Genomic DNA, 112,524 nt, shown 5'->3' with positions numbered 1-112,524 from the left:
CTCGGTGCGTTCGTTTGCCGAAGTAGAGTATTGGCTGGCCGCGATGAAGGTCGCCACCATCCTCATCTTCATGCTGCTGGGCGTCTCGATCCTGCTCGGCCTGCACAGTGAGATTCCCGCCCCCGGCCTGATCAACCTCACCGCCCATAACGGCTTCATGCCCAACGGCCTGTCACCGGTGATGGCCGGCGTTATCGTGGTCATTTTCTCCCTGGGCGGCAGCGAAATTGCCGCCGTGGCCGCGGGTGAGTCAGAGAACCCGCGACAGAACGTGATCCGCGCGATCAAGAGCGTGATCCTGCGGGTGATGCTGTTCTACGTAGGTTCTGTATCGATCCTGATCCTTTGCCTGCCCTGGACCGACAAGGCCAACCTGGCCTCGCCCTATGTTTCGCTGTTCAGCCTGGCCGGGTTCGGTGGTGCGGCAGTGGCCATGAAACTGGTGTTGTTCGTCTCGTTCATGTCGGTGATGAACTCGTTCATGTTCTCCAACTCACGCATGCTGTTCTCGCTGAGCCAGCGCGGTCACGCGCCCAAGCTCTTCTCGCGCACCAGTGCCAAGGGCGTACCGATCAATGCACTGCTGCTGAGCCTGTCGATCTGCACGATGATCCTGACCGTGCACTTTGTCAGTGGCGGCGACCTGTTCATGACCTTGGCCAAGAGTACCGGCAGCCTGGTCATGGTCGTATGGATCTTCATCATCATCGCCCACGTGGCCATGCGCGTGAAAACCCGCCACGAAGCGGTCGCCCCAAACGCCTTCCGTGCCTGGCTGTTCCCCTACACCAATATCATTGCGCTGTTCGCCTTGCTGGCAGTCATCGGCACCCAGGCGTTCGACCCGGCATCGCGTTTCCAATTCTGGTTCACGGTGCTGACGGTACTGCTGGTGGTGGCGGGGTACTTCCTGATGCGCCAGCGACTGGCCTCAAGCACGGCGTTATGCCACGAACGTGATGCGTGACAGCGCTGGCCAAGCGCAGGTGCTGTCAACAGCAGCACGGCGGCGACAAAGGCGACGGAGACAATAATGGGAATGACGAGAATGGCGTCCCAGGCAGGAATTGAACCTGCAACCTTCCCCTTAGGAGGGGGATGCTCTATCCAATTGAGCTACTGAGACGCTACGACCGGCAGCGAGCGCTGCACAGCGGGATGGCCAGCATGTTAACCAGCATGCTGGCGTTTGTCATGCCTGAACTGGGCTTTTTCGCGTAATCCTTTTCTGCGGCTGCTATCCCCGCGGTAGTACGCCCTGATCGCGAAGCAGCGAAACGAATGCGGCGACCGCCGCCTCCAGTGTGGAAGAATTATCCAGCACATGCACCGACGGGTCGGCTGCAGCTTGCAAGCGTACGCTGCGCGCCAGGCGCTGCTCCACTTCTTCTGCGCTTTCCCGGCCCCGGGCCAGCAAGCGCTGGCGCAGCACCTCAGGCTTGACCTCGACCAACACGGCCAACATATCCGGGTAGCGCTGACGGGCTTCTGGCAGATAAGCCCGCGAGCCATTCACCAGCACTGCCCTCCCCGCCGCCAACCACTGGTCCACCTGCCGGGGTATGCCATAGTCCAGGCCATTGGCCCGCCAGTGCATGGCAAACGCACCCTGCGCACGCAAGGTATCAAACTGCTCAGGCGTGACCCCTTGGGCAGCTTCGCCTTTGGCTTCGGCCGAACGGGTGATGACCCGGCGGGCAATTTCTACCCCGGCGGCGGCCAGTTGCTCACGCGACGCGTCGATCAGGGAATCTTTCCCGGAACCCGACGGCCCAACCAGAAATATCAACCGGCCCGTCCCTGATCGGCGGTCGCTTGCGTCATGTTGCATAGCCACTATGCTCTATGGAGGGAACCGGCGCATTCTAGGGCTTTTCTGGGCATTTTTCTGCGTTTTACCGATTGTTGACGGCAAAAGACTGACGGCCAGGCTAGCCAGAGCATGTAAAACTTTTCAAACCAGTGCTCATTTCTGATAATTGGTACTGGCATAAAGCCTTTATCCGGATCACTATTTGTCACATAATTGACGCCAAGCAAACGGCGACCATGAGGCAAGATGAGCATCCATTTTTCACTGGCGGTTGAACATTTTGTCGTCGCCACGGTCGTACTTCCATCCCGTGCGGCCAATTTGAGAACCGCTTCCCCTGAACCAAACTCTGGTCAATTTATATGCGCCCAATGAAACAGGCTATTTATTCGAGCCGCACTGCTGACAAGTTCGTCGTCCGCCTGCCTGACGGAATGCGTGAGCGCATTGCCGAGGTAGCACGCAACCACCACCGCAGCATGAACTCCGAGATCATTGCACGCCTGGAACAGAGCCTTATCCAGGAAGGTGCGCTGGGTGACGAACTGAGCATGCGCCTGGACAGCCCTGAACTGTCCCTGCATGAGCGCGAGTTGCTGCAGCGTTTCCGCCAACTGTCCCATCGCCAGCAGAACGCCCTGGTCGCCCTCATCGCTCACGATGTGGAAATGGCCGCAGACGCCTCCTGAGGGCTGCAGCGAACACGAGAAAGCCAGCGTAAGCTGGCTTTTTTGTGGGCGTCTGACTGGCAGCAAGGCCATTTCCCTGCGGGATTGTTCCCGCAGGGAGGATTGGCTTACAACAGGAACAACGTGGCCAGCCCAAGGAAGATGAAGAAACCACCGCTGTCGGTCACAGCAGTGATCATCACACTCGCCCCCATCGCAGGGTCGCGCCCCAAGCGGGCCAAGGTCATCGGGATCAGCACGCCCATCAGCGCCGCCAATAACAAGTTCAAGGTCATCGCCGCGGTCATCACCACCCCCAGCGACCAGCTGCCATACAGCCAGAAAGCCACCGCACCAATCACGCCGCCCCAAACCAGGCCGTTGATCAGCGACACCGCCAACTCCTTGCGCATCAAGCGGCTGGTATTGCCTGGCGACACTTGGTCCAGGGCCATGGCGCGGACGATCATGGTAATGGTCTGGTTACCAGAGTTACCACCAATACCCGCAACGATCGGCATCAACGCAGCCAACGCCACCAGCTTTTCAATCGAACCTTCGAACAACCCGATCACTCGCGAAGCAACGAACGCGGTAATCAGGTTGATTGCCAGCCACGCCCAACGGTTGCGGAACGAACGCCAGACCGAGGCGAAAATATCTTCCTCTTCACGCAGACCCGCCATGTTGAGGACTTCGCTCTCGCTTTCCTCACGGATCAGGTCAACCATTTCGTCGATGGTCAGACGGCCGATCAGGCGTTCACTCTTGTCCACCACCGGGGCGGATACCAGGTCATAACGCTCGAAAGCCTGCGCTGCATCGTAGGCATCTTCCTCGGGCTGGAAGGAGACAGGGTCGGTCGCCATGACCTCCGCCACCTTCTTCTCCGGGTCGTTGACCAGCAGGCGCTTGATCGGCAATACCCCCTTGAGGATGCCGTCGTAATCGACCACGAACAATTTGTCGGTGTGGTTCGGCAGTTCTTTCAGGCGGCGCAGGTAGCGCAGCACCACTTCCAGGCTGACGTCTTCGCGGATGGTGACCATCTCGAAGTCCATCAGCGCACCGACCTGCTCCTCGTCGTAGCTCAGCGCCGAACGCACCCGCTCGCGTTGCTGGGCATCGAGGGTTTCCATCAGCTCGTGAACAACGTCACGCGGCAGCTCTGGGGCGAGGTCGGCCAGTTCGTCGGCGTCCATCTCCTTGGCGGCAGCCAGCAGCTCGTGATCGTCCATGTCGGCGATCAGCGATTGGCGAACCGAATCGGAAACTTCCAGCAGGATGTCGCCATCGCGCTCCGAGCGCACCAGCTGCCAGACCGTCAGGCGATCTTCCAGGGGCAAGGCTTCGAGGATGTAGGCGATGTCGGCGGGGTGCAGGTCATCGAGCTTGCGCTGCAGCTCAACGAGGTTCTGGCGGTGGACCAGGTTTTCCACCAGGTCGTTGTGCGCGCCTTCCTGGCGATGGGTCAGGTCTTCGACCATGCGCTGGCGCTGCAGCAGTTCGACCACCTGGGCCAGGCGATCCTGCAGGCTTTCTTGCGCTTTTTTAACTTCTACTTCGGTCATAGGCGAACTCCACTCCCAGCAGCGGAGCACGCCGAGGGAATCAATCGGTCAGATCTTTCTGTATGAATCGTGTTAGCGAGTAACTACTGGGTAAGTCCATGGTGGTTTTCCACAAGCCCCGGCGGGGCTGACGGGCGCAATCATACACTGCTAAAGCTGTCAGATCGCTTAAATTTTTGGCCAGAACAATCGTTTGCGTGATAAAGCTGGGACAACGCTCGAAGCTATCAGTGCGACGATTGTTGTGGATGGGAAAGCACATTTGATTTTTGAGGCCGCTCAGCGGCTCAAGACTACACCGCAATCATTACAGAAGAGCGTAGATCGAGAGGCTCAAGAATTCATTGGCGCACAAACAAAAAGCCCGCTCTATTGAGCGGGCTTTTTGATGGGGTATGGCGGACTCAGCAGGATTCGAACCTGCGACCGCTCGGTTCGTAGCCGAGTACTCTATCCAGCTGAGCTATGAGTCCGTGGTGGTAGTTTTAGACCAGATTACCACTGGTTGACTGAAATGGCTTTGCAAGCAGAACCACTTCAAAAAGTGGCGGACTCAGCAGGATTCGAACCTGCGACCGCTCGGTTCGTAGCCGAGTACTCTATCCAGCTGAGCTATGAGTCCGCGATTGGCAGTTTTAAACCAGATTACCGCTGGTTGACTGAAATGGCTTTGCAAGCAGAACCACTTCAAGAAAGTGGCGGACTCAGCAGGATTCGAACCTGCGACCGCTCGGTTCGTAGCCGAGTACTCTATCCAGCTGAGCTATGAGTCCACGATTGGCAGTTTTAGACCAGATACCGCTGGTTGATTGAAGCAGCCTTGCAAACAAAGCCACTTCAAAAGTGGCGGACTCAGCAGGATTCGAACCTGCGACCGCTCGGTTCGTAGCCGAGTACTCTATCCAGCTGAGCTATGAGTCCGTGTCTTGCCGCGCATTATAGGTCGCTTAAACATTATTGCAAGAAGCTTTTCGTTATAAAACAACTACTTAGCGTTCCTACCGCTTACAGCGCCCTACGCAAATAATGGCGGTGAAGGGGGGATTCGAACCCCCGATACCCTTATGAGGTATACTCCCTTAGCAGGGGAGCGCCTTCGGCCACTCGGCCACCTCACCGCAACACGAGGCGAATATTAAAGAACCTCTTTCACCTTTGCAACCCTTTTTTTGAAAAAAACTTCAAAAAAATTAAAGGCTTGGCTCTTCATCCTTCTCCTTCTTGATCCGCAGGTAGATTTCCTCGCGGTGAACTGCCACTTCTTTCGGGGCGCTCACGCCAATACGCACCTGGTTGCCTTTGACGCCAAGCACCGTCACGGTGATCTCGCCGTCTCCAATGATCAGGCTCTCGGCGCACCGACGAGTCAGAATCAACATAGCTTTCTCCTTACGCAAAACATTCAGGGGTAACAGTCTTGGATATCGGGCCGGGTCGCGGACGACGACCATGGCCCCGGTTACTCGCCGCACAAGGCAGGACAGGACCTGCGCGGCGAGCAGAAACGCGAAGGGCGCGGCAAGCCGCGCCCTTCCAGGCAGCGCCTTACTCGCCCTGTCGGGCAGGAGCATCCAGATCGAACGCGGTATGCAGCGCGCGTACGGCCAGCTCCAGGTACTTCTCTTCGAGCACCACCGAAACCTTGATCTCGGAAGTGGAGATCATCTGGATGTTGATGCTCTCCTTGGCCAGGGCTTCGAACATGCAGCTGGCAACACCGGCGTGCGAACGCATGCCGACGCCAACGATCGAGACCTTGGCGATCTTGGTGTCGCCGATCACTTCACGGGCGCCGATTTCGCGCGCAGTGTTTTCCAGCACGCTCTGCGCCTTCTCGTACTCGTTGCGGTGCACGGTGAAGGTGAAGTCGGTGGTGTTATCGTGAGCAACGTTCTGCACGATCATGTCGACTTCGATGTTCGAAGCGCTGATCGGGCCGAGGATCTTGAAGGCCACGCCCGGGGTATCCGGCACGCCGCGAATGGTCAGCTTTGCTTCATCACGGTTGAAGGCGATACCGGAAATGATCGGCTGTTCCATGGATTCCTCTTCATCAATGGTAATGAGGGTACCCGGACCCTCCTTGAAGCTGTGCAGCACGCGCAGCGGAACGTTGTACTTGCCGGCGAACTCCACCGAACGGATCTGCAGCACCTTGGAACCAAGGCTGGCCATTTCCAGCATCTCTTCGAAGGTGATCTTCTCCAGGCGACGAGCCTGTGGCACGACGCGCGGGTCGGTGGTGTAGACGCCATCAACATCAGTGTAGATCTGGCACTCATCAGCCTTCAGCGCCGCCGCCAGGGCCACGCCGGTGGTATCAGAGCCACCACGACCCAGGGTAGTGATGCTGCCGTGCTCGTCGACGCCCTGGAAGCCTGCAACCACGACCACGCGGCCTTCCTTGAGGTCGGCACGAATCTTCTGGTCGTCGATTTGCAGAATGCGCGCCTTGTTGTGCGAGCTGTCGGTGAGAATACGCACCTGGTTGCCGGTGTAGGACACCGCTGGCACACCACGCTTGATCAAGGCCATGGTCAGCAGGGCAATGGTGACCTGCTCACCCGTCGACACGATCACGTCCAGTTCACGAGGAACCGGCTGATCGGTGATCTGCTTGGCCAGGTCGATCAGGCGATTGGTTTCACCGCTCATGGCCGACAGCACAACCACCAGGTCGTCGCCCGCTTCACGGTGTTTCTTGACCTTTTCGGCTACCTGCTCGATCCGCTCGATGGAACCGACAGAGGTGCCGCCAAATTTCTGTACGATCAACGCCATTTCAATGGTGCCTCAGCCCATACAGGGCCCCAAAAAACAATCCAACATGAAGGGGTGGACGGGAGTGGCCTGCGTGACCACTGGACCATCCACCCCTTCATCTCAAAGTCCCTGCTCTGCGAATGGCACGGCCAGCGCCAGGGCCTGGTCCAGCGCAGCGACGTCGACGCCACCACCCTGGGCCATGTCCGGACGGCCGCCGCCCTTGCCACCCACCGCCGCAGCGGCTTGTTTCATCAGATCGCCAGCCTTGAGTTGGCTGGAGAGGTCCTTGGTCACGCCGGCCACCAGCACAACCTTGCCCTCATGCTCGCTGCCCAGCAGGATCACTGCGTGGCCGAGCTTGTTCTTCAGCTGATCGACCAGGGCCAGCAGGGCCTTGCCATCCTGCCCATCCAGGCGGGCGGCGAGGACCTTGGCACCCTTGACCTCAACAGCCGCGTTGGAGAGATCGTCCCCGGCGGCGCTGGCGGCCTTGGCCTGCAGCTGTTCCAGCTGCTTCTCCAGCTGGCGGTTGCGCTCAAGCACAGCCGACAGCTTGTCGATCAGGTTGTCGCGGTTACCCTTGACCAGTTGCGCGGCTTCCTTGACCTGCTCTTCGGCAGCGTTCAGGTAGGCCAGCGCAGCGGCACCGGTTACGGCTTCGATACGGCGCACGCCAGAGGCTACGCCGCCTTCGCTGATAATCTTGAACAGGCTGATGTCACCGGTGCGCTTGGCGTGGATACCGCCGCACAATTCCACCGAAAAATCACCGCCCATGCTCAGCACACGCACGGTGTCGCCGTATTTCTCGCCGAACAGCGCCATTGCGCCTTTGGCCTTGGCAGTTTCGATGTCGGTCAGTTCGGTTTCAACCGGGGTGTTCTTGCGAATCTCGCGGTTGACGATGTCTTCCAGCTGCTTGATCTGCTCCGGCTTCACCGCTTCGAAGTGGCTGAAGTCGAAACGCAGGCGCTGGCTGTCGACCAGCGAGCCCTTCTGCTGTACATGCTCGCCCAGCACCTGGCGCAGTGCTTCGTGCAGCAGGTGAGTGGCGGAGTGGTTCAGCGAGGTGGCACGCTGCACCTCTGCATCGACCTTGGCCTCGACGGGCGAACCGATCACCAGCGCACCGCTGGCCACCACGCCGTGGTGCAGGAAGGCACCGCCGGTCTTGGTGGTGTCGCGCACGTCAAAGCGTGCAGCGCCAGCCTGCAGGAAGCCGGTATCACCCACCTGACCACCGGACTCGGCGTAGAACGGCGTGCGGTCGAGCACCACAACGCCCTGCTCGCCTTCACCCAGCTGGTCAACGGATTGGCCGTCCTTGTACAGGGCGATGATCTTGCCCTGGCCCTCGGTGGCGTCGTAACCGAGGAACTCGGTGGCGCTGTCGACCTTGACCAGGCTGTTGTAATCCATGCCGAAGGCGCTGGCGGAGCGGGCGCGCTCACGCTGGGCGTCCATTTCACGCTCGAAGCCGGCTTCGTCGATGGTCAGCTCACGCTCACGAGCGATGTCGGCAGTCAGGTCCATCGGGAAGCCATAGGTGTCGTACAGCTTGAACACCACGTCGCCCGGTACCACGTCGCCTTTCAGCTGGGCCAGGTCTTGCTCGAGGATGCGCAGGCCCTGCTCCAGGGTCTTGGCGAACTGCTCTTCTTCGGCCTTGAGCACGCGCTCGATGTGCGCTTGCTGGCTCTTCAGCTCCGGGAAGGCTTCGCCCATTTCAGCGGCCAGTGCGGCAACGATCTGGTAGAAGAAGCTGCCCTTGGCGCCCAGCTTGTTGCCGTGACGGCAAGCGCGGCGAATGATGCGGCGCAGCACGTAGCCACGGCCCTCGTTGGACGGCAGCACGCCGTCGGCAATCAGGAAGCCGCACGAACGGATGTGGTCGGCGACCACTTTCAGCGAAGCCTGGCCGTCATTGCTGCAACCGATGGCCTTGGCTGCGGCAGCCAGCAGGTTCTGGAACAGGTCGATCTCGTAGTTCGAATGCACGTGCTGCAGCACGGCGCTGACACGCTCCAGGCCCATGCCGGTGTCCACCGACGGCGCTGGCAGCGGGTGCAACACACCGTCGGCAGTGCGGTTGAACTGCATGAAGACGTTGTTCCAGATCTCGATGTAGCGGTCACCGTCTTCTTCTGGCGAGCCGGGTGGACCACCCCAGATATCCGGGCCGTGATCGTAGAAAATCTCGGTGCATGGGCCGCACGGGCCGGTATCGCCCATGGTCCAGAAGTTGTCGGAGGCGTACGGGGCGCCCTTGTTATCGCCGATGCGCACCATGCGCTCGGCCGGCACGCCGACTTCCTTGGTCCAGATGTCGTAGGCTTCGTCGTCGGTGGCGTAGACGGTGACCCAGAGCTTTTCCTTGGGCAGGTTCAGCCACTGCTCAGACGTCAGGAAGGTCCAGGCAAAGGTAATGGCGTCGCGCTTGAAATAGTCGCCGAAGCTGAAGTTGCCCAGCATTTCGAAGAAGGTGTGGTGACGCGCGGTGTAACCGACGTTTTCCAGGTCGTTGTGCTTGCCACCGGCACGCACGCACTTCTGGCTGCTGACAGCACGCGTGTAGGCGCGCTTCTCCGCACCGAGGAAGCAGTCCTTGAACTGGTTCATGCCTGCGTTGGTGAACAGCAGGGTCGGGTCGTTGTTCGGGATCAGCGAACTGGAGGCGACTCGGGTATGTCCCTGCTCTTCGAAGAAGCGAAGGAAGGCTTCACGGATTTCTGCGCTTTTCATAGGTTCTTCCACGGAAACGGCGGCCCTGTTGGGCAAACGCGTCGACGAAACGACGGCAAAGGGCCGCATTATATCGGTCCTGCAGTCTCGATGCAGTGTGTTTATACGATAGAAGCCATCGTTTGGACGGTTTTTCGGGCTATGCAAACGAAAACGACATGACCGGATGCTAAATCCTGTGTTTCGCCACTGGCAAGCCAATTACCGCTCAAGGGAGGGGAAAATGGAACAGGCGGTGAATTAAAGGGTTTTCATCAAGGATAGGATCCGAAACTGTGTCGCCTGTTTCGCGGGTAAACCCGCTCCTACGGGCACGGCGCCACACTGAGACCTTGCACATATCTCGTAGGAGCGGGTTCACCCGCGAAACAGGCGACACCGCTCTCACCCCAGGCGCTGCCCCGAATCCGGCACGATCAGAATGCCGGCGCGCAAGCCGTTCTTGACCTTGGGGTTGGGGAAGATGATGCGCGCACCCTCCTCCTCGACCACCCAGCGCATCTCGGCCAGGTCTTCAGCCAGCAGGTAACCCTTGCTCAGCTCGGAGAAGTTTTCGATGTCCGCCGGCAGGTGCAGGTGGAAGCTGTCGCTGTGCTTGATGATTTCGCGGGAAACACTGAACAGCTGCAGGCCATCCAGCGAACTTTCGTCCTCTGGCTCGGTAGCCTCGATGATGCGGATCAGCCGCTCTTCGAGCTTGTCGAGGTTCACCTGCTCGTTCTGGCCGAACGGACGGGCCTTGCCCAACTCCAGGGTGAAGGCTTCAGCCTCAAGTTGCTCGTAGGTGAAAGCGCTGAAGGTGATGGACGACTTGCTTTGCAGCAACACCGCTTCCATACCTGCCGCCGCCAGGCGCGCCAGTTCGCGACGGGAGTGCTTGCGCCCCTCTTTATAAGGGTACAAGGCGAATTGCTCGATCTTCGAACCGCGGATGGCAGTATGCAGGTCGTAATGCAGGCGGTTGCGCCCCGGTTTGCTGAAGAACACCCGGGCGAACTGTTCCAGCTCGGCAGCACGCAATGCTTCGAAACCGCTGGACAGCTCATGGCGGCCATTGAACAAGCGGTTGATGTCCTGTTCGATAAAGCGCTCGCCCTTGCGGATCGCCGCCGGGTTGCCGAACAGGAACAGCACCCGTGCCCTGGGCCTGATCTTGCCGTTGGCCACGCCGTGCAGCAGCCGCTCGAGCAATTCGATCGGCGCTGTTTCATTGCCATGAATGCCGGCGGACAACAGCAAGTCCAGCCCGCAATCGTCGCTTTCGGCCGGGCGCACTTCGAGCGCGCCCTCCCCCAGCCATCGCAAACGCGCGCCCTTGGGTGTCACTTGGGTCTTCTCGGCCGGTTCGTGATCGGTGAGGGTCAGCTCAAGCAATTTGCCAAGGGCGAGCATAGGTGCTTCCTTAGTGGTGGTGACCGCAGTCAGGGCCATGAACGTGATCGTCGTCTTCGCCAAGTTCTGCCGGTTCCATTTCCAGCTGCAGGCTGACCAGGTTGGTGGCCATCGGGCGCAGCAGCAAGTTGGCATACTCGGTGTCGTCTTCCTCGACATCCACGCCGATCAGCAACTGGCCACGGCCATCCTGCTGAATCCACACTTCCTTGCCTTGCCAGACCACAGCAAAGCGGGTGCAGGAGGTTTCCAGCTGGGTGCCGTCTTCATCTTCGAGGATCAGGCGCAAGGCGTCGGTCATTACAGAGTCTCTCTTCAAGGTTGGCGTTGGAACGGATACACCGAGCCCAACTTCAGGATCTGGGTCAATTCGTCCAGTGCCGTACGGCATTCCACCAGCAGTTGCGGGTCAGCCAGGTCTGCTTCGCCAAGGCGATCGCGGTAGTGCCTGTCGACCCACTGCAGCAGCGTGTCATACAGCGTGGCCGTCATGATAACGCCTTGGTTGACCGCCGCCAGCTCCGCTTCCTTCAAAGCCACGCGCAAACGCAGGCAGGCCGGGCCGCCGCCGTTCTGCATGCTTTGCTTGAGGTCGAACACCTTGACCTCCTTCACCGGGCCTCCCTGGCTGGTCAGCTGGCCCAGATAGGCCCAGACCCGCTCGTTGTTGCGGCACTCTTCCGGCACGACCAACAGCATCGAACCATCTTCGCGGCTGAGCAGCTGGCTGTTGAACAGGTAGGAACGCACCGCGTCCTCCACCGCCACCGCTGCCCTGGGCACGCAGATGGCCTGGAAGTTGCCACCCTTGCTGGCCAGTTTAGCTCGCAGCTGCCCAAGTACCGCGTCGGTCTCGAGAAACGCGTCCTCGTGGTAGAACAGCACCTCGCCGTTACCCACCGAAATCACATCATTGTGGAACACACCCTGGTCGATCACCGCCGGGTTCTGTTGAGCGTAGACCACACCGTCATCGCTCAGGCCGTGCAGCCGGGCCACAGCTTGCGAGGCCTCCAGGGTTTGTCGGGCCGGGTACTTCTGTGGCGAGGGGTAACGGCTGTCGAAGGCACTGCGGCCGTAGACAAAGAACTCCACGCCAGCCTCGCCATAGGCGCGGCAGAAGCGCGTGTGGTTGGCCGCGCCCTCGTCACCGAACTGTGCCACGGCAGGTAGCGCGGCGTGGTGGGCAAAGTGTTTCTCGTTGTTGAACATGGCGCCCAGCACACGGCTGGTGGTCGGGTGCTCAATGCTGCGGTGATATTTGCAGTTGAGGTTGGCGGCAGTGAAGTGCACGCGACCGTCAGCAGTGTCGGCACTCGGGCTGACTGTCGCGGCGTTGGCCACCCACATGCTCGAGGCCGAGCAACTGGCCACCAGCAACGGCATGGCATCGCGGGCGGCGCGCTGGATAACTTCGGCATCGCTGCCACTGAACCCCAGGCGGCGCAGCGCCGCCACGTCCGGGCGCTCTTGTGGCGCCAGGACACCCTGCTTGAAGCCCATGTCGGCCAGCGCTTTCATCTTCGCCAGGCCCTGGCGCGCTGCCTCACGCGGGTTGGACGCCTGCTGGCTATTGCTCTGCGAAGCCACGTTACCGTAAGACAGGCCGCCATAGTTGTGGGTAGGCCCCACCAGGCCATCAAAATTCACTTCATAGGATTTCATCGGCTAGGCTCCGTGACCTGTTGTTATAGGGTGACGCCCGGCGTCAGGGTCGCCGGCAAGGCAAGGCTGGCGGTCTCCAGCGAAGCCACGGGGTAAGCGCAGTAGTCGGCTGCGTAATAGGCACTGGCGCGATGGTTGCCACTGGCTCCCACGCCACCGAACGGCGCGCTGCTGGCAGCCCCCGTCAGCTGTTTGTTCCAGTTGACGATGCCCGCGCGACTGCGCAGCCAGAAGTACTGGTAGCGGGCTCGCGAATCAGACAATAAGCCAGCGGCCAGGCCATACTGGGTGTTGTTGGCTTCATCGATGGCAGCATCGAAGTCGGCGTAGCGGATCACCTGCAACAGCGGGCCGAAAAACTCTTCGTCCGGGCGGTCAGCCACGGCGGTGACATCGACAATACCCGGAGTCAGCAGTGCAGCATCGGCCTGTGGCTGAGTCATTTCCAGCAGTTTCACGCCACCTTTGGCAGCCAGTTCGGCCTGGGCGGCAAGCAGCGCCCGAGCCGCCTGCAGCGAAATCACCGAGCCCATGAAAGGCGCCGGCTGTTCATCGAACGCCCCCACCGTGATGGTTTTGCACACCTCGACCAGGCGCGCGATCAGTGCATTGCCCCAGGCGCCTTGCGGTACCAGCAGGCGCCGCGCGCAGGTGCAGCGTTGGCCGGCGGAAATGAACGCCGACTGGATAATGGTATACACCGCCGCGTCGAGGTCCTTGACCTCGTCCACCACGAGCGGGTTGTTACCCCCCATTTCCAGGGCCAGAATCTTGTCTGGGCGGCCTGCGAACTGTTGATGCAGCAGGTTGCCGGTGCGGCTCGAGCCGGTGAAGAACAGGCCATCGATACCTGGGTTGGCGGCCAGCGCCACACCGGTTTCGCGTGCGCCCTGCACCAGGTTCAGCACACCCGCCGGCAGGCCGGCAGCAATCCAGCAGTTGACGGTAAGCTCAGCGACCTTGGGGGTCAGCTCGCTGGGCTTGAACACCACGCAGTTGCCTGCCAGCAGCGCCGGCACGATATGGCCATTGGGCAGGTGCCCGGGGAAGTTGTAAGGGCCGAACACCGCCACGACGCCGTGAGGCTTGTGCCGCAGAACAGCCGTGGCATCGGCCAGAGGACCACTCTTTTCGCCGGTGCGCTCGCGGTAGCTCTGTACCGAAATCGCCACCTTGTTGATCATGCTGGTGACTTCAGTCGCAGATTCCCACAGCGGCTTCCCGGTTTCCTCGCCAATGCACTGGGCCATGGCCTCGGCATGCACTTTCAGCTGCGCGGCAAACTTCTCCAGCACATCGATACGTGCCTCCAGGCTCAATTGCGCCCAGGCCGGAAAGGCCTGCCGCGCGGCCTGCACGGCGGCGTCGACCTGGCTGGCGTCAGCGCCCTGCCCTTGCCATATCACGGCCTGGGTCACCGGGTTGAGCGACTGCAGGGTTTCGCCCTGGCCGGCCTGCCAATTGCCTGCGATGTAATGCGTGGTCATTTACTGGGCCTCCCGGCTGGCCGACAGCGGCACCGCGCGGACATTGTCGCCGACGCCCATGCGCAGGCGTTTGGCGGTCAACGGGTCGACCACCAGGGTGCCGGCGGCCAATCGTGCAGGTGCAGCAGTGATGCGACAGTCGTCGCGCTTGCGGTTGTGGATGATGAAAGGGGTCGCGTCATCGCCTGGCGTACCTACCGCCAGCACCAGGGTCTGGCTCTCGCGCACGGCGCGGATCTTGGCAGTGTCACACTCGATGGCCGGGCCGGCATCGAAGATGTCGACGTAGCCCTGGTAGTTGAAGCCTTCCTGCTTGAGCATGGCCAGCGCCGGCTCGGTGTCTTTGTGCACACGGCCGATCACACTGCGCGCCGCTTCGGACAGGAAGCAGGTGTACAGCGGGAACTTGGGCATCAGTTCGGCGATGAACGACTTGTTGCCCACGCCGGTGAGATAGTCGGCCTGGCTGAACTCCATCTTGAAGAAATGCCGGCCCAGGCTTTCCCAGAACGGCGAACGGCCCTGCTCGTCAGACATGCCGCGCATTTCGGCAATGATCTTCTTGCCGAACAGCTCGGGGAACTCGGCAATGAACAGCATGCGCGCGCGCGACAGCAGGCGGCCATTGAGGCCCGAGCGGTAGTCGCTGCGCAGGAACAGCGAGCACAGCTCGGAATTGCCGGTCAGGTCGTTGGCCAGGAACAGCGTCGGGATTTCGCGGTAGATCTTCAGCTCCTGCGAGGCGCTGACAGTCAGGCCGACCCGGTAGTTGTACCAGGGCTCACGCAGGCCGACGGCGCCGGCGATGGCACTGATGCCCACCACCAGACCTTCGTCGTTTTCCAGCACGAACAGGTAATCGGTGTCGCCACGCTCGGCTTCGCCACGAAAGCTTTTTTCCGCCCAACCAACGCGATGCCCCAGGCGCTCTTCGTTGGCCGGCAGCGTGGTCAGCCCGGTGGTGCCGGTGCTGCGTGCCAATTCGATCAACGCAGGCAAATCGCTGCTGCGTACAGGACGAACGATCATGCTATCTCCTTGTGCGGCGGCATCGGCCGGCGCGAAACTCTGCTAACGCATCAAGCCCGAAACGTCTGTTGCCAGACCTCAAACCGCGACCAGGCGCACGCTGGCGCCCTCACCCACGCCCAGCGCGTCGGCTGCTGCCACGCTCAGGCTGACAGGCTTGCCAGGCACCCAGTCCAGGTCCAGCAACACCGCGCGGTAGTCCTGCAACAGGCCGTTGCACACCAGGTACGGGCGCCCGCCTTTGACCGGGGCCTCTTCGATCTTCACCGGTACAACCCGGCTCTGGGCGATCGAGCGGATGCCAGAGGTGCGCGCATGCAGGGTCGGGCCACCGTCGAAGATGTCGATGTAGTGCTCGGTCTCGAAGCCTTCGCGCATGAGTATGTCGAAGGTGATCTGTGCCCGCGGATGTACCTGGCCCATGGCTTCCTGCGCCAGGTCTGGCAACAACGGCACGTAGATCGGGTAATGCGGCATCAGCTCGGCGAGAAAGGTACGGCTCTTCAGGCCGCACAGGCGCTCGGCGTCGGCATAGTTGAGATCGAAGAAGTTGCGGCCGATGGCATCCCAGAACGGCGATTCACCCTGCTCGTCGCTGAAGCCGACGATCTCGGTGACCACCGAATCGGCAAAGCGCTCCGGGTGCGCGGCCATGAACAGCAGCCGGCCGCGCGAGTTGAGCTCGGCCCAGCCACTGTTCACCAGCTCCGGCGCCACATAGAAGCTGGTCAGCAGGCTGTTGCCGGTCAGATCGTGACACAGCGACAGCACATGGATCTTGTTGTGTATCTTCAGCTCGCGTGAGGCGTGCACGAATGTTTCGTTACGAAAACTGTAGAACGGCTCGGAGTACCCGGCCGAAGCGACGATGGCCGAGCAGCCGGCCAGCTTGCCCGTTTCGCTGTCTTCGAGTACGAAAAAGTAACTCTCTTCACCGTTGAAGCTGACCTCGGCGGCGAAGGATGTCTCAGAGGCGGCAATCTTGTCGCCCAGACGAGCAGTGTCGTCCGGCAGCGAGGTGACACCAATGGGGCTGTCTGCAGCCATGCGCTGCACGTCGTTCAGATCAGCCATTTGCGCGGGGCGCATCACCAGCATGGTGTCACTCCTTTGGAATACGGGCCATTCACGTCGGCACGGAAAAACGGCAGGCACCCAGGCACCTGCACTGGAATCGGGTATCGCCGACCCGGCTCAGCCTCGGGCTGAGGCTGCGCCAGGGCCGGCGAAAGGACCGCTGGCGGATCAGCCTTTGGTCAGTGTGGCCACAGCGCGTTCGAAGCGGTCCAGGCCTTCGTCGATGTCGGCGTCTTCAACTACCAGGCTTGGCGCGAAGCGGACCACGTCCGGGCCGGCCTGCAGCACCATCACGCCTTCTTTCTCGGCAGCATTGAGCACGTCCTTGGCCTTGCCTTTCCAGGCCTCGGTCAAGACACAGCCCAGCAGCAAGCCGACACCACGCACCTGGCTGAACAGGTTGTACTGCTGGCCGATCTGTTCCAGGCGGGTTTTGAAGCGCTCGTGCTTAGCCTTGATACCGGCCAGGGTTTCCGGGGTGTTGACCACGTCCAGCACCGCGCAGGCAACGGCGCAGCCCAGCGGGTTGCCGCCATAGGTGGTGCCGTGGGTGCCAACGGCCAGGTGCTTGGCCAGCTCGGTGGTGGTCAGCATGGCGCCAATCGGGAAACCGCCGCCCAGGCTCTTGGCACTGGTCAGAATGTCCGGGGTCACGCCGTAGTGCTGGTAGGCATACAGCGAGCCGGTACGGCCCACGCCAGTCTGCACTTCGTCGAAGATCAGCAGAGCGTTGTGCTCGTCACACAGCTTGCGCGCGCCTTCCAGATAGGCCTTGTCGGCCGGCACCACGCCGCTCTCGCCCTGGATCGGCTCGATCACCACGGCGCAGGTCTTGTCGGAAATCTGTGCCTTCAACGCTTCCAGGTCGTTGTACGGCACATGGCTGATACCGGTGATCTTCGGGCCAAAGCCATCGGAGTACTTCGGCTGGCCACCCACGCTGACGGTAAACAGGGTGCGACCGTGGAAGCTGTTCACGGTGGCGATGATTTCGTGCTTTTGCGGACCGAAGCGGTCATGCGCCACACGACGGGCCAGCTTGAAAGCGGCCTCGTTGGACTCGGCGCCGGAGTTGCAGAAGAACGCGCGGTCGGCAAAGGTGGCGTCCACCAGCTTGTGGGCCAGGCGCAGGGCCGGCTCGTTGGTGAACACGTTGGAGACGTGCCAGAGGGTGTTGGCCTGTTCAGTCAGGGCCTTGACCAGTGCCGGGTGGCAGTGGCCCAGGGCATTGACCGCGATGCCGCCGGCAAAGTCGATCAGCTCGCGACCCGACTGGTCCCAGACACGGGAACCCTCGCCTCGCACAGGAATGAAGGCCGCCGGAGAATAGTTGGGGACCATCACCTGGTCGAAATCGGCACGTTGCACCGGGGCTTGCTCAACGGACATCTGAGTCTCCTGAAGAGGAACGCTGGCCTGGAAGTGGCGAGCGATGGGGGGATTGTAAGGACTGATCCGCGCCTGTCCTTGCGGCCAAGCGACAACTTGTTACAGCGCAAAACCCAGTTTTGACAAGGCTTTCGGCAATGCGACAAACACTGTCGCAATCGCGCAGTGTACGGGAGAGAGGGGGCTGGGTGAACGGGTGTTCACATAGGTTTGTGAGGGGGCGGGGTGTACGGGTATTCACACAGGATTGTGAGGGGGACAGGATGTACGGGTGTTCACACAGGATTGTGAGGGGGACAGGATGTACGGGTGTTCACATAGGATTGTGAGGGGGCAGGATGTACGGCGATGTTAATGTGTTGACGGGGAGATCGAGCGCCGCCCGCGCGGCGCTTCGCGGGTAAACCCGCTCCTACGTTTGTTTCGGGCCAGTCCATCCTGTGCCTGGCGCGCGCGACCGCCTTGTTGGTACGACGCGATATCGAGATAGGCACCCAGGCGTTCGCGCGCAAATGCCAAAGGCATAACTGGCCCGAAACGAACGTAGGAGCGGGTTTACCCGCGAAGCGCCGCGTGGGCGGCGCTCGATTTGCGCCCCAACACCAACCCCAAGGCATACACCCCGAACCCACCCGAAATCTCAGCCCTTTTCAGCCGGCGCCGAGCTCAATTCAAACGGGCTGCTGCTGCGACGCTGGTTCCGGTCTTCCCGCGGCGTTGCACCAAAGAAATTACGGTAGGCACTGGAAAAATGCGGCCCCGACGAGAAACCACAAGACAGCCCGATCTGGATGATCGACTTGCTGGTCTGCATCAGCATCTGCCGCGCCTTGTTCAACCGCAACTCCAGGTAGTACTGGCTGGGCACGCGGTTCAGGTACTGCTTGAAGATACGCTCCAACTGCCGACGCGACACACACACATGCTGGGCGATTTCGTCGGTGGTCAGCGGCTCTTCGATGTTGGCTTCCATCAGCAACACGGCCTGAGTCAGCTTGGGGTGACTCGAGCCCAGGCGGTTCTGCAGCGGAATACGCTGGCGCTCGCCACCCTCGCGGATGCGCTCTACCACCAGCTCTTCCGACACCGCCCCGGCCAACTCCGCCCCGTGATCGCGCGCCAGCACCGCCAGCAGCAGGTCGGTCACCGCCATACCGCCGCAGGCGGTCAGTCGGTCGCGATCCCAATCGAACAGGTGGCTGGTGGCAATCACCTTGGGGAAGCGTTCGGCAAAGTCATCCTGCCAGCGCCAGTGCACGGCTGCCCGGTACCCATCGAGCAGGCCCAGCATTGCCAGCGGATACACCCCGGCCGACAGGCCACCGATCAGGCAACCACTGCGCGCCAGTTGCTTGAGCGCCGCTGAAAAGGCAGCCCCCATCGCCGCAGGCGGCTCGTCGGCCAGCAGAAAGAGCTTGTGGCAGCCCTCCAGGCGGCCGGTCCACGGCTCGCCCGGCAGCCGCCAGGCGCCTTCCTGCGCAGGCTCGGCCTGCAGGAAGACCAACTCGTAGACCACATCCGGATGCACACGCTGCGCCACCAGCAACACTTCCTCGGCCAACGCCAGGGTCAAAGGCCTGGTGCTGGGCCAGATGAGAAAACCGATTCGCTGGGTGGTCATAGGGTGCGGTCCGAAACCTGAGGTCGTTCGAGTCTGTGCGCCGGGTCAGGCTGCGCTCGCCGCGCAGCATGCCCTATTCTGGTGCAAAAATGCAGCTTTTACTTCAGGCTGCCGGAGAGGAACTGCTTCAAGCGCTCCGACTGCGGGTTGGCCAGCACTTCACGCGGGCAGCCGGTTTCTTCCACCAGGCCTTTGTGCAGGAACACCAACTGGTTGGACACCTCGCGGGCAAAGCCCATTTCGTGGGTCACCACCACCATGGTCCGACCTTCCTGGGCCAGCGCCTGCATCACCTTCAGCACATCACCCACCAGCTCAGGGTCAAGCGCCGAGGTCGGCTCGTCGAACAGCATGACCTCCGGCTCCATGGCCAGCGCCCGGGCAATTGCCACACGCTGTTGCTCACCCCCCGACATATGCCCGGGGAAGGCATCCTTGCGATGGGCAACACCCACCTTGGCCAGGTAGTGCTCGGCCTTTTCCAGGGCTTCCTTCCTGTTCACGCCCAGCACGTGCACTGGCGCTTCGATGATGTTCTCAAGCGCAGTCATGTGCGACCACAGGTTGAAGTGCTGGAACACCATCGACAGGCGCGAGCGCATGCGTTGCAATTGACGCGGGTCGGCAGCCTTCAACGCGCCATCCTTGCCGGGGACCAGCTTCAGTTCTTCGTTGTTGAGCAGGATCTTGCCAGCGTGCGGCTGCTCCAGCAGGTTGATGCAGCGCAGGAAGGTCGACTTGCCCGAACCGCTGGAGCCGATGATGCTGATGACGTCGCCGGCCTTGGCCGCCAGCGACACGCCCTTGAGCACTTCGTGGCTGCCGTAGCGCTTGTGCAGGTCTTGGACTTCGAGTTTGTACATGCTGTCGATTCTCACAAAGCGGTCAGTGCTTGCGCGGCGCCAGGTAGCCGAGCCAGCGGCGTTCGGCCATCTTGAACAGGCGCACCAGGATGAAGGTCAGGCACAGGTAGAACACGCCCGCCGTGATATAGGCCTCGAAAGGCAGGTAGTACTGGGCATTGACCGTGCGCGCAGCACCGGTGATGTCGATCAGGGTGACGATCGACGCCAGGCTGGTGGTCTGCAGCATCATGATCACTTCATTGCTGTACTGCGGCAGTGCCCGACGCAGCGCCGAAGGCAGCAGGATGCGGCGGTACATTTTCATGCGCGACATCCCCATGGCCTTGGCAGCCTCGATTTCGCCATGCGGCGTCGCCTTGAGGCTGCCGGCAATGATTTCGGCGGTGTAGGCGCTGGTATTGATGCCGAACGCCAGGCAGGCGCAGAAGGTGGCACTGGACAGCAGCGGCCAGAAGATACTCTCGCGCACCGCTTCGAACTGGGCCAGGCCGTAGTAGATCAGGAACAGCTGCACCAGCATCGGCGTGCCACGGATGACGTAGGTGTACAGCCATGCAGCAAGGTTGACCACCGGCTGCCTGGATACCCGCATCAGGCCCAGCGGAATGGCTGCCAACAGGCCGAAGAAAAGCGAAATCGCCAGCAGTTTCAGGGTGGTCAGCAGGCCGCCGAAGTACATCGGCAGCGCTTCCCAGACGACGTTGTAGTCGAAGATCATAGTTCAGCCACCTTGACGCCCACCGAGTAGCGGCGCTCCAGATACTTCAGGGCCAGCAGCGAAACACTGGTCAGCACCAGGTACAGCGCCGCCACTGCCAGGAAGAAGGTGAAGGGTTCGCGGGTGGCGTCAGCCGCCTGCTTGGCCTTGAACATCATGTCCTGCAGACCGACGACCGAAATCAGCGCAGTAGCCTTGGTCAGCACCAGCCAGTTGTTGGTGAAGCCCGGAATGGCCAGGCGAATCATTTGCGGCACCTGGATGCGGAAGAACACTTGGCGAGGGCTCATGCCATACGCCACGCCCGCCTCGGCCTGGCCCTTGGGAATGCCCAGGAAGGCCCCGCGGAAGGTTTCCGAGAGGTAGGCGCCAAAGATGAAGCCCAGGGTACCGATACCCGCAATCAGCGGATTCAGATCGATATAGTCTTCATAGCCGAGCAGCGGCGCCACCCGGTTGATGATGTCTTGCCCGCCGTAGAAGATCAGCAGGATCAGGACCAGGTCCGGAATACCACGGATCACCGTGGAATACAGATCGCCCAGCCAGGCCAACCAGCGCACTGGCGACAAACGCAGCGCCACACCGATCAGGCCGAGCACGATGGCCAGGGCCATCGACGACAGGGCGAGCTGTAGCGTCAGCCACGCCCCGTCGAGGATGACTGCCCCGTAGCCTTTCAACATGATGAGGTCCTCGACCTAGAGAATGAAAAATGGTGCAAACCTCAGAGCCTCTGCTGTTTGCACCATTGCACAGGTGAAACCCGACGTCTTACTTCGAGTCTGGACCGTAGATGTCGAAATTGAAGTACTTGCTTTCGATTTCTTTGTACTTGCCGTTGGCACGGATGGCGTCGATCGCCGCGTTGATGCGGTCGACATTGGCCTTGTCACCCTTGCGTACGGCAATACCGATACCGTCACCGAAGTACTTGGCGTCGGTGAAGGCCGGGCCTACGAACGCGAAGCCCTTGCCGGCGTCAGTCTTGAGGAAGCCATCTTCCAGCAGGGTGGCGTCAGCCACAGTGCCGTCGAGGCGGCCCGCTGCGACGTCCAGGTAGATTTCGTTCTGGGTACCGTAAGGCACCACGGTGGCACCTTTGGCGCCCAGCACTTCCTTGGCGAAGCGGTCGTGAATGGAGCCGCGCTGCACGCCGATCTTCTTGCCTTTCAGTTCGTCCAGGCTGTCGCTGACGGTGGTACCGTCCTTCATGACCAGGCGCGCCGGAGTCAGGTAGTAGCGCTTGGTGAAGTCGACCGACTTCTTGCGGTCATCGGTGATCGACATGGACGACAGGATGGCGTCGATCTTGCGCACTTTCAGCGCCGGGATCAGGCCGTCGAACTCCTGCTCGACCCAGGTACACTTGGTTTTCATCTCTTCGCACAGCGCGTTGCCGATATCGTAGTCAAAGCCGGCAATGCTGCCGTCAGGTTGCTTGAAGGCGAAGGGTGGGTAGGCAGCTTCGATGCCGATTTTCAGCGGTTTTTCAGCAGCCTGCGACACCAGGGAAAACACAGACAGCGCCAGGGCGCCAAGCAGTGCGAGCTTCTTCATCAGGTAACTCCATCGGTACGGGGCAATACAAGGCAGGTAACAGCTGCCCGATATGCGAATGAGTACAACGCGAGCCGCGCAGGGTTCGACCAAGGCCGCATACCACGAGCGAGTGAGTGGCATTTTAACGACAGCCCGGTAGTCGATATTTCTTCAAAGCGACAACTACTTATAGAAGCGCCTGAAACCGCCGCGAGCGATGTTGACAGCCAGTGCAAAATATGCAAAGGCGCAAGAAATAGAACCTATAGACCTAGCAATTCCTGGGCCTATTATTGGCAAAGCCTTGTACGACGGCAAGTGCAGCGTGCCTTGATGCACAAAATGCTGACTCCGATGCACCGAAACGGGCCGGAATTGTTTCCTGGCGCCCCGAACCTGTGCGGGGCCGGTGACAGAACAGTAACCGATGATTGTCGGGTAACAATACAAAAGCGGGCTTGCCCGCGAATGCATGAGGTCAGGGGACAGCTTAGCCTGAACTGACGCATTCGCGGGCAAGCCCGCTCCTACAGGGGGTATTGCCGGGAAAGGGTTAGGCCGAAGCCAGGTTCATCGCCTTGTGGGTATCGATCAGGTGCTGTACCACACCTGGGTCGGCCAAGGTCGAGATATCGCCCAGGGCGTCGTATTCACCGGTGGCAATCTTGCGCAGGATGCGGCGCATGATCTTGCCCGAGCGGGTCTTCGGCAGCCCCGGCGCCCACTGGATCACATCTGGCGAAGCAATCGGGCCGATCTCCTTGCGCACCCAGTTCTTCAGCTCTAGGCGCAATTGCTCGCTGGCCTCGATGCCGGCATTGAGGGTGACATACACATAAATGCCCTGCCCTTTGATGTCATGCGGCACGCCAACCACAGCAGCCTCGGCAACCTTCGAGTGCGCGACCATGGCGCTTTCGATTTCGGCAGTGCCCATGCGGTGGCCGGACACGTTGAGCACGTCATCCACACGGCCGGTGATCCAGTAGTAACCGTCCTCGTCGCGGCGCGCACCGTCGCCGGTGAAGTACATGCCACGGAAGGTCTTGAAGTAGGTGTCGACGAAGCGGTCATGGTCGCCGTACAGCGAACGCGACTGACCCGGCCAGGAGTCGAGGATTACCAGGTTGCCTTCGGCAGCACCGTCGATCAGGTTGCCCAGGTTATCGACCAGGGCAGGCACCACACCGAAGAACGGGCGAGTTGCCGAACCCGGCTTGAGGCCGGTGGCACCAGGCAGCGGGCTGATCAGGATGCCGCCGGTCTCGGTCTGCCACCAGGTGTCGACGATCGGGCAACGCTCCTTGCCGACGGTCTTGTAGTACCAGTTCCAGGCCTCAGGGTTGATCGGCTCACCCACCGACCCCAGCAGGCGCAGGCTGGAACCGTCGGCGCCTTCAACAGCTGCCTGCCCTTCGGCCATCATGGCGCGAATGGCAGTTGGCGCTGTGTAGAGGATGTTGACCTTGTGCTTGTCGACGATCTTCGATACGCGGGTAATGTCCGGGTAGTTCGGCACGCCTTCGAACAGCAAGGTGGTGGCGCCGTTGGCCAGCGGGCCGTAGACGATATAGCTGTGGCCTGTGACCCAACCGACGTCGGCGGTGCACCAGTACACCTCGCCCGGACGGTAATCGAACACGCGTTCATGGGTCAGCGCGGCGTAAACCAGGTAACCGCCTGTGGTGTGCAGCACGCCCTTCGGCTTGCCGGTGGAGCCGGAGGTATAAAGGATGAACAGCGCCTCTTCAGCGCCCATTTCTTTGGGTGCACAGTGGCTGGAGGCCACTTTCATCAGGTCTTCGTACCAGATGTCGCGGTGCTGGTGCCAGGCAATGTCGCCACCGGTGCGCTTGCACACGATGATTTTCTGCACGCTGCTGGTTTCAGGGTTGGTCAGCGCCAGGTCGACGTTGGCCTTGAGCGGGGTACGGCGGCCACCACGTACGCCTTCGTCGGCAGTGATCACCACCTTGGACTTGCAGTCGATGATACGGCCAGCCAGCGCCTCGGGCGAGAAGCCACCGAACACCACCGAGTGAATCGCACCAATGCGTGCACAGGCCAGCATGGCGACCACCGCTTCGGGGATCATCGGCATATAGATGGTGACCACGTCACCGCGGTGCACATCCTGGCCACGCAGGGCGTTGGCGAACTTGCAGACCTGCTCGTGCAACTCGCGGTAAGTGATGTTGCGGTGCTCGGAAGGGTCGTCACCTTCCCAGATGATGGCCAACTGGTCACCGCGCTCTTCAAGGTGGCGGTCCAGGCAGTTGGAGGAAACGTTCAGAGTGCCGTCGGCGAACCATTTGATATCGACATGGTGGTCGTCGAAGGAGGTCTGCTTGACCTTGGTGAACGGCTTGATCCAGTCGATACGCTGGGCCTGCTCGCGCCAGAAGCCGTCCGGGTTGATCACCGATTGCTGGTACATGGCCTTGTAGGTGGCCTCGTCGGTCAGGGTAGTGGCCGCAACCTCGGGACGAACGGGATACAGTGGAGCCGCACTCATCTGTGTTACCTCGGTGTAATAGTTGTTTTTGTATGGAACCGTTTGTAACTGTACCAGAGCGACAAAAGCCATTCGACGTTGGTAGTAATTTGGTACACCCGTTCCGGCAAAGCGCTCTGGCGCGGGCGTTACAGCCTGCCGGAGAAAAAAGGAGGGGGATTGGCCCAGGATTGTTACAGATTCTGTCAAAACACTTTATCAAAACACCCACTGTTTCAGCATTGGCCACCGCCATAAAATTCACCTCGCCAGCAACGGCAAGGCGATTAACAACTGGTAACAGCCCCCACGAAGGCAAGCGTTAATCTCCCTCTAATCCCGATAGTTAACACTCGCTGTACTCGCGGCGCCATAAGCGCCGCGTGCCCCCTCACGACCTTAGACAGGTAAAAAGAAAATGAAAGCTTTACTGGTATTGGTACTTGGCAGTCTTTGCGGCGCGGCGATGGCCGGCGAAGCCAAAGATGCCGAGCAGATTCCGGTTGAACAGTACAGTTACTCGCAGCACCTGGACATTGCTCGCGTCATTTCCATGAGCGAAGTGCCCAACGTCTGCGAAGTCGTGCCAGCCCGCATGACCTACGAGGACTCCAAGGGCCAGACGCACATTCTCGAATACCGCGTGATGGGGAACGGCTGCTCTAACGGCTGATACCTTGTGAATTGGGGGCCCTGCGGGCCCCTTCGCGGGTGAACCCGCTCCTACGGGTACCTCGCACACCATGAATGCGGCGCGGTACCTGTAGGAGCGGGTTCACCCGCGAAGCATTCACCACCTGATTAACAGGCTATTAACTTACAGCCATTTAATCAGCCGATTTGCCCAACGAATAATCCCTCAACTTGTTGGCAATCGTGGTATGCGAAACACCCAGTCTTTTGCCCAAGGCCCGACTACTGGGAAACTCCCCCATCAAACTTTCCAGCACCGCCTTTTCAAAGCGCCCTACTATCTGCGAAAGATCCCCTTCGAGCGAAAACTCGCCCAACGGTTGCCGCACGCCATAATCCGGCAATCGAATATGCTCGCTTTTAACCACGCCGCCATCACATAGCGAAACCGCCTGGAACAAAACGTTTTCCAACTGCCTTACATTACCTGGCCAGTGGTACTGTCCAAGTTTGTCCATTGCTGCCGGTGCCAGGCGCGGCATGGCGCAGCCAATCTGCCGACTGGCCTGATCGAGAAAATGCTGCACCAACCCCTCCAGACCATCCATGCATTCGCGCAAAGGCGGAATGTGCAGCGACAGTACATTGAGCCGGTGATACAGGTCCTGGCGAAACTCGCCACGGGCACACAACTCGGACAAATCCACCTGGGTTGCACAAATTACCCGCACATCCAGGTAGACCTCTTCATCGCTACCTACCCGACGGAAGCAGCCGTCCTGCAGAAAGCGCAGCAGCTTTACCTGCAACCGCGGGCTCATCTCCCCTACCCCGTCAAGGAACAACGTGCCGCCTGCAGTCAACTCCAGCAGCCCCAGCTTGCCTTCGGCCCGTGCCCCTTCGAATGCCCCAGGGCCGTAACCGAACAGCTCGGTCTCGGCCATCGACTCGGGCAACCCGGCGCAGTTGAGCGCCATCAGCGGCGACTGTCCACGCGGGCTGGCCAAATGGCAGGCACGCGCCAGCAACTCCTTGCCCGTACCGGTTTCGCCCTCGATCAGCAACGGTGCATCCAGCGGCGCCATGCGCCGCGCTTCACGCACCACGGCAGCCATCACCCGCGAGCTCTGGAAGATGCTGTCGAAGCCACGCAGCTCTTGCTTGCGCACGTTGTAGATACGCTCGCCGATCCGGTCGGCACGGTGCAGGGTGAGCACCGCGCCGGCCAGCGCCTCGCTGTCATCGTGTTCGGACTGCAGCGGTGCGATATCGGCCAGAAACACATCACCTTTGACTTTGATGCGCAAGCCGTTGATGCGCGACTTGTTGGCCCGCACCAGCTCCGGAAGATCGAAGTCTTCTACATAGCGCGCCAGCGGCATGCCCGGCACCTCATCAACCCGCACGCCAAGCAACTGCGCGGCTGCACGGTTGGCGGCAACGATGCTGCCGCCCATGTCGATCGACAGCACCGGGAAGTCCAGCGCTCCCAGCAACGCATTCAGCTCCATGTGCCGGCGTTCGCTGGGCATCAGGCCCACACGCTTAACGCCGAATACCCCGGCAATGGCCTCGAACTTCGGCCGCAGGGCCTGAAATTGCAGGTTGATCAGGTTCGGGCAGTGCAGGTAGATGGCGTTGCCATGATCACCGCCCACCTCGCCGCGCAGCACGTTGATGCCGTACTCCACCAGCAGGTTGAGGATGTCGCGCAGGATGCCAATGCGGTTCTGGCAATGGACTTTGATACGCATGAGGGCTCTCGAAGCGCTGATGTTTTTCCACACCGCGCAGAAAAGTCGTAAAGATAAGCTGACAAAAACCGCGTTTCTATCAACCAGATGCCTCGAATTTTCCGACACTTGCCGAGTTTTGTAAAATTATCGTTACGAAAACCGACGTCGACACCCTTCACGGCCGAGCCACGCCCCCGTGCAAAACCGCTGGCGAAGGGATATTCCTTTAGGCATGTCCTGTACATAACAAGAAAAGCCCTCACCAGGAGAGCCTCATGAAACAGACGCAATACGTGGCACGCGAGCCCGATGCGCATGGTTTTATCGATTACCCGCAGCAAGAGCATGCGGTGTGGAACACCCTGATCACCCGCCAGCTGAAAGTGATCGAAGGCCGTGCGTGCCAGGAATACCTGGACGGCATCGACCAGCTGAAATTGCCGCATGACCGCATTCCGCAACTGGGCGAGATCAACAAGGTGCTGGGTGCCACCACCGGCTGGCAGGTTGCCCGGGTACCGGCACTGATCCCCTTCCAGACCTTCTTCGAACTGCTGGCCAGCAAGCGCTTTCCGGTCGCCACCTTCATCCGCACCCCGGAAGAGCTGGACTACCTGCAAGAGCCGGATATCTTCCACGAGATCTTCGGCCACTGCCCGCTGCTGACCAATCCCTGGTTCGCCGAGTTCACCCACACCTATGGCAAGCTCGGCCTGGCCGCGACCAAGGAACAACGTGTGTACCTGGCGCGCTTGTACTGGATGACCATCGAGTTTGGCCTGATGGAAACCGCGCAAGGCCGCAAAATCTATGGTGGTGGCATCCTCTCGTCGCCGAAAGAGACCGTCTACAGTCTGTCTGACGAGCCTGAGCACCAGGCCTTCGACCCGATCGAGGCCATGCGTACGCCCTATCGCATCGACATTCTGCAACCGGTGTATTTCGTACTGCCGAACATGAAGCGCCTGTTCGACCTGGCCCACGAGGACATCATGGGCATGGTCCATAAAGCCATGCAGCTGGGTCTGCATGCACCGAAGTTTCCACCCAAGGTCGCTGCCTGAGCGACCTTGCCGATAACAACTCGAACCGGAAAACACCTCATGAATGCCTTGAACCAAGCCCATTGCGAAGCCTGCCGCGCCGATGCGCCGAAAGTCACCGACGAAGAGCTGGCCGAGCTGATCCGCGAAATCCCGGACTGGAACATCGAAGTACGTGACGGCCACATGGAGCTGGAGCGCGTGTTCCTGTTCAAGAACTTCAAGCACGCCTTGGCGTTCACCAATGCCGTGGGCGAAATCGCCGAAGCCGAAGGCCACCACCCGGGGCTGCTGACTGAATGGGGCAAGGTCACCGTGACCTGGTGGAGCCACTCGATCAAAGGCCTGCACCGCAACGACTTCATCATGTGCGCACGCACTGACAAGGTGGCGGAAACGGCTGAAGGCCGGAAGTAAACACCAGAAAAAGGGGCCAGAGGCTAATGCCAGTCAGTTAAGCTGACTGGCATTTTTCATTTTCGGGTGGGGTACTTCGCTGGACGTTGCTTCACCGTTCGCGGAAACCATCGGTCAGGCCGTCGATGTGGCAAGACATATTGTGCCGCCGAAGCCTGCAGATCCGACAAAAATCCCGGCAAATTTCCGGGGTGGTTCAAGGATGTGCCATGCAGCAAGCCCAGTATTGCCCAGCTACAGGCAGTAAAACTCATCTCGCATGGGTACACACCAGGGCACTGTCGAGACATTTGCACCATCTGATAACGCAACAGGTTGTAGCCCAGCAGTACGCCCCATAGCTCTTGCGCAATCATCTCCGGCGTCTTGCTTCTCAGCGTATATTCACCACCTAAAAGCCCTTGCTTGATCTCTCGATATCCCAGTTCGATTTCCCAACGCTGACTGTAAAGGTCGACGATCTCATCACCCGGGAAACGCAGCGGATCGACCATTGAGGTCAGTACGCTCACCACCTTGCCTTTAATCGTCTTGCTTAACAGCCGTGCTCGAGTCTCCAGCGGCAGGCCGGGCCATTGCTTACGGGCTTGTGGCGAGGTGCGCAGAATGACTACGGCATCGTTGCGCCCAAGCTTGTGCTCGACTTCGTACTGGCTACCCTTCTTCAAAGGAATAAGCCAATGACGCTGCTCGCCTTGTGATTGCCAGTGATGCAGCAAACCCAACGAGTAGAAACCTTTATCGAACAGGGTCAGCGAGTGATCAGGCGTGGTAGCGATCAACTGTTCGGCCAGCTTCATTTCGCTACTGTGATAGCTCTCGAAAGTACTGCTTATCAGCAGATGGCTAGTCAGTTCCATCTGGCAGACCATTCGGACTTGAGGGTAACTGCCATCGCCATGCTGATTGGTCGCGCCGCCGTAGCACGCCCGATTTTCTGCGGTGTCGGGGGTATTCCAGACGACGCCATCCACACCCAAAAGTGTTAACCCCAACCATTGAGGGTGTTGGACTTCTGCATGCCATCGCTGCTGGGTGAGCGAAAACACCTCGCGAACCGCTTCGCTACCCAGCCGTTGCCGTCCCTGAACAACAGCGCTGGGCGCCACCAGCGGTCGCTTGCCCGGCAGCATGATGTCCATGTGATTCACGACATCCCAAGCCGACATCCGGCGGAACAACGCCATGCCGATGATGCACCAGACCAGGCTTTCCAACGGCAACCGGCGCTTACGTATAGTCGAGACACCTGCCGTTTCGAAGGCCTGTTTCACAATGTCTGGATCAAGCAAGGCTCCAAGCCCTTCGAGGGCATGTGGCCGCGATGCCATTTCATGAGTGAGGGACAGGGCTTTTGACAGGCGCATAAAAAATCCGATGCTCGTTTCCAAGCATCGGATTTTGCGGCCTATGGGCTAAAGGTCAATGCGTCAGTCTTAACTGACTGGCATTAGGCCAGAGGCCCCTTTTTTCATGGGGCATATGTGCGCTGTTCGCCCGCAAAACCGACAAACGACCGGGAAAAAAACCAAACTGTCATCCAGAGTTGTGTATCCTGCCCGAGCTTTTTGAAGCTCCAAACGCGCCTGGCGCAGACTTTTCACTCACACTTGCGAGGAACGACGAGATGCATGAAATCCCGAATCTTCCCTTCCCAAGCCTGAACCCAGAAGAGCCATCCGTGACCGTTCACGCCGAACCGGCAGCTGCCGCCGAGCAGGATGGTGACGATCAATCCAGCGCTGACCAGGAATAACTGCGCATCCCCGACTGTGTGAAAACGGCTGACCTGCGGGCTACCCCCGTCATCACGTTTTCACACCGTCTAAAATCAACCTTGTAACAACCCACTACCACCTGCCCCGCCCCTCCCCCACACAGACTCGTGCCTCCTACCGCTAAGAGGCAGAAATGCGCCAGCCGCTCAAGCGCTCGACGCCCTGCTGCATTCGTCCATGTTCACCCGATGGGCCGGCTTTGTCCTGCTGCGCTTGCGGCTGGATTACTCGCAAGCCGAGTTCAGTGTGACCTGGATGCTCGATTACACCAACTGACTACAGGCTGACAGCTGCGCCCGCAAACACCCTTGCTGTGGTTAAGATGGCGGCATACACCGCCATTCTTACCGCAGCAACGGATCCCCAATGCCAGCACGCAGTCCCACGTCCCTTGCCGTCACTGGGCAAGTCGTCTCCATCGTCCTGTTCACCTTCATCGGCTACCTGAACATCGGCATCCCTCTGGCCGTGTTGCCCGGCTATGTGCACAACGACCTGGGTTTCAGTGCCGTGGTCGCCGGCCTGGTGATCAGCGTGCAGTACCTCGCGACGTTGCTCAGCCGCCCTGGCGCCAGCCGTATCATCGACAACCATGGCAGCAAGAAGGCAGTCATGTACGGCCTGGCCGGTTGCGGGCTTAGCGGGGTATTCATGCTGGCCTGCGCCTTCCTCACTCACCTGCCCTGGCTGAGCCTGGCTTGCCTGCTGGTCGGCCGCCTGGTGCTGGGCAGCGCCGAAAGCCTGGTAGGCTCGGGCGCGATCGGCTGGGGCATTGGCCGGGTGGGTGCCGCAAACACGGCCAAGGTCATCTCCTGGAACGGCATCGCCAGCTATGGTGCGCTGGCCATCGGCGCCCCACTGGGCGTGCTGATGGTCAAAGGCCTCGGGCTGTGGAGCATGGGTGTGAGCATCATCCTGCTGTGCGTACTCGGTTTGCTGCTGGCCTGGCCCAAGCAAGCCGCACCCATCGTCAGCGGTGTACGCCTGCCGTTCCTGCAGGTGCTGGGCAAGGTATTCCCGCATGGCTCGGGGCTTGCCCTGGGTTCGATCGGCTTTGGCACCATCGCCACCTTCATCACCCTTTACTATGCAAGCCGTGGCTGGGCCAATGCGGCGCTGACCCTGAGCCTGTTCGGCGCCAGTTTCATCAGCGCACGGCTGCTCTTTGGCAACCTGATCAACCGCATCGGTGGCTTCAAGGTGGCGATCGCCTGCCTGTCGGTGGAAACGCTCGGGTTGTTGATGCTGTGGCTGGCACCCAACGCCGAACTGGCCTTGGCGGGGGCTGCATTGAGCGGGTTTGGTTTCTCGCTGGTGTTTCCGGCATTGGGCGTGGAGGCAGTGAACCAAGTGTCGGCAGCTAACCGCGGGGCGGCGGTGGGGGCGTATTCGCTGTTCATCGACTTGTCACTGGGGGTGACCGGGCCATTGGTCGGTGCGGTGGCGGCGGGGTTCGGCTTTGCTTCGATGTTTCTGTTCGCGGCGGCTGCAGCAGCGTGCGGGTTGGTGTTGAGCCTCTATTTGTACCGCCAAGGGCGTAGGGACAGGGACCGTACAACAGAAGCCTGAAAGCCGCTGCCGGCCTCTTCGCGGGTAACCCCGCCCCTGCAGGGTTGACGCGCCAGCCTGGCGTGCACGATCCCCCGTAGGAGCGGGTTCACCCGCGAAGGGCTGCAAAGCAGCCCCCAAAGGCCCTGAACCTTAGCGCTGAGCGTACTGCAACACCACCTCAAGCGGGTGACGCATCTTCCGCTCGGTCATGCGCTTGACCTGGCTACGGCACGAATAACCGGTCGCCAGCGGCTCCCCTTCCTTGTCCAACTTGGTCGCCCAGCTCTGCTCGAATATGGTCCGAGACGTTTCCTGGTTGCGAGCTTCGTGCCCATAGGTACCGGACATACCGCAGCAACCCGTGGCCTCGGTCACCAGCTTCAGCCCCAGACGGGCGAACACCTGCTCCCACTGCCGGGTGCTGGCCGGCACGTTGGTCTTCTCGGTGCAGTGCGCCATCAGGCGGAAGCTGCCCGGTGCGGCAGGCGCCTGCTCGGGCAGCACATCCATCAGCCATTCCTGCGGCAGCAGCACCTGCGGGCAACCCTCCAGGCCTGGCACTTTCTGATACTCCTGGCGATACACCAGCGTCATCGCCGGGTCCAGCCCCACCAGCGGCACACCGCAATCGGCCAGGGCCTTGAGCTGCGTGGCGTTGCGGATCGCTGCCTTGGCAAACGCGCCAAGGAAACCCTGTACGTGCAACGGCTTGCCGTTGGCGCTGTACGGCGCCAGGAATACCCGGTGGCCCAGGCGGTGGGCAAGGTCGATGAAGGCCGACAGCAGCGGCGTTTCGAAGTAGCGGGTGAAGGCGTCCTGCACCAGCACGATGCTGCGCTCGCGCTGGGCCGGGGTCAGCTCGCGCAGGGCCGGCACCGAGGCCACGCCAACGCGGCAACGGGTCAGGGTAGCCTGGAAGTTGAAGCGGCTGATTAGCGGGCTGTCGACCATGCCCACCTTGTCGGCCAGCAGTTGGCTCACCCACTTCGAACCCATCACCGCGTTGTATAGCCCCGGTGCATGGGCCAGGTAGGGGATGGTGAACTCGAGCGAGCCGATCAGGTAGTCACGCAGCGGGCGCTGGTAGCGACCGTGGTACAGCTCGAGGAAGCGCGAGCGGAAATCCGGCACATTGACCTTGATCGGGCACTGTCCGGCGCACGACTTGCACGCCAGGCAGCCGGCCATGGCGTCGTACACTTCATGGGAGAAGTCCTCCTGGCCCTGGTTGCGCGCGCGGTTATTGCGCAGACGCGCCGGCAGGCCCTTGAGCCACGACACCTTGTTGCGCGCCGCAGCCAGCACATCAATGTTCGCCTCGCCCTGCAGGCGCAGCCACTCGCGCATCAGCGAGGCGCGGCCCTTGGGCGAATGCTGGCGTTCGCGGGTAGCCTTCCACGACGGGCACATGGCGTCGTTGGGGTCATAGTTGTAACAGGCGCCATTGCCGTTGCAGTGCACGGCGCTGGGGAAGTCCTGCCAAACGCGCTCGTCAATGGTACGGTCAAGGTCGCCGCGCAGGGTCACGCCATCGACCGGGGTCAGGCCCTCGGCGCTGCCCAGTGGCGTGCAGATCTTGCCCGGGTTGAGCTGGTTGTGCGGGTCAAAGGCGCCCTTCAGGCGCTGCAACGCCGGGTACAGCTCGCCGAAGTACTCGGGCACGTATTCCGAGCGCAAGCCCTTGCCGTGCTCACCCCACAGCAACCCGCCATAGCGTTTGGTCAGCGCGGCAACGGCATCGGAAATCGGCTTGACCAGCGCGGCCTGCGCCGGGTCTTTCATGTCCAGTGCCGGGCGCACGTGCAGCACGCCGGCATCGACGTGGCCAAACATGCCGTAGGCCAGGCCGTAGCCGTCGAGCAGTGCGCGGAAGTCGGCGATGTAGTCGGCCAACTGCTCTGGCGGTACGGCGGTGTCCTCCACGAACGGCTGCGGGCGCACTTCGCCTTCGACGTTGCCCAGCAGGCCCACCGAACGCTTGCGCATGGTATAGACGCGGGTGACCGCCTCGGCGCCTTCGGCCAAGGTGTGGCCCAGGCGCTCGACGCTGGTGTCGCTTTGCAGGTGCTGGATGAACGCCTGCACCTTGGCGTTGACCTCGGCCGGCTCGTCGCCGCAGAACTCCACCAGGTTGATGCCCAGCGTGGGGCGCTCGGGGTCCGCCGGGAAGTACTCGGCAACGCTGTGCCAGACGATGTCTTTCATCGCCAGCATCAGCACCTTGGAGTCAACCGTCTCGATCGACAGCGGCTTGTGCGCCATCAGCGCGTTGGCATCACGCAGCGCATCCATGAAGCTGGTGTAGCGCACATTGACCAGCACCGCATACTTGGGAATCGGCAGCACGTTGAGCTTGGCTTCGACCACGTAGCCCAGCGAGCCCTCGGCGCCGCACAGTACGCTGTTGAGGTTGAAGCGGCCCTGCTCGTCGCGCAGGTGCGCCAGGTCGTAGCCGGTCAGGCAACGGTTGAGCTTGGGGAATGTGGTTTCAATCAGTTCGGCCTGGGTTTCCTGAATTTCCCGGGCCATGCGGTACACCTCACCGACCCGGCCCGGCGCGGCGCAGGCCTGCTCCAGCGCGGCATCGTCGATCGGCAGGCTGTGCAGGCGTTCGCCACCGAGCAGCACGCTGTGCAGCTCCAGCACGTGGTCGCGGGTTTTACCGTAGGTGCAGCTGCCCTGGCCACTGGCATCCGTGTTGATCATGCCGCCGACCGTGGCGCGGTTGGAGGTGGACAGCTCAGGGGCGAAGAACAGCCCGTGCGGCTTGAGCGCAGCATTGAGCTGGTCCTTGACCGTGCCGGCCTGTACCCGCACCCAGCGCTCTTCCACGTTGATTTCGAGAATGTTGTTCATGTGCCGCGACAGGTCGACGACGATACCGTCGGTCAGCGACTGGCCGTTGGTGCCGGTGCCACCACCGCGGGGGGTCAGCTTGACCTGCTGGAAGCGCGGCTCGCCCATCAGCGTGGCGACCCGCGCCACATCGTCGGCATCCAGCGGGAACACCGCCGCCTGCGGCAAGCGCTGATAGATCGAGTTGTCGGTGGCCAGTACCGTGCGGGTTGCGTAGTCGGCACTGATCTGGCCACGGAAGCCGCTGTTGCGCAGGGCTTCGAGGAATTCGGGGTAATTGGCGCTCGGTGCAACGGTGGACAGCTGGGCGATCATCGAAGGATGGCCTCTTGATATGGGCTAGATCACGGGATACCTGTCGCCCTGGCATGGGTTCATGCATACAGGGATGACGTATAGGCCAATGTTCCTGTAGTTTCGCGTCAGGGGCAAACGGATAATCCTGCCGCTATCAATGACTTTTATGAATGAATTACCGCCACCTGACCCCATCCATGTCACTACTGCTGGCTTTCGAGGCCGCCGCCCGGCATGAAAGCTACACCCGCGCCGCCGCCGAACTGTCGCTGACCCAAAGCGCGGTCAGCCGCCAGGTGCAAGCCTTGGAGCAGCAGTTGGGCCTGACCCTGTTCCGCCGCGAGGGGCGCCAGGTGCAGCTGACCGATGTCGGCCGCCTGTACCAGCGCGAGCTGAGCGAGGCACTGGGGCGCATCCGCAGTGCCACCTTGCAGGCACTGGCCTATCAATCGGGGGTTGGCACCTTGCGCCTGGCTACCCTGCCAACCTTCGGTTCGAAATGGCTGTTGCCGAGGCTGCATGCGTTCTACAGCGCTCACCCAGGCATGCTGGTGCACATTCACTCACGCATTGAAACCATCAACTTCGACACCAGCGAAATCGATGCCGCCATCGGCGTGGCCAGCCACGACTTGCCGGGGCTTGTCTGCCATCGCCTGCATGCCGAGGAGCTGGTGGTGATCTTGCCGCCGGAGGCCGGCGTCGGCAGCCAGGGCTGGAGCCCGGCGCGGATCAGTGAAGAGGTGCTGCTGAATGTGGCCAACAACCCGCATGCGTGGGGCGAGTGGTTTTCCCATCATGGCCTGCCGCACCGGGCGATGCGGCTGGGGCCGAGCTTCGAGCTGACCTCGCACCTGATCCAGGCGGTACGTGCCGGGATCGGGATCGGGCTGGTGCCGCGCATATTGGTGGAGGAGGAACTGGCCAAGGGAGAGCTGTACAGCCCGGGTGTGGCGTTTGCCAGCCAGCGCAGTTATTACCTGATCTACCCGCCGAGGAATGAGGCACTGCCGTCGCTGCGGGCATTCAGAGGCTGGTTGCTGGAGCAGATCTGATTTTTGGCGGGGTCACCTGACCTGAGAGCAACGCTGTACCCGTAGGAGCGGGTTTACCCGCGAAAGGGCCGGGCCTGCTGGCCAATCTCCACCCACCGCTCACCGTTGTCGCCGCCACCGTATTCGCGGGTAAACCCGCTCCTACAAGGGTTACGTAAGCCTCAGGCATACCAGGTCGTTGTAGGAGCGGGTTCACCCGCGAAAGGGCCGGGCCTGAGGGCCAATCTCTACCCGCCGCTCACCATTGCCGCCGCCACCGTATTCGCGGGTAAACCCGCTCCTACAAGGGTTACGCAAGCCTCAGGCATACCAGGTCGTTGTAGGAGCGGGTTTCACCCGCGAAAGGGCCGGGCCTGAGGGCCAATCTCTACCCGCCGCTCACCATTGCCGCCGCCACCGTATTCGCGGGTAAACCCGCTCCTACAAGGGTTACGCAAGCCTCAGGCATACCAGGTCGTTGTAGGAGCGGGTTCACCCGCGAAAGGGCCGGGCCTGAGGGCCAATCTCCACCCGCCGCTCACCGTTGTCGCCGCCACCGTATTCGCGGGTAAACCCGCTCCTACAAGGGTTACGTAAGCCTCAGGCATACCAGGTCGTTGTAGGAGCGGGTTCACCCGCGAAAGGGCCCGCACAGGCAACAAAAAACCCGAAGCCAGTCACCTGACTCCGGGTTTTCACATACCGCCTATGGCGCCTTACTTGGCCACAGTCTCAACAGCACCGCCCGCATTCACCTGGCGACGCGACTTGACCATGTACACCACCAACATCGCAAGCAGCCACACCGGGATCGCATACACCGACACCTGGATGCCCGGGATCATCAGCATGATGCCCAGAATCAGCACCACGAAAGCCAGCACCACATAGTTGCCGTACGGGTACCACAGTGCCTTGAACAGCGGCTTCTGGCCGGTACGGTCGAGGTGCTGACGGAACTTCAGGTGCGAGTAGCTGATCATCGCCCAGTTGATCACCAGGGTGGCCACGACCAGCGACATCAGCAGTTCCAGCGCGTTTTGCGGCATCAGGTAGTTCAGCAGCACGGCGACGAAGGTCACGGCAGCCGACACCAGGATCGAACGCACTGGCACGCCCCGCTTGTCGACCTTGGCCAGCGACGCCGGGGCATCGCCCTGCTCGGCCATACCCAGCAGCATGCGGGCGTTGCAGTAGGTGCCACTGTTGTACACCGACAGCGCCGCAGTCAGCACCACGAAGTTCAGCAGGTTGGCAGCCACGTCACTGCCCAGCAGCGAGAACACTTGCACGAACGGGCTGCTGCCGTAGCTGCCACCCGAGGCGTCGATGCTGGCGACCAGGTTGTCCCACGGGGTCAGCGACAGCAGCACCACCAACGCACCGACATAGAAAATCAGGATGCGGTAGATGACCTGGTTGATCGCTTTGGGGATCACGGTCTTTGGCTTGTCGGCCTCGGCAGCGGTGAAGCCGAGCATTTCCAGGCCACCAAAGGAAAACATGATGAAAGCCAAGGCCATTACCAGCCCGCTGACGCCGTTGGGGAAGAAGCCGCCGTGTGTCCACAGGTTGGCCACGGTGGCTTCAGGGCCGCCGCTGCCGCTGGTCAGCAGGTAGGCACCCAGGCCGATCATGCTGACGATGGCGACCACTTTGATGATGGCGAACCAGAATTCGGCTTCACCGAAGAACTTCACGTTCATCAGGTTGATGGCGTTGATCAGCACGAAGAAGGCTGCCGCCGTGACCCAGGTGGGGATCTCCGGCCACCAGTAGTGGACATACTTGCCGACCGCCGAAAGCTCCGACATACCCACCAGGATATACAGCACCCAGCAGTTCCAGCCCGACAGGAAGCCGGCGAACCCACCCCAGTAGGTGTGGGCGAAATGGCTGAACGAACCGGCCACCGGCTCTTCGACGATCATTTCACCCAGCTGGCGCATGATCATGAAGGCGATGAAGCCGCAGATCGCGTAGCCAAGGATCATCGACGGGCCGGCGGATTTCATCACGCCTGCCGAGCCGAGGAACAGGCCGGTACCAATCGCACCGCCGAGGGCGATCAACTGGATATGGCGGTTCTTCAGGCCCCGCTTTAGCTCGCCTGAATGCATGTTTTGTCCACTCATGAACGAAGTCACCTGCATTGTTTTTATCTGTGACGGAATCGGACCCACCGCGCTCGTGGCGCAGCGGAATGGGCAAGGTGGTTACCTTGGGTTTCTTGACCTCAGGTGCCGCCGGAGCGGGTCAACCAGGCGTGATCAAGAGTGCGCGGTACGCAAGAGGGTCACAGGTAAAACGCGGCGCACTGTATACCCCTGCAAACGCGCAGGCGTCAACGCGTTGCATCGTTTCCTCGGGAAAAAACGCAGCGTTCCTGTGGTACAGGCCTTCAAAGGCGAAGTGATCGGCGTACATGGCGCCTCCATTTGTTGTTTTGTCAGCCCGGCTCTTTGGACGGGCTCCTGCACAAGGCAATGGCGGCTATAACACCGTGGGGACGGGGGTTTGGGCAAGGGTGGCTAGCGCCATGGCGACGGCTTTGGCACAGGGGCGCCGGCAAGGTTTGTTTACACGATCGGGCTTGATCTGAAATGCGGGCTGAAAACAGCCACATTCGTACAGTTTTCTTTACAGGGCGGATCAAGAACTTGCCAGTCGTCCGAAAAATTCTTTCTGCTCAATATCTTGGGCCGCTTGGCGCGCATTCCCGCAGGCATAAAAAAACCAGCCCGAAGGCTGGTTCCTTGATTACCACGCTGGCTTATCAGCCACGCGGCTTGCCGCGACCACGGCCTGCCGGCTTGTCACCATCAGGCTTGCCCGGACGCTTGCGCATCTCGCTCGGGCGCTCAGCCACCGTGCTGCCACGGGTGGGTTTGCGCGGCGCTTCTTCACGCGGCTGACGCGCCGGGCGTTCGCCAGTAGCGGCACCTTCGTGGGCCGGGCGCAGGTTGCGCACGCGCTCGCCACGGCCCAGCGGGCGGGTCGACTTGCGCTGCAGGCGCTCCATCTTGTCCTTGGCCTTGAGCTTCATGGCTGGCAGCGCGACCGGCTGCAGGCCGACTTCGGCGGCGAGGATGTCGATTTCGCCCTGGGTCATTTCGCGCCAGCGGCCCATCGGCAGGTCGGAGTTGAGGAACACCGGGCCGAAACGCACACGCTTCAGGCGGCTGACCACCATGCCCTGGGATTCCCACAGGCGACGCACCTCACGGTTACGACCTTCCATCACCACGCAGTGGTACCAGTGGTTGAAGCCTTCGCCACCCGGTGCCTTCTGGATATCGGTGAACTTGGCCGGGCCGTCCTCCAACATTACGCCGGCTTTCAGGCGCTCGATCATCTCGTCGTCGACTTCACCACGCACACGTACCGCGTACTCACGGTCCATCTCGTAGGACGGGTGCATCAGGCGGTTGGCCAGCTCACCGTCGGTGGTGAACAGCAGCAAGCCAGTGGTGTTGATGTCGAGGCGGCCGATGTTGATCCAGCGGCCTTCTTTTGGCCGTGGCAAGCGGTCGAACACGGTCGGGCGCCCTTCCGGGTCGTCACGGGTGCAGATTTCGCCGTCGGGTTTGTTGTACATGATCACCCGGCGAGTGGCCTCGGCGGCCTCCTCGCGCTTGATCAGCTTGCCGTCGACGGCGATGGCGTCGTGCAGGTCGACGCGCTGGCCAAGGGTGGCCTCGACGCCGTTGACCTTGATGCGACCCTGGCTGATCCAGGCCTCGACGTCACGCCGCGAGCCCACGCCAATGCGCGCCAGCACTTTCTGCAGCTTTTCGCCGGATGGCGGGGTGATTTCGGTTTCTTTCAGGTCTTGCTCACTCATCTGGGCACCTCCCGGTGTAGGAATGAAAACAGGTTTCTGGCGACGAACGCGCCAAAAGGTCGCGCATCATACGCGGTTCATCAGGGGAACGCACTGGAGGGTAGAGGGTTTTGTGGGGCTGGGCATGATTTTCTGCCCAGTGGGCTTTGTGCTGACCTCTTCGCGGGCACGCCCGCTCCTACAGGTACGCGCAACCTTCGGGACCTGTGATACCCCTGTGGGAGCGGGCTTGCCCGCGAAGAGGCCAGCACAGGCAGCAGATCAATCAGGGCTGAGCCTTGATCTCCTCCTCCACCGGAGGCTCAGGCTCCTCTCCCCGCAGATCATCAAAATCGGTTTTCAAACCGTCTTCCATGGCATCCAGCTCCACCAACAGGCTACGGAAGCTGGTCTCCTCTTTCGGCTCACCAACCTCCTCGTCCCCAAGGCTGGCATCCGCCAACGCCTGCAGGTGCGCAGGCACCGGCGCATCATCCGGGTCAAGTTGCGGCTCTGGTTCCATTTCGCGCAGCTCGGCCAAGGCCGGCAGGTCTTCAAGGCTCTTGAGGTTGAAATGGTCGAGAAACGCCTTGGTGGTGGCGAACATCGCCGGCCGCCCGGGCACTTCGCGGTAGCCGACCACGCGAATCCACTCGCGCTCCATCATGGTCTTGATGATATTGCTGTTCACCGCAACGCCCCGCACGTCCTCGATTTCACCACGGGTGATCGGCTGGCGGTAGGCAATCAGGGCCAGTGTCTCAAGCAGCGCTCGCGAATAGCGCTGCGGGCGCTCTTCCCACAGGCGCCCGACCCAAGGGGCATAATCCTCGCGAATCTGCAGGCGATAGCCGCTGGCCACCTCCTTGAGCTCGAACGCACGGCCATCGCACGACTTGCCCAGCACCTCCAGGGCCTGCCTGAACACCTTGGGCTCGGGGCGCTCGGCTTCCTCGAACAGCTCGTACAGGCGCTCCAGGGATTGCGGCTTGCCCGAAGCGAGCAAGAAGGCTTCGATCAGCGACGCCAGGTCGCGGGGTTCATTCAGGTTCATTGGGTTCTTCAACTGGCGCCGGGCGAAGCCGCACGTGAATGGCGGCGAAAGGTTCATTCTGCACAAGTTCGATCAGCGATTCCTTCACCAGTTCGAGAACGGCCATGAAGGTCACCACCACGCCCAGCTTGCCCTCCTCGGCAGCGAACAGCGCGATGAACGGCACAAAGGCGCCGCCCTTGAGACGCTCCAGCACCTGGCTCATGCGCTCGCGGGTGGACAAGGTCTCACGGGTGATCTGATGGCTTTCGAACAGGTCGTTGCGGCGCATCACCTCGGCCATGGACATCAAAAGCTCTTCCAGGCTGACCTGAGGCAACAGCTTGCGTACCTTGGCCTGCGGCGCTTCCAGGCGCGGCACCACCACCTCGCGCCCGACCCTTGGCAATTCGTCGATGCCCTCGGCGGCAGCCTTGAAGCGCTCGTACTCCTGCAGGCGGCGGATCAGTTCGGCGCGTGGATCACCCTCCTCCTCCTCGACGTCGGCGGAACGCGGCAGCAGCATGCGTGACTTGATCTCGGCCAGCATGGCAGCCATCACCAGGTATTCGGCGGCCAGTTCAAGGCGCACGCTTTTCATCAGCTCCACATAGCCCATGTACTGCCGGGTGATCTCGGCCACAGGGATGTCGAGGATGTCGATATTCTGCTTGCGGATCAGGTACAGCAACAGGTCCAGCGGGCCTTCGAAAGCTTCGAGGATGACTTCAAGGGCGTCCGGCGGAATGTACAGGTCCAGCGGCAGCTCGGTCAGGGCTTCACCATAGACCAGCGCCAACTGCAGTTGCCGAGGCTCCTCGACCCGTTCGGCCGGCGCCTCAGGCGCTTCCAGCTGGTTCACGCGTTGACCAGGAACGGCGTGGGGTCGCCACAACCTTCGCGGATCAGTTCCGGTTCGTCGCCGGAGAGGTCGATGATGGTCGACGCCTTGAGATCGCCGAACCCGCCATCGATCACCAGGTCGACATGGTGCTCCAGCCGTTCACGGATCTCGTAAGGGTCGGTCATCGGCTCGCTGTCGCCCGGCAGGATCAGGCTTACGCTCATCAGTGGCTCGCCCAGCTCGGCCAGCAAGGCCAGGGTGATGGCGTGGTCCGGCACACGCAGCCCGATGGTGCGACGCTTATCGTGCAACAGCAGGCGCGGCACTTCACGCGTGCCGTTGAGGATGAAGGTGTAAGGCCCCGGCACATGCGCCTTCAGCAAGCGGAAGGTGCCGGTGTCGACCTTGGCGTACAACCCCAGTTGCGACATGTCGCAGCACATCAGGGTGAAGTTGTGCGTCTTGTCCAGCCCGCGCAGGCGCCGCACCCGCTCGATTGCCGACTTGTCGCCTATCTGGCAACCCAGCGCATACGCCGAATCCGTCGGATACACCACCACGCCCCCCTTGCGGATGATCTCGACGGCCTGTTTTATCAGGCGCGCTTGTGGGTTCTCCGGATGAATCTGGAAAAATTGGCTCACGTAATCGTCCTGTTCATAGCGCCAAAGGCTGTTCATGGCTGAATCGACGCCACAAAGGTGGCAGATCCTCGGGCAAAGGCCGATAGGCACCGATCTCGCCCCAGGTGCCGGGGCCGTGGAAGTCACTGCCAGCGCTTGCCAGCAGGCCGAACTCACGGGCAAGGATGGACATGGTGCCCACTTGCTCGGCAGGCATCATCCCGTTGACCACTTCAAGCGCCTGCCCTCCTGCCTGAATATAGTCGGCAATCAGCCGCCTGCGCTTGCTGCGGGTCAGGTCGTAGTGCATGGGATGCGCCAGGCTCACCCAGGCGTTGGACTGCCTCAGCGTGGCAACGGTTTCGTCGAGCGTCGGCCAGTGCTGCTTGACGTCGCCCAGCTTGCCGGCGCCCAGCCACTTGCGAAACGCTTCACCACGGTCCTTGACGTGCCCGGCCCGCACCAGATACTCGGCAAAATGCGGCCGCGCCGGGGCATTGCCGCTGTCACCCAGCTCGTGCTGCACGGCGCGCGCGCCTTCGAGCGTGCCGGGCATGCCCTTGGCCGCCAGCCGTTTGTCGATTTCTTCGGCGCGCAGCCAGCGGCCGTGGTGCAACGCTTGAATCGCCGCCAGCAACGGTGGCGCGTCGAGCGGGAAGTCATAGCCCAGCACATGGATGGTTGCGCCGCCCCACGTGCACGACAGCTCCACCCCGCTGACCCAGCGCATCCCCAGGTCAGCGCAGGCCTGGCGCGCTTCGGGCAGGCCTTCGAGGGTGTCATGGTCGGTCAGTGCCAGCGCTTGCACCCCATGCTCATGAGCCCGGGCAACCAGTACCGAAGGCGACAGGGCGCCGTCGGAGGCCGTGCTGTGACAGTGCAGATCAACATTCATAGAGGAGCGCTTTCGCTGGAATCGATGTTTGTTATTATGCCGTCACATCCCGATTCTGGCTGCCATTGTGAAACAATTCATCGATTTCATCCCGCTGCTGCTGTTCTTCATCGTCTACAAGCTTGACCCGCGCCCCATGGAAGTCGCCGGCCATCACTTCGAATTTGGCGGCATCTACAGCGCCACGGCCATGCTGATCATCAGCTCGCTGGTCGTGTACGGCGCACTGTTCCTGCGCCAGCGCAAGCTGGAGAAGGGCCAGTGGCTGACGCTGATCGCCTGCCTGGTGTTCGGTGGCCTGACACTGACCTTTCACAGCGAAACCTTCCTCAAATGGAAAGCCCCCGTCGTGAACTGGCTGTTCGCCCTGGGTTTTGCCGGCAGCCACTTCATCGGCGATCGGGTGCTGATCAAGCGCATCATGGGCCACGCCCTGACCCTGCCTGATGCCATCTGGACGCGCCTGAACCTGGCCTGGATCGCTTTCTTCCTGTTCTGCGGCGCGGCCAACCTGTTCGTCGCCTTCACCTTCCAGGACTTCTGGGTGGACTTCAAGGTGTTCGGCAGCCTGGGCATGACCGTGATTTTCCTGGTGGCGCAAGGCGTGTACCTGTCGCGCCACCTGCACGATGACCCTTCTACCTCCAAACCCAAGGATTGACATGCTCTACGCCATTATCGCCAGCGACGTCGCAAACTCCCTGGAAAAGCGCCTGGCTGCCCGCCCGGCGCACATCGAACGCCTGCAGCAGCTCAAGGCCGAAGGCCGCGTGGTACTGGCGGGCCCACACCCGGCCATCGACAGCAACGACCCGGGCGAAGCGGGTTTCAGCGGTAGCCTGATCGTTGCCGAATTCGAGTCGCTGGCAGCCGCGCAGACCTGGGCCGATGCCGACCCGTACATCGCTGCCGGCGTGTACGACAAGGTTGTGGTCAAGCCGTTCAAGCAAGTACTGCCTTGACCTGAGACGGCACGGCCCTCTTCGCTACAAGGCACCCACAAACCTTCGGATCTGTGCGATCGCCCGTAGGAGCGGGTTCACCCGCGAAAGGGCCGGGCCTGCTGGCCAATCCCCACCCACCGTTCACCGTTGCCGCCGCTACCGTATTCGCGGGTAAACCCGCTCCTACGATGGTGGTGGACACACGTCGGTGGTTGGACACAGCCCTTTGTAGGAGCGGGTTCACCCGCGAAAGGGCCGGTCCTGCTGGCCAATCTCCACCCGCCGTTCACCGTTGCTGCCGCTACCGTATTCGCGGGTTAAACCCGCTCCTACCACAGATTGGTGGTGGAACACATGGGTCGGTGGTCGGACACAGCCCTTTGTAGGAGCGGGTTCACCCGCGAAAGGGCCGGGCCTGCTGGCCAATCCCCACCCACCGTTCACCGTTGCCGCCGCTACCGTATTCGCGGGTAAACCCGCTCCTACGATGGTGGTGGACACACGTCGGTGGTTGGACACAGCCCTTTGTAGGAGCGGGTTCACCCGCGAAAGGGCCGGTCCTGCTGGCCAATCTCCACCCGCCGTTCACCGTTGCTGCCGCTACCGTATTCGCGGGTAAACCCGCTCCTACACAGATTGGTGGTGGACACATCTCGGTGGTTGGACACAGACCGCTGCAGGAGCGGGTTTACCCGCGAAGAGGGCCACGCGTTACCAGCAGTTATACTCAGGCCATCAGTCTGCGGTATCTTTGCCACTGGCGGACCGAATCACCGCCGTCAATGGTTGAATTGAGTGAGTCATGAGCGAGCTGTTACTGATTGATGATGACCAGGAACTGTGCGAGCTGCTCGGCAGCTGGCTGACCCAGGAAGGGTTTTCCGTGCGTGCCTGCCACGATGGCCAGAGCGCACGCCAGGCCCTGGCTGAGCATGCCCCTGCTGCCGTGGTACTGGATGTGATGTTGCCCGACGGCAGCGGCCTGGAGCTTCTCAAGCAGCTGCGCAGCGAGCATGCCGAGCTGCCGGTGCTGATGCTGTCAGCCCGCGGCGAGCCGCTGGACCGCATTCTCGGCCTGGAACTGGGCGCCGACGACTACCTGGCCAAACCCTGCGACCCGCGTGAGCTCACTGCCCGCCTGCGCGCAGTACTGCGCCGCAGCCACCCCACCGCCACGACCAGCCAGATGGAACTGGGTGACCTGGTCTACAGCCCTGCGCGGGGCGTGGCCAGCATCGATGGCCGGGAAATGACCCTGACCCTGTCCGAAAGCCGTATTCTTGAAGCGCTGCTGCGCCAGCCCGGCGAACCGCTGGACAAACAGGAACTGGCGCAGATCGGCCTGGGCCGCAAACTGACCCTGTACGACCGCAGCCTGGACATGCATGTCAGCAACCTGCGCAAGAAGATCGGCCCCCACGCCGATGGCCGGCCACGCATTGTGGCGTTGCGTAGCCGTGGCTATTACTACTGCCTGTAAACACACCGGGGCCACTGCGCGCCCCTTCGCGGCACAAGGCCGGGCTGCACGGCCCCTTCATCTTTACTTTGCCTTTACCATCCCCTGACTGCGCTTGACGGTGATCTCCCTAGACTGTGCTCATCCGGTAATCACCGGCCTATGAAAGGAGAGACACCATGCGCAAGACCCTTATCGCCCTGATGTTCGCTGCCGCTTTGCCGACCGTGGCCATGGCCATGCCTGACGGCGGCCCGCGCCACGACGGCCCGCATCATCGCGGTGATGCGCCTTTCCACCAACTGGACCTGAGCCGCGATCAGCGCCAGCAGATCGGCAAGCTGATGGGCGAGCAAATGCAGCAGCGCCGCGACATTACCGAGCGCTACCTGTCCAAACTGCCGGCCGCCGACCAGAAGGCCATGAAGGATGAGCTGCAAGCCAGCCGCGAAAAGACCGACAGCGCAGTGCGCAAGTTGCTCACGCCTGACCAGCAGAAGAAGTTCGATGAACTGCAAAAAGAACGCGCCGCCAAGAAAGCCGAGTGGCAGGAGTTCCAGGCCTGGAAAGCTGAAAAAGGCGCCAAGGCCCAGTAAGCTGTCCGCCCCGTGCCCGGCCCGCATCACTGCGAGCCGGGCTTTTCCCGTTTAGGAGGTGCACTTGCGTTCACTGTTCTGGCGCATCCTGGCCAGTTTCTGGCTGGCCATCACCCTGGTCGCAGGCCTGTCGATCCTGCTGGGGCACATGCTCAACCAGGACGCCTGGATCCTCAGCCGTCACCCGGGCCTGAATACCCTGGCCAGCAAGTGGACCAAGCACTACGAGCAGGAAGGCCTGGAGGCGGCACAGCACTTTCTGGAACGACGCAAGGACCGCTACAAGATCGACGTGCAGGTGCTCGACGATAGCGGTGAAGCCGTGGTGCCCGGTACCTTCCCACGCCGTGCGGCAGCCTTCGAAGCGCGCCAGCACAATGACCAGCGGCGCTTGCCATGGCGCCGGCTGACCGAGGAATACACCAGCCCCGACACCGGCGAAACCTACTTGCTGATCTACCGCATCCCCCACCCGGCGCTGGATGCCTGGCACCGTGAAAGCCTGCTGTGGCCGCTCAGCGCCCTGGGCATTGCCTTGGTCGTGCTGACCCTGTTCAGCCTGCTGGTGACGCTGTCCATCACCCGCCCGCTAAGCCGCCTGCGCAGTGCCGTACACGACCTGGGCCAGACCACCTATCAGCAGAACAGCCTGGCACGGCTGGCAGCGCGGCGCGACGAGTTTGGCGTGCTGGCCAAGGACTTCAACAAGATGGGCGCACGCCTGCAAAGCACCATTGGCAGCCAGCGCCAGCTGCTACGCGACGTGTCCCACGAACTGCGCTCGCCACTGGCCCGGCTGCGCATCGCCCTGGCCCTGGCCGAACGCGCCGAGCCTGAGCAGCGGCAAGCGCTGTGGCCGCGCCTGACCCGCGAATGCGACCGCCTGGAAGACCTGATCAGCGAAATCCTCGCCCTGGCCCGGGTGGATGCCGAACAAGCCCATGCCGAACCGGTCGACCTCAATGCACTACTCGGCAGCGTGCGCAAGGACGCCCTGCTGAGCGCGCCGGATCAGGACGTGCGCCTGGAGGCGCAGCCAGGTTTGAGCTTGCAGGGTTGGCCAACGCTGATCGAGCGTGCCGTTGACAACCTGCTGCGCAATGCCCTGCGCTTCAACCCGGCGGGCCAGCCGGTCGAGGTCAGCGCCGCGCGCGAGCAGGACCGCATCGTGATCAGCGTGCGTGACCATGGGCCTGGGGCGGCAGAGGAGCACCTGGCGCAACTGGGTGAGCCGTTCTTCCGCGCGCCGGGGCAGGAAGCGCCGGGGCATGGCCTGGGGCTGGCGATTGCGCGCAAGGCAGCGGAGCGCCATGGCGGTAGCCTGGTGCTGGAGAATCATCCACAGGGTGGGTTTGTGGCCAGGCTGGAGTTGCCCCTGGCTGAAGCGGCAGGCAGTTGATGGGGTGCAAAGGCGCCAGGCCTCTTCGCGGGTAAACCCGCTCCTACAGGGGATGTGGAGCGGGTTCACCCGCGAAGAGGCCGGATGCCTTGATGCATGAATCAGCCCAAGGCCAGGTTACTCACCCCAGCTACTGACGAAATCAGCCGTTTCCAGCACCGGCGCCGTCCGCGGCTCGGTCAGCGGCGTGCCGACATACAGGTAGCCGATCAGCTCCTCGTTCTCGGCCAACCCCAACCCCTTGTGCACATGGGCATCGAAAGCCATGTCACCGGTACGCCACACCGCGCCGATCCCCTGCGCGTGCGCAGCAATCAGAATACCGTGCGCCGCACAGCCCGCCGCCAGGCGCTGCTCGGACTTGGGCACCTTGAAATGGTCCTGCAACCTGGCCACCACCACGATCAGCAACGGCGCCCGCAGCGGCATGGCACGGGCCTTGTCCAAGGCTGCCTGGCTGGCATCGCCCTTATGCTGCACGGCTTCGGCGAACAGCTCACCCAGCTTCTCGCGGCCCTGGCCTTCGATGGTTAGAAAACGCCACGGCCGCAGCTGACCATGGTCCGGGGCGCGCAGGGCAGCCTGGAACAGCGCCTCGCGCTGGGCGGCATTGGGCGCCGGGTCAGTCAGGCGTGGCACGGAAACACGGTTGAGCAATGCGTCGAGAGCCTCCATCGGCTACCCTCCTGGCAGGTGAATGTGCGGCCATTCTAGCGTTTACATCACCAGACCCATAGGTAGAATGGCGCCCTTCCGTTTCGAGTCTGAGCAGATCACATGGCGTTGCCGACCTTAAGGATTATTGGTTTCATCATCGGCATCTTCCTGATTACGCTGGCCGTGAGCATGGCCGTGCCCATGGCGACCCTGGTGATCTTCGAGCGCACCGGCGACATGCCGTCGTTTCTCTGGTCGAGCCTGATCACCTTCATCGCCGGCCTGGCCCTGGTGGTGCAGGGGCGCCCGGAGCATGTACACCTGCGCCCGCGCGACATGTACCTGCTGACCGTCAGCAGTTGGCTGGTGGTGTGCGTGTTCGCCGCGCTACCGTTCCTGCTGACCCAGCACATCAGCTACACCGACGCCTTCTTCGAAAGCATGTCAGGCATCACCGCCACTGGCGCCACCGTGCTCAGCGGGCTCGATAACATGTCACCGGGCATCCTCATGTGGCGCTCGATGCTGCACTGGCTTGGCGGTATCGGCTTCATCGCCATGGCGGTGGCGATCCTGCCGCTGCTGCGCATCGGTGGCATGCGCCTGTTCCAGACCGAATCGTCCGACCGCTCGGAAAAGGTCATGCCGCGTTCGCACATGGTCGCCAAGTCCATCGTGGGTGTTTACGTCGGTTTCTCGATACTCGGCGCGCTGGCCTTCTGGTGGGCGGGCATGAGCCCGTTCGATGCAATCAACCATGCCATGTCGGCTATCTCTACCGGCGGGTTCTCCACCTCCGACCAGTCATTGGCGAAATGGGATATCCCGGCCGTGCACTGGGTGGCGGTGGTGGTGATGATCATGGGCAGCCTGCCGTTCACCCTTTACGTAGCCACCCTGCGCGGCAACCGCAAGGCGCTGATCCGCGATCAGCAGGTGCAAGGCTTGCTGGGCATGCTGGTGGTCACCTGGCTGGTGCTGGGCACCTGGTACTGGTACAGCACCAACCTGCACTGGCTCGATGCCCTGCGCCATGTGGCGCTGAACGTGACCTCGGTGGTCACCACCACCGGCTTCTCCTTGGGTGACTACAGCCTGTGGGGTAACTTCTCGCTGATGCTGTTCTTCTACCTGGGCTTCGTTGGCGGCTGCTCCGGCTCGACCGCAGGCGGCATCAAGATTTTCCGCTTCCAGGTGGCCTACATCCTGTTGAAGGCCAGCCTCAACCAGCTGATTCACCCGCGCGCGGTGATCAAGCAGAAATACAACGGCCATCGCCTCGACGAAGACATCGTGCGCTCGATCCTGACGTTCTCGTTCTTCTTCGCGATCACCATCTGTGTCATGGCGCTGCTGTTGTCGCTGCTGGGCGTGGACTGGATGACCGCGCTGACCGGCGCCGCCGGCACGGTTTCGGGTGTAGGCCCGGGCCTGGGTGAAGTGATCGGCCCGGCGGGCAACTACGCGACACTGCCTGACGCGGCCAAATGGATTCTGGCGGCCGGCATGCTGCTGGGTCGCCTGGAAATCATCACGGTGCTGGTGTTGTGCATGCCGGCGTTCTGGCGTCACTGAGCACTTCGCCTTCCGCGCCCAGGCGGGCGCGGTACTCGCTGGGCGTGGCATCGAACCAGCGGCGGAACGCCCGATAGAAGTTGCTGGGGTCGGCAAAGCCCAGCAGGTAGGCGGTTTCCAGCAAGGTCATGCCCGGCTGGGCCAGGTATTGTTCGGCCAGTTCGCGGCGGGTGTCATCAAGCAAGGTCTGGAAGCTGGTGCCTTCCTCCTGCAGCCGCCGTTGCAAGGTGCGCTGCGACAGGTGCAGGGCCTGGGCCAGGGTTTCGCGCTTGGGCTCACCCTGCGGCAGGATGCGGCACAACACCTGGCGCACCCGGTGGCTGACCCTGCTTTCGGAGAAGCGTGCCAGATACTCGCCGGCAAACCGGTCGTGCAGCACCGCCATGGCCTCGTTGGCGGTGGGCAGCGGCGCCTCCATGTCGGCCCGCTCGAACACCAGCGCATCATGTGGGGCGCCGAACACCAGCGGCGAATGGAACGCCACCTTGTAAGGCTCGACATTCTTCGGCTGCGGCCCCTGCACCAGTACCCGCCGCGGCTGGACCGGCCGGCCACTGAGCCATTTGCACAGCGCCAGCGCACAGGCCAGCGACGCTTCGGCGCTGTGCCGGGTTGGCGGCAGGTGATCGCCGTGCACGGTCAGAATCAGCGAATAGCCCTCGGGGCCGAGGACGAAACTAAGGTCGGAGCTTTCGGCGATGATGCGCTGGTAGCGCACCAGGCGCTCGAAGCCCTCGGCCAGGGTGCGGCTGGACATCAACGCATAGCCCACCACATGGAACGACGCCGGGCGAACCACCCGTGCCATGTTCAGGCCGATGGCCTCATTGCCCGACAGCTCCACCGCCAGTTGCCAGAGGCGGGTCATGGAATCTTGCGGAAAACGTGCATCGGGGTCGTCGAGGGCGGCAAAGTCCAACCCCAATTGCTTGAACATGGCTCTGCAATCCAGCCCTTCCAGTTCAAGTGCCTTCACGATCCCTGATGCCCAACTGGCTGACGTTGTTCTTTCGCTCATGACAGGCTTCTTTTACCGACCGCTCCTGCGGTGAACCCCAAGGATACTCATTTGGCGCCTATTGTCACTGGTAGGCCCCGTCAGTCACTCTAGACTCGAATCAGGCTCCACGCCGTGTATCTTGTCCAGAAGTATTAATCCCGGAGCACTGCCATGAACAGCAAAGCGCAGTTTCGCAGTTTTGCCGAGTTCTATCCGTACTATCTGGGGGAGCACAGCAACCCCACCTGCCGCCGCCTGCACTTCGTCGGCACCAGCCTGGTGATAGCGCTGCTGGCCTACACCATTGGCAGTGGCAAATGGTTGCTGCTGCTGGCCGTGCCGGTGTTCGGCTATGGCTTTGCCTGGGTTGGGCACTTCTTTTTCGAGAAGAATCGGCCAGCGACCTTTACCTATCCGCTGTACAGCCTGGCCGGGGATTTCGTGATGTTCCGGGATATCCTGCTGGGCAAGCTCAGGCTGTAAGCATCTGAGGCCGCTTGGCGGCCCCCTGCCCTCGAGCCTTAAGCCGGCTCGCGCAACGCCGCCACGGCCTGCGCTTCGGCCAGCCGATACAGCTCGACACTGCCGTCCCAATGCTCGATCAGGGCCGTGCACGACTCCACCCAGTCCCCGCAATTGAGGTAGTCCACCTCACCCACCTTGCGGATCTCGGCATGATGGATATGCCCGCACACCACCCCGTGAAAACCACGGCGGGTGCACTCATGGGCAATGGCGTTCTCGAAGTCGCTGATGAAGTTCACCGCGCCTTTCACCTTGTGCTTGAGGTACGCCGACAGCGACCAGTAACCATAGCCATACCGCGCACGCCAGTGGTTGAGCCAGCGGTTGAGCACCAAGGTGAATTCGTAGGCGCGGTCACCCAGAAACGCCAGCCAGCGGTGGTAACGGGTAATCACATCGAACTGATCGCCATGGACCACCAGCAGTCGGCGGCCATCGGCTGTCAGGTGCTCGGCCTCGTCTACCAGCTGAATGTTGCCCAGAATCAACTTCGAGTAGCGGCGCAGGAATTCGTCATGGTTGCCGGTGACGTAGATCACCTCGGTACCGCGCTTGCTCATGGTCAGCAGCCGGCGAATCACGTTGGTGTGGGCTTGCGGCCAGTAGATCCCGCCGCGCAGCTTCCAGCCATCGATGATATCGCCCACCAGATAGACGCGATCAGCCTGGTAGCCCTTGAGAAATTGCGACAGGTGTTCGGCCTGGCAGTCGCGGGTACCTAGATGCACGTCGGAGATCCACAGGGTACGCACGCGTTGCTTGCGCGAGGGGCGGGACAGTTCGGCATGGGTCATGGGTAGGCTCCGGCGCAGTTTGCTGGAGACTGGCAGGCGCACATGACAGCGCCATGGCAAAACAGTGACGAGTGATGGCGTGCAGGGATTGAGGCACAATGGGCGCCTGCCCTGCGAGGAAGCCCCCATGACCGCCGGCCCGATCCTCTCGCTGCGCCATTACCGCGACAGCCTGATCGCCCATAGCCACGAACACCCGCAACTCGTGTTCGGCCTGCGCGGCCGCCTGGAGTTCGAGGTCCAGGGGCATGGCGCCGGCATCGATCGCCAGGGGCTGATCGTGGTCCCGGCGGGTGCTCATCACACGTGCGCCAGCGATGCCGGCAGTGATTGCCTGGTGCTTGATGTGCCTGGGGAGCCTTGGCTGCGCGAGCACCTGGGCGAGCATGCCGATGCCAGCCGCCGCCTGCTCGACCGCCCGGCCTCCGTAAGCCTGGATGAGCGCCAGCAGCAACTGGTGGACTGGCTGGCGACCAGCCCCGTGCACGACCCACTGATTGCCCGTCAGGGCGCGGCACTGCTGCTGGCCAGCCTCAACGCCACGGCGGCAGCCAGCGTGCACGCCAGCCAGCGCCTGCCCTACAGCGCCTTCGATGCGCATATCGAACAGCATGCTGCCTACCCGCTGCAGGTTGCCGACCTGGCACGCATCGCCGGGCTGTCCAGTGCCCGGCTGCATGCGCGCTTTACCACTGAGTGCGGCATGACTCCGATGGACTACATTCGCCAGCGGCGGTTGCTCAAGGCGCGGCGGCTAATCGTGCAGACCGTGCTGCCGATGGGCGAAATTGCGGCGCAGGTGGGGTATAGCTCGCAAAGTGCCTTTTCAGCGGCGATGCTGCGGGCGTTCGGGTGTACACCTTTGGCTTTGCGGCGAGAGTCTGGCGATAACTGACAGCAGTCTTGCGACAGAATGTGTTTGCCTGAGGCTTTAGACTTTGCCTTTACCGGCCCTTTCGCGGGTAAACCCGCTCCTACAGGATGCCCCCGCCTGAAGGTTGTGCAAAAACCTGTAGGAGCGGGTTCACCCGCGAAAGGCCCGGCACACCTGTAGGAGCGGGTTCACCCGCGAAAGGGCCAGCACTGCCTGTAGAGATCTCCATCAAGGACCCACCATGAACCACCGCACCGCCCTCGGCGCACTGCACATTGGCGCGCTGTTCTTCGGCCTTACCGGCGTCTTCGGCAAACTGGCCACCAGCGCCAGCCCGGCGATCATCGTCTTCGGTCGCGCTGCCTTCGCCGTACTCGCCCTGGCCCTGTTCGCCAGCCTGGCCGGCCCGGGCTGGCAACGCCTGAGCAGCCAGGATACGCGCCGCCTGCTGCTCGGTGGTGTGCTGCTGGCCGGCCACTGGGTCAGTTTCTTCATCGCCGTCAAAGTGGGCGGCGTAGCCATCGCCACCCTCGGCTTCGCCAGCTTCCCGGCCTTTACGGTGATCCTCGAAAGCCTGCTGTTCCGCGAGCGTATCCACCGTAACGAAGCCGTCTTGGTCGTGCTGGTCAGCATCGGCCTGATACTGGTCACACCGGCATTCGACCTGGCCAGCGAAGCCACCGGCGGCCTGCTCTGGGCATTGCTCTCGGGCCTGCTGTTCTCGCTGCTGTCACTGACCAACCGGGCCGGCTCCGGCCGTTTGCCTGCGGTACAGGCCGCACTGTGGCAAAACCTGGTGGTGGGCCTGTGCCTGCTGCCGTTCGCAGCGCCCGGCCTGGCCGACGTTGCGGCCCTGGACTGGCTGTGGATCGCCCTGCTCGGCATCTTCTGCACGGGTGTGGCGCACAGCCTGTTCGTCGCCAGCCTGGCGGTGATCAAGGCGCGCACCGCCGCGGTCGTGTTCGGCATGGAGCCGGTCTACGGCATTGCCGTGGCCTGGGCAGTGTTCGCCGAAACCCCGACCGTGCGCATGCTGCTGGGCGGCGCGCTGATCATCTTCGCTATCGTGCTGTCCAGCCGTCTGGCTGCCGAGCAACCGCCCAGGCAGCGACCACTGACCGAGGGCGCCTGATCAGCGGTCGTTGTGACCAAGATCACGCTGCGGGTCGACCTGGTCGCGCACCCGCTGCTTCAGTACCTTCGCTTCGGGGAAACCACCGTCGGCCTTGCGCTCCCAGATCTGCACGCCATTGCAGGTGATGCGGAAGATACCCCCGGTACCCGGCTCCAGCGCTACCCGGCCAAGGTCGTCGGCAAAGGTACTGAGCAGTTCCTGAGCCAGCCAGGCAGCACGCAGCAGCCACTGGCACTGGGTGCAATAGGTGATGACGATTTCCGGCTTGTGGTCAGCCATGGTGAAACATCTCCAGGTAAGGGGCCGCTTATACTAGCGGTCTTTAGCCCACGGTTTGAGACTCACGATGCGCCGTTTGCTGTTCTGTTTTCTGCTCGTCCTTACCTCGTTTACGGCAATCGCGGCGGAACCCGCCAGGCCCAAGGTCGGCCTGGTGTTGTCTGGCGGTGCGGCCCGTGGCCTGGCCCACATCGGCGTACTCAAGGCGCTGGAGGAACAGGGTGTGCGCATCGACGCCATCGCCGGCACCAGCATGGGCGCGGTGGTCGGCGGCCTGTACGCCTCGGGCTACAGTGTCGAAGAGCTGGAAAAACTCGCGACCACCCTTGACTGGCAACAGGCGCTCTCCGATGCACCGCCGCGCGAGGATGTGCCGTTCCGGCGCAAGCAGGATGACCGCGACTTTCTGGTCAAGCAGAAGCTCAGCTTTCGCGACGACGGCAGCCTGGGCCTGCCGCTGGGTGTGATTCAGGGCCAGAACCTGTCACTGCTGCTGGAAAGCAAACTGGCGCATACCGCCGATACCCGCGACTTCGACAAGCTGCCCATCCCCTTCCGCGCCGTGGCCACCGACATCGCCAGTGGTGAAAAAGTCGTATTCCGCCGTGGTCACCTGCCCCAGGTAATCCGCGCCAGCATGTCGATCCCCGCCGTGTTCGCCCCGGTCGAACTGGACGGCCGTCTGCTGGTGGACGGCGGCATGGTCGACAACATTCCGGTGGATGTGGCCCGCGAAATGGGCGTGGACCTGGCCATCGTGGTCGACATCGGCACCCCGCTGCGCGATCGCAAGCAATTACTGACGGTGGTCGACGTGCTGAATCAGTCGATCACTTTGATGACCCGGCGCAACTCCGAAGAACAACTGGCCAGCCTGCACCGCGACGACATCCTCATCCAGCCATCGCTGACCGCCTTCGGCGTGACAGATTTCGGCCGTGCACGCGACATGATCGACGCCGGTTACCGCGCCACTCGCCTGCTTGACCCGCGCCTGGCCGCCCTGCGCCAGCTCGAGGGCGACGCCAGCCTGGCCGTGGCCCGCTCGCCGCGCCAGCGCACGCCGGTAATCACCGCAATCCGGATCGAAAACGACTCCAAGGTCAGCGATGATGTGATCCGCTCGTACATCCGCCAGCCGATCGACGCGCCGCTGGAACTGGACCGCCTGCAGACCGACATGGGTACGCTGTATGGCCTGGACTACTTCGACAGGGTGCAGTACCGCGTGGTGCACAAGGGCAACGACCACACCTTGGTGATCAACGCCCGCGGCAGACGCGGCGGCACCGACTACCTGCGCCTGGGCCTGAACCTGTCCGATGACCTGCGCGGCGACAGCGCTTTCAACCTGGGCGCCAGCTACCGGGTCAACGGCATCAACAGCCTTGGCGCCGAATGGCTGACCCGCGGCCAGATCGGTGACCAGCAAGCGCTGTACAGCGAGTTCTACCAACCCCTGGATGTGGGCTCACGCTACTTCATCGCGCCATACCTGGACCTGGGCTCGCAGAACATCGAAGCCACCCTGGACAACGACCCCGTCGCCGAGTATCGCCTGGAGCGCTACGGTTTTGGCCTGAACGTAGGCCGGCAGATCGGCAACAGCGGTGAAGTGCGCCTGGGCGTGGGCAAGGCCTGGGGCGAGGCCGAGGTGCGCATCGGCGACCAGGACCTGCCCAAAGTCAGTTTCAACGAAGGTTTCTACGAGCTGAAGTACTCGTTCGACACCCTCGATAACGTGTACTTCCCGCACCATGGCGAGGACATCGGCCTGACCTTGCGCAAATACGACAAGTCGCTGGACTCCGACCAGGATTACCGGCAGTGGCTGTTCACTCTGGACAAGGCCATCAGCAGCGGGCCGAACACGTTCGTGCTGGGTGGGAGCTACGGGCGCACGCTGGACGATACCGAAGTGGTGACGTCGAGCTTCGTGATGGGCGGGGCGCGACAGCTGTCAGGCTTCCGCGAGGACTCGGTATCGGGGCAGAACGCGAGCCTGCTGCGCATGGTCTATTACCGCCGGCTGACGCCGCGGGCCTATGTGCCGCTGGACTTCCCGCTGTACATCGGCGGCTCGCTGGAGCGTGGGCGGGCGTGGAACAACGACAACGAATTCGACAGTGGGTACATCAATGCGGCGAGCATCTTCCTGGGGCTGGATACGCCTCTAGGGCCGCTGAACTTCAGCTACGGCGCCAACAGTGCGCATGAGCAAGCGGTGTACCTGAACCTTGGGCACACCTTCTGAGGCTTGCACTGCACCTGCATCGATGGGGGAGCTCAGGACTTTTCGAGGTTGGCCAGGATCTTGGCATGCACGCGCATACAGACCTGCAATTCCGCCTCGTCCACGCCGGTAAACAGCTCTACCCGCAGCTGGTTGGCGATGGTCTCGATCTGATCGATCAACGGCTTGGCCGGCGGGCACAGTACAATTTTCTTCGCCCGCCGATCCTCCAGCACCGCCTGCCGGCGCACCAGCCCTTGCGCTTCCAGGCTGTCGAGCAGACGCGCCAGGGTCGGGCCTTCGACGCCTACGCTCTGGGCCAGCTCACGCTGTGTCGGGGCTTCTTCGAAGCGGGCCAGGTGCAGCAACACCAGCCAGCGCGCCTGGGACAGGTTGAGCCCGGCCAGGCGGCGGTCCAGCTCGGCACGCCAACCTCGGGACATCTGAGCCAATTGCATGCCAAAGCGGTGTTGGTTGTCGTTCAGGGGCATAAGGAACTCATTGGAGTAGATCTAATTATTAGGCAGCTAACCATGCCCTGCCCTACGAGGCAAGGCTCGGCCATGGTTACGCGTTCGATAATCGTCAAAAAGCATGACAAAGGTCAGCAGATGGCGCTTCTGCCTTCGATCCTGCATGCGTTTACAATTCGAATTCCGCTGCCAGCGCTGCGCGCACGCAATAGAGTACGCCCTCCGGCACCCGTGCCCCGAACTGCGGGGCAATGGCCGACACCGGTGGCAGCTCACCCTCGCCATCAAGAAAGGCGTCCTGCACCTCCATCATCAGGTCTTCCGGCAGGTCGATGGCCTGGTCCAGACTCAGTTCCTGGCGGCCCAACGCCTCGGCCAGCAGGCTATACACGTTCTTCTCGCTGCAATTGAGCTGCCCGGCGATCTGCGCCGGGGTCATGCCGGCACGGGCCAGGCTGACCAGTTCGTGGCGCAGGTCGAGCACCACTTTCGGTGCCTCGTCGGTGCCACCGCTGTTGTTCAGCACTTCGAGGAACGCCTGGCCGTAGCGCTCCAGCTTGCGCGCCCCCACACCGCTGACCTGGGCCATGTCGCTGAGGCTGACCGGCTGGCTGCGCAGCATCTCCAGCAGTGTCGAGTCGGGGAAGATGACGTAGGGCGGCACACTGTGTTCTTCGGCCAGCTTGCGGCGCAGGGTACGCAGCGCTTCCCACAGATCGCGCTCTTCGGCACGCACCAGCTGGCTGGCCGGGCTGCCGCCGCTGGACGACGAGGTTTTGGCCGTGGTCTGCGGTTTGAGATCACGGCGCAGTTGCAAGGTCACCTCGCCGCGCAGCAGCGGCCGACAGCTGTCGGACAGGCGAAGACCGCCGTAGCCTTCCAGGTCGATATCGACCAGGCCGCGCGCCACCAGCTGACGGAACAGTGAGCGCCACTCGACCTCGGCCAAGCCTTTGCCAACGCCGAATACCGACAGCTTCTCGTGGCCGAAATTGCGCACCTTCTCGGTGTCCTTGCCCAACAGCACATCGACCAGGTGGCCAACACCATAGCGCTGGCCGGTGCGGAACACCGCCGACAGCGCCTGGCGGGCCGGCTCGGTAGCGTCCCAGGTCTGGATGTTGTCGACACAGTTGTCGCAGTGCCCGCACGGTTGTTCGAGGATCTCGTCGAAGTACGCCAGCAGCGACTGGCGGCGGCAGCGCGTTTCTTCGCACAGCGCCAGCATGGCGTCCAGCTTGTGCTGCTCGATGCGCTTGTGGCGCTCGTCGCCTTCGGAGTTCTGCAGCATCTGCTTGAGCATCACCATGTCCTGCAGCCCGTAGGCCATCCAGGCATCGGAGGGCAGGCCGTCACGGCCGGCCCGGCCGGTTTCCTGATAGTAGGCCTCAAGCGATTTGGGCAGGTCGAGGTGAGCAACGAAGCGCACGTTGGGCTTGTCGATACCCATGCCGAAAGCAATGGTAGCGACCATGATCAGCCCTTCCTCGTTCAGGAAGCGATGCTGGTTGGCCGCCCGCGTCTCGGCGGCCAGGCCGGCGTGATACGGCAGCGCGGGGAACCCCTGACTACAGAGGAAGGCGGCGGTTTCGTCGACCTTCTTGCGCGACAGGCAGTAGACGATGCCAGCGTTGCCACGACGTTCGCCGAGGAAGGCCATCAACTGCTTGCGCGGTGCCTCCTTGGGCACGATGCGGTAGAAGATGTTGGGCCTGTCGAAACTCGACAGGAAGCGCTCGGCGCCTTGCAGGTGCAGGCGCTGAACGATCTCCTCGCGGGTTCGCATGTCGGCCGTAGCGGTAAGCGCAATGCGCGGCACATGCGGAAACAGTTCGGCCAGCTGACCCAGTTGCAGGTACTCGGGGCGGAAATCGTGGCCCCATTGCGAAACGCAGTGGGCCTCGTCAATGGCGAACAACGAGATGTCCAGATCGCGCAGGAAGTCGAGCATGCGCGGCTGCACCAGGCGTTCCGGCGCCAGGTACAGCATCTTGACCTCACCACGGCGCAGGCGCCCGGCCAGTTCACGCTGCTGCTCCGCCGTCAGGGTAGAGTTCAGGGCGGCCGCAGACACACCCAGCTCGTCAAGGGTGGCGACCTGGTCGTCCATCAGCGCGATCAGTGGCGATACCACCACCGTCAGGCCCGGGCGCAGCAGCCCCGGCACCTGGAAACACAGCGATTTGCCGCCACCGGTGGGCATCAGTACCAAGGCATCGCCGCCATTGGCCACGCATTCGATGATCGCTGCCTGGCGCCCACGGAAACTGTCGTAGCCGAAGATGTCCTTGAGAACGCGCTGAGCCTGTTCGAGCATGTGCAACTCCAAATCGCCGTACCATCCTGGATAAAGGCTGGACGAAAAACCCGCCCCGCACACGCCAAATGCGTAAGCGGTTTTTGCCAGGCAGCCGTTGAAACCTGCCCCTGGATGAAAAATCGCGGAGTATACCGCAGCACCGTGCTGCACATGCACCGCGGCGATAGACGTTCCCTTTGCCCCGCTGCCGCTGCAAGGTGCTAGAATTCGTTATCGTTTATTCCCCAAGGTAGCCCTGTAATGTCCTTCGCCGAGCAACTGACCCGCCTGCAAGCCTTCCTCGACGCCGACGAGCTGCACGAAGAAGCGCTGGACTATGTCGCCGCACACGGCTACCTCACCGCTCTTTCGATCAACGCCGAGGACGTGCCCGAGCGCGAATGGATTGACGCCCTGTTCGCCGAGGAGCCGCACTACGCCAGCGAAGCCCAGCGCACCGAGATCGAGGCCACCCTGGTGGCGCTCAAGGCGCACATTGCCCGCCAGCTGGCCAGCGACGAAGAATTCGACCTGCCCTGCGACCTCGACCTGACCGATGAGCCGGACGATTCCGACCTGCGCGGCTGGTGCATCGGCTTCATGGAAGGCGTGTTCCTGCGGGAAGAGGCGTGGTTCGAAAACGCCGAGGAAGAAGTCAGCGAAATGCTGCTGCCGATCATGGTGGGTTCGGGCTTGTTCGACGAACAACCAGAGTTCGCCGACATCGCCAGCAACGCCAACCTGCAGGATGACATGATCGTGCAAATCCCCGAGGCACTGAGCGCACTGTTCCTGCTGCTGCACGCCCCTGACGAAAAACCGGCGCTGCTCAAGCCACGCCACCACTGAGCAAGCTGTGCGCTACCTGCTGCTGGCCACTGGCTGGCTCAGCGTCGCGCTGGGGGTGCTGGGGATATTCCTGCCGGTATTGCCCACCACCCCATTCCTGCTTTTGGCGGCGGCCTGCTTTGCCCGCAGCTCGCCGCGCTTCCATCACTGGCTGGTCCATCATCCCAAGCTGGGGCCATGGATCCGTGACTACCTCAGTGGTGAAGGCATCCCCCTCAAGGGCAAGGTCTACGCCATCGGCCTTATGTGGGCCAGCATTGGCCTGTCGTGCTATCTGGTGCCGCTGTTCTGGGCGCGCACCTTCATGTTGACCAGTGCCGCATTGGTCACCCTGTACATCCTCAGCCTGAAAACCCTGCACAAGCCAAAGTGACAATATTTTGTCGCCAAATATCGCTTTCGCCTAATCAATGCCCTCTTTATCCGAATTAGTTCTGGAACTGCGCATAGCCCTTGTATCCATTGGTTTTCAAGGCATTTCCTGCGTTCATTCCGTGCCCTTGAATGCACACTTATTAGACAACAAAGATATTATATGGCAATTTGATATGAATAAATCTTCTTACCTATCGCGTTGAATGTACTTAGCTGTGTTGTTAAAAACCTGCAACACTATACGCGATAAGTTTATCGTCATTTTTTTGGCGAACAGCAGGATCAATTCCAGGATCAGGGAGATGTACCATGCGCGTTTTGAACCCCATCACCAGTGCTTTACTGTTGGCCCTGGCGAGTGCCAACGTACAGGCGATGTCGATTACCGAGGCTGTCCAAAGCGCCGTGGACTACCACCCACAAGTCAGCTCCAACCGTAACAGCAAGCTGTCGGCCGATGAAGACGTGAAGTTCGCGCGTGGTGGCTACTACCCTTCCGTGGACCTGGTTGCCGGTTACGGCCGCCAGCGCTCGGACAACGCCACTACCCGCGCCGAGGGAAACCACAACAAGGAAACCCTCAACTACACCCAGTCCGAACTGCGCCTGCGGCAGATGATCTTCGACGGCTTCAACACCGCGAATGAAGTAGGCCGCACCGAGGCGGTCTCTACCTCCCGCGCCTATTACACCCAGGCCGTTGCCCAGGATGTCGCCCTGCGCGCAGTCGAGGTCTACCTGGAAGTGCTCAAACGCCGTGAACTGGTGACCCTGGCCAAGAACAACCTGCAAGCTCACCTGCGCGTCAACGATCAGATTGGCCTGCGCAACGAGCGCGGCGTCGGCAGCACCGCCGACCTCGACCAGTCCCGCGCCCGTCGCGCCCTGGCGGAAAACAACCTGGACACCGCCGAAGTCGACCTGGCCGATGCCGAGGCCAACTTCTTCAGTGTGATCGGCCGTGCCCCGGACGAGCTGGAAAGCCCGCAGAGCATCAAGGGCGAGGTGCCAGGCACCCTCGACGAAGCCCGCGATGGCATGCGTCAGAACAACCCGTACATCAAGTCTGCCCAGGCTGACGTCAACGCCGCCGAGAAGCAGTACGAAGTGGGCAAGTCGACCTTCTACCCACGCTTCGACGCCATTCTGGCAACCGGTGCCAACAACAACACCGGCGGCGAGAAAGGCCACAACAACAACGACTGGCAAGCTGGCGTGGAGATGAACTACAACCTGTTCCGCGGTGGCAGCGACAAGGCTCGCCTGCAGTCCGACGCGCACAAGATCAACCAGGCACTGGACATTCGCAACAACGCCCTGCGTGAGTTGACCGAGAACCTGAGCCTGGCGTGGAACGCCATGAACAACGCCAGCAAGCAGCTGCCGACCGCGCGTGAATACGCCGAAACCACCAAGCGTGTGCGTGCGGCCTACCAGGACCAGTTCGGCCTGGGCCAGCGCACCCTGCTGGACGTACTCGACAGTGAGAACGAGCTGTACAACGCCGACCGCCGCTACACCGAGGTGCGTTACACCGAAGAGTTCTCGCGCTACCGCGTACTGGCGACCATGGGTGAATTGCTGAGCAAACAGCATATTTCGTTGCCGCCAGAGGCGCTGGCGACCACCGAAGTCCGCACCGAGGCGCGTCTGCCTGAGATGCGTTGAGCGGGTTTTAGGTAGCGGGGCCGCTTTGTGCTGCGAATGGGCTGCAAAGCAGCCCCCAACCCTCATTCGCGGCCATGATTACGCTGAAAGGTCTCTACGCCCATGGCCCTGATCTGCCCCTCGATCAACGCCTCGAACGGCGCCAGCAGTGCATCGAAGCAGGTCGGTTGCTCCAGCGTGTTCAATGCCCCGACCACCGCCTCGATCGTCGACAACGCACCCGCCTCCGGCGCTTTGCGCAACCGATAGCGTGAAGCGGCCGCCTGGGCCAGCGTCACCCGTGGCAGCCCCCCCAGCAACGGGTTCAGGTACAGCAGCTTGCGCGCCTTGCGCCAGGTGCCGTCGGGCACGATCAGCAGCAAAGGTTTGTCGCCCGCCTCGCCATAGGCTGTCAGCACCTGGGCGTCATCACCCGGGAACAACAGCACTGGGTGGTATCCGGGGGTGGCGAGCAGGTCAGGCAGGTCATCGAACACCTCTCCAATCCGCAGCTCGGCATTGTTCAGGCCAAGGGCAGCCAGGCGCGCCGTGTTCAGGGCATGGGCAGTTTCACTGGGGTGCTGCAGCAGGACCACACGGGTGCGGCTGTCGAGCGCGGGGATCAGTGGGCATAGGCAATGGTCGAGCGGGCGCTGGCAGCGCTCGCAGCGGGGTCTGGGCATGGCGGTCTCCTTGGCGGGGACAGTTTGCCACATAACCGGGGCCCGCTTTGCGGGCCCCGCGATTTCAGCGGTTGAACCTTTCCGCCAGGCTATGCAGGTACTCCGCCATGCGCTCGAGGTCCTGGCTGATTTCCGCGCCTTGCCTGGCTTGCCCGGCACTCTGGTCGCACAGCTGGGCAATTCTCACGATCTGCTGGTTGATGTCTTCAGCCACATGGCTCTGTTGCTCCGATGCCGTGGCCATCTGCTGGCTCATGCCGGTGATGCGGCTGACCGCCACGGCAATCCCGCTCAGCGCCGCCTGCACCGCCTCGACACTGTGCACACTGTCCCGGGAAATCTGCTCGCCCCGGCTGGCAGTGCTCACCGCTCGCTCCGCCCCGGCCCTCAACGAGGCAATGATATGGTGGATCTCTTCGGTCGACGCGCGGGTACGCTGCGCCAAAGACCGCACTTCATCAGCCACCACGGCGAACCCACGCCCTTGCTCACCAGCGCGCGCCGCTTCAATGGCAGCGTTAAGCGCCAGCAGGTTGGTCTGCTCGGCAATCGAAGTGATCACGTCGACCACACTACCAATCGACTGGGTCTGCTCGGCCAAGGCGTTGACTGCCTGACCAATGTCATTGACCGCATCGCTCATGCTGCCCATGGCTTGCAGGCTCTTCAGGGCCAGCTCGCTGCCTTGCTGCGCCAGTTGGTCAGCATCACCTGCCGCGTGTGCCGTGCTCTGCACGTTGTGGGTGACCTGCTGGATGGTCGCCGCCATCTGCGCGATGGCCGTGGCGGACTGGTCAGTCTCGCTACGCTGCCGGTCGAGCATCTGCGCCTGGGCATCGGACAGGTCGGAAGACTGCGCCGCCCGCGACTTTACCCCGACCCCGGCATCCACCAGCCGAGTCAGGGCCGTTTGCAGGCGGGCTTCTTCGCTGATGATGGCCAGGTCGAGCTGGCCCTTCAGGCCTGGGTTGTCGCTGTAGGTCAGCGCCACCAACGGACTGGTAAAGGCCTTGGGATGCTCAGCCAACGTGCGGCGAATGGCCTGGTTCTGCCGGTGCTCGACCCAGTACCAAGCCAGCAGCAGACTTGCCATCAGCACCCCGAGCGCCGCATAGGGGGGCAGCCAAAGGTAACCCGCAGCCGACAGCAGGCCCGCGCCGATCAGTGGCCAGCCATGGCCCAGGCCGTGCCCCAGGCGGGCAGCCCAGGGCACCGGGCTGCGGCCATCGCGCAAGCGCGCATACAGCGCCTCGGCCCGGCGGATCTGCTCACGCGTGGGCACCGAGCGCACCGACTCGTAGCCACTGATCCGGCCCTGTTCGTATATCGCCGTGACGTAGGCGCTTACCCAGTAGTAATCGCCGTTCTTCGCCCGGTTCTTGACGATGCCCATCCAGGGTTTGCCCTGCTTGATGGTTTCCCACATATGGCCAAACACCGCCGGCGGCATGTCCGGGTGGCGCACCAGATTGTGCGGCTGGCCGATCAGTTCGTCGTAGGTAAAGCCGCTGATCGCCACAAAGGCGTCGTTGCAGTAGGTGATGCGGCTGTCGAGGTCAGTCGTGGAAATAAGGCGTTGATCGCCGGGGAAGGTTCTTTCGTGCTCAGTGACGGGCAAATTCATGCGCATCTTGGGCGATCCTTGCAGGATGAAATAAGGGGAAATCATCAGCGCAAGTTGATATGTAGCAGAGCGCTATCAGGTTAGCGGCCAGCGTTTAGCGGAATTTAACCCGCTCCCGACGGAATGCATGAATGCGTCGCATCTCAGCCCACGTTGAGCTGGCTTTTCAGCAGGTCACGGAAGGTCTGGATCAACGGTTCGCGGCTGCGCCCGCGGCGAATGATCAGCGAGAACGGGGCCTGGTAACCGAAGGTCGACGGCGACAGCACGCGCAAGTCACCCTTGTCGACCCAGGCCTGGGCGTAGTGTTCAGGCAAGTAGCCGATATAGGCCCCGGAAAGGATCAGGATCAGTTGCGCCTCCATGCTTTCAACCGTCGCCGCACTGTGCTTGAAGCCATGCCGGGCCAGTTCGGCCTGGCTCCAATAACCACGGCCGACCATGCGTTGTTGGGTCACCACCTGCTCGGGAATGCGCCGCTCGGCATACAACGGGTGGCGGCTGCTGCAATACAGCCAGTGCTGTTCGCGGTACAACGGCTGGTAGAGCAGGCCGCTCATCCGCGAAGAAAACGCGCCGATGGCCAGGTCCAGGCGGTTGTCCTGCACACCCAGTTGCAGCTCGTAGGGGCTGGACACCGACAGGTGCAGGTGCACCGCCGGGTGCTCCTGGCTGTAGGCACCGATGGCTTCGGCCAGCGGCAAGGCGCGATCACCGACGGTGGAGTCGATCACCCCAAGGTTGAGGGTGCCACGCAGTTCGCCCTTCAGGGCGGCGGCATACTGCTCGAAACCGTCCAGCTCGGCCAGCAGGCGCAGGGTTTCCTGATGGAACAGCTCGCCCTTGCTGGTCAGGCTGAAGCCCCCCCGACCCCGGTGGCACAACACAATACCCAAGGCGCCCTCCAGCTGGCTCATGTAGGTACTGATGGCGGAGGTCGACAGGTTCAGCTCGCGCTGGGCGTTGGCAAAGCCCTGGTGGCGCACCACGCTGATGAAGATGCGCAGCAGTTTCAGGTCGGGCAAGGTCGAGGCCATGGTGCAACGGTTCCACAAGGGTATGTGCGCGCAGTCTAACTGCTCTACCCGCCTTTAGTTCAGAAATTCCTGAACTAAGTATTTGTCGGTAGCGATTCTTCCCCGGCACTCGCTTGAGCAGACTTGGCCGAAATGTCCCTGCCCGCCGGCAAACCACACGTGAATGGCGCGCGGCGGCACAGGTTCGAACAAACACAACAATCGACCGACTGATGAGGCCCACCGTGGACAAGACTCTCCACCAACCACTGGGCGGCAACGAAATGCCGCGTTTCGGCGGTATCGCCACCATGCTCCGCCTCCCCCACCTGCAAAGCGCGAAAGGTCTGGATGCGGCCTTCATCGGCGTCCCGCTGGATATCGGTACCTCGCTACGTTCCGGCACCCGCTTCGGCCCACGGCAGATCCGCGCCGAATCGGTGATGATCCGCCCGTACAACATGGCGACCGGTGCCGCCCCGTTCGACTCGCTGTCGGTCGCCGATATCGGCGATGTGGCAATCAACACCTTCAACCTGCTGGACGCCGTGCGCATCATCGAAGAAGCGTATGACGAAATCGTCGAGCACAACGTCATTCCCATGACCCTGGGGGGCGATCACACCATCACCCTGCCGATCCTGCGTGCGCTGCACAAGAAACACGGCAAGATCGGCCTGGTACACATCGATGCCCACGCCGACGTCAACGACCACATGTTCGGCGAGAAGATCGCCCACGGCACCACCTTCCGCCGCGCCGTGGAAGAAGGCCTGCTCGACTGTGAGCGCGTGGTGCAGATCGGCCTGCGCGCCCAGGGCTACACCGCCGATGACTTCAACTGGAGCCGTCGCCAGGGCTTCCGCGTTGTCCAGGCCGAAGAGTGCTGGCACAAGTCACTGGAGCCACTGATGGCCGAAGTGCGGGAAAAGGTCGGCGGTGGCCCGGTTTACCTGTCTTTCGACATCGATGGCATCGACCCGGCCTGGGCACCCGGTACCGGAACCCCGGAGATCGGCGGCTTGACCACCATCCAGGCGATGGAGATCATTCGCGGCTGCCACGGCCTGGACCTGATCGGCTGTGACCTTGTCGAAGTCTCCCCGCCTTACGACACCACCGGCAACACCTCGCTGCTCGGTGCCAACCTGCTGTTCGAGATGCTGTGCGTGCTACCTGGCGTGGTGCGTCGCTAATACCGCTCTACCCCGGCAGGAGCCATGAGGGAGGGCCACTGAGGCCTGCCAACACAAGAAAAGACCGCCGGGCGCCGTGCAAACGCCCGCGCGGTCGATCTCGCCATAATAAAGATAATCGGGAGACCCCCAATGGCCTTGGACATCATTGTTGTAATGATCTACACCGCTGGCATGCTAGGGCTTGGCTGGTATGGCATGCGCCGCGCGAAAACCCATGAAGACTACCTGGTAGCCGGGCGCAATCTCGGCCCGGTGCTGTACATGGGCACCATGGCCACCACCGTACTCGGTGGCGCTTCCACCGTCGGCACCGTGCGCCTGGGCTACGTCCACGGCATTTCCGGCTTCTGGCTGTGCGCAGCCCTTGGCCTGGGCATCATCGCCATCAACCTGTTCCTCGCCAAACCGCTGCTGCGCCTGCGCATCTTCACCGTGACCCAGGTACTGGAGCAACGCTACAACCCCACCGCACGCCAGGCCAGCGCCGTCATCATGCTGGCTTATGCTCTGATGATCGGGGTCACCTCGACCCTGGCCATGGCCACCGTCCTGCAGGTGCTGCTGGACCTGCCGTTCTGGGCTTCTCTGATGCTCGGCGGCGGCGTGGTAGTGCTGTACTCGACCATCGGCGGCATGTGGTCGCTGACCCTGACCGATATCGTCCAGTTCGTGATCAAGACCGTCGGCCTGATGTTCATCCTGCTGCCAGTGTGCCTGTACAAGGCCGGTGGCTGGGACACCCTGGTGGCCAAATTGCCAGCGGCCAGCTTCCAGCTGACTACCATTGGCTGGGACACCATCATCACTTACTTCCTGATCTACTTCTTCGGCATCCTCATCGGCCAGGACATCTGGCAGCGGGTGTTCACCGCCCGTGACGAAAAGGTCTGTCAGCGTGCCGGTACCGCCGCTGGTGTGTATTGCGTGCTGTATGGCCTGGCCTGCGCTGCGATCGGCATGGCTGCGCATGTGCTGATGCCCGACCTGGCCAACCCGAACAACGCTTTTGCCGAGATGATCAAGACCACCCTGCCCGATGGCATCCGTGGTCTGCTGATGGCTGCAGCCCTGGCGGCCATGATGTCCACCGCCAGCGCCGGTCTGCTGGCTGCCTCGACCACCGTGACCGAAGACCTGCTGCCCAAGCTGCGTGGCGGCAAGCAGTCGAGCCTGGGAACCAGCCGCCTGTTCACCCTGCTCACCGGCCTGGTGGTGCTGGGTATCGCGCTGGTGGTGAATGATGTAATCAACGCCCTGACCCTGGCTTATAACCTGCTGGTCGGCGGCATGCTGATCCCGCTGATCGGGGCGATCTTCTGGAAGCGTGCGACCACTGCAGGCGCGATTGCCAGCATGTCGCTGGGCTTTGCCACCGCCCTGCTGTTCATGTTCCTGGACGGGCTGGAGGCCAATACGCCGATCTACTACAGCCTGGCAGTAGGGCTGGTGAGCTTTGTGGGCGTGAGCCTGGTGTCGCGCAAGTCGGTGGCAGCGGTGAAGCTGGCCTGACTGCTGTACCGGCCCTTTCGCTTGTAGGAGCGGGCTTGCCCGCGAAAGGGCCGGTACAGGCAATAGACAATCAGCAGACACAAAAAGGCCGCTGCACCCACTCGGGTGAAGCGGCCTTTGTCGTTAATCAGCGCCGACGCGGTTGACGTTTGCGCTGCTCTTCATCAGTCGGGATCGGCACCGGCTGCAAGGGTGGTGGAATCAGCCCCAAGGCGACAGCCAAGTCATGGAGCCAGTTTGACAGTGGTTTATTCATAATGCCCCCTTGACGGGTCAGCCTCACGGCAAATCAATCCTGCGATGTTTCATACAGATCATAGCCCGATGTCCTGTATTACGCATTCCTCTGTTCCTACAGATAAGGGCGATTTTGACTCGGATCAAGCCGTGGCGGCGCATTCCGACGACTGGTTAATCGTTTCGCTTTGTTGCAGGTCGATCCATGCCTGCAGATTAGCCCCGCGCATACCTTGGCGCCACATCAGCCAGGTGACCGCCTGATCGAAAGGAGCCTGCAGCGCGTGCACCCTTACCCGATCACGCCCAGGCAGGCTGTCGAGCATCGACTGGGCCATCATCGCCACACCCGCACCCGCGATCACACAGGCCAGCATGCTCTGGTACGACTCGATCTCCATCACCCGCCCCATCGGCGTATGGGCATGGGCATACCAGGCCTCCAGGCGCATGCGGTACGAGCAGCCCTGGCGAAAGGTGAACACCGCCTTGCCCGCCACGTCCTTGGCGGTGCGTACCGCCAGGTGCTCGGGGCTGGTGATCAGTACCAGTTGCTCATCGCACAGCGGCACGCCATCCAGCCCGGCAAGGCTCGGTGGCCCGTCCACAAGAGCAGCATCCAGGGTGTGGTTCAGCAGCCCTTCAAGCAACTCGCCGCTGGGTGCAGCACGCACTTGCAGGTTCACCTGCGGGTAAGCCTGGTGATAGCGCGCCAGCAACGCCGGCAAGTGGGTCGCCGCCGTGCTGTACATGGTCCCCAGCACGAAGTCCCCAGCCGGCTGACCGCCACGCACGGCGCCCAGCGCTTCGTCGCGCAAGGCGGACATACGGTTGGCATAGTCCAGCAGCACCTTGCCTGCTGGCGACAGTTGCAGGCGCTGACGTTCGCGCAGGAACAGATCGACGCCCAGCTGCTCCTCGAGTTGGCGCAGGCGCGTGGAAAGGTTTGATGGCACCCGGTGCAGGCGCTCTGCGGCGCGGGTAACCGAGCCCTCCTCGGCCACGGCCTGGAAGATACGCAGTTGGCTGAATTCCACGGCATTCTCCAAAACAGAACAACTTGATCATCATTATTCAATTTTATTGAAAAATAAACCGCCCTAACCTGCCATCTATCGCTTACCTGCGCAGGAGACCTGTCATGTCGCCACTCATTCAACTGCTCGCCAGCGCCGTGGCGCTGATGATGGCCATGGGCATCGGCCGTTTCGCCCTCACCCCGCAACTGCCGCAACTGATTGCCGAAGGCCAGTTCGACCTGACAGTCGCCGGGCTGGTCGCGGCGGCCAATTACCTGGGCTATTTCGTGGGCGCGGTGGACGCCATGTTCGCCCGCTCGCCAGGCCAGGTACGGCGGCGCCTGCATGGGGGGCTGTGGCTGTGTGTGCTGCTGACCCTGGCCTCCTGGGCTGCCAATGGCTTCTGGGGGCACCTGCTGCTGCGCTTCGGCACAGGCGTAGCCAGCGCCTGGGTGCTGGTGATGATCACCAGCCTCAGCCAGCAAGTAGCCACTGCGCACAACCGCCAACGTCTGGGAGCGCTGGTATTCGCCGGGCCCGGCCTCGGTATCGCCGTGACCGGGCTACTGGCACTGGTTGCGCATGTGCTGGGGCTTGGCTCGGCAGCCCTGTGGCTGATCTATGCCGTGGCTGCGCTGGTGATGCTGCTGGCCGTGCGGCCGTGGTTGCCACGGGCATTGCAAGCGGCACCGACTCAGTCGCCAGTACGACCAGGCGCGACGCGCAATGTCGGCACTGGCCGCCTGGGGTTGGTGTATGGCCTGTATGGCATGGGCTATATCCTGCCAGCCACCTTTCTGTCACAGATGGCCAATCAGCAGTTTCGCGGGCAGTGGCTGGCTGACCTGTTCTGGCCGGCGTTTGGCCTGGCGGCGGCGCTGGGCGTCTTGCTGGTGAGCGTGCGCCGTGGTGGCCGCACTTCAACCTGGTTGACCGCCACCCTGTGGTTGCAAGGGCTGGGTGTGCTGGCCTGCCTGATGGGTGGGGGTATCGGGCTGGCGCTGGGTGTTGCGCTGTGTGGCGGGCCGTTCCTGGCCTGCATGCAACTGGTCATGCAACGCTCGCGCGAGTTGGCGCCACAGGCCACACAGCGCAATGCCGGGCTGCTGACCGCATGCTTTGCCTTGGGGCAGTTGAGTGGGCCGCTGCTGGCGGCGCTCAGCAGCCACTACAGCGGTGGGCTGCAACCCGCATTGATGCTGGCGGCGGGCGGGTTGGTGGTGGCTGGCGGGTTGGTCCAGTTGCCGGGTGATGCACAACAAGGAAGCGCCTGTCAGGCCAAGGTTGCATCCTGAGCCGGTACAGGCAACCCATCACCCTACCAACCGCCGCAATTGTTGTTTCACCCAAGGCTCGGCACTGACCAGGATCACACCCAACAACACCATCAACGCCCCCACCACGAAATTCGCACTGAGCGGCTCATCCAGCAGCAAAACGCCAAAGGTTACCCCAAACAATGGGGTAATGAAGGAAAACACCGCGAGGTTCGACGCCAGGTATTTGCGCAGCAACCAGAACCAGGTGAGGTAGCTGATGAACGACACCACAATCCCCTGGAACAATACACTGCCCATCGCCAGCGGCGTCAGCGACACCGCGCCGATCTGCCCGCTGAGCAGGGCGATCAGCAACAGCCCGGCAAAACCGACCGCCAGCTGATAGAACAGGGTCAAGGTCGCTGGCGCCTCCGACAACCGCGAGCAGCGCACCACCACCGTGGTCGCGCCCCAGGCCAGCCCGGCGATCACGCCAAAGGCATCACCCAGCAAGGTGCGGCCGTCCATGTGCTCGAACGAAGAGCCACCGGCAAAGGCCATGGCAATGCCGCCGAAGGCCAGCAGAATGCCCAGCCACTGCAGCAGCCGCAAGCGTTCACTGGGTAGCCGAAAATGCAGGCCCAAGGCGGTAAATACCGGCGCGGTATAGAGGAATACCGACATGTGCGCCGCCGAGGTCAGTTTCAGCCCTTCGGCAATGAACAGAAACTCCACCCCGAACAGCCCGCCCGCCACCAGCCCTGCGCGCCAGGTGCTGCCGACCTGCTCCCAGCCACCCCGCCAGCACAGCATCAGGCCTACCAGCACAGCGGCAATGCCATTGCGCAGGGCTGCCTGCATCACCGGCGCGATGTCGACGGCAGCGGTCTTGATCAGTACCTGCTGGCAGCCCCAGATCAGGCAAAGGCCCAGCATTACCTGGAAGGCAAAGGCGTCAGGGTTCTTGCGGACCGCGCTCATAAGCGGGCCTCTGGGGTGATCGTAGGCATGGGCAAGGCTCGGCAGCGTTCAGAGGCTACCGATTATCGGGTTTTGAACGCTGCACTTGCCAGCCTTAAAACGACCTCAAGCGATCTGTGCCTTCGCAGACACCCGTTCGAACGTCGTTTCGTCCAGCGCATCCTCCTGCTCATCCAGCACCTGGCGCGGGTGCTCGAAGCCGGGGATGCTGCTGTCGATCAGGCTCATCAAGCGCGAGCCGCGTTCGGTCAGGACGAAGTTTTCGCCATTGCCGCCGTCCTCTTCAGGTCGGCATTCAATGAATCCGCGCTCGAATAGCAGCTTTTCATACTCGCATGCACGGGTTTTCAGGTGATCCACGTCACCCACCGGCTCACCCTTGGCGGCCAGTGCAGCAGCATGCTGCTCGGCATAGGGGCGGGGCGTGAAGCTGTGACCGGCGCCGTTCTGCACTTCGTGCAGCAAGCGTTCGATCAGGTCCCAGTCGTAGGCGATGCTCATGGCTACGGGCTCCTGCTGTGGACGAAAGGGGTACACAGGTTGGGACCTGCCAAGGTTGCCAAGCGTTCCGAAGCGCTTAGCGCTGGCGTTGTTGCGCTTGCATGTACTGGCGCAGCAACTGATTGATGCGGGTCTGGTAGCCGCTGCCCTGCTCCTTGAACCAGGCGAGGACATCTGAGTCCAGTCGAATGGTCACCGTCTGCTTGGCGGGAACGCGCAGCTCGGCCTGGCGGAAAAAGTCCTGGTCCAGTTCAGGGATATCTGATGTGTCGATATCCTTGTCGTCCTGTCGGGCCAGGCGGCTCCAGTCAGTTCTCGATGATTTGGTCATAGTACCTGGCCTCCCGTTTGGTGGCTTTTCTTGCAGAAATGATGCGTAACACCTCACCCCGCCTCTCCGTGTACACGACGACACCTATCAGCGCCTTTAGCCATTCAAAGAACATGGGACGACCTGTATTTACAGCTGTACATACAACACCCCCTCTTTTCCTTCGAGACTAGAGCGATGTAGCGTGCTGCTCAACAGCGCTGGAGGGACACGGGAGCGTTTCAGAAACGGACTACCACCACCAAAGAAATCTTCCATCGGTCGCAAGCCCTGAACTTCCCTGCCCCCACAGCCCTCCACCGGGCATCACCACCGCCGGAGGTTGGAAGGATGAAACCGCTACTGCCCATAGCCTGTGCCACTGCCCTGCTCTGCGCCCTGCCCGCTTGGGCCTGCACACCTGAAGAAGCAACGCAGAAACGTGAGGAGCTGGCCGGGCTGGTCACTCAGTTGACCGAGCAGAACCCGCAAAAGGCCAAGGAGATCAATGATGAGCTTCAGGGGATGGATCTGGGGACGGCGAGCAAGGACTTGCCCGACAAGTGTCAGCTGATCGACCAGCGGATCAAGGAGTTGAAACAGGCAGAGAAAAAAGCGGAGTGATCGTTCGTCGCCTGCGCACGCCCTTCGCAGATGCGAGTTTGCGTCGCTTCTGCAAAGGGCCGGCGTGAGTCTTATTCAGCAGCAGGCTTGCGCTTCTTCAGCGGTGCCAGGCCGTCAGCACTGGCCAGAGGCGCGTTGGCCTTCGGCTTGGCAGTAGGCTTGCGCTTGGCTGCGGCTTTCTTGTCACCAGTCTTCTTCTCGACCTTTTTCTTCTTGCTACCGGCCGCCTTGCCCGAGGCCTTGACCTTCTTCGGCCCGTTGTAGGTGCCCTTCACTTCCTTGATGACCCGGCGCTCGAACTGCTGCTTGAGGTAGCGCTCGATGCTCGACATCAGGTTCCAGTCGTTGTGGGTGATCAGCGAGATCGCCAGGCCTTCGCCACCGGCACGGCCGGTACGGCCCACACGGTGGACGTACTCGTCACCGCTGCGTGGCATGTCGAAGTTGATCACCAGGTCCAGGCCGTCGATATCCAGGCCACGGGCTGCCACGTCGGTCGCCACCAGCACTTTGGAGCTGCCCTGCTTGAAGCGCTCGATGGCCAGCTTGCGGTCCTTCTGGTCCTTTTCGCCATGCAGCACGAAGGCCTTCACGTCCTTGGCCACCAGGTGACCGTAGATGCGGTCGGCCATGGCGCGGGTGTTGGTGAAGATGATCGCCTTGTCGAAGGTTTCGTTGGCCAGCAACCACTGCGCGATCTGCTCTTTATGCTGGTCGTGGTCGGCGGTAATGATCTGCTGGCGGGTGCCTTCAGCCAGTTGCGAGACACTGTTGAGCATCAGGTGTTCAGGGTCTTTCAGCACCTTGCCGATGATGTCGCGCAGGGCCGCGCCACCGGTGGTAGCCGAGAACAGCAAGGTCTGCTCGCGGTTTTCGCACTCTTTGCACAGGCGCTCCATGTCTTCGGCAAAGCCCATGTCGAGCATGCGGTCGGCTTCGTCCAGGATCAGGACCTGCACGTGGGACAGGTCGAGGTTGCCGGCATTGAGCTGCTCGAGCAGGCGACCCGGGGTGCCGATCAGCACGTCGGGCACCTTGCGCAGCATGGCGGCCTGTTCCTTGAAGTCTTCGCCGCCAGTCACCAGGCCCGACTTGATGTAGGTGAACTGCGAGAACAGCTGCACCTGCTTGAGGGTTTGCTGGGCCAGTTCACGGGTCGGCAGCAGGATCAACGCGCGAATCTCGACGCGCGGACCGCTGAGGTCGACCAGACGGTTGAGCAGTGGCAGTACGAAGGCCGCCGTCTTGCCGCTGCCGGTCTGCGCAGTCACACGCAGATCACGCCCTTGCAGGGCCAGGGGGATGGCCGCGGCCTGCACCGGGGTTGGCTCGACAAATTTAAGCTCGGCCACGGCTTTAAGCAGGCGTTCATGCAGGGCGAATTGGGAGAACACGGAGGTAACCTCAGACAAGTGCGGGAAATTCAGTTGCATAGGGTAACGTTTTCTGCAGCCTTAGCCGAATTTCTTTTGGCAACTTTGTCGCTATCCGCGCTCTAATACGGCTTCGTTTCGCAACAAGACTGTACGCAAGCCCATGGATATCCAACGAATCTGGCGTGACTCCCTCGACCTGTGGGGCACCCTCGACCAACATCCCATGCTGCACGCCGCCATCGGTCTGGCGGTACTGCTGCTCATCTCCCTGGTAGTCGGCCGCCTGGCGCGCTTCCTGATACTGCACGGCGCGCGCCTGCTGGCCCGCCAGCCTGCGCTGAAGTGGCTGGACGACTTGCGCCACAACAAGGTGTTCCACCGCCTGGCGCAAACAACCCCGTCCCTGGTGCTGCAATTCGGCCTGAAGCTGGTGCCTGAGCTGTCCGACACCGCCCAGCACTTCCTCGGCAATGTCGCCCTGGCCTTCACCCTGCTGTTCATGACCATGGCGCTGTCATGCCTGCTGGATGCCCTGCTCGACATCTATGCCCGTACCGAACATGCCCGCACCCGCTCGATCAAAGGCTACGTGCAACTGGCCAAGATGATGTTGTGGATCTTCGCCTCGATCATCATCGTCGCCACCCTGATCGACCGCTCGCCGCTGTTGCTGCTGTCCGGCCTGGGTGCGATGTCGGCGGTACTGCTGTTGGTGTACAAGGACACCCTGCTGTCATTCGTCGCCAGCGTGCAACTGACCAGCAACGACATGCTGCATGTTGGGGACTGGATCGAAATGCCGCAGGTGGGCGCCGATGGCGACGTGGTGGACATCACCTTGCACACGGTGAAAGTGCAGAACTTCGACAAGACCCTCGTTTCCATCCCCACCTGGCGCCTGATGAGCGAGTCATTCCGCAATTACCGCGGCATGCAGCAGTCCGGTGGCCGGCGCATCAAGCGCAGCCTGTTCATCGACGCCGCCGGCGTGCGCTTCCTCACCCGCGAAGAAGAACAGCGCCTGAGCCAGGTGCAGCTACTGAGTGACTACCTGGCGGGCAAGCGCCAGGAACTGCAAAACTGGAACGAGGCGCTGGGGCCGGTGGCGGACCTGTCGGCCAACCGCCGCAAGCTGACCAACATCGGCACCTTCCGCGCGTTTGCCCTGGCCTATCTGAAGAACCATCCCAACGTGCACCCGAACATGACCTGCATGGTGCGGCAGATGCAGACCACCGCCGAAGGCGTGCCGCTGGAGATCTACTGCTTCACCACCACCACGGTGTGGGCGGATTACGAACGGATCCAGGGGGATATCTTCGACTACCTGCTGGCGGTGTTGCCGGAGTTCGGCTTGAGCCTGTATCAGCAGCCGAGTGGCAATGACATGCGCGTGGGATTGAGCGGGCGTGTATCGCAAGAGCCTGTGCCGCGTCGGCTGGAAGACATGAGCGAGGCTTGAGATTGCCGGGGCTGCTTCGCAGCCCGTCGCCGGCAAGCCACACAGAGGTCACGCAGATCGTGAGATCTTCGTTGTACCTTTGGGTGCAACTGTCTTGCTCAAATTCTAAAAGTTGGCGCGATCCCCTGTGGGAGCGGCCTCGTGTCGCGAAAGGGCTGCAAAGCAGCCCCAGCAATTTCAACTATCGCGCATCAATCCCGGGGCCGCGTTGCGGCCCTTTCGCGACACGAGGCCGCTCCCACAGATACAGCGACAACCTCGAGATCAACGCTGCCCCCGTGGAAGCTGGCTTGCCGGCGATGGACCGCAAAGCGGCCCCAAATTGCTTGACTGACAGGCGCCTGAGGGTGGCGTTCAAGGGGTTTTCATCATGCCCAGTTCAGCATCATCCATGAGCGCCTTGGCCAAGGCACAGAGGTAGTGCGAAGCCCAGATTAGCTGGGGTTTATCTTCCATTAGGCCGTCCAGGGTCATGTCTCGCGCGTAGCCCATCAGCTCCGAAGCTTGTTCGCGGGCGCTCTGGCAGGGGATGCCGGCTTCGATACGGAACAGCGGATGGGTCTGGCTTTCACCTTGGTAGAAGGTGGTTTTGCCGACGGTGAATTTGGTTTCTTCTGTAGACATTGTTCAATCTCCCCGAAATTTTTAGTGTCTGGGCTGGCCCTATCGCCGGCAAGCCGGACTCCCACAGAGGCAGCCCCAGGCCAATCATGATGCGGATTAATGCAGCGTCTGCGGATCTGCTGGTTTTTGGACTTGAGCCAGCGCTGATTCAAGCAACTTGCGAAGGGTTTCCAGCTCGTGCATTGACGCCATCATCAATACCGAGACGGGTGATCTCGGTTGCATCAAAACCGCTTGCTGGGCAACGGCTTCGGCGCATAGCGCGTAATCCACGGCCATCAGCAGCGTGTCTTCCAGGGAGTGGAGGTTGCAGGGTGGATCGGGGACTATCTTAAGCATGGTGTAACCCTCAATTTGTGGTTGGGACTACCGCCATTCGCTGTCAAACAAAGGGTGGCAGCTGTGCACGGGTTGACAGACCGGTCAAATTGAGAAACCCGGCGCACCCGAAGGCGCCCCACGCACAGCCACCATTGAAGGCAAAGCTATGGATTGCAATTTGAGTCGGCCTGTCAAAGCCGGTCGTTGAATGGCAACGACCGGCTGAGACTAGTGGCCAACTCCTAACACCACAATGGCCGTCAGTATCTTTGGGAAATGCCCTACAAGAAAGGGGCAAATTCTGATTTTTTTAGCCCTTAGTACTCCCGGCGTCAGGGTAGTTGTCGTGTCCCCCGCTTTTTGAAAAGCATTCCGGGGGCGGCAAGAGTGTGGTCATGCCTCGCTATTCAGAAGAACGTAAAGCTGCACTGCTGAAAACGATGCTCCCGTCTCTGAGACTATCAGCAGCGAAGGTCGCCCGGCGCGAAGGTTGCAGCGATATGTCTCTCCATTATTGGCGCAAGCAAGCTGCTTTGCTGGCCGGCGTGATGCCGCCGCGCTCTTGCTGAAGCTGATTAACCCACCGACGCAGGGCCGATTCCACCAAGCCGAGCGAACGGGCCGCTTCGGCATGGCTGTAGCCTTGATCGAGCACCAGGCAGGCGGCTTCGCGCTTGAACTCAGGGGTAAAGGTACGGCGTTGCTTGGTCATCGGACACCTCTCTGTGGCGAGCATTCTCGCCTAAATGGGTGTCCGGGGTTAGTAGACCACTACAGTTTGGCCCGTCTCGCGGACGAGCTTGAGCAGCAGGTAGCTCCCCACCCCGCATCCCGGTTGAGGTTGATCATCTGGCTCACCGACTGGGTAGGTAGTCCGTCAAGGTTGGACGAAATTGAGCAGGGTTTGCCGAGCATCCCACAAAGCCTAGTTTCGGCTTACACAGCCTGGGTTCACGCCAGCGATATGCGGTAGCCCTCGCCCCATACTATTCACGTCCTTTTCACATGCGGTGTGGGAACGTTAGCTATCCCTACGTGTGATAGAAGCTCCCTTGCCCGCCTAGCAGCGGGCTTTCTTTTGCCCGCAATTACCCTCATCGCAGGGCGGCCCAATAATGCGTGATCGCTGGCATCTGTGCGCAGCGACCACCAGAGTGCTGATTTTGACGTCTATGCCACCTGCTGCACAGCAGGCCGCTGATCGGTCGCGAGTCGTCTTGCACGCCCCACACCCCAGGCCAGAGCTCGGGTCATCGACTCACCTGGTCGAGAGTCAAAGACTTCTTCGTGAAGAGCCATGCCACAGCCCGCATACACGCCGATGAACATCTGTGTCTGGCCCGTTCGGGAAAGCCTCACCTGGACATCAATCGAGGTGCCGTCATCCAGCTCCTCGCCATGGCTCCGGTGATGAAGCACAGGATCGGCCCAAGCCCAAAAAACTTCACCGCGTATACGCATGCCGCCCTCCTACGACTTTAGTCTTATAGTCCATCAACCATAGCGCGGGATGATGACGTTTCAACCCTCCAGGAGATTGGCTCTCATCATTCAGATAACCGGCAGAACGCAAGCTAGCGTGAAGACGCATGCTGACCAGTACCGACAGATTTCCCTCCCACTCTGTATTCTGCTAGCCTGAGAATGTGCGTGCGCAAAGGAGGTCGATGGATGAGTACCCATATTTTGGAAGCCTGCTTTAGAGGTGAAGAGCCAGAGCTGTTGCATTTGCCGGTGCTTACCCAAGCATTCAATGCTCTTCCAGCAATGACTCTTTACAACCTGATATCCGCAATCAGATTGCATCCTGTAGCAGCTAGGATGGCCAGCAAAATCCTTTGTGAAAAAATCTTCCAAACCAATCTGAACAATGCCGTTGATGGCATTATCGAAAAATACGCTGCACGCAGACCCTATTAACTCAGCCTAAATTTGAAAATATCGGGCCTTGCATAACAGCATAAACCTCTGCTCGCCTTCCAACCAACTCACCTCGTGCATAGGCTTCCATCGCATGGTCGATTCTTTGTTGTTCCTCAGGAAAAAACTCTAATACCCAGGCGCGGAGTTTCGGCAACAAGTTTTTGTCATAGTCCATCTGCTCCTTGAGGAAAGCTGCGTAACCATATGATGAAGCCAGTACATCGTCGGGGGCAAAAAACCTTAGCCACTTCGTCATGGAATCTACATCGCCGCCGAAATTCAATAACAGATCTAAACACCTAATGAGCTGAGCCGGAGCGTTGTAGAGCGTATAATCACGCACCGATAAGCACCCTGCACAGTGTTCAGCAGCAATATCCTCCAATTCGCCGAAGGCTTCATCATCCAACTCTTGAAAATCGCTATAACCCGCTCCATTCGCCGCAATCCGCCCCTGATCAATTGAAGCGAAACGAATTGAACCTGTAGATACCTCAACAGAAATCAGAATTACAGGTAGTGGACAGACTGAAAGATAGTTTTTTGTACTTCGCTTCAACCTAATGTTAGGCGAGTGCTTTCGTGAGCTTTTGATCTGAACCTTGAAAATTATCCCCGTTGCACTCCCATCAGCATCGAAAATCTCAACCTCTCCGTCTATTCCGTAGTCTTTATCTTTCTCCAGCCTTCGATAAAGCCAGCCTTTATCAGCAAAAGCATTTTCAACTAATACTTCACCTTGGCTGCCTACTCGATGGGAGATCGTGCGTTTTGGCATTTCTACGGACATTACGTGACCTTGATGCTCGATAATCCGACAAGCTCAATACCAGCCGAAAATTAACTGGTAAACGAGATATTTTGGAAATGCTTAGCAGAGAGTCACGAAGTCTAAATTTGGGTGCTACCTCTAAACGCCAGACTCAATGACATCAAGCTCACATTGGCATTTCCAGCCTTTAACAAAACCTGAATATCTTAATTGACACCCTCTATTTAACCCAACTCAACTCTAATCATCTTTATCCCTATGAAACATATTGAGACTATCGTTGAAAATATTGTGAATCTCAGGCTCATCCATGATGTTAGTCTTGGGGCTACGTTTTGAATCAGGATCTGAAAAAAATTAAAGAACATGACCATTGGTATACTCGCCGCGACCACCAAAACAAATGAGAGTGCAAAGATCACTCCACCAAAGGCTTTGCGGCAGTATGCGGCGAAGAAAGCACTTGCGATAGCGAGAGCTACCACCCCAATACCCTTTCCTACATGTTTTATCACACTACTTTTAGACACCTCAATCATCTCCGCTTCCGTGTGCAATCCCACCAGTTTCACCTAGAGAAAGCAGATGACCTATGCGTCTAGAGGCCAGCTTCATGTTTTCAACCAAGGACGGAACGTCACAGTCTTCCTTCCGGTACTGCGGTATCGTCGCAGAGATTGAGCCGGCAACCTGCCCATCGATGAAGAACGGAACGCCGATACCAAAGGCGCCGAGAACCCGTTCGCCGTCACCCACCGACCATCCTCGATCCCTGATTGACTGAAGATCAGCCCGGAGCTTGGAATGGGAAGTTATGGTTGCCTCGGTGAACCTCTCAAGCTTCAAACCATCGGCAAAATCTGCCGGCAAATGGGCTAGCACAGCTTTGCCTGCGCCCCCCGCATACAGCGGGACATCTACCCCAGTTTCCAGCTTGTAATGGATAGGCCGCCAACCTTGAATAACCTCAAGGAACTGGGCTTTGGAAGTAGCCCCGTCAAACGAGAGGTACGCAATTGTCTCTCCCGTTTCCTTCACGAGAGCGTCAACGATGGCCTTGCAGAGTTTCACCGGAGAGTAGGTTTCATTGCTCAGCAGCGCAGCCCATTGGTACAGACGGGCACCTGGATAGATCACCTCTCCATCAATGTGTATCAGGCGTTCCAGAGTGGCAGAACCAATGATTTTCTTGGCAGTTGCCGCATTGCATTGCAACTGAGCAGCCATGCCCAATCTGCACCTGTAACCATTTGGCTCTGCGCAGGCCAACTGCAGCAGCCCCTCTAGCCGGGCGACGATAGAACTGTCGCCATCGTTGATAACCTCACGACCGAAGCTGTCAGACACCCCAAATTCCTGTGATAGCCGGTCGGCTATCTCATTGAGGGTGGCCCGGGCAGAGTCCCGAACCTTGGCATCAATACTCCCAAGATCGTGAAGCGACACCAAGATCAGCAACCCCGGAGCCAATTGCCTCACCACCATCGAAACAGCTGGGGGAAACTCGGTCTCGGAAATGCCCTGCGGCGGTTCAATCGATGATTGACCAGGTGAGATTTCATCTGAAGAGGGATGCTGTCGAAGGTACTCACTGAACGCTCTGCCGATGTCTCCGAACTCCAAGGGGAAAGGATTTCCGCTCTTGGGCCTGAAGAACAAAGTGGCCGGGGCCTCGCCACAGTGCAGGACGTAGTAACCATTCAAATGCGGCGCATACACCGACAACAAGGCCGCCTGCTTTGCACCCTCCGCCAGGCCGTCGAGGAGATGCCGAGCTCTCTCCAACAGACGACTGCGATGATTTAAAGCGTGCATTAGCACCCTGAAGCGAGGCCCCACTCGATACTTTCCGACCCCATCCTCAACCGCAAAATCTCGGTCAACCAAAGCCACCAAGATGCGATTGATGGTGCTCCGGCTTTCACCTAGGTCACTAGCCAGCTCTCTGACGCCCCACGCTTCACCATCCGCTCGTCTGACCAGAGCATCCAGCACTTCAATCAATCGACCGTGACTGGACGTAGCTGCGGGGGCTTTGGGAGCCGCATTTTCAGTGGGCGCGTTAGGCATTTAATCGACTTGCTGAGCATCGGGAAGGCCCCATTTTGTGCCGGTTTAGCGCTGCAGAGCAATCGCCGCCTGTTGACAACCAGGCTGAACGCGAGGATTCTTCAAAAAACAAAACAGGACACTGTCCCATTTTTTAACAATGGACGTGATCCACAAAGTGGAGTGACCTATGAATAACAACAATACGTTGACGGAGTCCGTCGCCATGCCTGAGCCTGGAATCGAACGTAAGACGAAAGCCAAGAAGGCCACTGCGGCAGCCGTCTTTGGTACGTTCGTTGAGTATTACGACTTCAGCATCTACGGATACCTTGCTGCCACCCTTGCTCTGGTCTTCTTTCCTTCGGACGATCCGACAACAGGGTTGCTCAACACCTTCCTGGTCTTCGGCTCGGCATTTCTTGTCCGCCCGATTGGCGCAGTAGCGTTCGGCTGGCTCGGGGACAAGGTAGGACGTCGAGCAAGCCTGATTGCGAGCATCACCCTGATGGGGGCTGCCGCGACACTCATCGGCCTGTTGCCTGGCTATGCGCAAATCGGCGTCTGGGCCCCTATTCTCCTCGTTGCACTTCGCATGCTGCAGGGCTTCTCTGCTGGCGGTGAAATCGGCGGCGCGGCCAGCTACATCCGTGAGTGGGCTCCAGCCAATCGTCGCTCGCTGTACATTTCCTTCCTGCCGTCGATTGCACAGTTCGGTAAAGGGCTCGCCGCAGCCATCGCCGGTCTTGCAGCTGCATGGCTGACCGACCCGCAGATGGCTGATTGGGGTTGGCGTATTCCTTTCCTGCTGGCTCTGCCGCTCGGCATCATTGGCCTGTGGATGCGCCTTGGGATCGAAGACAGCCCGGAATTCGAATCGAAAAAAACCGACGCGAACAAAGAACACAGCGCACCTTTCGCTGAGCTCGTGCGTGATTACATGCGCCCGCTCACCAAGGTCATGATGATCTCCCTGGTGCAGAACATCGGTACCTACATCGGCACTGTCTTCATCGCCGCGTACTTCAGCTCAATCTTGGGCTACTCGAAGGGTCAAGCCTCCACCATCGTTCTGGTAGCAGTCAGCTTCGCAGCCCTGATGATCCCGCTGGCAGGTCACCTTGGCTCGATCATCGGCAGCAAAGCCGTGCTGCGCCTGGCCTACCTCGGCTACGCAGTTCTTTCCGTCCCATCGTTCCTCCTCATGCAGCAAGGCCAGGTCAGCATGGCTATGGCTGGACTGGCCCTGGGAATGATCCCTTACGCGCTGTGCCTGGCCGGCACCTACTCGGTCATGCCTGAGTTCTTCCCTACCCACGTTCGCCATACCGGCGTCGCGTTTGGCCACAGCGTTGGTGCCGTTATCGGCGGCGGCATTGGGCCTTTCATGGCCACCTGGCTAATCGGCGCGACCGGTAACCAAACGGCACCCGCTTTCATCCTGAGCTGTGCCGGTGTTCTCGGCCTGATCGTGTTGTGGACTGTCCGCAACCAAGCTGCCGCCGACGACAAAAAACATCAATTCGCCTGAGTACAACAGCATGTCTCTCATTTACGTCACCAGCCCCATTCACGAAACAATCCTCTCTCGCCTTTCGGATCTCGGAGAGGTTCGTCTCGGCTACGGCCCAAATGCCGTTGCGTATGAAGAAATCCGAAATCAGGTTGATGCCGTGTTTCTGCGTGGTGGCCACATCAGCGCTGAAATGATCGCAGCCTCGCCGAAGCTGCGAATTGTTGCTCGCCATGGTGCCGGCTATGACAACGTCGACTACAAAGCAGCCGCCGACCACGGCGTCTGGGTCACGAACACTCCTGGTGCAAACCAGCGCAGCGTGATCGAGCATGTCTTCGCGCTGCTCTTATCGCTGTGTCGCAAGCTGCCGCTGGCATCTGAGCAAACCCGCAACCGGGTCTGGGCAGAAGACCGCCTCTCGCTGACTGGCATCGAGCTCGAAGGACGTACATTGGGCCTGGTGGGGTTCGGCAACATTGGCTCCAGCGTTGCACCTGTAGCTGAGGCCTTCGGTATGAAAGTGATCTTTACCGACCCGGCCATCGACCCGAGCTCGGACAGCCGTTGGGTGGACTTTGACACCCTTCTGTCCACGGCGGATGTCGTCAGTCTTCATGTCCCGCTGCTGGAAACCACTCGCAACCTGATCGGCGTACCTGAGTTCGCCAAGATGAAAGATGGCGCAATGCTGATCAACACCAGCCGTGGCGGTGTTGTGGACGAGCAAGCACTGGTCGACGCACTGAAGAGCGGAAAGCTGGCGGGTGCAGGTGCCGACGTCTTGGCCGCCGAGAACATCGACATGATCAAGCCATTCGACCATGACACGCCAGACATCGCGAACACGCCCAACCTGATCGTCACTGCCCATGTCGCCGGCCAGACCGATGAGTCGCTGTTGCGCGTTGGCATGAGCGCACTGGAGGCGATTGCCGCCGTGCTCAAGGGCCAAGCACCTGCCCACCCGGTCAACCAGCCTGCGCCGAAGTCGTTCAGCTAAGCCTATTTACGAAACTGGAGGTATCCAATGTTCATCAATGTGTCCGATGAGTCGATCAGTGTAAACGCCACTTGGGAGCGAGCTGACCTGGCGTTGATCGAGGAAATCTCGCATTACCCAGTGGCACTCATCGGCGACGTACTCAACCGCATGGGCATGATGGCGTCGGCCATTCGCCACACCGCTGGCAAGCCTGCATTCTTCGGCACCATCTTGCCGCTGAACACTCGCGAGGGTGACAACCTTGCTATCCACCGTGCGTTGGACGAAGCCCAGCCAGGAGATGTGCTGGTCATCAACGGCAACGGTGAAGTGAACCGCTCAGTGTTCGGTGATCTGCTCGGGGAGATTTGCCTAGCCAAGCAGGTTGCAGCGGTCGTCATTGACGGCGCGGTGCGTGACATTGAAGAGCTCGACAGCATGGGGCTGCCTATCTATGCCCGCGCGGTGAACCCAGCCGGCCCCTCGAAATGGGGCCCAGGCCAGGTAGGCGTTCCAATCGCCTGCGGCAACGTCGTTTGCTACCCAGGCGATGCCATTATCGGTGACCGCGACGGCATCATCGTGGTTGCTCGCAGCCTGCTGCCGACCTTGGCTGAGAAGGTGAAACTCCAGGACGGCTACGAGAACAACTTCCGCGAGAAAGTACGGGCAAGCGTGCGTTAAACGCACATTGCCCTTGCAGGTAGTGGCCTCCCACGCCTCGGCACAGCGATGTCGAAGGGCCGCTACCTACCCCCAATTTCGGCAGACTGTCCATACTCCTTTCGAGTTTCCCTTCTTTCCAAGCTTCAGCCAGAGGATCTGGAACATCCATACAATTAGCTGAGAATGGAACAGAATGATGCTTTGACGTATGAGGACGTAGCTGGTGGATCTCAAACAACTTGAATGCTTTGTTCGCGTCGCCGAGTTCGGAGGTTTTACAAAGGCATCGGCGACGCTAAATCTCTCCCAGTCAGTGGTGAGCAGGCAGGTTCGCCAACTAGAGGTCGAGCTCCAGCAACACCTGCTGCAGCGCAACGGACGGGGCGTGACCCTTACTCCGGCAGGAGCTCGGCTTTTTGAACACGGACAAGGCATCCTGCGGCAACTCCAAGTTGCCCGAGAAGACCTGCAAGAACAGCGGGACTCACCCAACGGCAAAGTAGTAATCGGCTTGCCGCCTAGCATCGCTCGGCGCCACACGGTAGGCATCGTTACAGAGTTTCAGAGACTATTTCCAGGATGCGCACTAGGAATCAAGGAAGGGCTTTCTCACTCGATGAGGGAATGGTTGCTGTTGGGTCGGCTCGACTTCGCACTGCTGTACAACCCTGCTCAAAACTCACAGCTCAGTTTTGAGCCTGTTCAGTCTGAACCGCTTTGGCTCGTCAGCTCGGCCAACATGCCACTACCCGCTGAGGTTGAGCTCAGTACCCTAGGCGACTATCCACTAATCATCCCCAGCCAACCTCACTCATTGCGCAGACTCATCGAATCAGAGGCCGCGAGATACCAAGTTGAATTGAATGTGAGACTGGAAATCGACGGAATATTCTCCCTCCTTGATTTGGTTGCCATTGGCGCGGGGCACGCTGTTCTGTCCCAAGTGGCGCTCGAAGGGCCTTACGTTCCCCCTGGCTTGCATTCTGCTCCTATCGTGAATCCCACGATCAATACTCACCTTTTCGTGGCTACTGCTAACCAGAGGCCACTGACGAGGCTGGCTGCCCTGACCCTTGGGATGGTGAGGGGTCAGATGGGATAACCAGCTATGCAGAATCCACATAACTGCTAGTAGGGTATCTCGATTGTTGCATGACTCATATCCCGCGAAGATGTCTCCAGCTTCCTATAAAAACAGCCATCGGAGACCAGCCATGAAAAGCTGCCTGCCCCCTGACCCATCTCCTAGCAAACCTCAGCAATCCCTACCTGCAGGTTCTTGGGATGCGCACTGCCATGTGTTCGGCCCGGCGAAAGATTTTCCCTATTCGGAAGATCGCAGCTATACACCACCGGATGCGTCATTCTCGCAGCTACTCGACCTGCATGATCATCTAGGTTTTGATCGAGGTGTAATTGTCCAAGCCAGCTGCCATGGCACAGACAACACCGCAATGCTGGATGCAATCGGTCGCAGCGCAGGTCGTTATCGTGGTGTTGCAATCATCAGTGGTACTGAAACCGACCGACAGTTGGCCGAGATGGACGCTGGGGGTGTTCGCGGAGTACGTTTCAACTTCGTAGCCCACCTCGGTGGCGCCCCCGACCTGGAAGTGTTTGACAGAGCACTCGAACGAATCGAACAGTTCGGCTGGCATGTCGTTCTGCATCTGGATGCCCAAGACATCGTTACATATGCAGATCGTCTGGAACGCATCAAGGTGCCATTCGTAATTGATCATATGGGGCGTGTCAAAGCACAGGATGGGCTTGACCAAGCACCTTTCCGTGCACTGGTCGAGCTGATGGAAAATCCTCTTGCTTGGGTCAAGGTATGCGGGGCTGAACGAGTATCGGCTGGGCGTAAACCTTTCGATGATGCGATCCCATTCGCCATGGCGCTGATTGAGACCGCTCCAGAACGTGTTCTGTGGGGCACTGACTGGCCTCATCCCAACATCAGCAAAGATATGCCAAATGATGGAGGGCTTGTTGATCTAATGCACCGATTCTGCCCCGATGATTCGACGCGCCGGAAGCTTCTGATTGAAAACCCCTTAAAGCTGTACGGGCGCTGATTCTCAGCGTTCGACCACACCAACTCCAAAAACAATTAGGTAGTGGAATCGTTATGAACACATCACCCGAAGCGACTCACCAGGTTGCGCAAACTAAACCCGCAGCTCGAACCCGACAGCCCTTCTACAAAGCGATGTACTTCCAGGTCTTAGTGGGTATCGTGTTGGGTGGTATCGTCGGACATTTCTGGCCCGACTTTGCTGCCTCGCTGAAGCCTCTTGGTGATGCTTTTATCAAGCTCATAAAGATGATTATCGGCCCCGTGGTTTTCTGTACCGTAGTCACCGGTATCGCGGGGATGCAAGACTTGAAGAAGGTTGGCCGCGTTGGAGGTAAAGCACTCATTTACTTTGAAATTATCTCCACACTTTCTTTGATAATCGGGCTTTTAGGCGGTCATTTATTCAATCCAGGCGCCGGATTTCACGTCAACCCAAACTCTCTAGACGCGTCAGCAGTCACCGGTTTCGCCGAAAAAGCACAGCACCTGGGTGTAGTTGAATTCCTCTTGGGCATTATTCCAAACACCTTCGTTTCAGCACTAGCCGATGGAAACATACTGTGTATTCTTTTGATCTCAGTGTTGTTTGGCTGTGCGCTTTCCGCCATGGGGGATAAGGGCAAACCGGTGTACGCTATGATCGAAGGTGTATCAGGCGTGTTCTTCGGCATTGTTCATATCATCGCGAAACTTTCAGCAATTGGAGCATTTGGTGCCATTGCATTTACTGTTGGTACCTACGGGGCAGCGTCGCTACTACCTCTGCTTAAGCTTATCGCGAGCTTCTATATTCTCTGTATATTTTTCATCGTACTCGTATTGGGCTTCGTAGCTCGGGTATGCGGCTTCAGCATTTTGCGCTTTGTATCCTTTATCAAGGATGAATTACTGATCGTACTGGGCACAAGCTCCTCAGAGGTTGTCTTGCCCCAGATCATGGAAAAGATGGAACGCCTCGGATGCTCTAAGTCAGTAGTTGGGCTAGTGATTCCAACGGGTTACTCTTTCAACTTAGACGGTACCAATATCTACCTTACGATGGCGGTATTGTTCATTGCCCAAGCGTTGGATATTGAGCTCACCTGGGGACAACAACTGACTCTGGTGATTGTGGCCATGCTCAGTTCAAAAGGTGCTAGCGGTGTGTCCGGTGCTGCATTCGTGATGCTGACCAGTACGCTTCTTGTAATACCGGTAGTACCGGTCGCCGGAATGGTGTTGATCTTAGGTATTCACCGGTTCATGGGTACAGGCTTGGCGATGACCAACTTGGTTGGTAATGGTGTCGCTGCCCTCGTGGTATCTGCTTGGGAAAAGGAGTTGGATCGGGACAAGCTGAACCAGGAACTCCACTCACGTAAAAGCTGACAACCTTCCTGATAGTTTCATGGCTCTGCTTGCAGAGCCTTGGATTTCTGCGCCCTGGAGAAAATAATAATGAATTCCAAAATGCGCTACGCCATCTTACTTGCAGGTAGCACCTCCGTTTCACCACTGCTTGCTGCCGGCTTTTTTGAGGACAGCAAGTCACGTCTAGACATCAGAAACTTTTATTACAACGGTGATTTCCGTGAGGGTACCGCAGTTTCTAAGCGAGAAGAATGGGTGCAAGGATTCCTGTTGCAGTACGAATCCGGCTTCACTCAGGGGAGTGTAGGTATTGGCGTGGATGCTCTTGGATACCTAGGCATCCGTCTGGACTCAAGTGCTGATCGAACTGGCAGTGGGCTCGTACCGACCACAGCATCAGGTAATGCTGCTCATGATTACTCCAAAGGTGGGGCAACGGCAAAGGTTCGGGTGTCCAAAACCGAATTACGCTATGGGACTGCTCTCCCAAAAGTTCCAGTTCTGCAGTACAACGGCAGTCGCCTCTTCCCCCAATACTTTCAAGGTACACAAATCAGCTCCTCCGAATTAGAGGGCCTTACGGCAAATGTGGCACAATTCAACCGTACAACTGCACCTGATTCTACCGACCAACAACACATAGCATTGGCAGCTAAGAACGGTCGCTACCCGGCTGTCGGCATTGGTGATCACTTCCGCTACGGCGGGCTAAATTACAAAATCACCCCAACACTAACTTTAAGTTACTACCATGGCGAGTTGGAAAACGTCTACGAACAAAACTTCCTGGGTATAAATAATCGCCAGAAATTCGGCCCAGGGATCCTGGAAATAGATGTCCGCACATTCATAAGTGATGAGGCAGGGGATGCAAAGGCTGGAGGTGTGGACAATCAAACATATACTGGCCTGATCAGCTATTCTCTTGACAGCGGTCACAGCCTCCTTGCCACCTATCAGCATCTAGAAGGAGACACCGGTTTTCCATATATAAACAACCCATACCTGCCAAACTATGTTCAATATCATGACTTCGGAGAGGCGGGAGAGAGAAGCTGGCAACTTCGATACGGTTATGATTTCAAGCACATTGGATTAAAGGGGCTAAGTTTATTCACGGACTACATTCACGGTTCTCATCTGAATAAGCGAGGCGGAGGTGCCGAATGGGAGCGTGACATTGACATGACCTACGAGATCCCTGGGGTCAATGGGCTAACACTTAGATGGCGCAACGCAACCTATCGCAGCGACATTAATCGTGACATCGACGAGAACAGGCTGATCCTCAATTACACAATCGCACTCAAATAAATTTTAATTATAATCAATAGGTAAACCATGAGCCAGAAAACTAACAAAACCGCCCTCGTAGTCAGCGCACACTCAGCAGATTTTGTTTGGCGTGCGGGGGGGGCAATTGCTCAGCACGCTGCCAATGGCTATTCAGTCCATATCGTGTGCCTTTCATTTGGCGAACGAGGTGAATCAGCCAAATTGTGGCGTAAAGGAGAAATGACAGAAGATAGAGTCAAAGCCTCACGGCGATCTGAAGCACAGGCGGCTGCCGACATATTGGGCGCGAGCGTCGAATTCTTCGACATCGGCGATTATCCGATGAGAGCTGACAAAGAGGTTCTGTTCAGGCTCGCGGACGTATTCCGTCGAATCCAACCAGAGTTCGTGCTCAGCCATTCAATTAAAGATCCTTATAACTACGATCATCCTTTGGCTATGAACCTAACCCAAGAGGCACGCATCATCGCTCAAGCCGAAGGCTACAAACCAGGAGAAAAAATAGTTGGTGCCCCGCCCGTCTATGCCTTTGAGCCTCATCAGCCAGAGCAGTGTGATTGGCGTCCAGACACATTTTTGGATATCACTGACGTTTGGGATAAAAAGTACGCCGCTATTCAGTGCATGGCTGGACAAGAGCACCTTTGGGAATACTACACCCGTGTCGCGCTCCAGCGTGGCGTCCAAGCCAAGCGTAACGTCGGAATTACCAGTTCCCGCAATATTATTTACGCAGAAGGGTACCAAAGTGTATTTCCTCGCGTGACGGAGAACTTGGCATGAACACTCTGATCGGTAAAACCGGCATTGTAGTTCGTAATATCCAACGAGCAGAACTTGACTCAATCGACGCTCTGGGCCGGTTAGGCGTAGCGACTGTACATGAGGCTCAAAACCGGAAAGGTCTGTTGTCCAGCAAAATGCGGCCCATCCAACAAGGGACAAGCCTCGCTGGCTCCGCTGTGACTGTTCTCGTAGCTCCTGGCGACAATTGGATGTTTCATGTAGCCGTAGAGCAGTGTCGGCCTGGTGACGTACTTGTAGTTTCCCCGAGTTCTCCCTGCACTGATGGCTACTTTGGCGATCTACTTGCCACATCACTTCAAGCTCGTGGAGTACGAGCCCTGATTGTTGATGCAGGAGTCCGGGACACCCAGACGTTACGCGACATGGGGTTCGCAGTTTGGGCTAGAGCCATCAATGCACAAGGCACTGTCAAGGAAACACTCGGCTCAGTGAACCTCCCAGTTATCTGTGGCGGACAGCTTATCAATCCAGGTGACATCGTAGTCGCAGATGATGATGGCGTTGTCGTGGTACGTCGTGATGAATGTGAAAGCACTCTAGTAGCTGCAGCCGAACGCGCTGGCCTAGAAGAGGAAAAGCGTCTGCGGCTAGCCGCAGGCGAGCTAGGCCTTGATATCTACAAAATGCGTGAGCGGCTCGAGGCCAAGGGATTGCGTTACGTAGACAATATCGAAGACTTGGAGGGTTAATATGAATCAGACTCGTATTCCATGTGTACTGATGCGCGGGGGTACATCTAAAGCAGCATTTTTTCTTGACGACGACCTGCCATCTGATGATCAACTACGGGATCAGGTTCTTTTACGCGTCATGGGATCCCCAGACACGCGGCAGATTGATGGAATAGGCGGAGGAAACTCCCTTACAAGTAAAGTCGCCATTATAAGAAAGTCATCTCGACCAGGGGTAGACGTTGACTACCTTTTCGCACAAGTACAGCTTGATGATAAGCGTGTAGATTTTGGTCAAAATTGCGGGAATATACTTTCAGGAGTTGGCCCGTTCGCGATTGAACGCAAATTAGTGATCGCTCAAAATAATATTACTCCAGTCCGTATTTTTATGGAAAACACGGGACAAATTGCCATTGCTCATGTACCGACTTCCAACGGCATGGTGCAATACCTAGGTGATGCACGCATTGATGGCGTACCTGGTACCGCCGCATCCGTGATCGTCGAATTTGAAGATATTGCAGGCTCAAGCTGTGGATCGCTTCTTCCAACAGGCAATGCCGTAGATACGTTTGAGGGGATTCGCGCCACTTGTATCGACAATGGAATGCCAGTTGTACTCCTCAAGGCGACCGATCTAGACTGCAGTGGATATGAATCTCCAGAGCAACTAGAAAGCGACATTAATCTAAAGAAAAAAATTGAAGCCATACGATTACAGGCTGGCCCAGCAATGAATCTTGGCGACGTTAGCGAACGAACAGTCCCTAAAATATGCTTGATTGCAGCCCCTAAGCACGGGGGTGCAATCAGTAGTCGAAACTTCATCCCTCATCGTTGCCACAGTTCAATCGGTGTGTTTGGCGCGGTAAGTGTTGCAACGGCATGCCTTATAAATGGCTCTCTTGCACATGAAATTGCTGAAATCGATAACTCTACAGACCTACATATTTCAGTTGAACACCCAACCGGGGAACTAACTGTCAATCTGCGTCACAACAGCGGTAGCATTTTAGGTTGTGGTTTGCTGCGAACCGCACGCCTGTTATTCGAAGGTTTCGTCTGCATCCCTTCTACACTATGGGCCCCAGAGAAAAATGAGGAATAACAATGGAAATCAAAACTTTAGGTTTGATCGGATTTGGAGAAGTCGGCGGAATATTAGCGACTGAATTGTCCAATCAAGGTGTGAACATTAAGATTTACGACAAGTTGATGAAAAGAGCCTCAAGCCGAAGTGCACTTACTGCTAAGGCCCAGCACTTAAATGTTGAACTGTGTGAGTCTGCCATAGACGCTGCCGCAGGTGCTCAGCTCATTATTTCCGCAGTGACAGCCGGATCTGCTCTAGAGGCCGCAGTAAAGCTTTTCCCACATCTACACCCTGGCCAAATATTCATGGATCTAAACTCGGTGTCACCTGCAACAAAGCGTGCAGCCTATGAAGCCGCTTCACGATATGGCGTAGAGTATATCGATGCCGCTGTGATGGCTCCAGTCCCTCCCAAGCGACTCCAAACGCCGATCTTGTTAGGTGGCGCTCAAGCGCTCAAGCTCAAGAAAGCCCTCGAAGAACTTGGCTTCAATGTACGAACAGTGGCTAACACAATTGGGGTAGCCTCTGCTATCAAAATGTGCAGAAGCATAATCATCAAGGGCCTGGAAGCTCTGACTACAGAATGCATGTCTACTGCAAGGCAGTATGGGGCAGAAGAGATAGTTCTAGCCTCACTTCATGAAAGCTTCCCTAGCTTGGGTTGGAATAAAGAACTCCCTCATTATCTCATCAGCCGTGTCGCAGAGCATGGGCTAAGACGTGCTGAGGAAATGGACGAAGTGGCCAGAACCTTATCTGAAGTGGGTATTGCCCCGGAAATGACCCTAGCTATTGCTGCCACACAACGCGCCTTTGCTGACGCATTAAGCTCGAAAGGTATTGGGTATGCCACCTTAGAGCCCTTTGACTGGATGCTGGCGGTCGATAAGATCTACAGTTCCTAAGCGTACAACAATCTAGCCTTCAAACACCTTGGAAAAATAAAATTTGGCATGCGCAAGCATAGTTATAAAATCCAAAACACCACATAGAGAGACTCAATATTTTTGGAGAGCCTATGAACTCAAAAACTTATTACTTAATCTCTTAGTAATATTTCCGCATATCCTCAGGTGGCGCTGTAATACTTAAGTAAGAAAAAATTTCTTTTCCAGAATTTCTAATTCCATGCTGCATCCCTGGAGGGGTAATGACAACATCACCTGATGAAATAGTATGACAGACTTCACCAGCTAGCAGCAATTCAGCCGTCCCTGCCTGCACTACCCATATCTGCTCAGAAACCGAATGGGTATGCACCTCCGATACTGCCCCCGGAAGCATCGTGACAGAAGTTATGGTCACCTGCGAATTAGGAGAATTTTCTAAAGATACTAACTGCTTCGACTTCTTCCCACCGGCTTCAAGTACAACAGCCTTACTGCTAGGAATTATCTTCACTGCCATAACTACCCCAAGTAGCCCTTTATAGAACACCCTAAAACATACTAAGCTAAATTTGTTAGACTATCAAGTCAACTCCCGAACGGAGGCGGATAAGGCACTAATCGACTGAAAATCTTGGCACATTTAGACGGATAAGAACATCTCTCATCGCACGGTGGAGGTTCATCGCGGTCGGTTGATGAAAAAGCTCAAGGCCAAAAATAGCGCTGAGCTAGTGACCAAAATAATCGTGTTGAGCTAACGCAGCAAAACCTCCCAACCATGCTGCCCATCTGAGGGGCGCGGCGGATGATGCTCCACCACTCATCATCCGCCCCGCATTGTAAACTGATCCAATTCGTAGCTTCAGCACTGCACTTACAGTTTTATAGTAGGGGGATCGTATAGCTCAGGATCAGTCTGTTTTGATCTTGGTTTCGAGAGGCTTCGCTATGCGACTTCCCGTTGAGCCAGGCCACCCCCCAATGTCATCAACTTTGGAAATTATCCATAAATATCATATAATTAGCGCTCAAATCAGTGCATGGGAGAAGCCCTTTTGACTACCTATACCGCATCGCTTGACACCGCCAGCCAAACCCTGGCTTGAAAATTGTACAAAAAATAACCAGTCCGCTCGATTGTCCCGCCTTCATCGCCGCCCACCGCCAGAATCCTCAAGACTTTACCCGCCGACGCCAGCTCACCTTCAAGAACCTCGTCCTGTTCCTGCTCAATCAGCCACGCACGGCCCTGCAAACCGAACTCGATCAGTTCTATCGCGTACTCAATCAGGCGTCGACTGAGACGCAAATGGTCACTGCGCAGGCCTTCTGCAAAGCGCGCAAAAAGCTCAACCCCGAGGTATTTGAAAGTCTCAATCGCCTCCTGCAGCAACAAATTGACTGCTTCGGGCTGCGCCAGAAGTGGCGTGGGCTGAGGGTGCTCGCGGTGGATGGCTCGACCGTGCATTTACCCCTGGAGTCGACCATGGCGACCTTCTTTGGCAGTCACTCTGGCTTTCCCATGGCTCGCTTGTCCACACTCTACGAAGTCGCTGACGGTCAAACCTTGCATAGCCTGATCGTGCCCCTGACAGTCGGTGAGCGCGACTGTGCCCATCTGCACCTTGAGCACCTGCCGGCTGGCAGCCTGACGCTGTTTGACCGTGGTTACCCTGGGCACTGGTTATTCGCGCTGTTCGCGCAGCAACAGCGGCACTTTCTGATGCGCCTGCCCTGTGGCTATAACGCTCAGGTCAAAGCGTTTCTACACTCTGGCCAAGTTGAAGACACACAGCTTTTCGTGGCCAACCATCCTGAAGCACGTCTGTTCTGCTCCGAGGCTGGCGTTGATCCTGCCAGCCAGATCGAGCTGAGACTGATCCGGGTCGAGTTGGCCAACGGCGAAAGCGAAGTATTGCTGACCTCGCTGCTGGATCGAGAAGCCTTTCCCGCTGAGGTGTTTGCCGAGCTTTACCACCGCCGCTGGGGCATCGAAACCGACTTCCGTCGCCTCAAACAAACCCTGACGCTGGACAACTTCAGCGGCCGCAGCGTGACCGCTGTAAAGCAGGACTTTCATGCCGCTCAACTGTTGAAGAACCTGGCGCTGTTGATGCAGCACCTGCTACAGCCGGTCATCGAACAGCGCCACAAAGGTCGCAAGCTGCGATGGAAAGTCAACTTCACCCAAGGCGTGTCACGGCTCAAAAATACCCTGGTCGAGCTGCTGGTGCGGCACTGTGCTCAGGGGCTGAGCAATGTGCTGGCCTTGATGGCTAAAAGCCTCAGTGCCGTACGCTCAGGCCGTAGCTTTGCGCGCCAACGCAAACGCGCAGCCAGCCGAGGTTGTGAGGGCTACAAACCGACGCGCTGAAGAAACACCACAGCCCAACCTCCGTCCAAAAAAAGCTGGCCACAAGCGGTCGGCATAGGCTCGTCCGGAGGACGAGAAATCTCGCCTAGACAGCCGGAACAGACGATGATCACATCACCGCCAGCCCAGTTAGACCGCGTGATTGAGCGGCAGAGGCCTGGTCATCGCTCGACGGCCATGGCGGCTGGCTGCTTCGGGGGGCTTGTCTTGGGCAGGGCTGCAGCTTAGGTTGATGACATTGGGCCACCCCCAGTCCCTTGAGAAAACCGGACTGAACAGCGTAATCAACGATGAGATCCCGCTCCCACTCTCGAAGGTCGTTGCCGCTATCCGTTTTGATATCGTCGCCCTTAAGGTATGTCAGCGATGCCTTGAGACCTGGCACACCTAAGGAAACTCCGAACAAGTTGCTCATCAGTCGGAAATGGGCGGCTTAGGGATGCCGAAAAGCCCGCTTTTCAGTCGCTGATTATTGGATAACCAAGGCAAAGCCTTGGTTATCTGGACTCACGGGCGCACCTCTCCCGCAGCAGGCAATAATTGCCGGCGCACCATCCACAGATTCGACAGGGCAAACAGCGTGGTCAGTTGCGCCGTGTTCTTGGCCAAGCCGCGAAAACGAGTCTTTACATAGCCGAACTGGCGTTTGATCACCCGGAACGGGTGCTCCACCTTCGCACGCACTTGCGCCTTGGCCTTTTCGATCTTGCGCTTGGCTTGGTAGAGCACGCTGCGTTTGCTCAAGTGTTTGTAGGTGCTGCGGCGGGCAGCGACCTGCCATATCACCTGCCGTCCCTCGTGTTCTGGCCGCTTTTCCACGCCTGTGTAACCCGCATCCGCACACGCGACATTCTCTTCGCCATACAATAGCTGAGCGACCTCCGTCACGTCAGCTACGTTCGCGGCGGTGCCATGAACGTGATGCACCAGACCCGATTCAGCATCCGCGCCGATGTGGGTGGGGATTCCATGCGCACTTGGACACCCAGTCCACGCTGACTTGGACACTCATTCCACGGCCACTTGGACACTCATTCCACGGCCACTTGGACACTGATTCCACAAGCACTTGGACAGTGATGTTCCACTGATCCGATCCATGCTCAGGCAGGCAGCAACGCAGGATTATTCACTACCATCGACCTCTTTTCTCGAAGCGAAGAGGTCATCGTGGAGCGTATATCCATGCGTAAAATCCGAGAGGTACTACGTCTAAAGTTCGACGCTGGCCTGTCCGTGCGCAAGATCGCCGCCAGCCTGCGCATCAGTAGCGGCAGTGCGGGCAATTACTTGCACCGTTTCAACGCTTGCGGGCTGAGTTGGCCGACATTGTTATCGGATGCCGAACTGGAGCGATGCCTGTTCCCTCCAGCACCAACAGTTCCCAGCGATCAACGTCCGATGCCTGACTGGTCTTGGGCGCATGCCGAGTTACGCCGCCCCGGCGTCACTTTGGCCCTACTCTGGCAGGAATATCGACTCGCTCACCCGCAAGGCTTCCAATACAGCTGGTTCTGCGAGCACTACCGCCTCTGGGCCGCCAAGGTCGACGTTGTCATGCGCCAGGAGCACCGTGCCGGCGAAAAGCTGTTCGTCGATTACGCCGGACAGACCGCGCCCATCATCGACCGACAGACCGGTGAAATCCGTCAGGCCCAGATCTTCGTCGCCGTCCTCGGCGCGTCCAGCTACACCTTTGCCGAGGCCACCTGGTCGCAGAAACTGCCCGACTGGCTGGGCTCGCACGCCCGCTGTTTTGCTTTTTTCGGCGGCACATCGCAGATCCTGGTGCCCGATAATCTGCGCAGTGGCGTCACCAAGGCGCATCGCTACGAGCCGGACATCAACCCCAGTTACCGCGATCTCGCCGAGCATTACGGCGTAGCCGTACTGCCCGCGCGTTCGCGTAAACCCAAGGACAAAGCCAAGGTTGAAGTGGGTGTGCAAGTGGTCGAGCGCTGGATCCTGGCAGTGCTGCGCAACCGCCAGTTCTTCTCGCTCGGAGAACTCAACACGGCAATCAGCCTGCTGCTCGAACGCCTCAATCAAAAGCCCTTCAAGAAGCTGCCCGGCTCACGCCGCTCGGCCTTCGAGACCATCGACCAACCCGCACTGCAACCGCTACCAGAACATCCGTATGTCTACGCCGAATGGAAAAAGGCGCGGGTGCACATCGACTATCACGTCGAGGTCGAGGGCCATTACTACTCGGTGCCGTACCAGCTGGTGAAGCACCAACTCGAAGTGCGGCTAACCGCTAAGACCGTCGAGTGCTTCCACGCCAACCAGCGGGTGGCCAGTCACCTGCGCTCGCTGCACAAAGGCCGCCACACCACCCAAACCGAGCACATGCCCAAGAGCCACCGGGAGCACGCCGAATGGACACCGCAACGGCTGATCCGCTGGGCCGAGCAGACCGGGCCTAACACCGCTGGCGTTATCGCCTACATCCTTGAGCGCCGAATCCATCCTCAGCACGGCTTCCGCGCCTGCCTGGGCATCCTGCGCCTGAGCAAGCAGCACGGCGAAGAGCGGCTGGAAGCCGCTTGCCAGCGAGCGCTGGCACTGGGCGCGTGCAGCTACAAAAGCCTTGAATCGATCCTGCGCCAAGGGCTGGAAAAGCTACCGCTGTCCCAGCAAAACCTGCCGCTACTGCCCGACGAACACATCAACCTGCGCGGCCCTGGCTACTACCACTGACCTGAAAAAGGAGCACCAAAATGCTGCCCAACCCGACACTCGACAAGCTGCAAACCCTGCGCCTGCACGGCATGATCAAGGCGCTGAGCGAGCAACACGCCACGCCCGATATCAATGATCTGAGCTTCGACGAACGCCTCGGCCTGATGGTCGACCGCGAGCTGACCGAACGTGAAAACACGCGTCTGAGCAGCCGCCTGAAACTGGCACGACTGCGCCATAACGCCTGCCTGGAAGACATCGATTACCGCAGCCCACGCGGCCTGGACAAGTCCCTGATCCTGCAACTGGGCAGCGGCCAATGGCTGCGCGACGGCCTGAACCTGATCATCGGCGGCCCAACGGGCGTAGGCAAAACCTGGCTCGCCTGCGCGCTGGCTCACAAGGCCTGCCGCGACGGTTACAGCGTGCGCTACCTGCGCTTGCCGCGCTTGATGGAGGAGCTGGGCCTGGCTCACGGCGACGGCCGTTTCGCCAAACTCATGGCCGGCTATGCCAAGACCGACCTGCTGATCCTGGACGACTGGGGCTTGGCGCCGTTTACCGCTGCGCAGCGGCGCGACATGCTTGAACTGCTGGACGACCGCTACGGCAACCGCTCGACGCTGGTCACCAGCCAGATGCCGGTGGACAAATGGCATGCGCTGATCGGCGACCCGACCTTGGGCGATGCGATCCTCGACCGGCTGGTGCACAACGCTTATCGGATCGAACTGAAGGGCGAATCGATGCGCAGACGCGCAACGAAATTGACGGCGACAGAGACTTCAGACTAACAATGCAAACCTGCGTCGCTGCGCTCCGACTGCCTGTCCAAGTGGACGTGGATCAGGTGTCCAAGTGAGCATGGAACGAGTGTCCAAATGATCGTGGGCTGAGTGTCCAAGTGTCGTGGAATCCGCAATGTGGGCCTTCATGCCGAAATAGTACTGGTTGCCCTTCTTCGTTTGATGCATTTCAGGATCGCGCTTGCCTTCCTTGTTCTTGGTCGAACTAGGCGCGTGGATGATGGTAGCGTCGACAATGGTGCCCTGGCGCAACGACAGGCCCTTGTCTTGCAGGTAATTGTTGATGGTTTCCAGAATGCCGGCCGCCAACTGATGCTTCTCCAGCAGGTGCCGGAAGTTCATGATCGTCGTGTCTTCGGGGATCGGAGCGCTGAGCGTCAGACGAGCGAACTGGCGCATCGAAGTGATCTCGTACAGCGCCTCTTCCATGGCGGGATCGCTCAAAGAGAACCAGTTCTGCAGCAGGTGAATGCGCAGCATGGTTTCCAGAGGATAAGGCTTGCGGCCACCGCCAGCCTTAGGGTAATGCGGCTCGATCAACGCCACCAACCCGCTCCACGGCACCACCTGTTCCATCTCGGCCAGGAAACGCTCGCGACGGGTTTGCTTGCGCTTACCGGCGTACTCGAAATCGGAAAAGCTCATCTGACTCATGGGATGGCGGGCTTGTAGAGGGCAGTTGGACGGATGGCTATTTCAGCACAGGTCAGATGGCCTGTGCTGACTTGTTCGGAGAATCCCTAGCTGTGTTTTATTTGACGACCGGTTTAGAGATTACGATAGCCATTTCGATCTCACTTTTAATATCTGCCGCATTAGTGAGCATCTTAAAGAACAGAATCAAGCATACTGCCGGAAACATGCAGCGAAAGCGACTTGATGCGCTATTGTCCATTGAGCTCACTTGGGACTCAGCGACCTTAGGCAGCCGAAAAATGAAAGCAGATAGCTTTGAGTCTTTAGAAAAAAAAGCGCGTTCGTATTTTGGCGAAGTAAATAGATACGTTTTACTAGAACAGTTCATTGCATGTTTGCCTATTGCTCTTGCAACCATTATTGTAGCCGCGACCATTCAGACTCCAAACATCATCACTGCCGCAAACGTAGGCGCTTTGGTGGCAATGCTACCACGAAGCTTGCAGGTATTCGGGAACATTCACTCCTTGAGCATTTATTTTAGTCAACTCCTCTTGGTTCGTACTAAAATGAGAAATCTTTACCGTTTCGCTTCCGAACTTGAAAAGCATGAAAACCTTTCTTCCATGAACTTGAGCAACATCAAGATTGAAGAATGCAGCTCCTCTCAGAGCATTACGCCTTCCGAACTGTTAGACCAACTAAAAAACGGATCGACAACAGTGGGTCGCTATCTACTTAGCGGAAATAATGGATCAGGAAAATCCTCCTACCTTAAACGAATTAAAGCTGCTGTGCATGACGCTCTCCTGATGACGCCCGAGGCGCAATTTATTAAGCTGGAAAACAACCTTTCCACGGGTGAGCGAAGATTGTTACAAATTGAGAAAGTTTTGTCCGCACCACCGCCAATCGTAATGCTAGACGAATGGGATGCCAACTTAGATTTAGATAACATTAGCCGCTTCAATGCTATTCTGGATTCGGCGGCAAAGAATATTGTGGTTATTGAGGCCAGGCATAGACGCTAAACTTCAGCTCCCATGGAGATTGCATCCAAAAACAAACGTGTAAAGCCAGCGCCCTTTTTTCAGCGTATTCACAGCGATGTTTCTACTGTTTCACCACCACCACGGTGTGGGCGGATTACGAACGCATCCAGGGGGATATCTTCGACTACCTGCTGGCGGTGTTGCCGGAGTTTGGCTTGAGCTTGTACCAGCAGCCCAGTGGCAATGACATGCGGGTGGGTTTGGCGGGGCGTTCAGCCCAAGAGCCATTGCCTCGTCGCCTGGAAGAAATGAGCGAGGCTTGAGATTGCCGGGGCTGCCGTGCAGCCCCCGGATCAAAGGGCGCGTCAGGCCTTGCCGGCCAGCGGTGCCTGTGCGCGCCCACCCAGGCGGCTCAGCCACACCGACGCCAGGATGATCCCCCCGCCGATGAACAGCCGCCCCAGCGGCTCGTGCTGGTTCCAGATCAACAGGTTCAGCAGCAGCCCCACCGGCACATGCAGGTTGTTCATCACCGCCAGCGTACCGCCAGAAACCAGGCATGCACCTTTGTTCCACCAGTACAGCCCCAGCGCCGTCGGACACAGCCCCAGGAACAACAGCACCAGCCATTGCACGTCAGTGCTCGGCAAGTGCTGGGTATTGCCGAACAACAGGAAGGCCGGCAGCACCACCAGCAAGGCACCGAGGTAGAAGTAACCGAAGCGGGCGTAGTGTGGCAGGTCGCTGGGGTGGCGAGCGACCAGGTGACGGTACAGCACCTGGCCGGCAGCGTAGGTGAAGTTGGCCAGTTGCAGCAGCAGGAAGCCGATGAAAAACTCGCCGCTGATGCTGTCGAAGCGGATCACGGCAGCACCGGCCACGGCGACCAGCGCGGCCACCAGCGCCCAAGCGTTGAAGCGCCGGTTCAGGGCATCTTCGATCAAGGTCACGTGTAGCGGCGTCAGGATCGTGAACAGCAGCACCTCCGGTACGGTGAGCACGCGGAAGCTCAGGTACAGGCAGACATAGGTGATGCCGTACTGCAGCGCGCCAATCAGCAGCATGGAACGCATGAAGCGTGGCTCGACCTGGCGCCAGCGGGTCAGCGGCAGGAACACCAGGCCGGCCAGCAGCACCCTGGCGAGCACTGCGAAATAGCTGTCGACGTGCCCGGCCAGGTACTCGCCGATCAAGCTGAAGGAAAACGCCTGGATCAGCGCGACGATTATCAGGTAGCCCATGGTTGCCTCTCGTGAATCAATGCCGCGACCTTAGCGGGTTGCAGCGAATGAGTTCAACCATGAGGAATGTAGGGGCTGTACCGGCCTCTTCGCGGGCACGCCCGCTCCCACAGGGACCGCAATGGCCTTTGTAGGAGCGGGTTTACCCGCGAAGAGGCCGACATTGGCGACCTCAAAACCCCAGGGCATAAAAAAGCCCGGCCATACAAGCCGGGCAGGTACACCCAAAGGAGCAAAAACAGGTGTCAGGTTTGGGAATTCGTGAAGCCTCAGGCCACCGCTGCCAACTTGGCCTTGGCTTGGTTGACGCCCTTCTCGTGGAACTCGCCGCTCATGTTCAGGCCTTCGGCATGGATGAAGTCGACATCGTGGATGCCGATGAAAGCCATCACCTGGCGCAGGTACGGTTCCTGGTGGTCACTGCTGGCACCCGCATGGATGCCGCCGCGGGCAGTCAGGACAATGGCGCGCTTGCCGGTCAGCAGGCCTTGCGGGCCGGTCGGGGTGTATTTGAAGGTGATGCCGGCACGCAGCACATGGTCCAGCCAGGCTTTCAGGGTGCTGGGGATGGTGAAGTTGTACATGGGCGCAGCCATCACCAGTACGTCGGCAGCCAACAACTCATCCGTCAGTTCGTTGGAACGGGCCAGGGCCTCCAGTTCGGCGGCGCTGCGCTGTTCTTCGGGCTTCATCCAGCCACCCAGCAGGTTCGCGTCCAGGTGGGGAACCGGGCTTACTGCCAGGTCGCGCACAGTGATCTGATCGGCCGGGTGAGCGGCCTGCCATTGCTGAATGAAGTCCTTGGTCAGCTGACGGGAAACGGAATCCTGCTGGCGGGCGCTGCTTTCGATGATCAGTACGCGGGACATGGGGGTGCCTCCATCGGCAAAAAAGGGTGCGATTCGATGGAGGTGAGATTAAGGCTTGACCTATCGATAAAAAAGCGTAAAAAGTGGGTCCAATCTATCGATTAATCAGTTTATTCCGCGCTGCAGTTCAAGGCGATCCGCAGTTTGATGATTTGCCGATTGAATTTCGCGGTGACATCGACGCTTTTACCTGCCGGTACGTTCACACGGCGCACCCGCGGTGCCTCTGGGCCATTGCGGAAGGTCACCTTGCACGCCGCCGGGACCTGCCCATAGTTGTTGAGGGTGATGGCGCCAATGTCATAGGCCGTGTCATAGGCGGTGTAGTCGAGCTTGACCCCGGTCAGCTCCTTCTCCACATCGATGGGATAAGCCATGGCCCCGAGGGGCAGGCACATCAGTATTGCCGCACAACATTTCTTCATGGGCCGCTCTCCTTGAAAGAGCGCAGCTTAGGACAACAGGAGCGAAAGATGAAAGCGCCGCGCGTAACCCTTGACCAGTGGCGAACCCTGCAAGCAGTGGTCGATCACGGCGGGTTTGCCCAGGCCGCCGAGGCCTTGCACCGCTCGCAGTCATCGGTCAGCTACACCGTGGCCCGCATGCAGGAGCAGCTGGGCGTCCCGCTGTTGCGCATCGATGGCCGCAAGGCGGTGCTGACCGAGGCCGGCAATGTGCTGCTGCGCCGCTCGCGCCACCTGGTCAAGCAGGCCAGCCAGCTCGAAGACCTGGCCCACCACATGGAACAGGGCTGGGAAGCCGAGGTGCGCCTGGTGGTCGATGCCGCCTACCCCAGCGCCCGCCTGGTGCGCGCGCTGGCTGCGTTCATGCCACAAAGCCGCGGCTGCCGGGTGCGCCTGCGTGAAGAAGTGCTGTCTGGCGTGGAGGAAGTGATGCACGAAGGCATCGCCGACCTGGCCATCAGCAGCTACAGCATCGGCGGCTACCTGGGCGCCGAATTGAGCGCCGTGGAGTTCATCGCCGTCGCCCACCCCGAACACAGCCTGCACCGCCTGGGACGCGAACTGACCTTCCAGGACCTGGAAAGCCAGCTGCAGGTGGTGATCCGCGACTCCGGCCGCGCCCAACCGCGCGACGTCGGCTGGCTGGGCGCCGAGCAGCGCTGGACCGTCGGCAGCCTGGGCACCGCCGCCACCTTCGTCAGCAGCGGCCTGGGCTTTGCCTGGCTGCCCCGTCACATGATCGAGCGCGAGCTGCGCGAAGGCGTGCTCAAGCCATTGCCGCTGGATCAGGGTGGCAGCCGCCACCCACTGTTCTACCTTTACTCGAGCAAAGAGAAGACCCTGGGCCCGGCCACGCAGATTCTCATCGACCTGCTGCGCAATTTCGACACCGCGCCACTGGACGTGCCCTTCGCAGCCCCCCCACAAGCCTGAGAGGACCGCGCCCATGGCCTATTTCGAACACGAAGGATGCACGCTGCATTACGAGGAATATGGCCAGGGCGAACCCTTGGTGCTGCTGCACGGCCTGGGCTCCAGCTGCCAGGACTGGGAGTTGCAGGTGCCGGTGCTCAGCGGCCACTACCGGGTGATACTCATGGACATCCGCGGCCACGGTCGCTCCGACAAACCCGCTGACGGTTACCAGATCGCCACCTTCAGTGCCGACCTGCTGGCCCTGCTCGAACACTTGCACACAGGCCCGGTGCACTTCGTCGGCCTGTCCATGGGCGGCATGGTCGGCTTCCAGTTTGCCGTCGACCACCCTCAATGGTTGCGCAGCCTGTGCATCGTCAACAGCGCCCCCGAGGTCAAGCGTCGCACCCGCAGTGACTGGCTATGGTGGTTCAAGCGCTGGAGCCTGGCGCGCGTGCTCAGTGTCGAAACCGTCGGCAAGGGGCTGGCCGAACGGCTGTTCCCCAAACCACAACAAGCAGACCTGCGGCAGAAGATGGCCCAGCGCTGGGCGCGCAACGACAAACGCGCCTACCTGAAAAGCTTCGACGCCATCGTCGACTGGGGCGTGCAGGAACGCATCGGGCAGATTCACTGTCCTACCCTGGTGATCGCCGCCGACCACGATTACACGCCGATACAACTCAAAGAGCGCTACGTCGCCCTCATACCCAACGCCAGGCTGGTCGTCGTCGACGATTCCCGGCACGCTACACCCCTCGATCAACCCGAGGTCTTCAACCAGACCCTGCTGCAGTTCCTCGCAGCCGCTTCCACCTCTCAAGGATCTTTGAGCCCATGCTGAAAAAACTCCTGCTCACCGCCTGCTCGGTCGCCTTCGCCACCAGTGTCATGGCTTCCGACAAGACCCCGCACGTCCTGCTGGACACCAGCTTCGGCCAGGTCGAAATCGAGCTGAACGCCGAGAAGGCACCGCTCAGTACCAAGAACTTCCTGCAGTACGTGGACAGCGGCTTCTACAACAACACCATCTTCCACCGCGTGATCCCGGGGTTCATGGTCCAGGGCGGCGGTTTCACTGACCAGATGGTGCAGAAGAACACCAACGACCCGATCAAGAACGAGGCCAGCAACGGCCTGCAGAACACCCGCGGCACCCTGTCGATGGCACGCACGTCCAACCCGAACTCGGCCACCAGCCAGTTCTTCATCAACGTCGCCGACAACGACTTCCTCAACCCAGGTCGCGACGCCGGTTATGCCGTGTTCGGCAAAGTGACCAAAGGCATGGAAGTGGTCGATCAGATCGTCAACTCGCCGACCACCATCAAAAAAGGCATGCGCGACGTACCGGCCGATCCGGTCTATATCAAGTCCGCCAAACGTATCGACTGACTGCAGGCTTCACAGGGATGTGAAACCGCCTGAGGGTCGGACGAACAGGAGTGTTGTCGCCCATGCTGTACCGCCGTTTCGAAAGACTGATCGATATTTTCCGCGAGGCACCGAGCGAAGCCCCCCCAAGCACGGTGTGGCCGTTCTATCTGTACTACCTGCGCCAGGTATGGCCTAGTTTTCTTGCACTGCTGGTGGTTGGCCTGTTCGCCTCGCTGATCGAGGTGGCGATGTTCAGCTACCTCAGCCGCATCATCGACCTGGCTCAGGGTACGCCCAATGCCAACTTCTTCAGCGAGCACAGCGGCGAGCTGATCTGGATGCTGGTGGTGGTCCTGCTGTTGCGGCCAGTGTTCTTCGGCCTGCATGACCTGCTGGTGCACCAGACCATCAACCCTGGCATGACCAGCCTGATCCGCTGGCAGAACCATACCTACGTGCTCAAGCAGAGCCTGAACTTCTTCCAGAGCGACTTTGCCGGGCGCATTGCCCAACGCATCATGCAGACCGGCAACTCGCTGCGCGACTCCGCCGTACAGGCCGTGGACGCGCTATGGCATGTGCTGATCTACGCCATTACGTCGCTGGTGTTGTTTGCCGAGGCCGACTGGCGCCTGATGCTGCCGCTGCTGTTGTGGATCATCGGCTACATCGCCGCGCTCTGCTACTTCGTGCCGAGGGTGAAGGAACGCTCGGTAATTTCTTCCGACGCCCGCTCCAAGCTCATGGGGCGTATCGTCGATGGCTACACCAACATCGCCACCCTAAAGCTGTTCGCCCACACCGACTACGAACAGCAATACGCTCGCGAAGCAATCCGCGAACAAACCGAGAAGACCCAGCTGGCCTCGCGGGTGGTCACCAGCATGGACGTGGTCATCACCACGCTCAATGGCCTGCTGGTGGTCACTACCACCGGCCTTGCCCTGTGGCTGTGGAGCCAGTCGCTGATCACCGTTGGCGCCATCGCCCTGGCCACTGGCCTGGTGATCCGCATCGTCAACATGTCAGGCTGGATCATGTGGGTGGTCAACGGCATCTTCGAGAACATCGGCATGGTGCAGGACGGCCTGCAGACCATCGCCCAGCCGGTCACCGTCACCGACCCGCCCAATGCGCCGGCACTGAAGGTCAGCCGCGGCGCGGTGCGTTTCGATGACGTCGACTTCCATTACGGCAAGGCCACCAATGTCATAGAAGGGCTCAACCTGGACATCCGCCCGGGCGAGAAAATCGGTTTGATCGGCCCGTCCGGGGCAGGCAAGTCGACCCTGGTCAACCTGCTGTTGCGCCTGTACGACGTGCAGGGTGGGCGCATCCTCATCGACGGCCAGGACATTGCCAAGGTGAGCCAGGCCAGCCTGCGTGCACAGATCGGCATGATCACCCAGGATACCTCGCTGCTGCACCGTTCGATCCGCGACAACTTGCTGTATGGTCGCCCAGATGCCAGCGAGGCGGAGTTGATCGAAGCCGTGCGCCGTGCCCGCGCCGACGAGTTCATCCCGCAACTGTCGGATGCCCAGGGGCGTACCGGCTTCGATGCCCATGTGGGGGAGCGCGGGGTCAAGTTGTCGGGCGGTCAGCGTCAGCGTATCGCCATTGCCCGGGTCCTGTTGAAGAATGCGCCGATCCTGATCATGGACGAGGCCACCTCAGCGCTGGACTCGGAGGTGGAGGCTGCCATCCAGGAAAGCCTGGAGACGCTGATGCAGGGCAAGACGGTGATTGCCATCGCCCACCGGCTTTCCACCATTGCCCGTATGGACCGGTTGGTAGTGCTGGACAAGGGACGAATTGCCGAAAGTGGCAGCCACAGTGAGTTGCTGGAGCAGCAAGGGCTGTATGCCCGGTTGTGGCACCACCAGACCGGAGGTTTTGTCGGGGTCGATTGACACCTGTGCGGCCTTTTCGCGGGTAAACCCGCTCCTACACAGGTTCGCTATCGTTGTAGGAGCGGGTTTACCCGCGAAAAGGCCGGCACAGGCAACACAGATCTCTCAGTCCCGGCGGTAGGGCAACATCCCCCGCGCCTCTTCGGCATACCCCTTGACCCCTTCCCGTTCCTGCAGCAGAAAATCCTCCACCGCCCGCCGCAACCCCGGGTGCAGCAGGTAATGCCACGACCGCGTCAACACCGGCTCGAACCCGCGTATCAACTTGTGCTCGCCCTGTGCCCCGGCATCGAAACGCTGGTAACCCTCGGCAATGGCAAAGTCCATGCCCTGGTAGAAACACGTCTCGAAATGCAGCCGATCGAACTCATCCAGGCAGCCCCAGTAGCGGCCAAACAGGCTGTCACCGCCCACCAGGCTCAGGGCCATCGCCACATCACGCCCGCCCTGGCGAGCCATTACCACGCGCACCGCCTCGGGCATGCGTTCGGCCAGCAGGCTGAAGAACTCACGGGTCAGGTAAGGTGCCCGACGACGCACCGCATAGGTGTTGGCATAGCACAGAAAGACGAAATCCCACCGTGCCTCGTCCAGTTCATCACCGCGGTACCAGCGGAAGTCGATACCCTGCCCCGCCACCTGCTCACGCTCCTTGCGCATCTGCTTGCGCTTGCGCGAGCTGAGGCTGTCGAGAAAGTCCTGGAAGTCGCGATACCCCCGGTTTTGCCAGTGAAACTGGCAGCCCAGGCGTTCCATCCACCCAGGCAGGCCCGCCAACTGCGCGTCCAGCGCCGGGTCGGTGAAGTTGATGTGCGCTCCGGAAAGCCCACCCTTGCCCAGATACTCCGGCAGGGCCTGCAGCATCAACAAACCGTCAGCCGGATCGGCCGCCAGCAGCCGTGGGCCGCTGACCGGGCTGAACGGTACAGCGCCAAGCAGTTTTGGGTAGTAGGCGATACCGGCCCGCTCACAAGCATCGGCCCAACCATGATCGAACACATACTCGCCAAACGAGTGCCACTTGCGGTACGCGGGCAACAGCGCCCGTACCTGTCCGTCACGCTCCAGCACCAGGTGCTCGGCGGCCCAGCCCGTGTTGCGCGCCACGCTGCCGCTGTCCTCCATTGCACTGAGAAAAGCATGGCGCAGGAAGGGTTGGCCGGCTGGCACAAGGGCATCCCAGGTGGCCGTCGGCAGATCACGCAGGTGGGCAAGGCTGTACAGGCTGGTCACGTTTTCGGCTCGCTGTCTGAAGACCGTCAGTATCCCCAAGGAAGGCCCGTCGCTCAAATGACGAACGCCGGCTGGGTCCTTTAATACTCAATTACTTAACAACAGTGCCACTAATCAGACATTAATCTGTCATTGGCCCCCGCAATACTTGCGCCTGTTTTCCGGAACCCTAGAACCTGTCTATTCAGGCCCTTTCCGAAGACATGCCAACGCAGGGGCAGGCGCTTGAGCCTCCCCCATTTTTTTCAGTAGGGAGAACCTTATGCGTCTTGTTTCCACACTTACCGGAGTAAGCCTCACCGGCATGATGCTGGCCCTGAGTGCCCCGGCCAGTGCTGCTGTCGACGCCAAGCTGCTCGAAATGCTCCGCGCCAATGGCTCGATCAACCAGGCGCAGTACAACGAACTGCAGGGCGACCTGGCAAAAGAAACCAAGGAAAAGGCCGACCAGAAAGCTCAGTCCGAACGCATGAGCTCCTTTGAACAAAAAGTGGCATGGGCCGCCAAGACCCAGATCAAGGGTGACGTGCGCCTGCGTTACGAAGACGTCAACGTCGACGATCCGAACAGCAGCAGCGGCAACCAGGACCGCCAGCGAGTACGTGCCCGTGTCGGTTTCTACAGCGAGATCAACCCGCAGGTCGACGCTGGGGTCCGTATCGCCACTGGCAGCAGCGCTGACCGACGTTCGACCAACCAGAGCTTCGACAACTACTTCGACAAGAAGTCGCTGTGGGTCGACCTGGCCTACCTCGACTGGCACCCGACTGCAGTCCCTAACCTGCACCTGATTGGCGGCAAGATGCAACAGCCTTGGGTGAGCATGGGCGACATCATCTGGGATAGCGACATCAACCCGGAAGGTGTGGCGGCCACTTACAAGGCTGACCTGGGCGGGGCCGAAGTCTTTGCCAGCGCCGGTCAGTACACCCTGAAGGACAACGTCGATGGTGACGGCGTCCAGTACAAGCACGATGCGCAGGTCTACCACGGCCAGTTGGGCGCCAAGTTCGCGCCGGCCGACGTGCTCAAGCTCACCGTGGGTGCCAGCATCTATGGTTACGACAACGACAAGGAAGCAGCCATCCTGCAGTCGTTCGGCAACACCACCAACGAGTTCAATCTGGTGGAAGGCTTTGGCCAGATCGACTTCACTGGCTTGGCCATTCCGTTGTCGGCCTATGGCCAGTACGTGAAGAACACCGACAGCACCGACGGGGAAGATCAGGCCTGGCTGGCTGGCCTGAAAACCAAAATGGGTGCCTGGAGCCTGGACTACAACTACCGCGATGTGCAGCGTAACGCGGTGGTCAGCCTGTTCACCGATTCGGACTTCGGCAACGGCTACACCGGTTCGCGTGGTCACAAGTTCAAGGTCGGTTACGAAATCGACAAGAACTTCTCCCTGGGTGCTGCCTACCTGATGGCCAAGACCGACCTGTCGCAGCTGCCGAACAGCAATGCTGACGTAGATACCCTGCAGGTTGATCTGGAAGCCAAGTTCTAAGCGACACCCTGCTCTGCTTCACCTGAAGCGGGAAACGCCGACCCCATCCGGCGTTTCCCGCTTCTTTTTGCCTGTGTGAAATGCGCCGGCCCCTTCGCGGGCTTGCCCGCTCCCACAGAATCACCACAGACCTTGAGAACTGTGCTGTACCTGTGGGAGCGGGCAAGCCCGCGAAGAGGCCGTAACAGGCGCCTGATGAATCAGCGCTTGCGCAGAATCACGCTACCAATCGAATACCCCGCACCAAACGAGCTCAACACGCCCAACGAGCCTTTGGCCAGGTCATCCTGGTACAGGTGGAAGGCAATCACCGACCCCGCCGAGCTGGTATTGGCGTAACGGTCCAGAATCACCGGTGCCTCTTCCTCGGACACTTCACGCCCCACCAGTTTCTTGACGATCAGCTGGTTCATGCTGAGGTTGGCCTGGTGCAGCCAGAAGCGCTTCACGTCGCCCGGTTGCAGCCCATTCTCCTGCAGGTGCTCCCCGATCAGCTCGGCCACCTTCGGGCACACCTCGCGGAACACCTTGCGGCCTTCCTGGATGAACAGCTTGTCCGCAGCGCCTTCGCCCTCTTCCGCCGCACGGTTGAGGAAGCCGAAGTTGTTGCGGATGTTGTTGGAGAACTCAGTCCAGAGCTTGCTGCTGACGATGTCGAACTGGTGCGCCGAAGTGGCCTGGTCGGCACGCTCCAGCAACACGGCGGTGGCGGCATCGCCAAAAATGAAATGGCTGTCGCGGTCACGGAAGTTGAGGTGGCCGGTGCACACTTCGGGGTTGACCATCAGCACCGCCCGCGCCTGGCCCAGCGCTACGCTGTTGGCGGCGGTCTGGATGCCGAAGGTGGCCGACGAGCAGGCCACGTTCATGTCGAAGGCAAAGCCCTGGACACCCAGTGCCTGTTGCACTTCGATGGCGATCGCCGGGTACGGGCGCTGCAAGTTGGAGCAGGCGACGATCACCCCGTCGACATCGGCCGCCGTTCGGCCTGCGCGCTCCAGGGCCTGGCGGGCAGCGGCCACGGCCATTTCACACAGCACCGACGGTTCATCGTTGCTGCGCTCGGGCAGGCGCGGCTTCATGCGCTGCGGGTCGAGGATACCGGCCTTGTCCATGACAAAGCGGCTCTTGATGCCCGAGGCCTTTTCGATAAACGCCGCGTCGGAGAGCGGCGCCGCCTCGACTTCACCGCGCTCGATGGCGGCAGCGTTGTCCTGGTTGAACTGCTGCGACCAGGCATTGAAGGAAGCCACCAGCTCTTCGTTGGAAATGCTCTGGGCCGGGGTGTACAGGCCGGTGCCGCTGATCACGACGTTATGCACGGTCGTTCCTCTGGTCAAAGGCCATCGCCACAGGGCGCTGGCTGGAAACATGACAGGTTAATGGCACTTTAGTGCCAATTCAGGGGCATACGTTTACCCCCGCGCGGCGGGCTTATCCGCCAAGGGCCGCAAAGCGGCCCCAAACGCCCCAAAGTTTGCCACAAATAATGGAGGTTAGCCTTCCACCTGACTCCATTGTTTGCTCAATCGCTTGTCAGAAATCGGCACCTTGGTCCCCAACTGCTGGGCAAACAGCGACACTCGATATTCTTCCAGCCACCAGCGGTACACGGTCAGTTGCTCATCGCGCTTGCCTTCCTGGGCATGCTTGTCGGCACGGGCCTTGTACTGCGCCCACAAATTGGCCAGTTCGCCGCTCCACACCCGGTCCTTCTGTACTTGCGAGCCGAGTTTCTCGAGGCGCAATTCAACCGCCTTGAGGTAACGCGGCAACTCCTTGAACCACACCCCAGGCGTTTCGCGTACGAAGCCCGGGTACACCAGGTTGCCTAGCTGCTGCTTGATGTCGTTCAGTGCCACCGCTTGGCTCAGGTCGATCTTGCCCTTGAAGCGTTTCTGCAGACCATGCCACAGCTTCAGCACTTCCAGGGTCTGCCTTGCCAGGCGCTCGGCATGCTCGGCCCAGCTGCCGCGCTTGCGTTCAGCCAGCGCGGCCAAGGCCGCGCCATCACGTGGCAACGGTTGTTCGCCTTCAAGGATGCAACTGTCCAGGCTGGCCAGCAGAATGTCTTCGACCAGCGCTTCTACCCGCCCCATTTCACGGTACAGCAGGCCCAGCTCGGTCAGCCCCGGCAGCTTGCCGCGCAGGAA

103 protein-coding genes, 6 tRNA genes and 8 pseudogenes (2 of these 117 running past the window's edge) are annotated in these 112,524 nt (G+C 60.1%); 51 read left to right on the top strand and 66 right to left on the bottom strand.

From position 1 onward, the window contains the following. Nucleotides 1–967, top strand: partial view of an amino acid permease gene (locus tag PRJ_RS07630; protein WP_104961036.1) — the 3' portion only. The gene continues 416 nt to the left of window position 1, outside the view; only the last 967 of its 1,383 coding nucleotides appear in the window; the start codon falls outside the window, past its left edge; the stop codon is at nt 965–967. A gap of 82 nt (nt 968–1,049) precedes the next feature. Here PRJ_RS07630 and PRJ_RS07625 read toward each other — a convergent pair. The 3 genes from PRJ_RS07625 to PRJ_RS07615 all read right to left on the bottom strand — a co-directional run bounded on the left by PRJ_RS07625 (nt 1,050) and on the right by PRJ_RS07615 (nt 2,106). Continuing rightward, nucleotides 1,050–1,126: transfer RNA gene (locus tag PRJ_RS07625), tRNA-Arg, on the bottom strand. A 111-nt stretch (nt 1,127–1,237) separates the two neighbouring features. Continuing rightward, the gene (phnN, locus tag PRJ_RS07620; RefSeq protein ID WP_104961035.1) at nt 1,238–1,831 is read right to left on the bottom strand and encodes a phosphonate metabolism protein/1,5-bisphosphokinase (PRPP-forming) PhnN; all 594 of its coding nucleotides are present in this window, start codon (nt 1,829–1,831) and stop codon (nt 1,238–1,240) included. Nucleotides 1,832–1,836: 5 nt separating this feature from the next. Next, the gene (locus tag PRJ_RS07615) at nt 1,837–2,106 is read right to left on the bottom strand and encodes a hypothetical protein (RefSeq protein WP_129932598.1); all 270 of its coding nucleotides are present in this window, start codon (nt 2,104–2,106) and stop codon (nt 1,837–1,839) included. A gap of 69 nt (nt 2,107–2,175) precedes the next feature. On the opposite strand from PRJ_RS07615, the gene PRJ_RS07610 reads away from it, so the two are divergent. Further along, complete coding sequence (locus tag PRJ_RS07610; RefSeq protein ID WP_003254499.1) at nt 2,176–2,502, top strand: Arc family DNA-binding protein; 327 nt, start codon at nt 2,176–2,178, stop codon at nt 2,500–2,502. A gap of 107 nt (nt 2,503–2,609) precedes the next feature. Here PRJ_RS07610 and mgtE read toward each other — a convergent pair whose 3' ends face one another. After that, nucleotides 2,610–4,052, bottom strand: a complete 1,443-nt coding sequence (gene mgtE, locus PRJ_RS07605) for a magnesium transporter (protein ID WP_003254500.1) — start codon at nt 4,050–4,052, stop codon at nt 2,610–2,612. Between the two features lie 193 nt (nt 4,053–4,245). On the opposite strand from mgtE, the gene PRJ_RS29810 reads away from it, so the two are divergent. Continuing rightward, entirely contained in the window at nt 4,246–4,428 is a 183-nt protein-coding gene (locus PRJ_RS29810) for a hypothetical protein (protein WP_147429960.1), read from the top strand. Nucleotides 4,429–4,448: 20 nt separating this feature from the next. Here PRJ_RS29810 and PRJ_RS07600 read toward each other — a convergent pair. From PRJ_RS07600 to acs, 21 genes are all read right to left on the bottom strand, one after another. After that, nucleotides 4,449–4,525: transfer RNA gene (locus PRJ_RS07600), tRNA-Arg, on the bottom strand. Between the two features lie 72 nt (nt 4,526–4,597). Next, nucleotides 4,598–4,674: transfer RNA gene (locus PRJ_RS07595), tRNA-Arg, on the bottom strand. 74 nt (nt 4,675–4,748) lie between these two features. Next, nucleotides 4,749–4,825, bottom strand: a tRNA-Arg gene (locus tag PRJ_RS07590). A gap of 71 nt (nt 4,826–4,896) precedes the next feature. After that, a tRNA-Arg gene (locus PRJ_RS07585) sits at nt 4,897–4,973 on the bottom strand. 106 nt (nt 4,974–5,079) lie between these two features. Then, nucleotides 5,080–5,170 (bottom strand) — tRNA-Ser (locus PRJ_RS07580). A gap of 72 nt (nt 5,171–5,242) precedes the next feature. Further along, nucleotides 5,243–5,431: a carbon storage regulator CsrA gene (csrA, locus tag PRJ_RS07575; protein WP_003254503.1), complete on the bottom strand. Its 189-nt coding sequence runs from the start codon at nt 5,429–5,431 to the stop codon at nt 5,243–5,245. 166 nt (nt 5,432–5,597) lie between these two features. Then, nucleotides 5,598–6,833, bottom strand: a complete 1,236-nt coding sequence (locus tag PRJ_RS07570; protein ID WP_003254504.1) for an aspartate kinase — start codon at nt 6,831–6,833, stop codon at nt 5,598–5,600. 102 nt (nt 6,834–6,935) lie between these two features. Next, entirely contained in the window at nt 6,936–9,560 is a 2,625-nt protein-coding gene (gene alaS / locus PRJ_RS07565) for an alanine--tRNA ligase (RefSeq protein WP_147429959.1), read from the bottom strand. Between the two features lie 384 nt (nt 9,561–9,944). After that, nucleotides 9,945–10,952 (bottom strand): succinylglutamate desuccinylase, encoded by a 1,008-nt coding sequence (astE, locus tag PRJ_RS07560; protein ID WP_010955173.1) that lies wholly within the window; start codon nt 10,950–10,952, stop codon nt 9,945–9,947. Between the two features lie 10 nt (nt 10,953–10,962). Beyond that, nucleotides 10,963–11,253, bottom strand: a complete 291-nt coding sequence (locus PRJ_RS07555; RefSeq protein ID WP_003254508.1) for a topoisomerase II — start codon at nt 11,251–11,253, stop codon at nt 10,963–10,965. A gap of 14 nt (nt 11,254–11,267) precedes the next feature. Further along, nucleotides 11,268–12,617, bottom strand: a complete 1,350-nt coding sequence (gene astB / locus PRJ_RS07550) for an N-succinylarginine dihydrolase (protein ID WP_104961033.1) — start codon at nt 12,615–12,617, stop codon at nt 11,268–11,270. A 23-nt stretch (nt 12,618–12,640) separates the two neighbouring features. Further along, nucleotides 12,641–14,104, bottom strand: coding sequence for a succinylglutamate-semialdehyde dehydrogenase (gene astD / locus PRJ_RS07545; protein WP_104961032.1), 1,464 nt, complete (start codon nt 14,102–14,104; stop codon nt 12,641–12,643). Next, a complete protein-coding gene (gene astA / locus PRJ_RS07540; protein WP_003254513.1) occupies nt 14,105–15,133 on the bottom strand; it encodes an arginine N-succinyltransferase in 1,029 nt (342 codons plus the stop codon). A 78-nt stretch (nt 15,134–15,211) separates the two neighbouring features. Then, complete coding sequence (gene aruF / locus PRJ_RS07535) at nt 15,212–16,231, bottom strand: arginine/ornithine succinyltransferase subunit alpha (RefSeq protein ID WP_010955177.1); 1,020 nt, start codon at nt 16,229–16,231, stop codon at nt 15,212–15,214. A 147-nt stretch (nt 16,232–16,378) separates the two neighbouring features. Continuing rightward, a complete protein-coding gene (locus PRJ_RS07530) occupies nt 16,379–17,599 on the bottom strand; it encodes an aspartate aminotransferase family protein (protein WP_064493124.1) in 1,221 nt (406 codons plus the stop codon). 640 nt (nt 17,600–18,239) lie between these two features. Beyond that, on the bottom strand, nt 18,240–19,220 hold the full coding sequence (gene argR / locus PRJ_RS07515) for a transcriptional regulator ArgR (RefSeq protein WP_004576734.1): 981 nt from the start codon (nt 19,218–19,220) through the stop codon (nt 18,240–18,242). 98 nt (nt 19,221–19,318) lie between these two features. After that, a complete protein-coding gene (locus PRJ_RS07510; protein WP_104961031.1) occupies nt 19,319–20,083 on the bottom strand; it encodes an ABC transporter ATP-binding protein in 765 nt (254 codons plus the stop codon). Nucleotides 20,084–20,105: 22 nt separating this feature from the next. Further along, nucleotides 20,106–20,804 (bottom strand): ABC transporter permease, encoded by a 699-nt coding sequence (locus PRJ_RS07505; protein WP_003254520.1) that lies wholly within the window; start codon nt 20,802–20,804, stop codon nt 20,106–20,108. Beyond that, nucleotides 20,801–21,490 (bottom strand): ABC transporter permease, encoded by a 690-nt coding sequence (locus tag PRJ_RS07500; RefSeq protein WP_003254523.1) that lies wholly within the window; start codon nt 21,488–21,490, stop codon nt 20,801–20,803. The genes PRJ_RS07505 and PRJ_RS07500 overlap by 4 nt, the downstream gene beginning before the upstream one ends. Nucleotides 21,491–21,578: 88 nt before the next feature. Beyond that, nucleotides 21,579–22,364, bottom strand: a complete 786-nt coding sequence (locus PRJ_RS07495; protein WP_003254524.1) for an ABC transporter substrate-binding protein — start codon at nt 22,362–22,364, stop codon at nt 21,579–21,581. A gap of 535 nt (nt 22,365–22,899) precedes the next feature. Next, entirely contained in the window at nt 22,900–24,861 is a 1,962-nt protein-coding gene (gene acs, locus PRJ_RS07490; protein ID WP_003254525.1) for an acetate--CoA ligase, read from the bottom strand. 397 nt (nt 24,862–25,258) lie between these two features. Here acs and PRJ_RS07485 point away from each other — a divergent pair, with 397 nt between their 5' ends. Continuing rightward, a complete protein-coding gene (locus PRJ_RS07485; protein WP_014590098.1) occupies nt 25,259–25,513 on the top strand; it encodes a DUF2790 domain-containing protein in 255 nt (84 codons plus the stop codon). A 154-nt stretch (nt 25,514–25,667) separates the two neighbouring features. On the opposite strand, the gene PRJ_RS07480 is transcribed toward PRJ_RS07485, so the two are convergent. Then, a complete protein-coding gene (locus PRJ_RS07480; RefSeq protein ID WP_104961030.1) occupies nt 25,668–27,227 on the bottom strand; it encodes a sigma-54-dependent transcriptional regulator in 1,560 nt (519 codons plus the stop codon). 257 nt (nt 27,228–27,484) lie between these two features. Here PRJ_RS07480 and phhA point away from each other — a divergent pair, with 257 nt between their 5' ends. Beyond that, complete coding sequence (gene phhA / locus PRJ_RS07470) at nt 27,485–28,273, top strand: phenylalanine 4-monooxygenase (protein WP_003254528.1); 789 nt, start codon at nt 27,485–27,487, stop codon at nt 28,271–28,273. A 39-nt stretch (nt 28,274–28,312) separates the two neighbouring features. Continuing rightward, entirely contained in the window at nt 28,313–28,669 is a 357-nt protein-coding gene (locus PRJ_RS07465) for a 4a-hydroxytetrahydrobiopterin dehydratase (RefSeq protein ID WP_003254532.1), read from the top strand. A gap of 56 nt (nt 28,670–28,725) precedes the next feature. Here PRJ_RS07465 and PRJ_RS07460 read toward each other — a convergent pair whose 3' ends face one another. Next, nucleotides 28,726–30,036, bottom strand: coding sequence for an IS4 family transposase (locus PRJ_RS07460; protein WP_104960600.1), 1,311 nt, complete (start codon nt 30,034–30,036; stop codon nt 28,726–28,728). A gap of 260 nt (nt 30,037–30,296) precedes the next feature. Between PRJ_RS07460 and PRJ_RS30305 the strand changes: the two genes are divergently transcribed. Both PRJ_RS30305 and PRJ_RS07455 read left to right on the top strand, forming a co-directional pair. Further along, nucleotides 30,297–30,425: a hypothetical protein gene (locus tag PRJ_RS30305; protein WP_003254533.1), complete on the top strand. Its 129-nt coding sequence runs from the start codon at nt 30,297–30,299 to the stop codon at nt 30,423–30,425. Nucleotides 30,426–30,813: 388 nt separating this feature from the next. Next, nucleotides 30,814–32,016 (top strand): MFS transporter, encoded by a 1,203-nt coding sequence (locus PRJ_RS07455; RefSeq protein WP_104961029.1) that lies wholly within the window; start codon nt 30,814–30,816, stop codon nt 32,014–32,016. A 132-nt stretch (nt 32,017–32,148) separates the two neighbouring features. Here the strand turns inward: PRJ_RS07455 and PRJ_RS07450 are convergent, their stop codons facing one another. Beyond that, nucleotides 32,149–35,169, bottom strand: a complete 3,021-nt coding sequence (locus PRJ_RS07450) for an FAD-binding and (Fe-S)-binding domain-containing protein (RefSeq protein WP_104961028.1) — start codon at nt 35,167–35,169, stop codon at nt 32,149–32,151. 152 nt (nt 35,170–35,321) lie between these two features. Here PRJ_RS07450 and PRJ_RS07445 point away from each other — a divergent pair, with 152 nt between their 5' ends. Continuing rightward, nucleotides 35,322–36,206, top strand: coding sequence for a LysR substrate-binding domain-containing protein (locus PRJ_RS07445; RefSeq protein ID WP_003254537.1), 885 nt, complete (start codon nt 35,322–35,324; stop codon nt 36,204–36,206). A 695-nt stretch (nt 36,207–36,901) separates the two neighbouring features. Here PRJ_RS07445 and PRJ_RS07440 read toward each other — a convergent pair. The 6 genes from PRJ_RS07440 to PRJ_RS07415 all read right to left on the bottom strand — a co-directional run bounded on the left by PRJ_RS07440 (nt 36,902) and on the right by PRJ_RS07415 (nt 43,403). Continuing rightward, complete coding sequence (locus tag PRJ_RS07440; protein WP_010955183.1) at nt 36,902–38,320, bottom strand: amino acid permease; 1,419 nt, start codon at nt 38,318–38,320, stop codon at nt 36,902–36,904. A 641-nt stretch (nt 38,321–38,961) separates the two neighbouring features. Then, a complete protein-coding gene (rluB, locus tag PRJ_RS07435; RefSeq protein ID WP_003254539.1) occupies nt 38,962–40,029 on the bottom strand; it encodes a 23S rRNA pseudouridine(2605) synthase RluB in 1,068 nt (355 codons plus the stop codon). A 265-nt stretch (nt 40,030–40,294) separates the two neighbouring features. Beyond that, entirely contained in the window at nt 40,295–41,062 is a 768-nt protein-coding gene (gene scpB, locus PRJ_RS07430; RefSeq protein ID WP_104961027.1) for an SMC-Scp complex subunit ScpB, read from the bottom strand. Then, the gene (locus tag PRJ_RS07425; RefSeq protein ID WP_162490571.1) at nt 41,049–41,789 is read right to left on the bottom strand and encodes a ScpA family protein; all 741 of its coding nucleotides are present in this window, start codon (nt 41,787–41,789) and stop codon (nt 41,049–41,051) included. Before PRJ_RS07425 ends, scpB begins: the two co-directional genes overlap by 14 nt. Nucleotides 41,790–41,899: 110 nt before the next feature. After that, nucleotides 41,900–42,529, bottom strand: a complete 630-nt coding sequence (locus tag PRJ_RS07420) for an L-threonylcarbamoyladenylate synthase (RefSeq protein WP_014590089.1) — start codon at nt 42,527–42,529, stop codon at nt 41,900–41,902. A gap of 13 nt (nt 42,530–42,542) precedes the next feature. After that, on the bottom strand, nt 42,543–43,403 hold the full coding sequence (locus PRJ_RS07415; RefSeq protein WP_104961025.1) for a PHP domain-containing protein: 861 nt from the start codon (nt 43,401–43,403) through the stop codon (nt 42,543–42,545). A gap of 67 nt (nt 43,404–43,470) precedes the next feature. Here PRJ_RS07415 and PRJ_RS07410 point away from each other — a divergent pair, with 67 nt between their 5' ends. The 5 genes from PRJ_RS07410 (at nt 43,471) to PRJ_RS07375 (ending at nt 47,801) form a co-directional block, all read left to right on the top strand. Further along, a complete protein-coding gene (locus tag PRJ_RS07410) occupies nt 43,471–44,064 on the top strand; it encodes a septation protein A (protein ID WP_010955188.1) in 594 nt (197 codons plus the stop codon). 1 nt (nt 44,065) lies between these two features. Then, on the top strand, nt 44,066–44,365 hold the full coding sequence (locus PRJ_RS07405) for a YciI family protein (protein ID WP_003254549.1): 300 nt from the start codon (nt 44,066–44,068) through the stop codon (nt 44,363–44,365). Nucleotides 44,366–45,149: 784 nt separating this feature from the next. Continuing rightward, the gene (locus PRJ_RS07385) at nt 45,150–45,827 is read left to right on the top strand and encodes a response regulator transcription factor (RefSeq protein ID WP_020193052.1); all 678 of its coding nucleotides are present in this window, start codon (nt 45,150–45,152) and stop codon (nt 45,825–45,827) included. Nucleotides 45,828–45,985: 158 nt separating this feature from the next. Then, nucleotides 45,986–46,402: a Spy/CpxP family protein refolding chaperone gene (locus PRJ_RS07380; RefSeq protein ID WP_104961023.1), complete on the top strand. Its 417-nt coding sequence runs from the start codon at nt 45,986–45,988 to the stop codon at nt 46,400–46,402. Nucleotides 46,403–46,460: 58 nt separating this feature from the next. Beyond that, the gene (locus PRJ_RS07375) at nt 46,461–47,801 is read left to right on the top strand and encodes a HAMP domain-containing sensor histidine kinase (protein ID WP_104961022.1); all 1,341 of its coding nucleotides are present in this window, start codon (nt 46,461–46,463) and stop codon (nt 47,799–47,801) included. 117 nt (nt 47,802–47,918) lie between these two features. Here PRJ_RS07375 and PRJ_RS07370 read toward each other — a convergent pair whose 3' ends face one another. Further along, nucleotides 47,919–48,476, bottom strand: coding sequence for an NAD(P)H nitroreductase (locus PRJ_RS07370; RefSeq protein ID WP_010955191.1), 558 nt, complete (start codon nt 48,474–48,476; stop codon nt 47,919–47,921). Between the two features lie 102 nt (nt 48,477–48,578). Between PRJ_RS07370 and PRJ_RS07365 the strand changes: the two genes are divergently transcribed. Continuing rightward, nucleotides 48,579–50,033, top strand: a complete 1,455-nt coding sequence (locus PRJ_RS07365; protein WP_020193572.1) for a TrkH family potassium uptake protein — start codon at nt 48,579–48,581, stop codon at nt 50,031–50,033. Here PRJ_RS07365 and PRJ_RS07360 read toward each other — a convergent pair. Then, entirely contained in the window at nt 49,990–51,051 is a 1,062-nt protein-coding gene (locus tag PRJ_RS07360) for an AraC family transcriptional regulator (RefSeq protein WP_104961021.1), read from the bottom strand. The genes PRJ_RS07365 and PRJ_RS07360 overlap by 44 nt on opposite strands. Nucleotides 51,052–51,204: 153 nt before the next feature. Here PRJ_RS07360 and PRJ_RS07355 point away from each other — a divergent pair, with 153 nt between their 5' ends. Next, nucleotides 51,205–51,516, top strand: coding sequence for a DUF962 domain-containing protein (locus PRJ_RS07355; protein WP_014590083.1), 312 nt, complete (start codon nt 51,205–51,207; stop codon nt 51,514–51,516). 38 nt (nt 51,517–51,554) lie between these two features. Here PRJ_RS07355 and PRJ_RS07350 read toward each other — a convergent pair whose 3' ends face one another. Continuing rightward, nucleotides 51,555–52,352, bottom strand: a complete 798-nt coding sequence (locus PRJ_RS07350; RefSeq protein ID WP_021783434.1) for a UDP-2,3-diacylglucosamine diphosphatase — start codon at nt 52,350–52,352, stop codon at nt 51,555–51,557. Nucleotides 52,353–52,479: 127 nt separating this feature from the next. Here PRJ_RS07350 and PRJ_RS07345 point away from each other — a divergent pair, with 127 nt between their 5' ends. Further along, a complete protein-coding gene (locus tag PRJ_RS07345) occupies nt 52,480–53,247 on the top strand; it encodes an AraC family transcriptional regulator (protein WP_104961020.1) in 768 nt (255 codons plus the stop codon). Between the two features lie 220 nt (nt 53,248–53,467). Further along, complete coding sequence (locus tag PRJ_RS07340) at nt 53,468–54,358, top strand: DMT family transporter (protein WP_104961019.1); 891 nt, start codon at nt 53,468–53,470, stop codon at nt 54,356–54,358. Here the strand turns inward: PRJ_RS07340 and PRJ_RS07335 are convergent, their stop codons facing one another. Beyond that, a complete protein-coding gene (locus tag PRJ_RS07335; protein WP_020191239.1) occupies nt 54,359–54,640 on the bottom strand; it encodes a SelT/SelW/SelH family protein in 282 nt (93 codons plus the stop codon). Between the two features lie 67 nt (nt 54,641–54,707). Here PRJ_RS07335 and PRJ_RS07330 point away from each other — a divergent pair, with 67 nt between their 5' ends. Then, nucleotides 54,708–56,894: a patatin-like phospholipase family protein gene (locus PRJ_RS07330; RefSeq protein ID WP_104961018.1), complete on the top strand. Its 2,187-nt coding sequence runs from the start codon at nt 54,708–54,710 to the stop codon at nt 56,892–56,894. A gap of 32 nt (nt 56,895–56,926) precedes the next feature. Here PRJ_RS07330 and PRJ_RS07325 read toward each other — a convergent pair whose 3' ends face one another. Together PRJ_RS07325 and recQ are read right to left on the bottom strand one after the other, a co-directional pair. Then, a complete protein-coding gene (locus PRJ_RS07325; RefSeq protein ID WP_020191241.1) occupies nt 56,927–57,364 on the bottom strand; it encodes a MarR family transcriptional regulator in 438 nt (145 codons plus the stop codon). Between the two features lie 151 nt (nt 57,365–57,515). Further along, nucleotides 57,516–59,663 (bottom strand): DNA helicase RecQ, encoded by a 2,148-nt coding sequence (recQ, locus tag PRJ_RS07320; RefSeq protein WP_010955199.1) that lies wholly within the window; start codon nt 59,661–59,663, stop codon nt 57,516–57,518. Nucleotides 59,664–59,906: 243 nt separating this feature from the next. On the opposite strand from recQ, the gene PRJ_RS07310 reads away from it, so the two are divergent. From PRJ_RS07310 to PRJ_RS07300, 3 genes are all read left to right on the top strand, one after another. Then, nucleotides 59,907–60,494: a YecA family protein gene (locus tag PRJ_RS07310; protein WP_010955200.1), complete on the top strand. Its 588-nt coding sequence runs from the start codon at nt 59,907–59,909 to the stop codon at nt 60,492–60,494. Nucleotides 60,495–60,501: 7 nt separating this feature from the next. After that, nucleotides 60,502–60,867 carry a YbaN family protein gene (locus tag PRJ_RS07305; protein ID WP_010955201.1) on the top strand — a complete coding sequence of 122 codons (366 nt, stop codon included), beginning with the start codon at nt 60,502–60,504 and terminating at the stop codon, nt 60,865–60,867. Between the two features lie 311 nt (nt 60,868–61,178). Further along, the gene (locus PRJ_RS07300) at nt 61,179–62,537 is read left to right on the top strand and encodes a TolC family outer membrane protein (protein ID WP_088513406.1); all 1,359 of its coding nucleotides are present in this window, start codon (nt 61,179–61,181) and stop codon (nt 62,535–62,537) included. A gap of 62 nt (nt 62,538–62,599) precedes the next feature. Here PRJ_RS07300 and PRJ_RS07295 read toward each other — a convergent pair whose 3' ends face one another. The 3 genes from PRJ_RS07295 to PRJ_RS07285 form a co-directional block, all read right to left on the bottom strand. Continuing rightward, nucleotides 62,600–63,199: a tRNA-uridine aminocarboxypropyltransferase gene (locus tag PRJ_RS07295; RefSeq protein ID WP_104961017.1), complete on the bottom strand. Its 600-nt coding sequence runs from the start codon at nt 63,197–63,199 to the stop codon at nt 62,600–62,602. 64 nt (nt 63,200–63,263) lie between these two features. Next, on the bottom strand, nt 63,264–64,829 hold the full coding sequence (locus tag PRJ_RS07290) for a PAS domain-containing methyl-accepting chemotaxis protein (RefSeq protein ID WP_104961016.1): 1,566 nt from the start codon (nt 64,827–64,829) through the stop codon (nt 63,264–63,266). Between the two features lie 137 nt (nt 64,830–64,966). Beyond that, nucleotides 64,967–65,860 (bottom strand): LysR family transcriptional regulator, encoded by an 894-nt coding sequence (locus PRJ_RS07285; protein ID WP_003254585.1) that lies wholly within the window; start codon nt 65,858–65,860, stop codon nt 64,967–64,969. 224 nt (nt 65,861–66,084) lie between these two features. Here PRJ_RS07285 and speB point away from each other — a divergent pair, with 224 nt between their 5' ends. Together speB and PRJ_RS07275 are read left to right on the top strand one after the other, a co-directional pair. Beyond that, nucleotides 66,085–67,035, top strand: coding sequence for an agmatinase (gene speB / locus PRJ_RS07280; protein WP_029615437.1), 951 nt, complete (start codon nt 66,085–66,087; stop codon nt 67,033–67,035). Nucleotides 67,036–67,167: 132 nt separating this feature from the next. Next, nucleotides 67,168–68,547 carry a sodium:solute symporter gene (locus PRJ_RS07275; RefSeq protein WP_020191244.1) on the top strand — a complete coding sequence of 460 codons (1,380 nt, stop codon included), beginning with the start codon at nt 67,168–67,170 and terminating at the stop codon, nt 68,545–68,547. 127 nt (nt 68,548–68,674) lie between these two features. Here the strand turns inward: PRJ_RS07275 and PRJ_RS30300 are convergent, their stop codons facing one another. Then, the gene (locus PRJ_RS30300; protein ID WP_009683677.1) at nt 68,675–68,803 is read right to left on the bottom strand and encodes a PA1414 family protein; all 129 of its coding nucleotides are present in this window, start codon (nt 68,801–68,803) and stop codon (nt 68,675–68,677) included. Nucleotides 68,804–68,927: 124 nt separating this feature from the next. Next, nucleotides 68,928–69,821 carry a LysR family transcriptional regulator gene (locus PRJ_RS07270; RefSeq protein WP_104961015.1) on the bottom strand — a complete coding sequence of 298 codons (894 nt, stop codon included), beginning with the start codon at nt 69,819–69,821 and terminating at the stop codon, nt 68,928–68,930. A gap of 104 nt (nt 69,822–69,925) precedes the next feature. Between PRJ_RS07270 and PRJ_RS07265 the strand changes: the two genes are divergently transcribed. Next, nucleotides 69,926–71,098 (top strand): MFS transporter, encoded by a 1,173-nt coding sequence (locus PRJ_RS07265; RefSeq protein WP_104961014.1) that lies wholly within the window; start codon nt 69,926–69,928, stop codon nt 71,096–71,098. Nucleotides 71,099–71,116: 18 nt separating this feature from the next. Here PRJ_RS07265 and PRJ_RS07260 read toward each other — a convergent pair whose 3' ends face one another. The 4 genes and pseudogenes from PRJ_RS07260 to PRJ_RS07245 all read right to left on the bottom strand — a co-directional run. Further along, entirely contained in the window at nt 71,117–72,043 is a 927-nt protein-coding gene (locus tag PRJ_RS07260; protein ID WP_010955209.1) for a DMT family transporter, read from the bottom strand. Nucleotides 72,044–72,148: 105 nt separating this feature from the next. Next, nucleotides 72,149–72,544 carry a hypothetical protein gene (locus tag PRJ_RS07255; RefSeq protein ID WP_014590069.1) on the bottom strand — a complete coding sequence of 132 codons (396 nt, stop codon included), beginning with the start codon at nt 72,542–72,544 and terminating at the stop codon, nt 72,149–72,151. 76 nt (nt 72,545–72,620) lie between these two features. After that, nucleotides 72,621–72,875 (bottom strand): BrnA antitoxin family protein, encoded by a 255-nt coding sequence (locus PRJ_RS07250; RefSeq protein ID WP_004576871.1) that lies wholly within the window; start codon nt 72,873–72,875, stop codon nt 72,621–72,623. Continuing rightward, a pseudogene (locus PRJ_RS07245) lies at nt 72,853–72,978 on the bottom strand (BrnT family toxin); the annotation flags it as partial. The gene PRJ_RS07250 and the pseudogene PRJ_RS07245, both read right to left, overlap by 23 nt. A gap of 227 nt (nt 72,979–73,205) precedes the next feature. Here PRJ_RS07245 and PRJ_RS07240 point away from each other — a divergent pair. Beyond that, nucleotides 73,206–73,478 (top strand): hypothetical protein, encoded by a 273-nt coding sequence (locus PRJ_RS07240; RefSeq protein ID WP_012051554.1) that lies wholly within the window; start codon nt 73,206–73,208, stop codon nt 73,476–73,478. A 71-nt stretch (nt 73,479–73,549) separates the two neighbouring features. Here PRJ_RS07240 and PRJ_RS07235 read toward each other — a convergent pair whose 3' ends face one another. Beyond that, nucleotides 73,550–74,911 carry a DEAD/DEAH box helicase gene (locus tag PRJ_RS07235; RefSeq protein ID WP_012051553.1) on the bottom strand — a complete coding sequence of 454 codons (1,362 nt, stop codon included), beginning with the start codon at nt 74,909–74,911 and terminating at the stop codon, nt 73,550–73,552. A 103-nt stretch (nt 74,912–75,014) separates the two neighbouring features. On the opposite strand from PRJ_RS07235, the gene PRJ_RS07230 reads away from it, so the two are divergent. Beyond that, the gene (locus PRJ_RS07230; protein WP_104961013.1) at nt 75,015–76,316 is read left to right on the top strand and encodes a mechanosensitive ion channel family protein; all 1,302 of its coding nucleotides are present in this window, start codon (nt 75,015–75,017) and stop codon (nt 76,314–76,316) included. A 354-nt stretch (nt 76,317–76,670) separates the two neighbouring features. On the opposite strand, the gene PRJ_RS07220 is transcribed toward PRJ_RS07230, so the two are convergent. Both PRJ_RS07220 and PRJ_RS07215 read right to left on the bottom strand, forming a co-directional pair. Further along, the gene (locus tag PRJ_RS07220; protein WP_012051551.1) at nt 76,671–76,940 is read right to left on the bottom strand and encodes a DUF3077 domain-containing protein; all 270 of its coding nucleotides are present in this window, start codon (nt 76,938–76,940) and stop codon (nt 76,671–76,673) included. 96 nt (nt 76,941–77,036) lie between these two features. Next, a complete protein-coding gene (locus tag PRJ_RS07215) occupies nt 77,037–77,279 on the bottom strand; it encodes a hypothetical protein (protein WP_012051550.1) in 243 nt (80 codons plus the stop codon). A 377-nt stretch (nt 77,280–77,656) separates the two neighbouring features. Here PRJ_RS07215 and PRJ_RS29805 point away from each other — a divergent pair. Continuing rightward, a pseudogene (locus PRJ_RS29805) lies at nt 77,657–77,815 on the top strand (transposase); the annotation flags it as partial. On the opposite strand, the pseudogene PRJ_RS07210 reads toward PRJ_RS29805, so the two are convergent. Together PRJ_RS07210 and PRJ_RS30295 are read right to left on the bottom strand one after the other, a co-directional pair. Continuing rightward, nucleotides 77,791–77,973 (bottom strand): annotated as a pseudogene (locus PRJ_RS07210) (transposase); the annotation flags it as partial. The pseudogenes PRJ_RS29805 and PRJ_RS07210 overlap by 25 nt on opposite strands. A gap of 458 nt (nt 77,974–78,431) precedes the next feature. Next, nucleotides 78,432–78,722 (bottom strand): hypothetical protein, encoded by a 291-nt coding sequence (locus PRJ_RS30295; protein WP_012051547.1) that lies wholly within the window; start codon nt 78,720–78,722, stop codon nt 78,432–78,434. 210 nt (nt 78,723–78,932) lie between these two features. On the opposite strand from PRJ_RS30295, the gene PRJ_RS07195 reads away from it, so the two are divergent. Then, complete coding sequence (locus PRJ_RS07195) at nt 78,933–79,181, top strand: hypothetical protein (protein WP_104961011.1); 249 nt, start codon at nt 78,933–78,935, stop codon at nt 79,179–79,181. Nucleotide 79,182: 1 nt separating this feature from the next. Here the strand turns inward: PRJ_RS07195 and PRJ_RS07190 are convergent, their stop codons facing one another. Together PRJ_RS07190 and PRJ_RS07180 are read right to left on the bottom strand one after the other, a co-directional pair. Next, nucleotides 79,183–79,974, bottom strand: coding sequence for a DUF4365 domain-containing protein (locus tag PRJ_RS07190; protein WP_012051546.1), 792 nt, complete (start codon nt 79,972–79,974; stop codon nt 79,183–79,185). 513 nt (nt 79,975–80,487) lie between these two features. Then, nucleotides 80,488–81,951 (bottom strand): IclR family transcriptional regulator C-terminal domain-containing protein, encoded by a 1,464-nt coding sequence (locus PRJ_RS07180; RefSeq protein WP_041168349.1) that lies wholly within the window; start codon nt 81,949–81,951, stop codon nt 80,488–80,490. Nucleotides 81,952–82,195: 244 nt separating this feature from the next. Here PRJ_RS07180 and PRJ_RS07175 point away from each other — a divergent pair, with 244 nt between their 5' ends. The 11 genes from PRJ_RS07175 to PRJ_RS07125 all read left to right on the top strand — a co-directional run bounded on the left by PRJ_RS07175 (nt 82,196) and on the right by PRJ_RS07125 (nt 93,377). Then, nucleotides 82,196–83,536, top strand: coding sequence for an MFS transporter (locus tag PRJ_RS07175; RefSeq protein WP_012051544.1), 1,341 nt, complete (start codon nt 82,196–82,198; stop codon nt 83,534–83,536). A 10-nt stretch (nt 83,537–83,546) separates the two neighbouring features. Next, nucleotides 83,547–84,521, top strand: coding sequence for a hydroxyacid dehydrogenase (locus PRJ_RS07170; protein WP_012051543.1), 975 nt, complete (start codon nt 83,547–83,549; stop codon nt 84,519–84,521). A 27-nt stretch (nt 84,522–84,548) separates the two neighbouring features. Further along, entirely contained in the window at nt 84,549–85,187 is a 639-nt protein-coding gene (locus PRJ_RS07165) for an RraA family protein (RefSeq protein WP_012051542.1), read from the top strand. A 205-nt stretch (nt 85,188–85,392) separates the two neighbouring features. Beyond that, nucleotides 85,393–86,271, top strand: a complete 879-nt coding sequence (locus PRJ_RS07160) for a LysR family transcriptional regulator (protein WP_012051541.1) — start codon at nt 85,393–85,395, stop codon at nt 86,269–86,271. A gap of 112 nt (nt 86,272–86,383) precedes the next feature. After that, nucleotides 86,384–87,247 (top strand): amidohydrolase, encoded by an 864-nt coding sequence (locus PRJ_RS07155; RefSeq protein WP_012051540.1) that lies wholly within the window; start codon nt 86,384–86,386, stop codon nt 87,245–87,247. Between the two features lie 53 nt (nt 87,248–87,300). Further along, nucleotides 87,301–88,617 (top strand): dicarboxylate/amino acid:cation symporter, encoded by a 1,317-nt coding sequence (locus PRJ_RS07150; protein WP_012051539.1) that lies wholly within the window; start codon nt 87,301–87,303, stop codon nt 88,615–88,617. 81 nt (nt 88,618–88,698) lie between these two features. Continuing rightward, nucleotides 88,699–89,913 carry an OprD family porin gene (locus tag PRJ_RS07145; RefSeq protein ID WP_256597939.1) on the top strand — a complete coding sequence of 405 codons (1,215 nt, stop codon included), beginning with the start codon at nt 88,699–88,701 and terminating at the stop codon, nt 89,911–89,913. 27 nt (nt 89,914–89,940) lie between these two features. Beyond that, nucleotides 89,941–90,678, top strand: a complete 738-nt coding sequence (gene galB, locus PRJ_RS07140; RefSeq protein WP_104961009.1) for a 4-oxalmesaconate hydratase — start codon at nt 89,941–89,943, stop codon at nt 90,676–90,678. Then, the gene (locus tag PRJ_RS07135; RefSeq protein WP_012051536.1) at nt 90,675–91,391 is read left to right on the top strand and encodes a bifunctional 4-hydroxy-4-methyl-2-oxoglutarate aldolase/4-carboxy-4-hydroxy-2-oxoadipate aldolase; all 717 of its coding nucleotides are present in this window, start codon (nt 90,675–90,677) and stop codon (nt 91,389–91,391) included. The genes galB and PRJ_RS07135 overlap by 4 nt, the downstream gene beginning before the upstream one ends. Nucleotide 91,392: 1 nt before the next feature. Continuing rightward, complete coding sequence (locus PRJ_RS07130; protein WP_012051535.1) at nt 91,393–92,484, top strand: 4-oxalomesaconate tautomerase; 1,092 nt, start codon at nt 91,393–91,395, stop codon at nt 92,482–92,484. 2 nt (nt 92,485–92,486) lie between these two features. Further along, entirely contained in the window at nt 92,487–93,377 is an 891-nt protein-coding gene (locus tag PRJ_RS07125) for an NAD(P)-dependent oxidoreductase (RefSeq protein ID WP_012051534.1), read from the top strand. 142 nt (nt 93,378–93,519) lie between these two features. Here PRJ_RS07125 and PRJ_RS07120 read toward each other — a convergent pair whose 3' ends face one another. Continuing rightward, a complete protein-coding gene (locus tag PRJ_RS07120; protein WP_012051533.1) occupies nt 93,520–93,879 on the bottom strand; it encodes a cupin domain-containing protein in 360 nt (119 codons plus the stop codon). A gap of 139 nt (nt 93,880–94,018) precedes the next feature. Here PRJ_RS07120 and PRJ_RS07115 point away from each other — a divergent pair. Both PRJ_RS07115 and PRJ_RS07110 read left to right on the top strand, forming a co-directional pair. Further along, nucleotides 94,019–94,120: pseudogene (locus PRJ_RS07115) on the top strand (LuxR C-terminal-related transcriptional regulator); the annotation flags it as partial. 344 nt (nt 94,121–94,464) lie between these two features. Next, on the top strand, nt 94,465–95,736 hold the full coding sequence (locus PRJ_RS07110; RefSeq protein ID WP_104961008.1) for an IS4-like element ISPa1635 family transposase: 1,272 nt from the start codon (nt 94,465–94,467) through the stop codon (nt 95,734–95,736). Nucleotides 95,737–95,845: 109 nt separating this feature from the next. Here the strand turns inward: PRJ_RS07110 and PRJ_RS30635 are convergent. Both PRJ_RS30635 and PRJ_RS07100 read right to left on the bottom strand, forming a co-directional pair. Continuing rightward, nucleotides 95,846–96,130 (bottom strand): annotated as a pseudogene (locus PRJ_RS30635) (OprD family outer membrane porin); the annotation flags it as partial. Nucleotides 96,131–96,243: 113 nt separating this feature from the next. Further along, a pseudogene (locus tag PRJ_RS07100) lies at nt 96,244–96,705 on the bottom strand (IS5 family transposase); the annotation flags it as partial. A 216-nt stretch (nt 96,706–96,921) separates the two neighbouring features. Between PRJ_RS07100 and istA the strand changes: the two are divergent. Together istA and istB are read left to right on the top strand one after the other, a co-directional pair. After that, nucleotides 96,922–98,436, top strand: a complete 1,515-nt coding sequence (istA, locus tag PRJ_RS07095; RefSeq protein WP_034000381.1) for an IS21 family transposase — start codon at nt 96,922–96,924, stop codon at nt 98,434–98,436. Nucleotides 98,437–98,456: 20 nt separating this feature from the next. Next, nucleotides 98,457–99,212 (top strand): IS21-like element ISPre4 family helper ATPase IstB, encoded by a 756-nt coding sequence (istB, locus tag PRJ_RS07090; protein ID WP_034000379.1) that lies wholly within the window; start codon nt 98,457–98,459, stop codon nt 99,210–99,212. A 99-nt stretch (nt 99,213–99,311) separates the two neighbouring features. Here istB and PRJ_RS07085 read toward each other — a convergent pair. Further along, nucleotides 99,312–99,878, bottom strand: a pseudogene (locus PRJ_RS07085) (IS5 family transposase); the annotation flags it as partial. Nucleotides 99,879–100,159: 281 nt separating this feature from the next. Here PRJ_RS07085 and PRJ_RS07080 point away from each other — a divergent pair. Together PRJ_RS07080 and PRJ_RS07075 are read left to right on the top strand one after the other, a co-directional pair. Then, complete coding sequence (locus tag PRJ_RS07080) at nt 100,160–100,891, top strand: ABC transporter ATP-binding protein (RefSeq protein ID WP_256597938.1); 732 nt, start codon at nt 100,160–100,162, stop codon at nt 100,889–100,891. Between the two features lie 83 nt (nt 100,892–100,974). After that, a pseudogene (locus tag PRJ_RS07075) lies at nt 100,975–101,175 on the top strand (mechanosensitive ion channel family protein); the annotation flags it as partial. 42 nt (nt 101,176–101,217) lie between these two features. Here PRJ_RS07075 and PRJ_RS07070 read toward each other — a convergent pair. The 3 genes from PRJ_RS07070 to PRJ_RS07060 all read right to left on the bottom strand — a co-directional run bounded on the left by PRJ_RS07070 (nt 101,218) and on the right by PRJ_RS07060 (nt 103,387). Continuing rightward, complete coding sequence (locus tag PRJ_RS07070; RefSeq protein ID WP_003254607.1) at nt 101,218–102,093, bottom strand: carboxylate/amino acid/amine transporter; 876 nt, start codon at nt 102,091–102,093, stop codon at nt 101,218–101,220. A gap of 269 nt (nt 102,094–102,362) precedes the next feature. Beyond that, nucleotides 102,363–102,962 carry an FMN-dependent NADH-azoreductase gene (locus PRJ_RS07065; protein WP_003254608.1) on the bottom strand — a complete coding sequence of 200 codons (600 nt, stop codon included), beginning with the start codon at nt 102,960–102,962 and terminating at the stop codon, nt 102,363–102,365. A 110-nt stretch (nt 102,963–103,072) separates the two neighbouring features. Further along, on the bottom strand, nt 103,073–103,387 hold the full coding sequence (locus PRJ_RS07060) for a hypothetical protein (protein ID WP_012051530.1): 315 nt from the start codon (nt 103,385–103,387) through the stop codon (nt 103,073–103,075). A gap of 48 nt (nt 103,388–103,435) precedes the next feature. On the opposite strand from PRJ_RS07060, the gene PRJ_RS07055 reads away from it, so the two are divergent. The 4 genes from PRJ_RS07055 (at nt 103,436) to PRJ_RS07040 (ending at nt 107,631) form a co-directional block, all read left to right on the top strand. Further along, a complete protein-coding gene (locus PRJ_RS07055) occupies nt 103,436–104,359 on the top strand; it encodes a LysR family transcriptional regulator (RefSeq protein WP_003254610.1) in 924 nt (307 codons plus the stop codon). Between the two features lie 13 nt (nt 104,360–104,372). Further along, entirely contained in the window at nt 104,373–105,185 is an 813-nt protein-coding gene (locus tag PRJ_RS07050; protein WP_020191623.1) for an alpha/beta fold hydrolase, read from the top strand. Further along, nucleotides 105,179–105,736, top strand: coding sequence for a peptidylprolyl isomerase A (locus PRJ_RS07045; RefSeq protein ID WP_010955216.1), 558 nt, complete (start codon nt 105,179–105,181; stop codon nt 105,734–105,736). Before PRJ_RS07050 ends, PRJ_RS07045 begins: the two co-directional genes overlap by 7 nt. 62 nt (nt 105,737–105,798) lie before the next feature. Then, on the top strand, nt 105,799–107,631 hold the full coding sequence (locus PRJ_RS07040) for an ABC transporter ATP-binding protein (RefSeq protein WP_104961006.1): 1,833 nt from the start codon (nt 105,799–105,801) through the stop codon (nt 107,629–107,631). A gap of 105 nt (nt 107,632–107,736) precedes the next feature. Here PRJ_RS07040 and PRJ_RS07035 read toward each other — a convergent pair whose 3' ends face one another. Continuing rightward, on the bottom strand, nt 107,737–108,864 hold the full coding sequence (locus PRJ_RS07035) for a GNAT family N-acetyltransferase (protein ID WP_104961005.1): 1,128 nt from the start codon (nt 108,862–108,864) through the stop codon (nt 107,737–107,739). A 262-nt stretch (nt 108,865–109,126) separates the two neighbouring features. On the opposite strand from PRJ_RS07035, the gene PRJ_RS07030 reads away from it, so the two are divergent. Next, nucleotides 109,127–110,371 (top strand): putative porin, encoded by a 1,245-nt coding sequence (locus PRJ_RS07030; protein WP_003254615.1) that lies wholly within the window; start codon nt 109,127–109,129, stop codon nt 110,369–110,371. 200 nt (nt 110,372–110,571) lie between these two features. On the opposite strand, the gene PRJ_RS07025 is transcribed toward PRJ_RS07030, so the two are convergent. Then, complete coding sequence (locus PRJ_RS07025; protein WP_003254616.1) at nt 110,572–111,693, bottom strand: beta-ketoacyl-ACP synthase III; 1,122 nt, start codon at nt 111,691–111,693, stop codon at nt 110,572–110,574. Nucleotides 111,694–111,867: 174 nt separating this feature from the next. Next, nucleotides 111,868–112,524, bottom strand: partial view of an ATP-dependent RNA helicase HrpA gene (gene hrpA, locus PRJ_RS07020; RefSeq protein WP_014590059.1) — the end only. Its footprint extends 3,249 nt past the window's final position; the window shows 657 of its 3,906 coding nt (coding positions 3,250–3,906); its start codon lies off the right edge, out of view; its stop codon occupies nt 111,868–111,870.

The organism is Pseudomonas sp. XWY-1, assembly GCF_002953115.1.
Lineage (GTDB): Bacteria > Pseudomonadota > Gammaproteobacteria > Pseudomonadales > Pseudomonadaceae > Aquipseudomonas > Aquipseudomonas alloputida.
The sequence above is the reverse complement of the archived record's forward strand: the minus strand, read 5'-3'. Positions and strand labels throughout refer to the sequence as shown.

Excerpts from the sequence above, each read along its gene's own strand:
- phnN (WP_104961035.1), bottom strand. The coding sequence starts at position 1,831 with ATGCAACATGACGCAAGCGACCGCCGATCAGGGACGGGCCGGTTGATA.
- PRJ_RS07610 (WP_003254499.1), top strand. The coding sequence starts at position 2,176 with ATGCGCCCAATGAAACAGGCTATTTATTCGAGCCGCACTGCTGACAAG.
- mgtE (WP_003254500.1), bottom strand. The coding sequence starts at position 4,052 with ATGACCGAAGTAGAAGTTAAAAAAGCGCAAGAAAGCCTGCAGGATCGC.
- csrA (WP_003254503.1), bottom strand. The coding sequence starts at position 5,431 with ATGTTGATTCTGACTCGTCGGTGCGCCGAGAGCCTGATCATTGGAGAC.
- PRJ_RS07570 (WP_003254504.1), bottom strand. The coding sequence starts at position 6,833 with ATGGCGTTGATCGTACAGAAATTTGGCGGCACCTCTGTCGGTTCCATC.
- alaS (WP_147429959.1), bottom strand. The coding sequence starts at position 9,560 with ATGAAAAGCGCAGAAATCCGTGAAGCCTTCCTTCGCTTCTTCGAAGAG.
- astE (WP_010955173.1), bottom strand. The coding sequence starts at position 10,952 with ATGCTCGCCCTTGGCAAATTGCTTGAGCTGACCCTCACCGATCACGAA.
- PRJ_RS07555 (WP_003254508.1), bottom strand. The coding sequence starts at position 11,253 with ATGACCGACGCCTTGCGCCTGATCCTCGAAGATGAAGACGGCACCCAG.
- astB (WP_104961033.1), bottom strand. The coding sequence starts at position 12,617 with ATGAAATCCTATGAAGTGAATTTTGATGGCCTGGTGGGGCCTACCCAC.
- astD (WP_104961032.1), bottom strand. The coding sequence starts at position 14,104 with ATGACCACGCATTACATCGCAGGCAATTGGCAGGCCGGCCAGGGCGAA.
- astA (WP_003254513.1), bottom strand. The coding sequence starts at position 15,133 with ATGATCGTTCGTCCTGTACGCAGCAGCGATTTGCCTGCGTTGATCGAA.
- aruF (WP_010955177.1), bottom strand. The coding sequence starts at position 16,231 with ATGCTGGTGATGCGCCCCGCGCAAATGGCTGATCTGAACGACGTGCAG.
- PRJ_RS07530 (WP_064493124.1), bottom strand. The coding sequence starts at position 17,599 with ATGTCCGTTGAGCAAGCCCCGGTGCAACGTGCCGATTTCGACCAGGTG.
- argR (WP_004576734.1), bottom strand. The coding sequence starts at position 19,220 with ATGACCACCCAGCGAATCGGTTTTCTCATCTGGCCCAGCACCAGGCCT.
- PRJ_RS07510 (WP_104961031.1), bottom strand. The coding sequence starts at position 20,083 with ATGTACAAACTCGAAGTCCAAGACCTGCACAAGCGCTACGGCAGCCAC.
- PRJ_RS07505 (WP_003254520.1), bottom strand. The coding sequence starts at position 20,804 with ATGATCTTCGACTACAACGTCGTCTGGGAAGCGCTGCCGATGTACTTC.
- PRJ_RS07500 (WP_003254523.1), bottom strand. The coding sequence starts at position 21,490 with ATGTTGAAAGGCTACGGGGCAGTCATCCTCGACGGGGCGTGGCTGACG.
- PRJ_RS07495 (WP_003254524.1), bottom strand. The coding sequence starts at position 22,364 with ATGAAGAAGCTCGCACTGCTTGGCGCCCTGGCGCTGTCTGTGTTTTCC.
- acs (WP_003254525.1), bottom strand. The coding sequence starts at position 24,861 with ATGAGTGCGGCTCCACTGTATCCCGTTCGTCCCGAGGTTGCGGCCACT.
- PRJ_RS07485 (WP_014590098.1), top strand. The coding sequence starts at position 25,259 with ATGAAAGCTTTACTGGTATTGGTACTTGGCAGTCTTTGCGGCGCGGCG.
- PRJ_RS07480 (WP_104961030.1), bottom strand. The coding sequence starts at position 27,227 with ATGCGTATCAAAGTCCATTGCCAGAACCGCATTGGCATCCTGCGCGAC.
- phhA (WP_003254528.1), top strand. The coding sequence starts at position 27,485 with ATGAAACAGACGCAATACGTGGCACGCGAGCCCGATGCGCATGGTTTT.
- PRJ_RS07465 (WP_003254532.1), top strand. The coding sequence starts at position 28,313 with ATGAATGCCTTGAACCAAGCCCATTGCGAAGCCTGCCGCGCCGATGCG.
- PRJ_RS07460 (WP_104960600.1), bottom strand. The coding sequence starts at position 30,036 with ATGCGCCTGTCAAAAGCCCTGTCCCTCACTCATGAAATGGCATCGCGG.
- PRJ_RS30305 (WP_003254533.1), top strand. The coding sequence starts at position 30,297 with ATGCATGAAATCCCGAATCTTCCCTTCCCAAGCCTGAACCCAGAAGAG.
- PRJ_RS07455 (WP_104961029.1), top strand. The coding sequence starts at position 30,814 with ATGCCAGCACGCAGTCCCACGTCCCTTGCCGTCACTGGGCAAGTCGTC.
- PRJ_RS07450 (WP_104961028.1), bottom strand. The coding sequence starts at position 35,169 with ATGATCGCCCAGCTGTCCACCGTTGCACCGAGCGCCAATTACCCCGAA.
- PRJ_RS07445 (WP_003254537.1), top strand. The coding sequence starts at position 35,322 with ATGAATTACCGCCACCTGACCCCATCCATGTCACTACTGCTGGCTTTC.
- PRJ_RS07440 (WP_010955183.1), bottom strand. The coding sequence starts at position 38,320 with ATGAGTGGACAAAACATGCATTCAGGCGAGCTAAAGCGGGGCCTGAAG.
- rluB (WP_003254539.1), bottom strand. The coding sequence starts at position 40,029 with ATGAGTGAGCAAGACCTGAAAGAAACCGAAATCACCCCGCCATCCGGC.
- scpB (WP_104961027.1), bottom strand. The coding sequence starts at position 41,062 with ATGAACCTGAATGAACCCCGCGACCTGGCGTCGCTGATCGAAGCCTTC.
- PRJ_RS07415 (WP_104961025.1), bottom strand. The coding sequence starts at position 43,403 with ATGAATGTTGATCTGCACTGTCACAGCACGGCCTCCGACGGCGCCCTG.
- PRJ_RS07405 (WP_003254549.1), top strand. The coding sequence starts at position 44,066 with ATGCTCTACGCCATTATCGCCAGCGACGTCGCAAACTCCCTGGAAAAG.
- PRJ_RS07385 (WP_020193052.1), top strand. The coding sequence starts at position 45,150 with ATGAGCGAGCTGTTACTGATTGATGATGACCAGGAACTGTGCGAGCTG.
- PRJ_RS07380 (WP_104961023.1), top strand. The coding sequence starts at position 45,986 with ATGCGCAAGACCCTTATCGCCCTGATGTTCGCTGCCGCTTTGCCGACC.
- PRJ_RS07370 (WP_010955191.1), bottom strand. The coding sequence starts at position 48,476 with ATGGAGGCTCTCGACGCATTGCTCAACCGTGTTTCCGTGCCACGCCTG.
- PRJ_RS07365 (WP_020193572.1), top strand. The coding sequence starts at position 48,579 with ATGGCGTTGCCGACCTTAAGGATTATTGGTTTCATCATCGGCATCTTC.
- PRJ_RS07360 (WP_104961021.1), bottom strand. The coding sequence starts at position 51,051 with ATGAGCGAAAGAACAACGTCAGCCAGTTGGGCATCAGGGATCGTGAAG.
- PRJ_RS07355 (WP_014590083.1), top strand. The coding sequence starts at position 51,205 with ATGAACAGCAAAGCGCAGTTTCGCAGTTTTGCCGAGTTCTATCCGTAC.
- PRJ_RS07350 (WP_021783434.1), bottom strand. The coding sequence starts at position 52,352 with ATGACCCATGCCGAACTGTCCCGCCCCTCGCGCAAGCAACGCGTGCGT.
- PRJ_RS07345 (WP_104961020.1), top strand. The coding sequence starts at position 52,480 with ATGACCGCCGGCCCGATCCTCTCGCTGCGCCATTACCGCGACAGCCTG.
- PRJ_RS07340 (WP_104961019.1), top strand. The coding sequence starts at position 53,468 with ATGAACCACCGCACCGCCCTCGGCGCACTGCACATTGGCGCGCTGTTC.
- PRJ_RS07335 (WP_020191239.1), bottom strand. The coding sequence starts at position 54,640 with ATGGCTGACCACAAGCCGGAAATCGTCATCACCTATTGCACCCAGTGC.
- PRJ_RS07330 (WP_104961018.1), top strand. The coding sequence starts at position 54,708 with ATGCGCCGTTTGCTGTTCTGTTTTCTGCTCGTCCTTACCTCGTTTACG.
- PRJ_RS07325 (WP_020191241.1), bottom strand. The coding sequence starts at position 57,364 with ATGCCCCTGAACGACAACCAACACCGCTTTGGCATGCAATTGGCTCAG.
- recQ (WP_010955199.1), bottom strand. The coding sequence starts at position 59,663 with ATGCTCGAACAGGCTCAGCGCGTTCTCAAGGACATCTTCGGCTACGAC.
- PRJ_RS07310 (WP_010955200.1), top strand. The coding sequence starts at position 59,907 with ATGTCCTTCGCCGAGCAACTGACCCGCCTGCAAGCCTTCCTCGACGCC.
- PRJ_RS07300 (WP_088513406.1), top strand. The coding sequence starts at position 61,179 with ATGCGCGTTTTGAACCCCATCACCAGTGCTTTACTGTTGGCCCTGGCG.
- PRJ_RS07295 (WP_104961017.1), bottom strand. The coding sequence starts at position 63,199 with ATGCCCAGACCCCGCTGCGAGCGCTGCCAGCGCCCGCTCGACCATTGC.
- PRJ_RS07290 (WP_104961016.1), bottom strand. The coding sequence starts at position 64,829 with ATGCGCATGAATTTGCCCGTCACTGAGCACGAAAGAACCTTCCCCGGC.
- PRJ_RS07285 (WP_003254585.1), bottom strand. The coding sequence starts at position 65,860 with ATGGCCTCGACCTTGCCCGACCTGAAACTGCTGCGCATCTTCATCAGC.
- PRJ_RS07275 (WP_020191244.1), top strand. The coding sequence starts at position 67,168 with ATGGCCTTGGACATCATTGTTGTAATGATCTACACCGCTGGCATGCTA.
- PRJ_RS30300 (WP_009683677.1), bottom strand. The coding sequence starts at position 68,803 with ATGAATAAACCACTGTCAAACTGGCTCCATGACTTGGCTGTCGCCTTG.
- PRJ_RS07265 (WP_104961014.1), top strand. The coding sequence starts at position 69,926 with ATGTCGCCACTCATTCAACTGCTCGCCAGCGCCGTGGCGCTGATGATG.
- PRJ_RS07260 (WP_010955209.1), bottom strand. The coding sequence starts at position 72,043 with ATGAGCGCGGTCCGCAAGAACCCTGACGCCTTTGCCTTCCAGGTAATG.
- PRJ_RS07255 (WP_014590069.1), bottom strand. The coding sequence starts at position 72,544 with ATGAGCATCGCCTACGACTGGGACCTGATCGAACGCTTGCTGCACGAA.
- PRJ_RS07250 (WP_004576871.1), bottom strand. The coding sequence starts at position 72,875 with ATGACCAAATCATCGAGAACTGACTGGAGCCGCCTGGCCCGACAGGAC.
- PRJ_RS07240 (WP_012051554.1), top strand. The coding sequence starts at position 73,206 with ATGAAACCGCTACTGCCCATAGCCTGTGCCACTGCCCTGCTCTGCGCC.
- PRJ_RS07235 (WP_012051553.1), bottom strand. The coding sequence starts at position 74,911 with ATGCAACTGAATTTCCCGCACTTGTCTGAGGTTACCTCCGTGTTCTCC.
- PRJ_RS07230 (WP_104961013.1), top strand. The coding sequence starts at position 75,015 with ATGGATATCCAACGAATCTGGCGTGACTCCCTCGACCTGTGGGGCACC.
- PRJ_RS07220 (WP_012051551.1), bottom strand. The coding sequence starts at position 76,940 with ATGTCTACAGAAGAAACCAAATTCACCGTCGGCAAAACCACCTTCTAC.
- PRJ_RS07215 (WP_012051550.1), bottom strand. The coding sequence starts at position 77,279 with ATGCTTAAGATAGTCCCCGATCCACCCTGCAACCTCCACTCCCTGGAA.
- PRJ_RS30295 (WP_012051547.1), bottom strand. The coding sequence starts at position 78,722 with ATGCGTATACGCGGTGAAGTTTTTTGGGCTTGGGCCGATCCTGTGCTT.
- PRJ_RS07195 (WP_104961011.1), top strand. The coding sequence starts at position 78,933 with ATGAGTACCCATATTTTGGAAGCCTGCTTTAGAGGTGAAGAGCCAGAG.
- PRJ_RS07190 (WP_012051546.1), bottom strand. The coding sequence starts at position 79,974 with ATGTCCGTAGAAATGCCAAAACGCACGATCTCCCATCGAGTAGGCAGC.
- PRJ_RS07175 (WP_012051544.1), top strand. The coding sequence starts at position 82,196 with ATGAATAACAACAATACGTTGACGGAGTCCGTCGCCATGCCTGAGCCT.
- PRJ_RS07170 (WP_012051543.1), top strand. The coding sequence starts at position 83,547 with ATGTCTCTCATTTACGTCACCAGCCCCATTCACGAAACAATCCTCTCT.
- PRJ_RS07165 (WP_012051542.1), top strand. The coding sequence starts at position 84,549 with ATGTTCATCAATGTGTCCGATGAGTCGATCAGTGTAAACGCCACTTGG.
- PRJ_RS07155 (WP_012051540.1), top strand. The coding sequence starts at position 86,384 with ATGAAAAGCTGCCTGCCCCCTGACCCATCTCCTAGCAAACCTCAGCAA.
- PRJ_RS07150 (WP_012051539.1), top strand. The coding sequence starts at position 87,301 with ATGAACACATCACCCGAAGCGACTCACCAGGTTGCGCAAACTAAACCC.
- PRJ_RS07145 (WP_256597939.1), top strand. The coding sequence starts at position 88,699 with ATGCGCTACGCCATCTTACTTGCAGGTAGCACCTCCGTTTCACCACTG.
- galB (WP_104961009.1), top strand. The coding sequence starts at position 89,941 with ATGAGCCAGAAAACTAACAAAACCGCCCTCGTAGTCAGCGCACACTCA.
- PRJ_RS07135 (WP_012051536.1), top strand. The coding sequence starts at position 90,675 with ATGAACACTCTGATCGGTAAAACCGGCATTGTAGTTCGTAATATCCAA.
- PRJ_RS07130 (WP_012051535.1), top strand. The coding sequence starts at position 91,393 with ATGAATCAGACTCGTATTCCATGTGTACTGATGCGCGGGGGTACATCT.
- PRJ_RS07125 (WP_012051534.1), top strand. The coding sequence starts at position 92,487 with ATGGAAATCAAAACTTTAGGTTTGATCGGATTTGGAGAAGTCGGCGGA.
- PRJ_RS07120 (WP_012051533.1), bottom strand. The coding sequence starts at position 93,879 with ATGGCAGTGAAGATAATTCCTAGCAGTAAGGCTGTTGTACTTGAAGCC.
- istA (WP_034000381.1), top strand. The coding sequence starts at position 96,922 with ATGCGTAAAATCCGAGAGGTACTACGTCTAAAGTTCGACGCTGGCCTG.
- istB (WP_034000379.1), top strand. The coding sequence starts at position 98,457 with ATGCTGCCCAACCCGACACTCGACAAGCTGCAAACCCTGCGCCTGCAC.
- PRJ_RS07080 (WP_256597938.1), top strand. The coding sequence starts at position 100,160 with ATGAAAGCAGATAGCTTTGAGTCTTTAGAAAAAAAAGCGCGTTCGTAT.
- PRJ_RS07070 (WP_003254607.1), bottom strand. The coding sequence starts at position 102,093 with ATGGGCTACCTGATAATCGTCGCGCTGATCCAGGCGTTTTCCTTCAGC.
- PRJ_RS07065 (WP_003254608.1), bottom strand. The coding sequence starts at position 102,962 with ATGTCCCGCGTACTGATCATCGAAAGCAGCGCCCGCCAGCAGGATTCC.
- PRJ_RS07060 (WP_012051530.1), bottom strand. The coding sequence starts at position 103,387 with ATGAAGAAATGTTGTGCGGCAATACTGATGTGCCTGCCCCTCGGGGCC.
- PRJ_RS07055 (WP_003254610.1), top strand. The coding sequence starts at position 103,436 with ATGAAAGCGCCGCGCGTAACCCTTGACCAGTGGCGAACCCTGCAAGCA.
- PRJ_RS07050 (WP_020191623.1), top strand. The coding sequence starts at position 104,373 with ATGGCCTATTTCGAACACGAAGGATGCACGCTGCATTACGAGGAATAT.
- PRJ_RS07045 (WP_010955216.1), top strand. The coding sequence starts at position 105,179 with ATGCTGAAAAAACTCCTGCTCACCGCCTGCTCGGTCGCCTTCGCCACC.
- PRJ_RS07040 (WP_104961006.1), top strand. The coding sequence starts at position 105,799 with ATGCTGTACCGCCGTTTCGAAAGACTGATCGATATTTTCCGCGAGGCA.
- PRJ_RS07030 (WP_003254615.1), top strand. The coding sequence starts at position 109,127 with ATGCGTCTTGTTTCCACACTTACCGGAGTAAGCCTCACCGGCATGATG.